Origin of the sequence: Pseudomonas sp. SIMBA_068 (assembly GCF_046534705.1) — a bacterium.
GTDB lineage: Bacteria > Pseudomonadota > Gammaproteobacteria > Pseudomonadales > Pseudomonadaceae > Aquipseudomonas > Aquipseudomonas putida.
Genome location: NZ_JAWRYI010000004.1, coordinates 284,680 through 400,022, shown reverse-complemented (window position 1 = coordinate 400,022; position 115,343 = coordinate 284,680). Strand labels below are relative to the sequence as shown.

Annotated in this window: 100 protein-coding genes, 1 tRNA gene and 1 pseudogene (2 of these 102 only partly in view); 66 read left to right on the top strand and 36 right to left on the bottom strand. The window is 62.8% G+C overall.

The features are described from left to right. Nucleotides 1-1,261 carry the 3' portion of a ligase-associated DNA damage response DEXH box helicase gene (locus tag SB756_RS13455; RefSeq protein ID WP_410910958.1) on the top strand. Its footprint begins 1,193 nt before the window's first position, so only the last 1,261 of its 2,454 coding nucleotides appear in the window; its start codon lies beyond the left edge, outside the window; its stop codon occupies nt 1,259-1,261. After that, nucleotides 1,258-1,908, top strand: a complete 651-nt coding sequence (gene pdeM, locus SB756_RS13450; protein WP_410910957.1) for a ligase-associated DNA damage response endonuclease PdeM — start codon at nt 1,258-1,260, stop codon at nt 1,906-1,908. Before SB756_RS13455 ends, pdeM begins: the two co-directional genes overlap by 4 nt. 6 nt (nt 1,909-1,914) lie before the next feature. On the opposite strand, the gene SB756_RS13445 is transcribed toward pdeM, so the two are convergent. Beyond that, complete coding sequence (locus SB756_RS13445; RefSeq protein WP_016498226.1) at nt 1,915-2,142, bottom strand: hypothetical protein; 228 nt, start codon at nt 2,140-2,142, stop codon at nt 1,915-1,917. Between the two features lie 94 nt (nt 2,143-2,236). Further along, nucleotides 2,237-2,803 (bottom strand): dCTP deaminase, encoded by a 567-nt coding sequence (dcd, locus tag SB756_RS13440; RefSeq protein ID WP_003258001.1) that lies wholly within the window; start codon nt 2,801-2,803, stop codon nt 2,237-2,239. Nucleotides 2,804-3,131: 328 nt separating this feature from the next. Here dcd and SB756_RS13435 point away from each other — a divergent pair, with 328 nt between their 5' ends. Next, the gene (locus SB756_RS13435) at nt 3,132-3,341 is read left to right on the top strand and encodes a cold-shock protein (RefSeq protein WP_012273869.1); all 210 of its coding nucleotides are present in this window, start codon (nt 3,132-3,134) and stop codon (nt 3,339-3,341) included. 186 nt (nt 3,342-3,527) lie between these two features. Here the strand turns inward: SB756_RS13435 and apbC are convergent, their stop codons facing one another. Beyond that, nucleotides 3,528-4,622: an iron-sulfur cluster carrier protein ApbC gene (gene apbC, locus SB756_RS13430; RefSeq protein WP_410910956.1), complete on the bottom strand. Its 1,095-nt coding sequence runs from the start codon at nt 4,620-4,622 to the stop codon at nt 3,528-3,530. 158 nt (nt 4,623-4,780) lie between these two features. Between apbC and metG the strand changes: the two genes are divergently transcribed. The 7 genes from metG to SB756_RS13395 all read left to right on the top strand — a co-directional run bounded on the left by metG (nt 4,781) and on the right by SB756_RS13395 (nt 10,468). Continuing rightward, nucleotides 4,781-6,820: a methionine--tRNA ligase gene (gene metG / locus SB756_RS13425; protein WP_410910955.1), complete on the top strand. Its 2,040-nt coding sequence runs from the start codon at nt 4,781-4,783 to the stop codon at nt 6,818-6,820. Nucleotides 6,821-6,908: 88 nt separating this feature from the next. Then, nucleotides 6,909-7,457, top strand: coding sequence for an Rnf-Nqr domain containing protein (locus SB756_RS13420; protein ID WP_341796617.1), 549 nt, complete (start codon nt 6,909-6,911; stop codon nt 7,455-7,457). After that, a complete protein-coding gene (locus SB756_RS13415; protein ID WP_410910954.1) occupies nt 7,454-8,428 on the top strand; it encodes an RnfABCDGE type electron transport complex subunit D in 975 nt (324 codons plus the stop codon). The genes SB756_RS13420 and SB756_RS13415 overlap by 4 nt, the downstream gene beginning before the upstream one ends. Beyond that, complete coding sequence (locus tag SB756_RS13410) at nt 8,425-9,027, top strand: RnfABCDGE type electron transport complex subunit G (protein WP_410910953.1); 603 nt, start codon at nt 8,425-8,427, stop codon at nt 9,025-9,027. Before SB756_RS13415 ends, SB756_RS13410 begins: the two co-directional genes overlap by 4 nt. Beyond that, nucleotides 9,020-9,544, top strand: coding sequence for an Rnf-Nqr domain containing protein (locus SB756_RS13405; protein WP_410910952.1), 525 nt, complete (start codon nt 9,020-9,022; stop codon nt 9,542-9,544). The genes SB756_RS13410 and SB756_RS13405 overlap by 8 nt, the downstream gene beginning before the upstream one ends. Nucleotides 9,545-9,548: 4 nt before the next feature. Then, nucleotides 9,549-10,187 carry an endonuclease III gene (nth, locus tag SB756_RS13400; protein WP_016498219.1) on the top strand — a complete coding sequence of 213 codons (639 nt, stop codon included), beginning with the start codon at nt 9,549-9,551 and terminating at the stop codon, nt 10,185-10,187. 104 nt (nt 10,188-10,291) lie between these two features. Then, complete coding sequence (locus SB756_RS13395) at nt 10,292-10,468, top strand: PA3496 family putative envelope integrity protein (protein WP_016498218.1); 177 nt, start codon at nt 10,292-10,294, stop codon at nt 10,466-10,468. Nucleotides 10,469-10,523: 55 nt separating this feature from the next. Here SB756_RS13395 and SB756_RS13390 read toward each other — a convergent pair whose 3' ends face one another. After that, a complete protein-coding gene (locus SB756_RS13390; protein WP_016488774.1) occupies nt 10,524-11,147 on the bottom strand; it encodes a response regulator transcription factor in 624 nt (207 codons plus the stop codon). A gap of 371 nt (nt 11,148-11,518) precedes the next feature. Here SB756_RS13390 and SB756_RS13385 point away from each other — a divergent pair, with 371 nt between their 5' ends. After that, entirely contained in the window at nt 11,519-12,001 is a 483-nt protein-coding gene (locus tag SB756_RS13385; RefSeq protein ID WP_341796620.1) for a hypothetical protein, read from the top strand. Nucleotides 12,002-12,072: 71 nt separating this feature from the next. Here SB756_RS13385 and SB756_RS13380 read toward each other — a convergent pair whose 3' ends face one another. Continuing rightward, entirely contained in the window at nt 12,073-13,290 is a 1,218-nt protein-coding gene (locus tag SB756_RS13380) for an argininosuccinate synthase (protein ID WP_341796621.1), read from the bottom strand. A gap of 416 nt (nt 13,291-13,706) precedes the next feature. Next, nucleotides 13,707-14,666, bottom strand: coding sequence for a flagellar protein MotY (locus SB756_RS13375; protein ID WP_410910951.1), 960 nt, complete (start codon nt 14,664-14,666; stop codon nt 13,707-13,709). 130 nt (nt 14,667-14,796) lie between these two features. Here SB756_RS13375 and pyrC point away from each other — a divergent pair, with 130 nt between their 5' ends. Both pyrC and rnt read left to right on the top strand, forming a co-directional pair. Next, nucleotides 14,797-15,843 (top strand): dihydroorotase, encoded by a 1,047-nt coding sequence (gene pyrC, locus SB756_RS13370; protein WP_341796623.1) that lies wholly within the window; start codon nt 14,797-14,799, stop codon nt 15,841-15,843. A 23-nt stretch (nt 15,844-15,866) separates the two neighbouring features. Further along, entirely contained in the window at nt 15,867-16,514 is a 648-nt protein-coding gene (gene rnt / locus SB756_RS13365) for a ribonuclease T (RefSeq protein WP_217435874.1), read from the top strand. Nucleotides 16,515-16,692: 178 nt separating this feature from the next. Here rnt and SB756_RS13360 read toward each other — a convergent pair whose 3' ends face one another. Continuing rightward, entirely contained in the window at nt 16,693-17,295 is a 603-nt protein-coding gene (locus SB756_RS13360) for a peroxiredoxin (protein WP_012273884.1), read from the bottom strand. 224 nt (nt 17,296-17,519) lie between these two features. Here SB756_RS13360 and SB756_RS13355 point away from each other — a divergent pair, with 224 nt between their 5' ends. Together SB756_RS13355 and bfr are read left to right on the top strand one after the other, a co-directional pair. Continuing rightward, entirely contained in the window at nt 17,520-17,738 is a 219-nt protein-coding gene (locus tag SB756_RS13355) for a bacterioferritin-associated ferredoxin (protein WP_016488781.1), read from the top strand. Nucleotides 17,739-17,938: 200 nt separating this feature from the next. Beyond that, nucleotides 17,939-18,412 (top strand): bacterioferritin, encoded by a 474-nt coding sequence (gene bfr, locus SB756_RS13350; RefSeq protein WP_016498212.1) that lies wholly within the window; start codon nt 17,939-17,941, stop codon nt 18,410-18,412. Between the two features lie 57 nt (nt 18,413-18,469). On the opposite strand, the gene grxD is transcribed toward bfr, so the two are convergent. Together grxD and SB756_RS13340 are read right to left on the bottom strand one after the other, a co-directional pair. Continuing rightward, nucleotides 18,470-18,805, bottom strand: a complete 336-nt coding sequence (grxD, locus tag SB756_RS13345; protein ID WP_016498211.1) for a Grx4 family monothiol glutaredoxin — start codon at nt 18,803-18,805, stop codon at nt 18,470-18,472. A 91-nt stretch (nt 18,806-18,896) separates the two neighbouring features. Beyond that, entirely contained in the window at nt 18,897-21,005 is a 2,109-nt protein-coding gene (locus SB756_RS13340) for a molybdopterin-dependent oxidoreductase (RefSeq protein WP_410910950.1), read from the bottom strand. Between the two features lie 374 nt (nt 21,006-21,379). Between SB756_RS13340 and argF the strand changes: the two genes are divergently transcribed. Both argF and SB756_RS13330 read left to right on the top strand, forming a co-directional pair. Further along, nucleotides 21,380-22,300, top strand: coding sequence for an ornithine carbamoyltransferase (gene argF / locus SB756_RS13335; RefSeq protein WP_016498209.1), 921 nt, complete (start codon nt 21,380-21,382; stop codon nt 22,298-22,300). After that, nucleotides 22,297-23,406, top strand: a complete 1,110-nt coding sequence (locus tag SB756_RS13330; RefSeq protein WP_016498208.1) for an ABC transporter ATP-binding protein — start codon at nt 22,297-22,299, stop codon at nt 23,404-23,406. The genes argF and SB756_RS13330 overlap by 4 nt, the downstream gene beginning before the upstream one ends. 48 nt (nt 23,407-23,454) lie before the next feature. On the opposite strand, the gene ybaK is transcribed toward SB756_RS13330, so the two are convergent. Beyond that, entirely contained in the window at nt 23,455-23,925 is a 471-nt protein-coding gene (gene ybaK, locus SB756_RS13325; protein WP_012273891.1) for a Cys-tRNA(Pro) deacylase, read from the bottom strand. 303 nt (nt 23,926-24,228) lie between these two features. Here ybaK and SB756_RS13320 point away from each other — a divergent pair, with 303 nt between their 5' ends. From SB756_RS13320 to glpD, 4 genes are all read left to right on the top strand, one after another. Next, nucleotides 24,229-25,080: an MIP/aquaporin family protein gene (locus SB756_RS13320; RefSeq protein ID WP_016498207.1), complete on the top strand. Its 852-nt coding sequence runs from the start codon at nt 24,229-24,231 to the stop codon at nt 25,078-25,080. A gap of 51 nt (nt 25,081-25,131) precedes the next feature. Next, nucleotides 25,132-26,631 carry a glycerol kinase GlpK gene (gene glpK / locus SB756_RS13315; RefSeq protein ID WP_341796625.1) on the top strand — a complete coding sequence of 500 codons (1,500 nt, stop codon included), beginning with the start codon at nt 25,132-25,134 and terminating at the stop codon, nt 26,629-26,631. Between the two features lie 101 nt (nt 26,632-26,732). Continuing rightward, nucleotides 26,733-27,488: a DNA-binding transcriptional repressor GlpR gene (glpR, locus tag SB756_RS13310; protein ID WP_016498205.1), complete on the top strand. Its 756-nt coding sequence runs from the start codon at nt 26,733-26,735 to the stop codon at nt 27,486-27,488. A 199-nt stretch (nt 27,489-27,687) separates the two neighbouring features. Further along, nucleotides 27,688-29,226 carry a glycerol-3-phosphate dehydrogenase gene (gene glpD / locus SB756_RS13305; RefSeq protein WP_410910949.1) on the top strand — a complete coding sequence of 513 codons (1,539 nt, stop codon included), beginning with the start codon at nt 27,688-27,690 and terminating at the stop codon, nt 29,224-29,226. 27 nt (nt 29,227-29,253) lie between these two features. Here the strand turns inward: glpD and SB756_RS13300 are convergent, their stop codons facing one another. Next, the gene (locus tag SB756_RS13300) at nt 29,254-33,576 is read right to left on the bottom strand and encodes an NEL-type E3 ubiquitin ligase domain-containing protein (RefSeq protein ID WP_410910948.1); all 4,323 of its coding nucleotides are present in this window, start codon (nt 33,574-33,576) and stop codon (nt 29,254-29,256) included. A 335-nt stretch (nt 33,577-33,911) separates the two neighbouring features. Between SB756_RS13300 and SB756_RS13295 the strand changes: the two genes are divergently transcribed. From SB756_RS13295 to SB756_RS13265, 7 genes are all read left to right on the top strand, one after another. Next, the gene (locus SB756_RS13295; protein ID WP_049276558.1) at nt 33,912-34,829 is read left to right on the top strand and encodes a glutamate/aspartate ABC transporter substrate-binding protein; all 918 of its coding nucleotides are present in this window, start codon (nt 33,912-33,914) and stop codon (nt 34,827-34,829) included. A gap of 142 nt (nt 34,830-34,971) precedes the next feature. After that, the gene (locus SB756_RS13290) at nt 34,972-35,718 is read left to right on the top strand and encodes an amino acid ABC transporter permease (protein ID WP_016488794.1); all 747 of its coding nucleotides are present in this window, start codon (nt 34,972-34,974) and stop codon (nt 35,716-35,718) included. Continuing rightward, entirely contained in the window at nt 35,719-36,390 is a 672-nt protein-coding gene (locus tag SB756_RS13285; protein ID WP_016488795.1) for an amino acid ABC transporter permease, read from the top strand. Continuing rightward, entirely contained in the window at nt 36,387-37,121 is a 735-nt protein-coding gene (locus SB756_RS13280) for an amino acid ABC transporter ATP-binding protein (protein WP_410910947.1), read from the top strand. Before SB756_RS13285 ends, SB756_RS13280 begins: the two co-directional genes overlap by 4 nt. A 69-nt stretch (nt 37,122-37,190) precedes the next feature. Beyond that, entirely contained in the window at nt 37,191-39,095 is a 1,905-nt protein-coding gene (locus SB756_RS13275) for an ATP-binding protein (RefSeq protein WP_410910946.1), read from the top strand. Next, nucleotides 39,092-40,420, top strand: a complete 1,329-nt coding sequence (locus SB756_RS13270; protein WP_016498199.1) for a sigma-54-dependent transcriptional regulator — start codon at nt 39,092-39,094, stop codon at nt 40,418-40,420. Before SB756_RS13275 ends, SB756_RS13270 begins: the two co-directional genes overlap by 4 nt. Before the next feature lie 25 nt (nt 40,421-40,445). Beyond that, entirely contained in the window at nt 40,446-40,781 is a 336-nt protein-coding gene (locus SB756_RS13265; protein ID WP_410910945.1) for a GlpM family protein, read from the top strand. 55 nt (nt 40,782-40,836) lie between these two features. Here SB756_RS13265 and SB756_RS13260 read toward each other — a convergent pair whose 3' ends face one another. Next, the gene (locus tag SB756_RS13260; RefSeq protein ID WP_410910944.1) at nt 40,837-41,832 is read right to left on the bottom strand and encodes an alpha/beta fold hydrolase; all 996 of its coding nucleotides are present in this window, start codon (nt 41,830-41,832) and stop codon (nt 40,837-40,839) included. A gap of 196 nt (nt 41,833-42,028) precedes the next feature. On the opposite strand from SB756_RS13260, the gene metR reads away from it, so the two are divergent. Continuing rightward, entirely contained in the window at nt 42,029-42,946 is a 918-nt protein-coding gene (gene metR, locus SB756_RS13255) for a transcriptional regulator MetR (protein WP_410910943.1), read from the top strand. Here the strand turns inward: metR and SB756_RS13250 are convergent. Further along, nucleotides 42,930-43,343 carry an NUDIX hydrolase gene (locus SB756_RS13250; RefSeq protein ID WP_049274817.1) on the bottom strand — a complete coding sequence of 138 codons (414 nt, stop codon included), beginning with the start codon at nt 43,341-43,343 and terminating at the stop codon, nt 42,930-42,932. The genes metR and SB756_RS13250 overlap by 17 nt on opposite strands. A 126-nt stretch (nt 43,344-43,469) precedes the next feature. Between SB756_RS13250 and SB756_RS13245 the strand changes: the two genes are divergently transcribed. Both SB756_RS13245 and SB756_RS13240 read left to right on the top strand, forming a co-directional pair. Further along, nucleotides 43,470-47,750: a DEAD/DEAH box helicase gene (locus SB756_RS13245; RefSeq protein WP_410910942.1), complete on the top strand. Its 4,281-nt coding sequence runs from the start codon at nt 43,470-43,472 to the stop codon at nt 47,748-47,750. A 272-nt stretch (nt 47,751-48,022) separates the two neighbouring features. Beyond that, nucleotides 48,023-49,642, top strand: a complete 1,620-nt coding sequence (locus SB756_RS13240; protein ID WP_410910941.1) for an FMN-binding glutamate synthase family protein — start codon at nt 48,023-48,025, stop codon at nt 49,640-49,642. A gap of 40 nt (nt 49,643-49,682) precedes the next feature. Here SB756_RS13240 and SB756_RS13235 read toward each other — a convergent pair whose 3' ends face one another. Next, on the bottom strand, nt 49,683-51,101 hold the full coding sequence (locus tag SB756_RS13235; RefSeq protein ID WP_016498193.1) for an amino acid permease: 1,419 nt from the start codon (nt 51,099-51,101) through the stop codon (nt 49,683-49,685). 391 nt (nt 51,102-51,492) lie between these two features. On the opposite strand from SB756_RS13235, the gene SB756_RS13230 reads away from it, so the two are divergent. The 3 genes from SB756_RS13230 (at nt 51,493) to SB756_RS13220 (ending at nt 56,031) form a co-directional block, all read left to right on the top strand. After that, nucleotides 51,493-54,642 carry a transglycosylase domain-containing protein gene (locus tag SB756_RS13230; protein WP_410910940.1) on the top strand — a complete coding sequence of 1,050 codons (3,150 nt, stop codon included), beginning with the start codon at nt 51,493-51,495 and terminating at the stop codon, nt 54,640-54,642. 89 nt (nt 54,643-54,731) lie between these two features. Then, nucleotides 54,732-55,277, top strand: coding sequence for a PadR family transcriptional regulator (locus SB756_RS13225; RefSeq protein WP_410910939.1), 546 nt, complete (start codon nt 54,732-54,734; stop codon nt 55,275-55,277). Beyond that, complete coding sequence (locus SB756_RS13220) at nt 55,270-56,031, top strand: siderophore-interacting protein (protein ID WP_410910938.1); 762 nt, start codon at nt 55,270-55,272, stop codon at nt 56,029-56,031. Before SB756_RS13225 ends, SB756_RS13220 begins: the two co-directional genes overlap by 8 nt. A gap of 120 nt (nt 56,032-56,151) precedes the next feature. Here the strand turns inward: SB756_RS13220 and SB756_RS13215 are convergent, their stop codons facing one another. Continuing rightward, a complete protein-coding gene (locus SB756_RS13215; protein WP_016498189.1) occupies nt 56,152-56,787 on the bottom strand; it encodes a Pr6Pr family membrane protein in 636 nt (211 codons plus the stop codon). A 1-nt stretch (nt 56,788) separates the two neighbouring features. After that, nucleotides 56,789-57,010: a VF530 family DNA-binding protein gene (locus SB756_RS13210; protein WP_016498188.1), complete on the bottom strand. Its 222-nt coding sequence runs from the start codon at nt 57,008-57,010 to the stop codon at nt 56,789-56,791. Nucleotides 57,011-57,174: 164 nt separating this feature from the next. On the opposite strand from SB756_RS13210, the gene SB756_RS13205 reads away from it, so the two are divergent. The 7 genes from SB756_RS13205 (at nt 57,175) to cmoB (ending at nt 68,176) form a co-directional block, all read left to right on the top strand. Further along, entirely contained in the window at nt 57,175-59,223 is a 2,049-nt protein-coding gene (locus SB756_RS13205) for a TonB-dependent receptor (RefSeq protein ID WP_410910937.1), read from the top strand. A 217-nt stretch (nt 59,224-59,440) separates the two neighbouring features. Continuing rightward, nucleotides 59,441-60,775, top strand: coding sequence for a carbohydrate porin (locus SB756_RS13200; RefSeq protein ID WP_410910936.1), 1,335 nt, complete (start codon nt 59,441-59,443; stop codon nt 60,773-60,775). A 30-nt stretch (nt 60,776-60,805) separates the two neighbouring features. Beyond that, entirely contained in the window at nt 60,806-63,217 is a 2,412-nt protein-coding gene (locus tag SB756_RS13195; RefSeq protein WP_341796638.1) for a glucose/quinate/shikimate family membrane-bound PQQ-dependent dehydrogenase, read from the top strand. 253 nt (nt 63,218-63,470) lie between these two features. Further along, entirely contained in the window at nt 63,471-65,888 is a 2,418-nt protein-coding gene (lon, locus tag SB756_RS13190; RefSeq protein WP_410910935.1) for an endopeptidase La, read from the top strand. Between the two features lie 109 nt (nt 65,889-65,997). Further along, nucleotides 65,998-66,390 (top strand): protease inhibitor I42 family protein, encoded by a 393-nt coding sequence (locus tag SB756_RS13185; protein ID WP_016498183.1) that lies wholly within the window; start codon nt 65,998-66,000, stop codon nt 66,388-66,390. Between the two features lie 89 nt (nt 66,391-66,479). After that, a complete protein-coding gene (gene cmoA / locus SB756_RS13180) occupies nt 66,480-67,223 on the top strand; it encodes a carboxy-S-adenosyl-L-methionine synthase CmoA (protein ID WP_016498182.1) in 744 nt (247 codons plus the stop codon). Next, on the top strand, nt 67,220-68,176 hold the full coding sequence (gene cmoB, locus SB756_RS13175) for a tRNA 5-methoxyuridine(34)/uridine 5-oxyacetic acid(34) synthase CmoB (RefSeq protein ID WP_049276343.1): 957 nt from the start codon (nt 67,220-67,222) through the stop codon (nt 68,174-68,176). Before cmoA ends, cmoB begins: the two co-directional genes overlap by 4 nt. Nucleotides 68,177-68,247: 71 nt before the next feature. Here the strand turns inward: cmoB and SB756_RS13170 are convergent, their stop codons facing one another. Beyond that, nucleotides 68,248-68,451 carry a hypothetical protein gene (locus SB756_RS13170; protein ID WP_003252072.1) on the bottom strand — a complete coding sequence of 68 codons (204 nt, stop codon included), beginning with the start codon at nt 68,449-68,451 and terminating at the stop codon, nt 68,248-68,250. Between the two features lie 321 nt (nt 68,452-68,772). On the opposite strand from SB756_RS13170, the gene SB756_RS13165 reads away from it, so the two are divergent. Together SB756_RS13165 and SB756_RS13160 are read left to right on the top strand one after the other, a co-directional pair. Further along, on the top strand, nt 68,773-69,447 hold the full coding sequence (locus SB756_RS13165; RefSeq protein WP_410910934.1) for a heavy metal response regulator transcription factor: 675 nt from the start codon (nt 68,773-68,775) through the stop codon (nt 69,445-69,447). Beyond that, nucleotides 69,444-70,826, top strand: coding sequence for a heavy metal sensor histidine kinase (locus SB756_RS13160; protein WP_410910933.1), 1,383 nt, complete (start codon nt 69,444-69,446; stop codon nt 70,824-70,826). The genes SB756_RS13165 and SB756_RS13160 overlap by 4 nt, the downstream gene beginning before the upstream one ends. Before the next feature lie 128 nt (nt 70,827-70,954). On the opposite strand, the gene pdxJ is transcribed toward SB756_RS13160, so the two are convergent. The 10 genes from pdxJ to rpoE all read right to left on the bottom strand — a co-directional run bounded on the left by pdxJ (nt 70,955) and on the right by rpoE (nt 80,960). Next, nucleotides 70,955-71,677: a pyridoxine 5'-phosphate synthase gene (gene pdxJ, locus SB756_RS13155; RefSeq protein WP_410910968.1), complete on the bottom strand. Its 723-nt coding sequence runs from the start codon at nt 71,675-71,677 to the stop codon at nt 70,955-70,957. Nucleotides 71,678-71,738: 61 nt separating this feature from the next. Further along, nucleotides 71,739-72,422, bottom strand: a complete 684-nt coding sequence (gene recO / locus SB756_RS13150) for a DNA repair protein RecO (RefSeq protein WP_410910932.1) — start codon at nt 72,420-72,422, stop codon at nt 71,739-71,741. A 156-nt stretch (nt 72,423-72,578) separates the two neighbouring features. Next, entirely contained in the window at nt 72,579-73,481 is a 903-nt protein-coding gene (gene era, locus SB756_RS13145) for a GTPase Era (RefSeq protein WP_264360582.1), read from the bottom strand. Further along, nucleotides 73,474-74,163, bottom strand: a complete 690-nt coding sequence (rnc, locus tag SB756_RS13140; RefSeq protein ID WP_016488825.1) for a ribonuclease III — start codon at nt 74,161-74,163, stop codon at nt 73,474-73,476. The genes era and rnc overlap by 8 nt, the downstream gene beginning before the upstream one ends. Nucleotides 74,164-74,324: 161 nt before the next feature. Continuing rightward, nucleotides 74,325-75,179, bottom strand: coding sequence for a signal peptidase I (gene lepB / locus SB756_RS13135; RefSeq protein ID WP_049276347.1), 855 nt, complete (start codon nt 75,177-75,179; stop codon nt 74,325-74,327). 5 nt (nt 75,180-75,184) lie between these two features. After that, a complete protein-coding gene (gene lepA, locus SB756_RS13130) occupies nt 75,185-76,984 on the bottom strand; it encodes a translation elongation factor 4 (protein ID WP_016498174.1) in 1,800 nt (599 codons plus the stop codon). Nucleotides 76,985-77,166: 182 nt separating this feature from the next. Next, nucleotides 77,167-78,567 (bottom strand): DegQ family serine endoprotease, encoded by a 1,401-nt coding sequence (locus SB756_RS13125; RefSeq protein WP_410910967.1) that lies wholly within the window; start codon nt 78,565-78,567, stop codon nt 77,167-77,169. Nucleotides 78,568-78,776: 209 nt separating this feature from the next. Continuing rightward, on the bottom strand, nt 78,777-79,742 hold the full coding sequence (locus tag SB756_RS13120; protein WP_410910931.1) for a MucB/RseB C-terminal domain-containing protein: 966 nt from the start codon (nt 79,740-79,742) through the stop codon (nt 78,777-78,779). 8 nt (nt 79,743-79,750) lie between these two features. Further along, nucleotides 79,751-80,347 carry a sigma-E factor negative regulatory protein gene (locus SB756_RS13115; protein WP_016498171.1) on the bottom strand — a complete coding sequence of 199 codons (597 nt, stop codon included), beginning with the start codon at nt 80,345-80,347 and terminating at the stop codon, nt 79,751-79,753. A gap of 31 nt (nt 80,348-80,378) precedes the next feature. After that, nucleotides 80,379-80,960 (bottom strand): RNA polymerase sigma factor RpoE, encoded by a 582-nt coding sequence (gene rpoE, locus SB756_RS13110; protein WP_003252049.1) that lies wholly within the window; start codon nt 80,958-80,960, stop codon nt 80,379-80,381. Nucleotides 80,961-81,404: 444 nt separating this feature from the next. On the opposite strand from rpoE, the gene nadB reads away from it, so the two are divergent. Then, nucleotides 81,405-83,009 carry an L-aspartate oxidase gene (gene nadB / locus SB756_RS13105; protein WP_241799942.1) on the top strand — a complete coding sequence of 535 codons (1,605 nt, stop codon included), beginning with the start codon at nt 81,405-81,407 and terminating at the stop codon, nt 83,007-83,009. Between the two features lie 275 nt (nt 83,010-83,284). Here the strand turns inward: nadB and SB756_RS13100 are convergent, their stop codons facing one another. Beyond that, a complete protein-coding gene (locus tag SB756_RS13100) occupies nt 83,285-83,749 on the bottom strand; it encodes a protein YgfX (RefSeq protein ID WP_410910930.1) in 465 nt (154 codons plus the stop codon). Next, the gene (locus tag SB756_RS13095; protein ID WP_016498168.1) at nt 83,733-83,987 is read right to left on the bottom strand and encodes a succinate dehydrogenase assembly factor 2; all 255 of its coding nucleotides are present in this window, start codon (nt 83,985-83,987) and stop codon (nt 83,733-83,735) included. Before SB756_RS13095 ends, SB756_RS13100 begins: the two co-directional genes overlap by 17 nt. A gap of 133 nt (nt 83,988-84,120) precedes the next feature. Between SB756_RS13095 and SB756_RS13090 the strand changes: the two genes are divergently transcribed. Together SB756_RS13090 and SB756_RS13085 are read left to right on the top strand one after the other, a co-directional pair. After that, complete coding sequence (locus SB756_RS13090; RefSeq protein ID WP_341796648.1) at nt 84,121-85,062, top strand: YgfZ/GcvT domain-containing protein; 942 nt, start codon at nt 84,121-84,123, stop codon at nt 85,060-85,062. 55 nt (nt 85,063-85,117) lie between these two features. Next, nucleotides 85,118-85,924 (top strand): HDOD domain-containing protein, encoded by an 807-nt coding sequence (locus SB756_RS13085; protein ID WP_341796649.1) that lies wholly within the window; start codon nt 85,118-85,120, stop codon nt 85,922-85,924. A gap of 109 nt (nt 85,925-86,033) precedes the next feature. On the opposite strand, the gene SB756_RS13080 is transcribed toward SB756_RS13085, so the two are convergent. Next, the gene (locus tag SB756_RS13080) at nt 86,034-87,413 is read right to left on the bottom strand and encodes a sensor histidine kinase (RefSeq protein WP_016488836.1); all 1,380 of its coding nucleotides are present in this window, start codon (nt 87,411-87,413) and stop codon (nt 86,034-86,036) included. Further along, nucleotides 87,406-88,077 carry a response regulator gene (locus SB756_RS13075; RefSeq protein WP_016498165.1) on the bottom strand — a complete coding sequence of 224 codons (672 nt, stop codon included), beginning with the start codon at nt 88,075-88,077 and terminating at the stop codon, nt 87,406-87,408. The genes SB756_RS13080 and SB756_RS13075 overlap by 8 nt, the downstream gene beginning before the upstream one ends. 200 nt (nt 88,078-88,277) lie before the next feature. Between SB756_RS13075 and SB756_RS13070 the strand changes: the two genes are divergently transcribed. The 5 genes from SB756_RS13070 to SB756_RS13050 all read left to right on the top strand — a co-directional run bounded on the left by SB756_RS13070 (nt 88,278) and on the right by SB756_RS13050 (nt 93,791). Then, a complete protein-coding gene (locus SB756_RS13070; protein WP_063422238.1) occupies nt 88,278-89,567 on the top strand; it encodes an OprD family porin in 1,290 nt (429 codons plus the stop codon). A gap of 46 nt (nt 89,568-89,613) precedes the next feature. Continuing rightward, nucleotides 89,614-90,594 (top strand): Bug family tripartite tricarboxylate transporter substrate binding protein, encoded by a 981-nt coding sequence (locus tag SB756_RS13065; protein WP_049275301.1) that lies wholly within the window; start codon nt 89,614-89,616, stop codon nt 90,592-90,594. A gap of 199 nt (nt 90,595-90,793) precedes the next feature. Then, nucleotides 90,794-91,252 carry a tripartite tricarboxylate transporter TctB family protein gene (locus SB756_RS13060; RefSeq protein ID WP_016498162.1) on the top strand — a complete coding sequence of 153 codons (459 nt, stop codon included), beginning with the start codon at nt 90,794-90,796 and terminating at the stop codon, nt 91,250-91,252. Nucleotides 91,253-91,255: 3 nt separating this feature from the next. Next, nucleotides 91,256-92,770, top strand: coding sequence for a tripartite tricarboxylate transporter permease (locus SB756_RS13055; RefSeq protein ID WP_063422240.1), 1,515 nt, complete (start codon nt 91,256-91,258; stop codon nt 92,768-92,770). Further along, entirely contained in the window at nt 92,763-93,791 is a 1,029-nt protein-coding gene (locus tag SB756_RS13050; RefSeq protein ID WP_410910929.1) for an AbrB family transcriptional regulator, read from the top strand. Before SB756_RS13055 ends, SB756_RS13050 begins: the two co-directional genes overlap by 8 nt. A 61-nt stretch (nt 93,792-93,852) precedes the next feature. Here the strand turns inward: SB756_RS13050 and ung are convergent, their stop codons facing one another. Then, complete coding sequence (gene ung, locus SB756_RS13045) at nt 93,853-94,545, bottom strand: uracil-DNA glycosylase (RefSeq protein WP_049275302.1); 693 nt, start codon at nt 94,543-94,545, stop codon at nt 93,853-93,855. Between the two features lie 125 nt (nt 94,546-94,670). Here ung and SB756_RS13040 point away from each other — a divergent pair, with 125 nt between their 5' ends. Next, nucleotides 94,671-95,777, top strand: a complete 1,107-nt coding sequence (locus SB756_RS13040) for an enoyl-CoA hydratase/isomerase family protein (protein WP_410910928.1) — start codon at nt 94,671-94,673, stop codon at nt 95,775-95,777. 30 nt (nt 95,778-95,807) lie between these two features. Here SB756_RS13040 and SB756_RS13035 read toward each other — a convergent pair whose 3' ends face one another. Then, entirely contained in the window at nt 95,808-96,257 is a 450-nt protein-coding gene (locus SB756_RS13035; RefSeq protein ID WP_341796652.1) for a hypothetical protein, read from the bottom strand. 212 nt (nt 96,258-96,469) lie between these two features. Here SB756_RS13035 and SB756_RS13030 point away from each other — a divergent pair, with 212 nt between their 5' ends. The 7 genes from SB756_RS13030 to SB756_RS13000 all read left to right on the top strand — a co-directional run bounded on the left by SB756_RS13030 (nt 96,470) and on the right by SB756_RS13000 (nt 103,422). Then, the gene (locus SB756_RS13030; RefSeq protein ID WP_341796653.1) at nt 96,470-97,951 is read left to right on the top strand and encodes a diguanylate cyclase; all 1,482 of its coding nucleotides are present in this window, start codon (nt 96,470-96,472) and stop codon (nt 97,949-97,951) included. Then, nucleotides 97,944-98,156: a cysteine-rich CWC family protein gene (locus SB756_RS13025; RefSeq protein WP_080889236.1), complete on the top strand. Its 213-nt coding sequence runs from the start codon at nt 97,944-97,946 to the stop codon at nt 98,154-98,156. Before SB756_RS13030 ends, SB756_RS13025 begins: the two co-directional genes overlap by 8 nt. 9 nt (nt 98,157-98,165) lie before the next feature. Further along, on the top strand, nt 98,166-98,858 hold the full coding sequence (locus tag SB756_RS13020; protein ID WP_410910927.1) for a 16S rRNA pseudouridine(516) synthase: 693 nt from the start codon (nt 98,166-98,168) through the stop codon (nt 98,856-98,858). A gap of 347 nt (nt 98,859-99,205) precedes the next feature. Further along, nucleotides 99,206-100,093, top strand: a complete 888-nt coding sequence (gene phaG / locus SB756_RS13015; protein ID WP_197898586.1) for a (R)-3-hydroxydecanoyl-ACP:CoA transacylase — start codon at nt 99,206-99,208, stop codon at nt 100,091-100,093. A 111-nt stretch (nt 100,094-100,204) separates the two neighbouring features. Next, nucleotides 100,205-100,278 (top strand) — tRNA-Gly (locus tag SB756_RS13010). Nucleotides 100,279-100,489: 211 nt separating this feature from the next. Beyond that, nucleotides 100,490-102,196, top strand: a complete 1,707-nt coding sequence (locus SB756_RS13005) for a SulP family inorganic anion transporter (protein ID WP_410910926.1) — start codon at nt 100,490-100,492, stop codon at nt 102,194-102,196. Nucleotides 102,197-102,411: 215 nt separating this feature from the next. Continuing rightward, nucleotides 102,412-103,422 carry a DUF4917 family protein gene (locus SB756_RS13000; protein ID WP_341796656.1) on the top strand — a complete coding sequence of 337 codons (1,011 nt, stop codon included), beginning with the start codon at nt 102,412-102,414 and terminating at the stop codon, nt 103,420-103,422. 45 nt (nt 103,423-103,467) lie between these two features. Here SB756_RS13000 and SB756_RS12995 read toward each other — a convergent pair whose 3' ends face one another. Both SB756_RS12995 and SB756_RS12990 read right to left on the bottom strand, forming a co-directional pair. Further along, complete coding sequence (locus tag SB756_RS12995) at nt 103,468-104,682, bottom strand: class I SAM-dependent methyltransferase (RefSeq protein WP_410910925.1); 1,215 nt, start codon at nt 104,680-104,682, stop codon at nt 103,468-103,470. 144 nt (nt 104,683-104,826) lie between these two features. Further along, nucleotides 104,827-105,444: a TPM domain-containing protein gene (locus SB756_RS12990; RefSeq protein ID WP_341796658.1), complete on the bottom strand. Its 618-nt coding sequence runs from the start codon at nt 105,442-105,444 to the stop codon at nt 104,827-104,829. A 186-nt stretch (nt 105,445-105,630) separates the two neighbouring features. Here SB756_RS12990 and bglX point away from each other — a divergent pair, with 186 nt between their 5' ends. The 5 genes from bglX (at nt 105,631) to SB756_RS12965 (ending at nt 113,973) form a co-directional block, all read left to right on the top strand. Then, the gene (gene bglX, locus SB756_RS12985; RefSeq protein ID WP_341796659.1) at nt 105,631-107,922 is read left to right on the top strand and encodes a beta-glucosidase BglX; all 2,292 of its coding nucleotides are present in this window, start codon (nt 105,631-105,633) and stop codon (nt 107,920-107,922) included. An 85-nt stretch (nt 107,923-108,007) separates the two neighbouring features. Next, a complete protein-coding gene (locus tag SB756_RS12980) occupies nt 108,008-109,765 on the top strand; it encodes an ATP-binding protein (protein ID WP_410910924.1) in 1,758 nt (585 codons plus the stop codon). After that, the gene (locus tag SB756_RS12975) at nt 109,759-111,093 is read left to right on the top strand and encodes a sigma-54-dependent transcriptional regulator (protein ID WP_341796661.1); all 1,335 of its coding nucleotides are present in this window, start codon (nt 109,759-109,761) and stop codon (nt 111,091-111,093) included. Before SB756_RS12980 ends, SB756_RS12975 begins: the two co-directional genes overlap by 7 nt. A 230-nt stretch (nt 111,094-111,323) precedes the next feature. Further along, complete coding sequence (locus SB756_RS12970; protein WP_201205935.1) at nt 111,324-112,643, top strand: MFS transporter; 1,320 nt, start codon at nt 111,324-111,326, stop codon at nt 112,641-112,643. Between the two features lie 190 nt (nt 112,644-112,833). Continuing rightward, nucleotides 112,834-113,973: a Fic family protein gene (locus SB756_RS12965; protein ID WP_410910923.1), complete on the top strand. Its 1,140-nt coding sequence runs from the start codon at nt 112,834-112,836 to the stop codon at nt 113,971-113,973. On the opposite strand, the pseudogene SB756_RS12960 reads toward SB756_RS12965, so the two are convergent. Further along, nucleotides 113,952-114,221, bottom strand: a pseudogene (locus SB756_RS12960) (hypothetical protein); the annotation flags it as partial. The gene SB756_RS12965 and the pseudogene SB756_RS12960 overlap by 22 nt on opposite strands. Before the next feature lie 377 nt (nt 114,222-114,598). Between SB756_RS12960 and SB756_RS12955 the strand changes: the two are divergent. Together SB756_RS12955 and SB756_RS12950 are read left to right on the top strand one after the other, a co-directional pair. Continuing rightward, complete coding sequence (locus SB756_RS12955) at nt 114,599-114,925, top strand: hypothetical protein (protein ID WP_341796663.1); 327 nt, start codon at nt 114,599-114,601, stop codon at nt 114,923-114,925. Nucleotides 114,926-115,043: 118 nt separating this feature from the next. Further along, nucleotides 115,044-115,343, top strand: partial view of a flavin reductase family protein gene (locus tag SB756_RS12950; RefSeq protein WP_341796664.1) — the 5' end (the start) only. 306 nt of this gene lie beyond the right edge of the window; the window shows 300 of its 606 coding nt (coding positions 1-300); the start codon lies at nt 115,044-115,046; the stop codon falls past the right edge of the window.

Here is a 115,343-nt window from a genome sequence, read left to right as displayed (position 1 = left end):
GGTCAGCATGGCCCTGGGCAGTGGCTTTGACGCCGAACAGCTACTGGCCGAAGTGCGCAGCACCTGGGCGTTCGCCGCATTGCGCGACAGCCAGTGGCAATGGGCCCTGGACTTCGTCTGCCGCGGCGGCGGCTCACTCAGCGCCTACCCGGACTACCAGCGTGTCGAACGCCAGGCCGATGGCATTTACCGGGTCGCCAGCGAGCGCTTGGCGCGGCGCCATCGCATGAGCATCGGCACCATCGTCAGCGATGCCAACCTGCAACTTAAATATTGGTCCAAGGGCGGCGGGGGCAAGACATTGGGCAGTGTTGAAGAGGCATTCATTTCACGCCTGCGGCCCGGCGATACGCTGGTATTTGCCGGGCGCGTGCTGGAACTGGTGCGCGTGGAAAACATGACGGCCTATGTGCGTCGCAGCACTGCGCGCAAGGCTGCGGTGGCCCGCTGGAATGGCGGGCGCATGCCGCTGTCGAGCGAACTGGCCGACGCGTTGGTCGAACAGCTCGATGCCGCAGCCCATGAACGCTTCGACGGCCCTGAGATGCGTGCGGTGCGCCCGCTGCTGGCGCTACAGGCCCAATGGTCAGCGTTGCCCACCACCGGCACATTACTGGCCGAGACGTTCAAATCCCGCCAGGGCTGGCACTTGTTCCTGTACCCGTTTGCCGGGCGCATGGCCAACCTGGGTCTGGCCAACCTGATCGCCTGGCGGGTCAGCCACGTGCAGCCACTGTCGGTGTCCATTGCTGTCAACGATTACGGGTTCGAACTGCTCAGCCCCGGTAACGTGGACTGGGCGGCGCACTTACCTCAGGCGCTTGCAACCGGGCAACTGCTGGAAGATGTGCTGGCCAGCCTGAATGCGGGAGAAATGGCGTTGCGGCGCTTTCGTGAGATCGCCCAGATTGCCGGACTGGTGTTTGGCGGGTACCCGGCGGCGCAAAAAAGCACCCGACAGATCCAGGCGTCCAGTGGGCTGTTCTACGAGGTTTTCCGCAAGCATGACGCCGGGAATCTGCTGCTGGGTCAGGCGCGGGATGAGGTGCTGAGCGAGGAGCTGGAAATCGAACGGCTGCATCGGCATTTGCTGAAAATGAACGGCCTGCAACTGGATTTGCGTATGTTGAAACGGCCAGGGCCGTTGGCGTTTGCCTTGCTGGTGGAGGGCATGCGCGAGACCCTGAGCACCGAAAAACTGGCGGACCGCATTGCCCGGATGGTCGCCGAGCTTGAACGCGCGGCAGGCGGGCCAGAATGACCCATCAGCCCATCGAGCACTGCGGTCAGACGCTTTGGCTGCTTGCCGACAAGGCCATCTACTGGCCTGCTCGCCGGGCCTTGCTGGTTGCCGACCTGCACATCGGCAAGGCCGCCAGCTATCGCGCCCTGCATCAACCAGTACCGCGCGGCACCACCGCAGCGACCCTCGCCCGCCTAGACGCCCTGCTGGCAGCGCACGACTGCGAGCAACTCATCGTCCTTGGCGACTTTCTCCATGCGCGCACCGCCCGCGCACCCGCAACGCTGGCCAGGCTTCAGGTGTGGCGGGAGCGGCATGAGCACCTGCATATCGTGCTGATACGCGGCAACCACGATCGCAACGCTGGCGATCCACCCGCCTCGCTGCGCATTGAAGTACAGGACGAACCCTGGATACTGGAGCCGTTTGCGCTACAGCACGAGCCCCGGCCCCACACGATGCACCCGGTGCTGGCAGGCCATGTACACCCGGCATTCGTCCTGCGCGGGAAGGCCCGTCAGCGCGTGCGATTGCCATGCTTCCTGATCGATGAAGGCGTCAGCCTGCTACCGGCATTCGGAGAATTCACCGGCGGCTGGACAATTGCACCCTGCGCAACCGGCCGGATATACCTGGCCGGCGCAGGGCGGGTCTGGGCGCTGTAACGGTGCTCAGGCTACAGGCGCTGGCGGCGGCTCGTCCGGCAACGTTGGCTCACCCGGCTCCATGGGTTGCGTTTCACCCGGTTCCGGTGGCTGTGGCGTATCGGGATCAGGCTGATGGGGCACGCCCCCCGCCTGCATCGGCAGCGGGTGCGCCAGCAGTGACCAGGGCAACAACCCGATGTGGTTTGGCTGCAGGCCTGCCAGCTTGGCACTGATTGCGGGATGGAGTTTCATTGGCGGCTCCTGACGAAGGCCGATGCACATCATGCGCACCGGCATTACTGCGTTGGAGTGCCAAAGGCACGGGGAATTCCCCGCGTTTGTCGGGTCAGGTACGTGGCAGGGTAACGCCGCGCTGGCCCTGGTATTTGCCGCCACGGTCCTTGTAGGACACTTCGCACTCTTCGTCAGACTGCAGGAACAGCATCTGTGCCACGCCTTCGTTGGCGTAAATTTTTGCCGGTAGCGTGGTGGTGTTGGAGAACTCCAGCGTCACATGGCCTTCCCACTCTGGCTCAAGCGGGGTGACGTTGACAATGATGCCGCAACGGGCATAGGTGCTCTTGCCCAGGCAGATGGTCAGCACGTCACGCGGAATGCGGAAGTACTCGACGGTGCGGGCCAGGGCGAAGGAGTTCGGCGGGATGATGCACACGTCGCTCTTGATATCGACGAAGCTGCCGGCATCGAAGTTCTTGGGGTCGACGGTGGCCGAGTTGATGTTGGTGAAAACCTTGAATTCGTCGGCGCAGCGCACGTCGTAGCCGTAGCTGGAGACACCGAAGGAAATGACCCGGCTGTCCTGTTCGCCGCGCACCTGGCGCTCGACGAACGGTTCGATCATGCCGTGTTCCTGCGCCATGCGGCGAATCCACTTGTCCGATTTGATGCTCATGGCGGGGGTGTCCTGAAGAGTTGCGTGGTAAAAATCGTGATCCGCATCTTACCGGTCCCGGCGCCCAGGTTAAAGTTCTATGCCGCATCCCGCGCCAAGCGGAGGCTGCAGCCACCGTCGATCCGAATTTGCCTAATGCATCCTCAGACCATTGGCAGGTTGCGGAAAGTGGGGTAAGGTGGCGCCACTGTGCTGCACGTGACACCGAGAATCTCTAGTTTGATGCACGATCCTGATCGGCCCATCGCTGAATTTTCTGCTCTCTTTGCGCTCAGTCCCGGGCAGGGTTTTTCCTGACCGTTCTTAAATTGTCCAAGGAGACAGAAAAATGTCCAACCGTCAAAACGGTACCGTTAAGTGGTTCAACGATGAAAAAGGCTACGGCTTCATCACCCCTCAGTCGGGCGACGACCTGTTCGTGCACTTCAAAGCCATCCAAGCTGACGGCTTCAAAACCCTGAAAGAAGGCCAGGCTGTTACTTTCGTCGCTACCCGCGGCCAGAAAGGCATGCAGGCTGAAGAAGTTCAGATCGCCTAAGTCGATCTCGCTTCCTGGCTTTCAAAAAAACCCGCCTTCTGGCGGGTTTTTTTATGCCTGTGTAGGAGCGACCTTGTGTCGCGAAAGGGGGGCGAAGCACCCCCCAAGATATGTGAGCCAGCCAAATACTGCTGGGGCCGCTTTGCGGCCCTTTCGCGACACAAGGCCGCTCCCACAGGAAATGCGTCAGTCTTCGCTGATGGTAATGCTCGGCATCGCCGGTGCCGCCGCTTCTTGCAAGACGATCCGTGCACCCACCTGGCGGGCCAGTTCCTGATAGACCATGGCAATCTGGCTTTCCGGCTCGGCAATCGCCGTGGGCTTGCCGCTGTCGGCCTGCTCGCGGATCAGCATCGACAACGGCAACGATGCCAGCAGGTCGACGCCATACTGGCTCGCCAGCTTCTCACCACCGCCTTCGCCGAACAGATGCTCGGCATGACCACAGTTGGAACAGATATGCACGGCCATGTTCTCGACCACGCCGAGCACCGGGATGTTGACCTTGCGGAACATCTCCACACCTTTCTTGGCATCCAGCAATGCCAGATCCTGCGGGGTGGTAACGATCACAGAGCCGGCCACCGGCACCTTCTGCGCCAGGGTCAGCTGGATATCGCCGGTACCCGGCGGCATGTCGATCACCAGGTAATCCAGGTCGTCCCATGCGGTTTGGGTCACCAGTTGCAGCAGCGCACCAGAGACCATCGGGCCTCGCCAGACCATCGGCGTATTGTCGTCGGTGAGGAACGCCATGGACATGACTTCCACACCATGGGCCTTGATCGGCACAAACCACTTCTGGTCACGGATCTGTGGGCGGGTGCCTTCAGCAATACCGAACATCACGCCCTGGCTTGGGCCGTAGATGTCGGCATCGAGAATACCCACGCGCGCGCCTTCGCGGGCCAGCGCCAAGGCCAGGTTGGCCGCGGTGGTCGACTTGCCTACCCCACCCTTGCCCGAGGCCACGGCAATGATGTTCTTGACGTTGGCCATGGCCGGTACCTGGGCCTGGGCCTTGTGCGCGGCCACCTGGCAATCGATCGACACCTGGGCGCTGCTGACGCCCTCGAGGTTGCCGATGGCGGTCTGCAGCACCTGGGCCCAGCCGCTCTTGAACAGCCCGGCGGCATACCCCAACTGCAATTGCACGCTGACCTGCGCGCCCTGGATATCAATGGCGCGCACGCAACCGGCGCTGACCGGGTCCTGGTTCAGGTAGGGGTCGGTGTACTGGCGAAGCACGCCATCGACGGCGGCACGGGTGACGGCACTCATGGAGACTCCCATTGGCAAACTTGATGTAGAACAGGCGCCTATCCTAACCCGTCAATCGTCAGCAGATGCGCATGCGGGGTGAAATATCTTCGCCGGCCCTTTATAGTGGCCGATCACCCTCATTTTTACCCCGTAGCCAGATAAGTAGCCGAGCCACCATGTCCGAGCCACGTCAGATTCTCGTCACCAGCGCCCTGCCCTATGCCAATGGATCCATCCATCTTGGCCATATGCTCGAGTACATCCAGACAGACATGTGGGTCCGCTTCCAGAAAATGCGCGGCAACCAGTGCATCTATGTCTGCGCCGACGACGCCCACGGCTCGGCCATCATGCTGCGTGCCGAAAAAGAAGGCATCACGCCGGAACAGCTGATCGCCAACGTCCAGGCCGAGCACAGCGGCGACTTCGCAGACTTCCTGGTGGAGTTCGACAACTTCCACTCCACCCACAGCGAAGAAAACCGCGAACTGTCGAGCATGATCTACACGCGCCTGCGTGAAGCCGGGCACATCGCCACCCGTTCGGTGACCCAGTATTTCGACCCGGAAAAGGGCATGTTCCTGGCCGACCGCTTCATCAAGGGTACCTGCCCCAAGTGCGCGGCCGAAGACCAGTACGGCGACAACTGTGAAAAATGCGGCGCCACCTACGCGCCTACCGAGCTGAAGAACCCAAAGTCGGCGATTTCCGGTGCCACCCCGGTACTGCGTGATTCGCAGCACTTCTTCTTCAAGCTGCCCGACTTCCAGGCCATGCTGCAGCAGTGGACCCGCAGCGGCACCCTGCAGGATGCGGTGGCCAACAAGCTGGCCGAATGGCTGGATTCCGGCCTGCAGGAGTGGGATATCTCCCGTGACGCGCCGTACTTCGGCTTCGAGATCCCGGGCGAACCGGGCAAGTACTTCTACGTGTGGCTGGACGCGCCAATCGGCTACATGGCCAGCTTCAAGAACCTGTGCGCACGCCATCCCGAGCTGGACTTCGACGCCTTCTGGAAGGAAGACTCAAAGGCCGAGCTGTACCACTTCATCGGCAAGGACATCGTCAACTTCCACGCCCTGTTCTGGCCCGCCATGCTCGAAGGCGCCGGCTTCCGCAAGCCGACCGCGGTCAACGTGCACGGCTACCTGACCGTCAATGGCGCCAAGATGTCCAAGTCGCGCGGCACCTTCATCAAGGCCCGCACCTACCTTGACCACCTGCAGCCGGAATACCTGCGTTACTACTACGCAGCCAAGCTGGGCCGTGGTGTCGACGACCTGGACCTGAACCTGGAAGACTTCGTGCAGAAGGTCAACTCCGACCTGGTGGGCAAGGTAGTCAACATCGCCAGCCGCTGCGCCGGGTTCATCCACAAAGGCAATGAAGGCGTGATGGTGGCCGGCGATGCCGCACCGGAGCTGACCGAGGCCTTCCTGGCCGCTGCCCCGTCTATCGCCGAAGCCTACGAAGGCCGCGACTTCGGCCGCGCCATGCGCGAGATCATGGCGTTGGCCGACCGCGCCAACGCCTGGATCGCCGACAAGGCACCGTGGTCGCTGGCCAAGCAGGAAGGCAAGCAGGATGAAGTGCAGGCCATCTGCGCCCAGGGCATCAACCTGTTCCGTCAGCTGGTGATCTTCCTCAAGCCCGTGCTGCCCGTGCTGGCCGCCGACGCCGAGGCCTTCCTCAACGTTGCCCCGCTGGCCTGGAACGACCACCTGTCGCGCCTGGAAAACCACCAGCTGAACCCGTTCAAGGCACTGATGAGCCGCATCGAACCGGCCAAGGTCGAAGCCATGGTCGCAGCCAGCAAGGAAGACCTGCTGGCCGCCGAAGCCAAGGCCCCGGCCGGCAATGGCGAGCTGACCAAGGACCCGCTTTCGGCAGAAATCGAGTTCGACACATTCGCTGCCGTTGACCTGCGCGTGGCACTGATCGTCAAGGCCGAAGCCGTATCCGGCGCCGACAAGCTGCTGCAACTGACCCTGGATATCGGTGACGAGCGCCGCAACGTGTTCTCCGGCATCAAGTCGGCTTACCCCGACCCGTCCAAGCTGGAAGGCCGCCTGACCATGATGGTTGCCAACCTCAAGCCACGGAAGATGCGCTTTGGCGTGTCCGAGGGCATGGTCATGGCCGCCGGCCCTGGCGGTGAAGAAATCTACCTGCTGAGCCCGGACAGCGGCGCCAAGCCAGGCCAGCGCATCAAGTAACGCCCCTGCCCCGGCCCTCGTGCCGGGGCAGTTCCTTCTGCGCCTTGCTTGCCGGACAACCACCCTGATTCCCGGCTATCGTCATCTCATGAGCGACTACATCCTGGTCCTGATCAGCGCGGCGCTGGTCAATCACCTGTGCCTGCTAAAACCGTCAGCCCCCAGGCTGCACTTGCATGTGCACGGCCTGGCCTGCGCGCTGTGCATTGCGCTGGGCGTGATCGGTGCCCAGTTGCTGGTGCGAGGGGTGCTTGCCCCGTTGCACATCCAAGACCTTGCCCTGTTCGTGCTATTGCCCTGGCTGGCATTGCTGGCATGGGGTGTGCCGTGGCTGCTGGCCAAATGGCGCCCGACCTGGCCCGTGACGGGGTTGCCAGGCCTACTCTTGAGCAATGCCGTAGCGCTTGGGCTGGCGCTACAGCAGGCCAGCGACGACAGCACGTGGCCCGCCATTCTGCTGCAAGCCTTGCTGGCCGGTGGTGGCTTCTGGCTGGCGCTGGTCTTGTTCACTGACCTGCGCCAGCGCAGTGCCCATGCCGATATCCCCGGCGTGCTGCGCGGCCTGCCTATCGAATTGATCGGTGCCGGGGTAATGGCCATGGCATTTTCCGGCTTCAATGGGTTGTTTGCACAATGAACACCAGCCCCGACCCGCGACTACGCACCAGCATGGGCCTGGTCTTGCTGGCCTGCATACCTGGCCTGCTGACACTGCTGTGGCTGCACGGCTGGGGTTTGCTGGTAAACCTGTTGCTCTGCGCCAGTGCCGCCATACTGTGCGAAACCCTGCTGCTTGCAATGCGCGGGCAACCGCCGAAGCCGGCGCTGAGCGATGGCAGCGCACTGGTGACAGCCATCTTGCTGGCGTGCGCCCTGCCCACCCTCACCCCTTGGTGGTTACCTGTGGTTGCCACCAGCGTTGCCATCGGCATCGGCAAGCAAGCGTTTGGCGGTGTCGGGCGCAACCTGTTCAACCCGGCCATGGTAGGTTATGCCTTCGTATTGCTGAGCTTCCCGTTGCAGATGAACCATTGGCCAGGGCCTGCACCTGGCCTGCTGGAAAGCCTGCAGCAGGTGTTTACAGGTGGTCAGCACATTGATGGCTGGGCTCGGCCTACGCTGCTCGACGGCCTGCGCCACAATCGCAGCCTGACCATTGACGAGCTGTTCGCCAGTCATCCGGGCTTCGGTAGTATTGGCGGCAGGGGCAGTGAATGGGCCAACCTGGCGTTCCTGCTTGGCGGCCTGTTCCTGCTGCAGCGCAAGGTGATCAGCTGGCACGCGCCTGCGGGCTTGCTGGCAGGGCTATTCGTGTTCAGCCTGTTGGGCTGGAACGGTTCGGGGTCGGACTCCAACGGCTCACCCTTGCTGCACCTGTTCTCTGGGTCAACCATGCTGGCGGCGTTCTTCATTGCCACCGAGCCCGTCTCCGGCCCCAGGAATGAATGGGCCAGGTTGTGCTTCGGCCTGGGAGCCGGGCTGCTGATCTACCTGATTCGCACCTGGGGCAACTACCCGGATGGCACGGCATTCGCCATCTTGCTGATGAACCTCATGGCACCGAGCCTTGAGCGCCTGGCCCTGCAACGCCAGCAGGCCCCCCGATGAACCGCCTTGCGCGTGACGCAGGCCTGCTGCTGCTGACCGGGGCACTGGCTGTGTCTGCCACGCTGACCTGGCGACATTGGACCAGTACCGCCATCGTCAGCGCCGAGAAGCAACTGCAAAGCCGCCAGCGGCTGGCGGTGCTGCCTGAAGGCAGTTACGACAACCAGCCACTGGACAGCCCCCTGCCAAGGCCCGCCGCCCAGCGGCCAAACAGCCGGATCCTGGCAGCTTACCGGGCCACCCGAGCCGGCGAGCCCACCGCAATCATCCTGATCACCCAGGCCCAAGGTTATGTCGGGCCGATCGTGCTGAGCATCGCCATCGCCGCCGACGGCCGGCTGATCGGTAGCCAAGTGGTCGAGCAACAGGAAAGCCCGGGGTTGGGCGCACGCCTGGGAGACCCACAGGTGCACTGGCTGGAGCAGTTTGACAACCGTCAGTTGGGCGACCACTGGGCGCTGAAGCGGGACCAAGGCGACTTTGACCAACTGGCCGGCGCAACCGTGACCTCACGGGCCGTGATCACGGCACTACAGGAGGCCCTGAGCTACTTCGATGAGCAGCGCAGCACGCTGCTGGAGGTCACCCCGCATGAATAGCGCCTACTGGCTGGCAGCAAGCCTTGTGCCCATGCTCGGTGCCACCGTAACGCTGCGCGAGGGCGCCGCCATCGGCGTGTGCGCGATCGTGATGGTTAGCCTGCACCAGGTGTTGCTGGCACCCTTGCGCCAGCGGCTGGCCAACTGGGCGTACGTGCTGGCGAGCCTGTTGCTGTTGGCCGCCCTGGCAAGCTGCCTGCAACTGGCCATGCGTGCGTGGCTGCTGCCACTGGCCATAGCCCTGGGCCACTATCCAGCGCTGCTTTGCCTGCCATGCCTGGCTTACGACCACCTGTTGCCTGATCAGGGCCGCTGGCGCCTGCTCGTCAGGCACCTTGGCGCTGTGCTTGGCATCTGCCTGCTGCTAGGCGCCAGCCGCCAAAGGCTGGCTGAGCTGACCGGCCTGCACCTGGCCAGCCTGGCCCCCGGCGCGCTGCTACTGCTCGGACTGCTGCTGGCCTTGTACAATCGCCTGCGTCCGGGCCCTGCCCACCCACGTCGTCAAGGAAAGCTCTGATTTCATGAATGCCGCCAAACGCCTGGAGATCTTTCGCAGGCTGCACGAAGACAACCCCGACCCCAAGACAGAACTGGCCTACACCACCCCGTTCGAACTGCTGGTCGCCGTGACGTTGTCTGCGCAATCCACTGACGTCGGCGTCAACAAGGCCACCGCCCGCCTGTTCCCCGTCGCCAACACCCCCGAGGCCATCCATGCCCTGGGCGTTGAAGGCCTGAGCGAATACATCAAGACCATCGGCCTTTACAACAGCAAGGCCAAAAACGTCATCGAAGCCTGCCGGATGCTGATAGAGCAGCACGGCAGCGAGGTGCCGCAAACCCGCGAAGCGTTGGAGGCACTGCCCGGCGTGGGCCGCAAGACCGCCAACGTGGTGCTTAACACTGCCTTTCGCCAGCCGACCATGGCGGTGGATACCCATATATTCCGGGTCAGCAACCGCACGGGCATCGCGCCAGGCAAGACGGTGCTGGAGGTGGAGAAGAAACTGGTCAAGTTCGTGCCAAAGGATTACCTGCTCGACGCCCATCACTGGTTGATCCTGCATGGGCGCTATGTGTGCCAGGCCCGCAAGCCAAGGTGTGGCAGTTGCCGGATCGAAGACTTGTGCGAATACAAGCACAAGACCAGTGACGATTGAGCCGATAGCTCAAAACCACTCGCGGCGATTGAAAAAATCTTTTTTACCAGCGTCTGCTTTCTGGTTATAAGGACGGCCAATGGCCCCTTGGCTTGGAGCGACTCATGAGCACCGATAAAGACGACCTGTCGATCGAAGATGATTTTGTTGCCACAGAGGATGAAGCGGAACCCCAGGTGGAAAGCGCAAAGACCAACCTGAGCAAACGCCGCACCATCGACAACATGCTGGAAGAACGGCGCCTGCAAAAGCAACTGGCCGATTTCGACTACGACCTGTAGCGCTGCTCGGGAGCCCTGGCAAAGCCTCCTGACGGGAGGCTTTGCGGCCTGGCAGTCAGTTAAGACCTTGCCGCTGCGCCAGTTCGATGAGGTCAACCAGCGACCGCGCATTGAGCTTGAGCAACAGCCGGGATTTGTAGGTACTGACCGTTTTGTTGCTGAGGAACATGCTGTCGGCAATTTCCTTGTTCGAGCGCCCCCGCGCCAACTGCTGCAACACGGTCATCTCGCGCGCTGAAAGACGGTTGACCATATCCGTCTCGCTCCCCCCTCCCCTGCCACGCGACGCATGCAAGGCCTGGTTGGGGAAGTAGCTATACCCTGACAACACGGCCTTGATGGCGCTGAGCAATTCGGTGAGTTCCTGCTGCTTGCACACGTAACCCGATGCCCCCGCCTGCATGCAGCGCATCGAGAAGTTGCCGGGGGCCTGCGACGTCAGTACCAGGACTTTGCTCCCCGGGCTGAACGTTGCCATGCGCGCGATCACCTCCAGGCCATCAAGCCTGGGGATGCCAATATCCAGTACCACGATATCCGGCAGGTGTTGCCGTGTGAGTTGCAGTGCAGCCACCCCGTTGTCGGTTTCCGCCACCACGTCATACCCATGCCGCTCCATCAGCATGCGCACGGCCAGGCGTATGACCGGATGATCATCCACGATAAGCACTTTATTCATGCGATATCCATTGATTCATTGTTTTTGCTTTGGCACGCCACGATAACCGACAGGGCGTCCGATGGCGCGGCGAATTCCCAGCGAAACTGATGAGCAGATGAAACTTACAGAACTTACGGAAATTTCCTACAAATAATTACTGCAGTTGTAATAACTAAATTCTTTATCACCAAACTGACGGTATCACCCGCCCGCAATTTCGCACCAGTTGAAAACCTGACGCCCACTTGAAGAAATATCCAACTCAAACACGCTGAAAAATCAAGGCAACCAGGCTATTCGGCGATTAGTTCTCACCCGGAAACCAGTCCAGTCTTTAGTTGAGTTCAACGGTCAGGTATAGATGGGCAAAACCGCTGGAGACGGCCCAAATGACCCAAGCACAACCTGTCGCCCCGCTGACGATCATTGCCATCTTCGCGGGGATCATCGAAGCCTCCGCGCTCGCGACACTGCCGTTTCTCAGCGAGTCCAGCCAAAAACTCTACACCTGGTTTCTGGTGGGCTTCCCGTTTTTTCTCACAGCACTGTTCTTCCTGACGCTCAATTTCAACTACAAGTCGTTCTACAGCCCATCGCCCGGCAGAACGACGGATGACAACATGCCGATCCCCAACAACGTGGCCACTCCTGCCATGACCAACAGTCCCCACGAAGCGACCAAGGGCGAGCCAGTCACGTTCATGTTTTCCGGCCCCGACGCCAACCGCATGATGGAACAGCAACTCCTGTCTGCACTAGCCCACCCCCCCGTACCAGCGCGTACCTGGCGCTTTTGCAATCTGGACAGGCGGCAATGTGCGCAGCTGTCGATCAGCGCACTCGAGGGCAACGTCGTGAACGACGAGCGCTAAAAGCCCGGACGTTTCTGCAGCCAGAAAAAAACCCCGGCCTGAGCCGGGGTTTCTACGAGACGTGCCAGCAATCAGAGCAGCGAACGGCCCTTGTTGGCAGCAATGCGCATGCGCAGTGCGTTCAGCTTGATGAAGCCGGCCGCGTCTGCCTGGTTGTAGGCGCCGCCATCTTCCTCGAAGGTCGCGATGTTGGCATCGAACAGCGAGTCGTCCGACTGGCGGCCGACCACGATCACGTTGCCTTTGTACAGCTTCAGGCGTACCACGCCATTCACGTTGACCTGCGAAGCGTCGATCATCTGTTGCAGCATCAGACGCTCCGGGCTCCACCAGTAGCCGGTGTAGATCAGGCTGGCGTACTTCGGCATCAGCTCATCTTTCAGGTGAGCGACTTCGCGGTCCAGGGTGATCGACTCGATGGCACGGTGGGCCTTGAGCATGATGGTGCCGCCTGGGGTCTCGTAGCAGCCACGCGACTTCATGCCGACGTAACGGTTCTCGACGATGTCCAGGCGGCCGATGCCGTTGGCACCGCCGATACGGTTCAGGTCGGCCAGGACGGTGGCCGGAGTCTTCTCGACGCCATCAATCGCAACGATGTCACCGTTACGGTAGGTGAGCTCGATGTAGGTCGCCTGGTCCGGGGCGTTCTCAGGCGAGACGCTCCAGCGCCACATGTCTTCTTCGTGCTCGGTCCAGGTATCTTCCAGGACACCGCCTTCGTAGGAGATGTGCAGCAGGTTGGCGTCCATCGAGTACGGCGACTTCTTCTTGCCGTGGCGCTCGATCGGGATGCCGTGCTTTTCGGCGTAGTCCATCAGTTTTTCGCGGGACAGCAGGTCCCACTCACGCCACGGGGCGATGACCTTGACGCCTGGTTTCAGGGCGTAGGCACCCAGCTCGAAACGCACCTGGTCGTTGCCTTTGCCGGTGGCGCCATGGGAAATGGCGTCAGCGCCGGTTTCGTTGGCGATTTCGATCAGACGCTTGGCGATCAGCGGGCGGGCGATGGAAGTACCCAGCAGGTACTCGCCTTCGTATACGGTGTTGGCGCGGAACATCGGGAACACGAAATCACGCACGAATTCTTCGCGCAGGTCGTCGATGTAGATCTCTTTAACACCCATTGCCTGGGCCTTGGCACGGGCCGGCTCGACCTCTTCGCCCTGACCCAGGTCAGCGGTGAAGGTCACCACTTCGCAGTTGTAGGTATCCTGCAGCCACTTGAGAATCACCGAAGTATCAAGGCCGCCGGAATACGCCAGTACGACCTTTTTTACGTCCGCCATGCCATCACTCCACGGGGTTGTACGGAAAGGGATCGATTCTAACGACCTTGCGGATAAATTTACAGTGGGGCGACAGCTTCTGACGACAAAGCGACAGGAACTGTCGGAAGGGCGACGGGTGTATGCATGACCATCTCTAGCGCCTGTGAGATCGAGCGCCGCCCGCGCGGCGCTTCGCAGCACAAGGCTGCTCCTGCAGTTGTTTCCGGCCAGTCACGCCTGTGCCTGAGCACGCGAACGCCTTGTTCGCCTGGCACGATATCGACGTGGACGCCAAGGCGCAGCGCTGCAACTTCAGGAATAACTGGCCCGAAACAGATGTAGGAGCAGCCTCGTGCTGCGAAGCGCCGCGCGGGCGGCGCTCGATCTCACAGGCGCTGGAAATGTCGTGGCAAACACCTGGAGCCACACCGATCTCAGGGCACCTTCGCCCCCGGCGCGGCAGCAGCCGGGTTGGCTGGGGCTGGGGCCGGGGCGGCAGGCGCCGCTGGCTCAGCCGGTTTTTCCACAGGTTTCTCAACCACCGAAACCCGATCCAGCTCGATATTCACCCGGCGATTGCGCGCCCGGTTGGCAGCGCTGTTGTTCTTCACCAACGGGTACTGCTCGCCATGGAAGCGCACCGTGATCTGGTCTTCAGCCAAGCCATGGGCCTTGAAGTAGTCAGCCACCGCCAGCGCGCGACGGCGCGACAGGTCACGATTGGTCAGGCGGTTGCCACTGTTGTCGGAGTGGCCGTTCAGCTCGATGTGGTTTACCGTCGGGTCGGCTTTCATGTAATCCAGGATCACATCCAGCCGTGCACGCGCCGACGCGTCCAGATCGGTGCCGCCACCCGGGAAGCCCACTTGGGTCTGGCGCACCTGATCGTAATTCATAGGCAGCAGCTTGCTGGCACAAACCTGGTAGTCGCTGTAGGCCTTGGCAAAGCTGACCGGCAGCACGCGCACTTCCATCGGCCTGCCGGCCTCACCGGTGTAGTTGCGCACCACTGTGCTGCGCCCGTCGAGCAAGCCGTTGATCAGGCGGCTGGCCTGGCCTTGGGAGGAACTGAACAGCACTCCGGTGCGGGCCATGCGCACAATGCCCAGGTTGATATCACCCCGCCCAGGCTGCCACGGCGCCGCCGCCGCCAGCAGGCTGGCCGTACCTGCACCCAGTACGTTGCTGTCCGAACGAAGCTGGAACACAGGTTGTTCACCTGCCCGACGCACGAACTCGCCGCTGCCAAAACCTTCTATTGGCTGGATAAGACGGCACTCGAACTGGTCACCCTCGACCTTCCAGGCAATGTTCTCCATGCGCGTCTGGAAAGTCAGTGCGCCGGCCGGCAGGCTGGCGAACAGGGTCAACAGGGTTAGGTAACGCTGGCGCACGGGCGGCTCCACTAATTCTGACGGCTTACCTGCAGGCTATCGGACGCCTGCCGGAAAACTTGATAGCCGTGCTCGCCCCAGGGTTTTCCGGTAGCATTGGGGCTTGAGTTCGACCCGCCTGGAATCCCCAATGTCCGATCGCCTGACCCTCCTGCGCCCCGACGACTGGCACATCCATCTGCGCGATGGTGCCGTCCTGCCCCACACCGTTGGCGACGTGGCGCGCACTTTTGCCCGTGCCATCATCATGCCTAACCTGGTTCCTCCGGTGCGTAATGCCGACGAGGCCGGCGCCTATCGTGAGCGCATCCTGGCCGCCCGCCCTGCCGGCAGCCGCTTCGAGCCGCTGATGGTGCTGTACCTCACCGACCGCACCAGCGCCGACGACATCCGCGAGGCCAAGGCCAGCGGCATCGTGTACGCCGCCAAACTGTACCCGGCCGGCGCTACCACCAACTCCGATTCGGGCGTGACCAGCATCGACAACATCTTCCCGGCCATCGAGGCGCTGGCGGAAGTTGGCATGCCGCTGCTGGTGCATGGCGAAGTGACCCGTAGCGAGATCGACGTCTTCGACCGCGAGAAGCGCTTCATCGACGAGCACATGCGTCGTCTGGTCGAGCGCTTCCCGACGCTGAAAGTGGTGTTCGAACACATCACCACCGGCGATGCCGCGCAGTTCGTTACCGAGGCTTCGGCCAACGTCGGCGCGACCATCACCGCGCAGCACCTGCTGTACAACCGCAACCACATGCTGGTTGGCGGCATTCGCCCGCACTTCTACTGCCTGCCGATCCTCAAGCGCAACACCCACCAGGTGGCGCTGCTGGACGCGGCCACCAGCGGTAACCCGAAGTTCTTCCTGGGCACCGACTCGGCACCGCACGCTCGTCACGCCAAGGAAGCCGCCTGCGGGTGCGCCGGTTGCTACACCGCCTACGCGGCCATCGAAATGTACGCCGAAGCGTTCGAGCAGCGTAACGCGCTGGACAAGCTGGAAGGCTTTGCCAGCCTGCACGGCCCGGCCTTCTACGGCCTGCCGGCGAACACCGACACCATTACCCTGGTGCGTGAAGAATGGACCGCCCCGGACAGCCTGCCATTTGGCGAGCAGACCGTAATCCCGCTGCGCGCCGGTGAAAAACTGCGCTGGCGCCTGCTGGAGGAAAACGCGTGAGCGAAGAACTCTACGAAGACGACATGGACACCCAAGGCAGCAGCGGTTCGCGCCACCCGATGGCCGAGCGCTTCCGCGGCTACCTGCCGGTAGTGGTGGATGTGGAGACAGGTGGTTTCAACAGCGCCACCGATGCCCTGCTGGAAATTGCCGCCGTCACTATCGGCATGGACGAGAAAGGCTTCCTGTTCCCCGAGCACACCTACTTCCACCGGGTAGAGCCGTTCGAGGGCGCCAACATCGAAGCCGCCGCGCTGGAGTTTACCGGCATCAAGCTGGACCACCCGCTGCGCATGGCCGTCAGCGAGGAAAGCGCGCTGACCGACATCTTCCGCGGCGTACGCAAGGCACTCAAGGCCAATGGCTGCAAGCGGGCGATCCTGGTCGGCCACAACAGCAGCTTCGACCTGGGCTTCCTCAATGCGGCGGTGGCGCGCAACGACCTGAAGCGCAACCCGTTCCACCCGTTTTCGAGCTTCGACACCGCTACCCTCGCGGGCCTGGCGTATGGCCAGACCGTGCTGGCGCGTGCCTGCCAGAGCGCGGACATCGACTTCGACGGGCGTGAGGCGCACTCGGCGCGGTACGACACCGAGAAGACGGCCGAGCTGTTCTGCGGCATCGTCAACCGCTGGAAAGAGATGGGCGGCTGGCGCGACTTCAACGATTGAGTTGAGTCCGGGGGCCGCGTTGCGGCCCTTTCGCGGCACAAGGCCGCTCCTCCAGGGTATGCGTACTCCCGCAGGAGCGGCCTTGTGCCGCGAAAGAGCCAGGACAGGCACTGAAAGCCCTGTAGTCCAGGCACAAAAAAACCGGCCACGAAGGCCGGTTTTTTTATGCGAGCGGCAATTACAGCTTGCCAGCGTTCTCGCTCAGGTAGGCTGCGACGCCTTCTGGCGAAGCGTTCATGCCTTTGTCGCCTTTTTTCCAGTTGGCAGGGCAGACTTCGCCGTGCTCTTCGTGGAACTGCAGGGCGTCAACCAGGCGCAGCAGCTCGTCCATGTTACGGCCCAGTGGCAGGTCGTTGATGATCTGCGAGCGGACAACACCGTTGGTGTCGATCAGGAAGGCGCCACGGAAGGCCACGCCGCCTTCGGACTCTACGTCGTAGGCTTTGCAGATTTCGTGGGTCATGTCGGCAGCCAGGGTGTACTTCACCTGACCGATGCCGCCGTTGTTGACCGGGGTGTTACGCCAGGCGTTGTGGGTGAAGTGCGAGTCGATCGACACGCCGATCACTTCGACGTTGCGCGCCTGGAAGTCCGGGATGCGGTTGTCCAGGGCGATCAGCTCGGACGGGCAGACGAAGGTGAAGTCCAGCGGGTAGAAGAACACCAGGCCGTACTTGCCCTTGATGGCCGAAGCCAGGTTGAAGCTGTCGACGATCTCGCCATTGCCCAGCACGGCTGGAACGGTGAAATCGGGGGCTTTCTTACCAACGAGTACGCTCATTGTAATCTCCTGATGAGGGTGAAAAACCGTTTGCCGGGCCAGACGGGCTTGCCCGACATCCAACAAAGGCCGACCATCATACACGGCTTCTGATGACAGGCCGAATCCATCAGGCAGGCAACCACCGGTCGCTCAAGCACAGCCTTTTCAGAAAGCACTTTGACAAGCATTCTCATTAACATTAAGCTCCAATCCATCGACTCAACCCGCGATGGTCAGCCCTTATGTATGTGTGTCTTTGTGTCGGCGTCACCGACGGACAGATCCGCGATGCGATCTATGAAGGATGCTGCAGTTACAAGGAAGTGCGAGCCGCGACCAATGTCGCAAGCCAGTGTGGCAAATGCGCCTGCCTGGCCAAGGAAGTGGTCCGTGAGACCCTGACCGAGCTTCAGGTCAGCCAGGCAGCCCTGCCCTATCCCGTGGAATTTACCGCGGCCTGAAACCCCAGAATTCAATGAACCGGACCCTGTGTCCGGTTTTTTATGCCTTGAATTCAATAAGTTAGCGCTCCAACGCGGTTCACAAACATTCTTATTCCTATTAATTTTCACTTATTATTCAACAACTTAGGTTTGACACTACTAAGTATCGGGCTCAAACTTCACTGTATTGGCACACTTCTACAGGGCAGGAACCCGTAATGAAAGGCGACGTAAGCGTCATCCAGCATCTCAACAAGATCCTCGGAAACGAGCTGGTCGCGATCAACCAGTACTTCCTGCACGCACGCATGTACGAAGATTGGGGCCTGAACAAGCTCGGCAAGCACGAGTACAAGGAATCCATCGACGAGATGAAGCACGCTGACAAACTGATCAAGCGTATTCTCTTCCTCGAAGGCATCCCTAACGTTCAGGACCTGGGCAAGCTGCTGATCGGCGAGCACACCAAGGAAATGCTCGAGTGCGACCTGAAGCTTGAAAAGAAAGGCCTGGCCGACCTGAAGGCAGCCATCGCCCATTGCGAAACCGCTGGCGACTTCGGCTCGCGTGACATGCTTGAAGAGATCCTCGAATCCGAGGAAGAGCACATCGACTGGCTGGAAACCCAACTGGGGCTGATCGACAAGATCACTATCGAAAACTACCTGCAGTCGCAGATGGGCGAAGAATAATTATTCGCCGCATAAAAAAACCCGCTATCAGCGGGTTTTTTTATGCTTGCCGGAAGCTCAGGCTTCGGAAGCCTTGGCTTTGGCAGCAGCGTCCTTGATCAGGGTTTGCAACTCACCCTTCTCGAACATTTCCAGCATGATGTCGCTACCGCCAACCAGCTCACCGGCTACCCACAGCTGCGGGAAGGTCGGCCAGTTGGCATATTTTGGCAGGTTGGCACGGATTTCCGGGTTCTGCAGGATGTCGACGTAGGCGAACTTCTCGCCACAACCCATCACTGCTTGCGATGCCTTGGCCGAGAACCCGCATTGCGGGGCATTCGGCGAGCCTTTCATGTAAAGCAGAATGGTGTTGTTGGCAATCTGCTCTTTGATCGTTTCGATGATATCCATGTAGCACCTCGGCTTAACTTTGCGACGCTGTTGTCGGCACGGTGGCGCATTGTAACGGAAAGCCGAGCAGCGTGCTCGGCCTTGCTGTTCCTTACGCGGCCTCCACCTGCACGGGTACGCCATTGAGCGCAGCGTTGCCGGAAACCTGGTCCCGCAAGCGCTCGTCGGTCAGGTCATTGGCGCTCACCCCGGGCTGCGCCTGGGCGATCTGCATGTGCACGCCCTGACGACCGTGACCGAAGCCATGGGGCAGGCTGACCACACCGGGCATCATGTCCTCGCAGGCTTGCACCTCGACTTCGAGATCACCCGTGCGGGAGCGGATACGCACCCGCTGGCCGTCCTGCAACTGTCGCTGTTGCAGGTCTTGCGGGTGCATCAACAGATGATGGCGAGGCTTGCCTTTCACCAGGCGGTGGAAATTGTGCATCCATGAGTTGTTGCTGCGCACATGGCGGCGGCCGATCAGCAGCAGCTCACCCGGTACGGGCGGTGCCAGTTGCGTCAGGCGGTGAAGGTCGTCCAGCAACACCTGGTGTGCCGCTTCGACAGCCTTGCTGGTAGTCGCCAGGCGCGCAGCGAGGTTGCTGCGTAATGGCCCGAGGTCAAGCCCGTGTGGGTGCTCATCCAGCGTTGCCAGTGACAGCCGCCAAGGCGTTGCTTCACCATAGCGCCCCTTGCGCAAGGCCAGATCGATCATCTGCGCAGGTGCCCAGGTCGGTTTCAACTCAAGCTCGGCACGCCTGGCAAACGCCTGGGCGAGGCCGACGAAAATTTCCCAGTCGTGCAGCGCGCCGTCAGGCTTGGCCAGGATCGCCCGGTTGAAGCGGGTGACGTTGCGCACGGCCAGCAAGTTGAAGGTGCTGTCGTAGTGGTCGTTTTCCAGCGAGGAGGTGGAAGGCAGGATCAGGTCGGCATGCCGAGTGGTTTCGTTGATGTAGAGGTCGATGCTGAGCATGAATTCCAGGCCTTCCAGGGCCGCATCCAGCTGGCGACCGTTAGGCGTGGACAGCACCGGGTTGCCGGCCACTGTCACCAAGGCGCGTACTTGCCCTTCGCCAGGTGTCAGCATCTCTTCGGCCAGGGCCGCCACTGGCAGCTCGCCACCGTACTCGGGCAAACCCGACACCCGGCTCTGCCAGGCGTTGAAATGGCCGCCCGAGGTTGTGGCCACCAAGTCGACGGCGGGCTCGGTACACAAAGCGCCGCCTTCACGGTCGAGGTTGCCGGTCACCAGGTTGATCAGTTGCACCAGCCAGTGGCAGAGGGTGCCGAAGGTTTGGGTGGAAACGCCCATGCGGCCATAGCACACGGCCTTTTCTGCCGCAGCGAAGTCCCGTGCCAGCTGGCGGATCTGCGTAGCGGCAATGCCGCAATGCGGGCTCATGGCTTCGGCGCTGAGGGGGGCAAGGGCCTCACGCACCTGCTGCAGGCCGTTGATGGGTAAGTGCGAACCTTGCGCCAGGCCCTCCTCGAACAGGGTGTTGAGCATGCCGCACAACAAGGCTGCATCCCCACCCGGACGGACAAACAGGTGGGTATCGGCCATGGCCGCCGTTTCGCTGCGCCGAGGGTCCACCACCACCAGGCGCCCGCCCCGGCCAAGCAGGGCCTTGAGGCGCTTTTCCACATCGGGCACGGTCATGATGCTGCCGTTGGAGGCCAGCGGGTTGCCGCCAAGAATCAGCATGAAGTCGGCGTGGTCGATATCCGGAATCGGCAGCAGCAGGCCATGGCCGTACATCAGGTGGCTGACCAGGTGTTGTGGCAGCTGGTCCACCGAGGTGGCCGAGAAACGGTTGCGTGTCTTGAGCAAGCCGAGGAAGTAGTTGCTGTGGGTCATCAAACCGTAGTTGTGCACGCTTGGGTTGCCCTGGTAGACCGCCACGGCATTGCGCCCGTGGGCCTGCTGGACCGCCCACAACTTATCCGCGGCCAGAGCAAAGGCCTCGTCCCAGCCGATGGCCTGCCAACGCTCCCCTACCCGCTTGTGGGGCTGGCGCAGGCGGTCAGGGTCGTTCTGGATGTCCTGCAAGGCCACGGCCTTGGGGCAGACGTGGCCACGGCTGAACGGGTCCTGAGGGTCGCCTTTGATCGAGCTGATTAGCGCCCGCCCGTCGTCTTCATGGCTGACTTCGATGTTCAGCCCGCAGATTGCTTCGCACAGGTGACAGGCACGGTGATGCAGGGTCTTGGTCATGGCCGCCTCTGCCTTGTTGTTGTCGAACACTGACTATGCGCCCGCCCCCTGCCCCCGGCCAGCGCCCTTCGCCGCGTGAATCCACCGACATCAGGCACACGATTTGCGACAGCCATTTGCCAAATTGCCAGCAAGCCCTGTACAACCTCGTGTAGCAAATAAAAAACAGCACAGGCCGACGGGTGAAGACACCCTTTGCAACACCCTTTGCAATCAGGCCGCTGTTCCCCCTTGGCTTCAGGCGACATTTACTTATAGTATTGCGCCTTTCCCTATTTTCGTCCGCCCCGTGCGGCTTACGCCGCAGGTCAATCCCGTTGTCAAAAAAAACCATACGGTCGACCTGCATACCGTTGCAGATAAGGTAGTCAATCATGAGCGCTAGGCACTTTCTCTCCCTGCTGGACTTCACCACCGACGAATTGCTCGGGGTGATCCGCCGCGGCATCGAGCTGAAGGACCTGCGCAAACGAGGCGTGCTGTTCGAGCCTCTGAAGAACCGCGTGCTGGGCATGATCTTCGAGAAATCCTCGACCCGTACCCGCGTGTCGTTCGAGGCTGGCATGATCCAGCTGGGCGGCCAGGCCATCTTCCTGTCGCCACGCGACACCCAGCTGGGCCGTGGCGAGCCGATCGGTGACAGCGCCATCGTGCTGTCGAGCATGGTCGATGTGGTAATGATTCGTACCCACGCCCACAGCACGCTGACCGAATTCGCCGCCAAATCGCGCGTGCCGGTGATCAACGGCCTGTCCGACGAGTCGCACCCGTGCCAACTGCTGGCTGACATGCAGACCTTCCTCGAGCACCGCGGCTCGATCCAGGGCAAGACCGTGACCTGGATCGGCGACGGTTTCAACATGTGCAACTCCTATATCGAGGCCGCCAGGCAGTTCGATTTCCAGCTGCGCATCGCCTGCCCCGAAGGCTACGAGCCGGATCAGCGCTTCATGGCGCTGGGCGGTGACCGCGTGCAGATCATCCGCGATGCCAAGGAAGCCGTGCGTGATGCCCACCTGGTGGTCACCGATGTCTGGACTTCCATGGGTCAGGAGGAGGAAACTGCACGGCGCCTGGCGCATTTCGCGCCTTACCAGGTCACCCGCGAACTGCTCGACCTGGCGGCACCCGATGTCCTCTTCATGCACTGCCTGCCCGCCCACCGTGGCGAGGAAATCAGCCAGGACCTGCTCGACGACCCACGTTCGGTCGCCTGGGACGAGGCTGAAAACCGCCTGCATGCACAGAAGGCGCTTCTCGAATTCCTTGTAGAACCGGCTTACCACCACGCATGAGTCAACCCCTACTGCTCAACCTGCGCAACCTCGCCTGCGGCTACGGCGACCAGCGCATCGTCCAGAACCTCAATCTGCACCTGAACGCAGGCGACATCGGTTGCCTGCTGGGTTCATCCGGTTGCGGGAAAACCACCACGCTGCGCGCCATTGCCGGTTTCGAACCGGTACACGAAGGCGAGATCCAGCTGGCCGGCGAGGTCATCTCCCGCGCCGGCTTCACCCTGGCCCCGGAAAAGCGCCGCATCGGCATGGTGTTCCAGGACTATGCGCTGTTCCCGCACCTGACCGTGGCGCAGAACATTGCCTTTGGCATCGCCAAGCACCCACGCCAGGCCGCCGTCATCGAAGAGATGCTCGAACTGGTCAAGCTTGGCGGTTTGGGCGGGCGTTACCCGCACGAATTGTCTGGCGGCCAGCAGCAACGGGTCGCCCTGGCCCGTGCGCTGGCGCCGGAGCCGCAGTTGCTGCTGCTCGACGAGCCATTCTCCAACCTTGACGTGGAGTTGCGCCGGCGCCTGAGCCATGAGGTTCGCGATATTCTCAAGAGCCGTGGCACCAGCGCCATCCTGGTTACCCATGACCAGGAAGAAGCCTTTGCCGTCAGCGATCAGGTCGGTGTGTTCAAGGAAGGCCGCCTGGAGCAGTGGGACACGCCCTACAACCTTTACCACGAACCACAGACGCCGTTCGTGGCCAGCTTCATTGGCCAGGGGTACTTCATCCGTGGGCAGATGAGCAGCCACGAGGCCGTCAATACCGAGCTGGGTGAACTGCGCGGCAACCGTGCCTACATCATGGCACCGGGCAGTTCGGTGGACGTGCTGCTGCGGCCCGACGATATCGTGTATGCACCGGGCAGCGCGCTACAGGCGAACATCGTTGGCAAGAGCTTCCTGGGGGCATCGACCCTGTACCGCCTGCAACTGCCGACTGGCAGCCAGCTGGAAGCGATCTTCCCTAGCCATAACGACCTTCAGGTCGGTGAAGATGTGGGGATTGCGGTGAAAGCCGATCACCTGGTGCTGTTCCCGGTGCCGGGTAGCGTTGCGGCGCAGTTGCCGCGGCAGGAGAATGGCGTGCGTCGGTACAGTTCCGCGACCTGATTGCTGATCCCTGGGGCCGCTTTGCGGCCCTTCGCGGGCTTGCCCGGCTCAGCCTCTGCCGATTCCGGCAAACTTGCCCTGGGTATGCTCGGCCAGCACCGCCGCCGCCAACTCCACTTCCAGCCCACGCCGTCCAGCGCTGACATGGATGGTTGCAAAATTCTGCGCTGATTCATCAATGAAGGTTCGCAAGCGCTTCTTCTGCCCCAAAGGGCTGATCCCCCCCACCAGATAACCCGTAGCCCGCTGCGCCGCCGCCGGGTCTGCCATTTCGCATTTCTTTACCCCGGCAGCATGGGCCAGGGCCTTGAGGTCCAGGGTGCCCACCACCGGCACCACCGCCACCAGCAACTCCCCTTTCTCGCTGCTCGCCAGCAAGGTCTTGAACACCTGCTGCGGGTCGAGCCCGAGCTTTTCCGCCGCCTCCAGACCGTAGGACGCCGACTTGGGGTCATGCTCATAACTGTGCACACGGTGCTCGGCGCGATGCTTCTTCAACAGGTCTAAGGCGGGGGTCATGCAAGGGCTCCGGTCTGGGACGGCTCGGCGGCTACTTTAGGACAATTCCCACAGCGCAGCCAGCACACCGCAATGGCGCACCTCTAGTACGCGGATTCGCAGCCAATTTTAGCGACCATTTCGTGACTGGTCGTTCACTTTCGACCTTTGACATCAGCGTTTCTTGTCTATATTTTTTCGCTTCTGAACAAATGGCGCACTTTTAAGGTGCGTTTCCTGTATTTGCCCGGGGTCAATGGGGATCGACACCGGGCTTTGCTGTCGAGCGCCACGCGCCTCACAACAAAAAAAACGAGGTCATACATGACGACTGCTCTACGCCAACCCACGCTGTCCAGCCAATGCCTGGCCGAGTTTCTCGGCACAGCCCTGCTCATTTTCTTCGGCACCGGCTGTGTTGCCGCGCTCAAGGTCGCCGGCGCCAGCTTCGGCCTGTGGGAAATCAGCATCATCTGGGGCGTCGGCGTGAGCATGGCGATCTACCTCACTGCCGGCATTTCCGGCGCGCACCTGAACCCGGCAGTGAGCATCGCCCTCACCCTGTTCGCCGGTTTCGACAAGCGCAAGCTGCCCTTCTACATGCTGGCCCAGGTATGCGGCGCGTTCTGCGGCGCGGCGCTGGTCTACACCCTGTACAGCAACCTGTTCTTCGATTTCGAACAGGCCCACGCCATGTTGCGCGGTAGCGAAGCCAGCCTGGAGCTGGCCTCGGTGTTCTCCACCTACCCACATCCCTCGCTGTCCACCGGCCAGGCGTTCCTGGTCGAAGTCGTCATCACGGCTATCCTGATGGCCGTGATCATGGCCCTGACCGACGACAACAACGGCCTGCCGCGCGGCGCCATGGCCCCGCTGCTGATCGGCCTGCTGATCGCGGTGATCGGCAGCGCCATGGGCCCGCTGACCGGCTTTGCCATGAACCCTGCTCGCGATTTCGGGCCAAAACTCATGACTTTCCTGGCCGGTTGGGGCGAAATCGCCTTCACTGGCGGACGGGACATACCGTATTTCCTGGTTCCGGTGTTTGCACCGATCCTTGGCGCTTGCCTGGGTGCCGCGACCTATCGCGGCCTGATTGCCCGCAACCTGCCAATGGCAGCTGCCGCGAACCCTGAGACAAATGACAATCGCCAGGGCGATACTCAAGCCAATTGATGCCGGCTACATGCCCAGCCCTGACCTCCTATTCTCGCAAGGCCTACGACCATGACAGACACCCAGGACAAGAACTACATCATCGCCCTGGACCAGGGCACCACCAGTTCGCGTGCCATCATTTTCGACCGCGACGCCAATGTGGTGGGCACCTCCCAGCGCGAGTTCGCCCAGCACTATCCGCAGGCGGGCTGGGTCGAGCACGACCCGATGGAAATCTTCGCCACGCAGAGCGCGACCATGGTCGAGGCCTTGGCACAGGCAGGCATCAGCCATGCCCAGGTAGCCGCAATCGGCATCACCAACCAACGCGAAACCACTGTGGTGTGGGACAAGGAAACCGGCCGCCCGGTTTACAATGCCATCGTCTGGCAGTGCCGCCGCAGCACCGAGATCTGCGCCCAGCTCAAGCGCGACGGCCATGAAGACTACATTCGCGACACCACCGGCCTGGTCACCGACCCGTACTTCTCCGGCACCAAGCTGAAGTGGATCCTCGACAACGTCGAGGGCGTCCGCGAACGCGCCGAACGTGGCGAACTGTTGTTCGGCACCATCGATACCTGGCTGATCTGGAAGTTCTCGGGCGGCAAGGTGCACGTCACCGACTACACCAATGCCTCGCGCACGCTGATGTTCAACATCCATAGCCTGGAGTGGGACGACAAGCTGCTGGAAATCCTCGGCATCCCGCGGCAGATGCTGCCCGAGGTTCGTTCTTCTTCAGAAGTGTACGGCCAGACAAAAAGCGGCATTGCCATTGCTGGCATCGCAGGTGACCAACAGTCGGCACTGTTCGGCCAGATGTGCGTAGAACCCGGCCAGGCCAAGAACACCTACGGCACCGGCTGCTTCCTGCTGATGAACACCGGCGAGCAGGCAGTAAAATCGTCCCATGGCCTGCTCACCACCATCGCCTGCGGCCCCCGTGGCGAGGTGGCCTATGCACTGGAAGGCGCGGTGTTCAACGGTGGCTCCACCGTTCAATGGCTGCGTGACGAGCTGAAGATCGTCAACGACGCCCTGGATACCGAATACTTCGCCAGCAAGGTCAAGGACAGCAACGGCGTCTATCTGGTGCCGGCATTCACCGGCCTGGGTGCCCCGTACTGGGACCCGTACGCCCGTGGCGCGCTGTTCGGCCTGACCCGTGGCGTGAAGGTGGACCACATCATCCGCGCCGCGCTGGAGTCGATCGCCTACCAGACCCGCGACGTGCTCGATGCCATGCAGCAGGACTGCGGCCAGCGCCTGTCCGAATTGCGTGTGGACGGTGGTGCAGTGGCCAACAACTTCCTCATGCAGTTCCAGGCCGACATCCTCGGCACGTGCGTGGAGCGCCCGCAAATGCGCGAAACCACAGCCCTGGGCGCCGCCTACCTGGCCGGCCTGGCTTGCGGCTTCTGGAGCGGCCTGGACGAACTGCGCGACAAGGCAATCATCGAGCGCGAGTTCAGCCCGCAGCTGGATGAAACGCAGAAAGAGAAGCTGTATGCCGGCTGGAAGAAAGCCGTCGAACGTACCCGTGACTGGGAAGAGCACGAGGCGTAAAACACATTGGGGCCGCCACGCGGCCCCAATCGTCCACTGGCCGTCATCCCCTTCCTACGGCATCATTGCAGAATTTGTCCGGCTGCCCCAAAGGACCGCCCATGAATCTGCCCCCCCGCCAACAACAAATCCTCGAACTGGTGCGCGAGCGCGGTTACGTCAGTATCGAAGAAATGGCGCAGCTGTTCGTCGTGACGCCGCAGACCATCCGTCGAGATATCAACCAGCTTGCCGAGCTCAACCTGCTTCGCCGCTACCACGGTGGCGCGGCCTATGACTCGAGTATCGAGAATACGGCCTACGCCATGCGTGCCGACCAGATGCGCGATGAAAAGCAGCGTATCGCTGACGCCGTGGCCCGGCAGATTCCCGACCATGCCTCGGTGTTCATCAACATCGGCACCACTACCGAATCCATCGCCCGCGCACTGCTCAACCACAACCACCTGAAGGTCATCACCAACAACTTGCACGTGGCGGCGATCCTGGCTGCCAAGGACGATTTCGAAGTGCTGGTGGCCGGTGGCACGGTGCGCCGGGATGGTGGAGTGGTGGGCCAGGCCAGTGTCGACTTCATCAACCAGTTCAAGGTCGATTTCGCCTTGGTGGGTATCAGCGGCATCGACGAGGACGGCAGCCTGCTCGACTTCGACTACCAGGAAGTACGGGTATCCCAGGCGATCATCGCCAATGCCCGGCAGGTGATCCTTGCCGCCGACTCCAGCAAGTTCGGGCGCAACGCCATGGTGCGCCTGGGCTCGATCAGCCTGGTCGACTGCCTGGTGACCGATCAGGCGCCTACCCCCACCCTCACTCAGTTGCTGAACCAGTACAAGATCCGCCTCGACGTGGTTTAGAGGGTGGCGGGTGCTTGCCGCAACCTGTGTGGCATGCAGACCGCCCAGCCGAAATTTTCGAAAATGTTCACTTTATTGTCATCTGATCAGTTTTTTCTATAAAGACTGGCTGGCTACGGGCGTTCTGTTGCGCTAGTATTTTCGCAAACGAACATTAATGTTCACTTTCGATGTGAACAGCTCCCAGGAGGCCTTGCCCGTGTCCCAGCCCGTTTCGTCACAGCCACCACTTGCCGACTGCTATGACCTCGCCGTGATCGGCGGTGGCATCAATGGCGTGGGCATCGCTGCCGACGCCGCCGGGCGGGGTCTGAAAGTATTCCTTTGCGAAAAGGACGACCTGGCCCAGCACACGTCATCAGCCAGCAGCAAGCTGATTCACGGTGGCCTGCGCTACCTTGAACACTACGAATTCCGTCTGGTACGCGAAGCCTTGGCCGAACGCGAAGTGCTGCTAGCCAAGGCGCCGCATATCGTCAAACCGATGCGTTTCGTGCTGCCGCACCGCCCACACCTGCGCCCGGCGTGGATGATCCGCGCCGGCCTGTTCCTGTATGACCATCTGGGCAAACGCAAGCGCCTGGGTGCCTCGCGCAGCCTGCGCTTTGGCCCGGGTTACCCGCTAAAGCCAGCGATCACGCGCGGTTTCGAATACGCCGACTGCGCGGTAGACGACGCGCGGCTGGTGGTGCTCAATGCCATGGCCGCCCGTGAGCACGGCGCGCACATCCACACCCGCACCCGCTGCCTGCGCGCAGAGCGCGTGGACGGCCTGTGGCAGGTCGAGTTGCAGCATGCCGATGGCAGCCTGCAGAGCATTCGCGCCCGCGCACTGGTCAACGCCGCTGGCCCGTGGGTCGCCAGCTTCATCAAGGACGACCTCAAGCTGGATGCGCCGTACGGCATCCGCCTGATCCAGGGCAGCCACCTCATCGTGCCGCGCCTGTACGAAGGGGAACATGCCTTCATCCTGCAGAACGAAGACCAGCGCATCGTCTTCTGCATCCCTTACCTGGACCGCTTCACCCTGATAGGCACCACTGACCGCGAGTACAGCGGCGACCCTGCCAAGGTAGCGATCACTGAGCAGGAAACCGACTACCTGCTGAAGGTCGTCAACGAGCACTTCAACCATCAACTGAGCCAAGCCGACATCCTGCATACCTACTCCGGGGTGCGGCCGTTGTGCAACGATGAGTCGGACAACCCTTCGGCAGTGACCCGCGACTACACCCTCGCCCTCTCTGCACAAACAGGCCAGGCGCCGCTCCTGTCAGTGTTCGGCGGCAAGCTCACCACCTACCGCAAGCTGGCCGAATCGGCCATGGCTGAACTGAAGCCCTTCTTTACCCAGATGCGCGGCAGCTGGACTGCCGACGCGCCACTGCCAGGCGCCGAGGGGATGACCACGGTGCCGGCGCTGATCGATGCCGTACTGGCACGTTGTGGCTGGCTGCCTGCCGACATCGCCAAACGCTGGGTGCTCACCTACGGCAGCCGGGTGTGGCGGCTGCTCGATGGCATTGATGGGCCCGAGGGGTTGGGACAGGCTATCGGGGCCGGGCTGTTCACCCGCGAGGTAGATTACCTGCTGAAGGAAGAATGGGCCGTGCAAGCCGCTGATATCCTCTGGCGTCGTACCAAGCTGGGCCTGTCGCTGACCGCGCAGGAGCAGATGGCTCTGGAGGCGTACTTGCAGCAAGCCCGCAAACTGCGCGCCAATAGCCGCGCAGCCTGACAGTGACCATGAAGCCCTCTTGATGGGTCAAGAGGGCTTACCCGGCCAGCGCTCATGGGCTTCGCGCGCCAACCGCAACAGCAATGCCCGCTCGCTGCGATCGTAATCAGTCCTCAGCGCTTCACAGCGCTGAAGGAATTCGCTTTCGTTGATCACTTGTTCATCCACCTGAGCCTGCAAGGCCTCCATGCGCTCGTGCAGTGGTTGCACCAAGTCTTCAAAGCGCTGCGCATAAAACTCCCGCGCGTATCGCCCCCAGAAAGGCCGCTGCGCCAACGCTGCAATCAAGGCATCGGTCGTTTCATTCTGCAACACCGTGTCCTGCGCTCGCAGCAGGTCACTGGTGCTGATGTTTGCAAAACCGGGAAAATGCATTTCGTCGATCTCGATGGGCAGGCCCAGCGGGTGGGCCAGCCGCTGCCGATAGAAAAGCCTGGTCTCGATCTCATCGATGAGTGGGGCGTGCTCGGCACGCATGCGCTGCACGTGCAGCGTCGCCAGGCGGTCGACCTCGTCCAGTCGAAACAACCCGCGCCCAAGGTTCAGCAAACGGGCTTCGATCTGGTTGCCATGGCTATCTTCGACGGCACGCACTACCAGAACGCCAAGCTCCATCTGCTCCAGCAAAATCAGTAACCGGTCTATACAGCTGCGTGGGCCAGAGGCCTCGAGAAACAACTGTTGGCGCAACCGTTCGTGCTGTTCGCATGCTTCCAGAATCCGCCAGATCCGGCTGCGATAATGCCCAGGGTGCTGTTCGAAGTCCTCGGTAATGGCGAAGTCCGCCAAAAACTGGAACAACCCTCCCGACTCCGGTTCCCCACGCAGCGCTGTCCATATTGCTTGCTGGCGATCACGTTCACTGTCGCCTGCACGGTTGGCCCAGTTGTCGAAGAGATCGCTGTCGATTGCACGGTGGCGCGCGGACGCTGACCCCCAACTTCCCGGCGTCACACCGCGCGCCTCATCCAGCAGCAATCTGTCAGCTTCGCTCAGTGGATTGTCATGCAAGGACAAATGGTTCACCTGCAAGCGCAACTGGTGCAACTCCTGGCGCAGTGCGCGGATGTTGTTGTTACGCAAGTCCACGTGGGCACGAAACGAAATCCGCTCAGGCAACGCTTCCAGGCTCGCAGCGCGCAGGTTGACTTCACGCAGATTGCCGAGGCGAGTGAGGACCGGCGCCCTTCCCAGCGGGTTGTGGCTCAGGTCCAGGTGCCGCAGGGCGGCACTCCCGGCCAGACGCAATTCACCGGCCTCGTCCATCACCAGCCTGTTGCGGCTCAGGTTCAAATGGCGCAGATGGGACAACCGTTCAATGCCCTGAGGAACAGCAGTCAAGCGATTGCCGGACAGGTCGAGCTCAACCAGATTGGGAAAGCGCCGAAGAAAATCCTGATTGATTTCACCAAGGCCCAGGTCGCTGAGGATCAGCCGTCGCACATGAACAAAGCTCACCCCCTCCGGTAAATGGGGCAGGCTACCGATACGCTCCCCGGTGATGATCAGCGCGTGGTCCCCGGCCTCGTCGGTTATCTTGCGCCGCCAACTGCGCCTTATGGCAGTAGCGACCCGGCGGCGGCGTAGAGCCTCCAGCGGGTTACTGGCGTCCCTACGCCACTGACGCAGGCCTTCACGCAGGCGCGTGAGCTGATCCATGAGCTGGCCATAGTGCTCCCACAACCCGACCCGCCGTTCCATGAGGTCGAGCAGGTAGGCTTGCAGTTCCCCGTCAGTCATTGTCGGAAACACTTGGTGAATACCCCGGCCAATGGCACGTCGGCTGCTTTCACCTCGCCCACTCAAGACATAACCGATACGCCCATCCCCCAAACGGCCCGGGGGGCGCAGGCCCACGCCCAGCCGGGGCATGCCACAGAGCTCGGCCGCCTGGGTACGGTCGCTGGCAGCGGCCTCGATCAGCAACGTGCCCAAGGCGTCAGGACTGGCAGCTGCGTCGCCAAGATCGGCTGTCTGCGTCTCATCCAGAGCAGCCAACAACGCCGCAAGATATGAACCGGTCGTGTTTTGGCCGGCATAGTGGTAGCCGTCGCTGCGGCGTACGATACACCGTACGTCCTGCGCAGCCTCGGCGCCCATGCCGGCCAAGTACCGCCCACCCGGGCTACCGTCGCGCACTTCGATGCGTAAGTCGTCCGGCCAATTCACTTGACGCTTCAGTAAGCCCAAGGCCAGGCGTTCAGTGTCGGGATTGACGCAACGCGGCAGACGCAAGCCAGCGCATGCCCTGTCCAGACGGCTCTCGCGCAGTGACCACCGTGCACGCTCGGCCACCGCCAAAGGAATCCGCTGCATGGCGCTGAGAGTATCGAGCTGCGCCCCGCTGCAGTGCTGCAGCAGCTCATGCGTACAGCGTGCCGACAGGCCTGGGAAAGTACGCTGCAACAGCCGCTCGATGCCGTTGGGCCGTACTTGCCGGGCAGCAACGTGTTGCGCCAGTTGTGGTGCGCTGAAGTCCGGGTGGCGCTCATGTGCCTGATAAAGCTCCAGGGCATCGAGCAACCGTGCAGGTGCGCCCGTGTGTTCGACATGCAAACGGCGAACCTGTGCTTCACTCAGCCCAGTCACCTGCAGCAGGTAATCACAAGCCTGCGCCGGTAGCTCTGCCAGCGGTGTACTCAAGCGGCGGACCAGATTGGCCCGCCCTTCCCAGCTCTGGGGAGCTTCGAGTTCATGACGCCAGCCGCCGGCTCCGTTCTGTTCGATCACCGGCCGGTAGGCACTGGGACGGCGAGGGTGCAGGATCCTGGAGCGGCCATCGTGCGGATCCTCCATCACCCTGTAACCCCCCTCATCAAGGTGCCAGAGCCATTCCTGCGCGCCGACGCCACGCAACGGTTGGGCATCGTAACCTGACAGATCCGTGGCCATGAGCTTGACCTTGCCAGCAGCGTGGCGCACCGGCGCCAAGTCATCCACGAAGGCCACACGCTCCAGGGCGCGCAGGGCAATGTGGCTGCCGGCGGCGATCATCCCGCCTACCACAACGTTTTCGGCAACGTTGAACAGGTGGTTCAACGCCCCTTCGCGATCCCCGATGCGCCAATCCTGGTACCCTTCATACACTTCATCAGCCAGCTGTACCGCATTGGCCACCAGCAACACTTCACCCAGCACTGGCACGAAGAACCCCGCCACGTTCAGCAAGTCCATACCCAGTTCTTTGTAGCCCCGCATGCGCGCTTCGCGGTCTTCATCATCCTCGACATCGGTGGGCACGGCGAGCACTTTGGCGTCGTCCCTGACCTTGGCGATGAATTGCCGGCGCAGGTGTGCGAACGGCGCATCAGTGATCGTTGCAGAACGAGCGTCAAGTTCAACCCCGGCCGCATGCGCCTGTGCGACCCGTTCGTTCAATACGCGATAGAAATTGACCCGCTCTCGCTCGGTAATGAAGCGTGCGAAAAAGCGCCGATATGCCGGCTTGCGAAAACGTTTTCCGAGGTAGGTGTCGAGTGCGTCCCAGCTGACGTGTTGGGAGACAGGCTCAAGTGGGTCACCGGGTATCCAAAGCACCACCGACTCTACTGCGCCATCCGCCGAAGGGCGCATTTCCAGCGTCAGTACACCTTGAATGGGGCGGCCCAGCAGGTACAACTGTCGGGGTACAACAGTGCCAACCAGCACAGGCACCACCGGTTTTTCGGCGATAAGCGGCAACAGCAACCAATACGTGCGCTCGTAAATTTCGCCTTTGAACGCAGCAACCCGCATCGCCACCTCGAAATTGGCCCTGAAACTCCCCTCGAACTGCCCGTGCAAGCGAGCGATGGCCTGGCCCGGCTCATCCTGGGGGCCATCCTCAGGCTGCAGGTGCTGGGTGAGCAACGCCTGATACTTGCCACCGGCATCTATTTCACGACACGCCGAGGCAAACGCATGGAAGCTCATTGGCAGGCGTTTGCCGTCGCCATCGACCAGTTCACCCTTGAGCATGTGCCCGGGGCGCGTCTCCTTGCGATGATAGTTATGCAGCGCCGCCGCCAGCAAAGATCGCCCGGAGCGACGAACATAGGTTGGCCGCAGCAGAACAGGCGAAGCGCTGGGCAGCAATAACCGCTGCGAGATCCGCACCTTGCAACCAGTCACATCCGGGTTGCTGATGCCGCTCTTGCGCAGTTTGGTTGTGAGCAATTCAGCTGCGTAGTCCTGCAGTGAAGGGATGGCCTGAAGGATCGGGCCGAGCCGAGCCTCGCAGTTCGCCTGTCGGCGCAAAGCACTACGTAACGCATCGAGCCTTTCCGGTTGCGCATGATCGACGAGCCATCGGGGCAGGTTTTGGGCAATCAGGCTATCGATGGAATCGTGCGGGGGCTGGGGCGGTGACATCTGCGGAGCTCTCCAGGCAAAGTGGACAGCTCACCACGCCTGAGCCCGAACCGGGCAATGCATAGTTACAGCAAGCACTTTCATGGAAGGTGTCGCAGCACCATACGTTCGGATAACCGAACGGTAAAAATGAATTCATTCGGTCAAACGAACTCTGCAGGGAGCTCTAGTCTGTCAAGCGCGAGCAATACAGGTGGTTTAGGGTCGACGCATGGCTTGGCACGAGTCATGCTCTACACTTGGAAGCCGAATGCACTCGCTTCTTGCTGTATTCGTTGAACGAAAGAGTCCGCCAACGGCTCCATAAAAAAAACAAACACGTCGAGGAAAATTTGATGCGTATCGTTCGTCAATTGCTGGGCGCCGCCATCGCGGCCGCTGTGATCGCTTCGCCGGCCATGGCCGAAGAACTGACTGGCACCCTGAAGAAGATCAAGGAATCGGGCACCATCACCCTGGGCCACCGCGACTCCTCCATCCCGTTTTCCTACCTGGCCGGCAAACCCGAGCCCGTGGGCTACTCGCATGACATCCAGCTGGCTGTCGTCGACGCCCTGAAGAAGCAACTGGGTACGGACATCAAGGTCCGTTACAACCTGGTCACCTCCCAGACCCGCATCCCGCTGGTGCAGAACGGCACCGTCGACCTTGAGTGCGGTTCCACCACCAACAACGTCGAGCGCCAGCAGCAAGTCGGTTTCTCGGTCGGCATCTTCGAAGTCGGCACCCGCCTGTTGACCAAGGTCAAGGACGGTGCGCCTGCATACAAAGACTTCCCGGACCTGGCCGGCAAGAACGTGGTGACCACCGCCGGTACCACCTCCGAGCGCATCCTCAAGGCGATGAACGCCGACAAGCAGATGAAGATGAACGTGATTTCCGCCAAGGACCACGGTGAAGCCTTCAACATGCTCGAAAGCGGCCGCGCCGTGGCCTTCATGATGGACGACGCGCTGCTGGCCGGTGAAATGGCCAAGGCGCGCAAGCCATCCGACTGGGTCATCACCGGTACCCCGCAATCGTACGAAATCTACGGCTGCATGGTGCGCAAGGAAGATGCTGCGTTCAAGAAAGCGGTCGATGACGCCATCGTGGGCTACTTCAAGTCGGGCGAGGTCAACAAGAGCTACGACAAGTGGTTCAATCAGCCGATCCCGCCAAAAGGCCTGAACCTGCAGTTCCCGATGAGCGACGAGCTGAAAAAGCTGATCGCCGAGCCGACCGACAAGGCTGCGGACGAGAAGAAGTCCTGATCCTCAGATAGTGGCCTGGTGCTCAACAGCACGAATCAATTCTGCAGGCCACTCATTAGTGTCTAACCTTTCATCCGAGGGCGCCAAGCGCCCCCGGATGCTCGAAGGTGCCCGTGAAACAACCGTCTGAGGGGAAATCCCGATGAATTACAACTGGGACTGGGGCGTGTTCTTCAAGTCCACCGGCGTGGGCAGCGAAACCTATCTGGACTGGTACATCACCGGCCTGGGCTGGACCATCGCCATCGCCATCACCGCCTGGATCATTGCGCTGCTGCTGGGGTCACTCCTCGGTGTCATGCGTACCGTGCCGAACCGCCTGGTATCGGGCATCGCTACCGCCTACGTGGAACTGTTCCGCAACGTGCCACTGCTGGTGCAGCTGTTCATCTGGTACTTCCTGGTACCGGACCTGCTGCCGGAAGGCTTGCAGGAATGGTTCAAGCAGGACCTCAACCCGACCACCTCGGCGCTGATCAGCGTGGTCGTCTGCCTGGGCCTGTTCACCGCCGCCCGCGTCTGCGAACAGGTGCGTACCGGTATTCAGGCGCTGCCCAAAGGCCAGGAAGCCGCCGCCCGTGCCATGGGGTTCAGCCTCCCGCAAATCTATAACAACGTGCTGCTGCCGCAGGCTTACCGGATCATCATTCCGCCGCTCACCTCCGAGTTCCTCAACGTCTTCAAGAACTCCTCGGTGGCGTCGCTGATCGGCCTGATGGAGCTGCTGGCGCAGACCAAGCAGACCGCCGAGTTCTCCGCCAACCTGTTCGAGGCGTTCACCCTGGCCACGCTGATCTACTTCACCCTGAACATGGGCCTGATGCTGCTGATGCGCATGGTCGAGAAGAAAGTCGCCGTGCCTGGCCTGATTTCCGTGGGGGGCAAGTAAATGGACATGGATTTCAGCGAAATCATCCCGGCCCTGCCTGCCCTGTGGGAAGGCATGGTCATGACCCTGCAGCTGATGGTCATGGGCGTTGTCGGTGGTATTGCACTGGGCACCATCCTGGCCCTGATGCGCCTGTCGTCGAGCAAGCTGCTGTCACGTGTGGCAGGGGCCTACGTCAACTACTTCCGCTCGATCCCGCTGCTGCTTGTAATTACCTGGTTCTACCTGGCGGTGCCGTTCGTGCTGCGCTGGATTACCGGCGAAGACACGCCAGTGGGTGCGTTCACGTCTTGCGTGGTGGCCTTCATGATGTTCGAGGCCGCGTACTTCTGCGAAATCGTGCGTGCTGGCGTGCAGTCGATTTCCAAAGGCCAGATGGGCGCCGCGCAGGCGCTGGGCATGAACTACGCGCAAACCATGCGCCTGATCATCCTGCCCCAGGCCTTCCGCAAGATGACCCCGCTGCTGCTGCAGCAAAGCATCATCCTCTTCCAGGACACCTCGCTGGTGTACACCGTGGGCCTGGTGGACTTCCTCAACTCGGCACGTTCCAACGGCGATATCATCGGGCGCTCCCATGAGTTCCTGATCTTCGCCGGCGTCGTCTACTTCATCATCAGCTTCTCCGCTTCGTGGCTGGTCAAGCGCCTGCAAAAAAGGATCACCGTATGATTTCCATCAAGAACGTCAACAAGTGGTACGGCGACTTCCAGGTACTGACCGATTGCAACACCGAGGTCAAGAAAGGTGAAGTGGTGGTAGTCTGCGGCCCGTCGGGCTCGGGCAAGTCCACCCTGATCAAATGCGTCAACGCGCTGGAGCCGTTCCAGAAGGGCGACATCGTGGTCGACGGCACGTCGATCTCCGACCCGAAAACCAACCTGCCGAAGCTGCGTTCGCGGGTGGGCATGGTGTTCCAGCACTTCGAACTGTTCCCGCACCTGACCATCACCGAGAACCTGACCATCGCGCAGATCAAGGTACTGGGCCGGAGCAAGGAAGAAGCCACCAAGAAGGGCCTCGCCCTGCTTGAGCGGGTGGGCTTGTCAGCGCATGCGCACAAGCACCCTGGCCAGCTTTCCGGCGGCCAGCAGCAGCGAGTGGCCATCGCCCGTGCGCTGTCAATGGACCCGATCGTCATGCTGTTCGACGAACCCACCTCGGCACTGGACCCGGAAATGGTCAGCGAGGTGCTGGACGTAATGGTGCAACTGGCCCACGAAGGCATGACCATGATGTGCGTGACCCACGAAATGGGCTTTGCCCGCAAGGTCGCCAACCGGGTCATCTTCATGGACAAGGGCAGCATCATCGAAGACTGCACCAAGGAAGAGTTCTTCGGCGATCAGACTGCCCGCGACCAGCGTACCCAGCACTTCCTCAGCAAGATCCTGCAGCACTGATCCGGCCACAGCATCCGCTGCCACGGGACCCACCGGGCAGCGGATGCTGGTCGTGACAAGGCCACTGTGATGAAATGCGACCCCTCGCTACTTCGCCCTGCCAAGCCTGCCGTGAAATCCCGTCTGATCCGCCAATTGCTGTTACCGCCACTGATCATCCTGCTGATGGTCGGCTTAGGGCTGGCTGGCTACCTGATCAGCGAGAGCAACGGCATCCGCACCCTCAGCGAAAACGGCGAACGCCAGCTGGAGCTGCATGCGCGCACGGTCGAAAGCGAAATCAGCAAATACACCTACCTGCCGAGCCTGCTGGAGCTGGAGGACAGCGTCTCGCACCTGCTCACCGACCCGGACGGCGGCTCCCGCCAGGCGGTCAACGAATACCTCGAGGGCCTGAACAGGCGCAGCCGCAGCCGCGCCATTTTCGTACTCGATACCAATGGCCGGGTACAGGCCACCAGCAACTGGCGCGACGCCGACTCGTTCCTCGGTGAAGACCTGTCGTTCCGCGCCTACTTCCAGACCGCCGTGCGCGGCGAGCCCGGGCGTTTCTACGGCATCGGCAGCACCACGGGCGAGGCCGGCTATTACCTGGCCCATGGGCTTGAAGAGCACGGCAAGATCATTGGCGTGGCAGTGATCAAGGTGCGCCTGGACACCCTCGAAGAGCGCTGGCAGCGTGCCCGCCTGGAGGCGTTCGTCAGCGACGAAAACGGCATCATCATCCTTTCAAGTGACCCGGCCCGGCGCCTGAAATCGGTGCGCCCGCTGACCCCGCAAATCAAGGAGCGCCTGGCGCGCAGCCTGCAATACTACTGGTGGCCGCTCAACGAACTGCAGCCACTGGCCCGGGAAACCCTGGCCGATGGCGTGGAAAAACTGACCTTCCCGGCAAACAGCGAAACTGCCCAGGGCAAGCCGCACGAAGTCGCCTACCTGGCCCAGACCCGGCGCCTGGCCGACACGCCTTGGCACTTTACCCTGCTGACCCCGCTGCAGGACCTGCGCCGCGAATCCATGGTGCAGGGCATCCTGGTGGGCGTGGCATTTGCCTTGCTGGCAATACTCGGCATTGCCTGGAACGAGCGACGCAAGGTCATCGCCACTCGCTTGGCGGCCCGCGAGGCCCTTGAGGAAGCCAACAGCCAGCTGGAACGGCGCATTGCCGAACGCACGGCGGACCTGCGCGCCAGCAACGAACGCCTGAAAGGCCAGATTCGCGAGCGCCGGCATGCCGAGCAGACCTTGCGCCACGCCCAGGATGAGCTGGTGCAGGCTGGCAAGCTGGCCGCCATCGGGCAGATGTCCACCAGCATTGCCCATGAGCTGAACCAGCCGCTGGCCGCGCTGCGCACGTTGTCTGGCAACACCGTGCGCTTCCTCGAACGCGGGGCACTGGAAACCGCCAGCACCAACCTGCGCACCATGAACGACCTGATCGACCGCATGGGGCGTATCACCGCCAGCCTGCGCTCGTTCGCCCGGCGTGGTGAAGACAGCGGCCAGGCCTCGCTGGCCAAGGCAGTTGAAGCCACCTTGCAGGTGCTGGCCAACCGCATCAGCGCCTGCCATTTGCAGTTGCACCACCAGTTCGAGGACCAGCAACTGGCCATCGACCAAACCCGCCTGGAGCAGATCCTGCTCAACCTGATCGGCAACGCCCTCGATGCCATGGCCGCGCAACCGTTGCCCGAGCTGTGGCTGGAAGGCGAGCTGCAAGGCGACAAGTACCGCCTGCAGGTGCGCGACAATGGCCACGGCATCGACGCCGAGGCGCGCAAGCACCTGTTCGAACCGTTCTTCACCACCAAACCGGGCGAACATGGCCTGGGCCTGGGCCTGACCCTGTCGGCGAGCCTTGCCGCCGCCGCCAAGGGCAGCCTCAACGTCGAGCACCCCGTCACCGGCGGCACGGCCTTCGTCCTGGCCCTGCCCCTGGTCTCCCCCCCTAGCGAATCGGCAGAGCACCCATGAACCAAGCGCCTCTTACCGTCCTGATCGTCGAAGACGACCCGCATGTGCTGCTCGGCTGCCAGCAGGCCCTGGCCCTGGAGGATATCGCCTGTGAAGGCGTGGGCAGCGCCGAACAAGCGCTGGAACGCATCGGCGACGATTTCGCCGGCATCGTCGTCAGCGATATCCGCCTGCCGGGCATCGATGGCCTGGAGCTGCTCAACCGCCTGAAGGCCCGTGACCGCAGCCTGCCGGTGGTGTTGATCACCGGCCACGGTGATATCGACATGGCGGTCGGCGCCATGCGTAATGGTGCCTACGACTTCATGGAAAAACCGTTCTCCCCCGAGCGCCTGGTCGACGTGGTGCGCCGCGCCCTCGAACATCGCGGGCTGTCGCGCGAAGTGGTGGCCCTGCGCCGCCAACTGGCCGAGCAGAGCAGCCTGGAGGGGCGCATCATCGGTCGTTCGTCGGCCATGGAACACTTGCGCGAACTGATTGCCAACGTCGCCGATACGTCGGCCAACGTGCTGATCGAAGGCGAGACCGGCACCGGCAAGGAACTGGTCGCCCGCTGCCTGCACGATTTCAGCCGACGCCAGGGCCAGCCCTTTGTGGCGCTGAACTGTGGCGGCCTGCCGGAGAACCTGTTCGAAAGCGAAATTTTCGGCCACGAGGCCAACGCCTTCACCGGCGCCGGCAAACGCCGTATCGGCAAGATCGAACACGCCAATGGTGGCACGCTGTTCCTCGATGAAGTGGAGAGCATGCCGATCAACCTGCAGATCAAGCTGCTGCGCGTACTGCAGGAACGCACGCTGGAGCGGCTAGGTTCGAACCAAAGCATCCCGGTGGACTGCCGGGTAATCGCCGCGACCAAGGCCGACCTCGACAGCATGGGCCAGAGCGGCCAGTTCCGCAGCGACCTGTACTACCGCCTGAACGTGGTGACCCTCGAGCTGCCACCCCTGCGCGAGCGCCGCGAAGACATCACGCAGCTGTTCGAGCACTTCCTCCAGCAGTCCGCACTGCGCTTCGACCGTGAAGCACCGGCGCTGGACAGCCAGATCCTCTCACGCCTGATGGCCCACGACTGGCCGGGCAATGTGCGCGAGTTGCGCAACGTGGCTGAACGCCATGCCCTTGGCCTGCCAGCCTTCAAGAAAGGCCCCAGCGGCGGCGCCAGCCAGGGCCTGGGCTTTGCCGAAGCGGTGGAAGCATTCGAACGCAACCTGCTCGGCGATGCCCTGCAACGCACGGGGGGCAACCTGAGCCAGGCCAGCCAGGAGCTGGGCATGGCCAAGACCACGCTGTTCGACAAAGTGAAAAAGTACGGCCTCGGCTGACCTCAACCTGAACTGGAAAGACAACGTGGATCTGGTATTCAAAGCTGCCTTGGGCGCTGGCGTGGTGCTGCTGCTGGCGGTGCTGTCGAAGACGCGCAACTACTACATCGCCGGGCTGGTGCCGCTGTTTCCCACCTTTGCCCTGATTGCCCACTACATCGTTGGCAAGGGGCGCAGCATTGCCGACCTGAAGACCACCATCCTGTTCGGCATGTGGTCGATCATTCCGTATTTCGTGTACCTGGCGACCCTGTACGTGCTGGTCGACCGCCTGCGCCTGGAGGCGTCGTTGGCGCTGGCCACAGTAGCGTGGCTGATAGCCGCGACCGTGCTGGTGACCTTGTGGGTGCGGATGCACTGATCAAAATTCGCGCTGGCTTCTTCGCGGGCTTGCCCGCGAAGAAGCCAGCGCGGAGTCACAGCCCTGCGATGTGCTTGACCTCTTGCCTATGCGCCTGCAAATAAGGCAATACGGCCCCCAGCAGCGGCGCCTTGAACGGCTCCTGAAAGCGGTGCGCCAGCCCCGGTATCAGCCGCAGCTGGCTGCCTTGAATGTGCGCCGCCAGGTGCACACCGTGCATAACCGGCAACAACGGGTCGGCCGTGCCATGCACCACCAGGGTCGGCACACGAAGCTGATTCAAAAGCTCGACACGGCTCGGTTCGGCCAGTATCGCCATGATCTGGCGCTTGGCCCCGTCGGGGTTGAACGCCCGGTCATAGGCGACTGCCGCCAGGTGCAGCAACACAGCGCGGTCGTCCCGCACCTCGGGGCTGCCAAGGGCCGCCAGCAGGTCGGCCTGCTGCTCGATGGCCACTTCGCGGTTGGGCGCGCTGCGCCGGGCCAGCAACTGCACCAATGCCGGATCCGGCGCCGGCAGCCCAGCCGCCCCTGAACTGGACATGACCAAGGTCAGGCTGCGCACGCGCTCGGGTGCCACGGCCGCCAGATGCTGGGCGATCATGCCGCCCATGCTCACGCCCAGTACATGAAACTGGCGCACGCCCAGCGCGTCCATCAGGCGCAAGCCATCATCGGCCATGTCCGTCAGCGTATAGGGCGCCGCCACCGGCAGGCCCAGCTTATAACGTAACAGCTCGACCGTCAGGTTGGCCGACGGAGGCATCTGGTTCCAGCGCGACAGGCCAACATCGCGGTTGTCATAACGGATCACCCGAAAGCCCTGGCGGCACAAGGCCTCGACCACATCGTCCGGCCAATGGATCAGTTGCCCGCCCAGGCCCATGACCAGCAGCAAGGCCGGGTCACCAGGCGCCCCAACGCTCTGGTACACCAGGCTGACCGCACCCAGTTCGGCACGCTGCACCGGTACCTGGGCGTCACAACGCTGTTCGGCGAAACTCGCAGGTACGCTGAATATCAAGAAAAGAAAAAGCCAAAAAGCCCGCATGGAAGAAACACCAGAATGCAGATCCCCAGTAGAGCGCGAGTCTGATGAATTCTGTTCGGGCGCGCTGCCACAGTTCGGTGACAGTTTCATGACTCCCGCCAGGCGGTGCGGCCGAACGCCCAGTCGACAGCCGCGCCAACATGAGAGAAACTCAACTCATTCCCTGTTTCTTCAAACCTACACCCCGGAGTCAGCAGTGCTGGAGATCCGTCACCTGAAAACCCTTCATGCCCTGCGCGAAGCCGACAGCCTGGTGGAGGCCGCCGAACGCCTGCACCTGACCCAGTCGGCGCTGTCGCACCAGTTCAAGGAGCTGGAAGAGCGCTTGGGCCTGCCCATTTTCGTGCGCAAGACCAAGCCGATCCGCTTCACCAGCGCCGGGCTGCGCCTGCTGCAACTGGCCGATGCCACCCTGCCACTGCTGCGCGGCGCCGAGCGTGACATCGCACGCCTGGCCGGTGGCACTGCCGGGCGCCTGCACATGGCCATCGAATGCCACAGCTGCTTCCAGTGGCTGATGCCGACCATCGACCAGTTCCGCGATGCCTGGCCGGAAGTTGAGCTGGACCTGGCCTCCGGCTTTGCCTTCGCCCCCCTGCCAGCACTGGCCCGCGGTGACCTGGACCTGGTGGTGACCTCCGACCCGGTGGACCTGACAGGCATCACGTACGTGCCGCTGTTCACCTACGAGGCAATGCTGGCAGTGGCCAACCAGCATGCGCTGGCCAGCAAGCCCTACATCGTGCCACAAGACTTGCTTGACCAGACGCTGATCACCTACCCGGTGGAGCGCGACCGCCTGGACATCTTCACCCGCTTCCTGGAGCCGGCCGACATTGAGCCGGCCGCCGTACGCACCTCGGAGCTGACGGTAATGATGATGCAGCTGGTAGCCAGCGGCCGTGGGGTATGCGGCATGCCGCACTGGGCACTGCACGAGTACAGCTCGCGCGGCTATGTGAAGGGCAAACGCCTGGGTGAGAAAGGCCTGTTCGCCACCCTTTATGCCGCCGTGCGCACCGACATGCTCGATGCGCCTTACATGCGCGACTTTTTGCTGACCGCCAAAGACACCTCGTTCGCCACCCTCGATGGGGTCAGCGCGGTGCGTTGAGTGCCTGGCGGTACAGCGGCAGGATCAGGTCGCGGGTCAGCGGCGCCAGTTGCATGACGGGCGCCTGGTCAGCGGCCAGCCAGACAACCTCTTCGATCTCCGCAGCCGGGACCACGGCTGCGGCGCTGTCGACACGGAACAGCTCGGCCTGCACTTCGAAGCCTGGCTCGTTGGCGGCTGGGGCACTGAACTGGCCCAGGTGCACGGCCTGGGCCGGGTCGATGTGCAAGCCCAGCTCCTCGTGCAACTCGCGCACCAGTGCCTGCACCGGCGTTTCACCGGCATCGATCTTGCCGCCTGGCTGCATGAAAGCGCCGGTGCCGCGCTTGCGCACCAGCAGGGTTCGGCCCTGAGGGTCGATCAGCAGGGCGGCGGCGATGCGGATTATGTTCGGCATGAATCAGCTCACTTAATAAATCAAAGAAGATATCGCCTGCGCCGGCTCTATCGCCGGCGCAGGCAACATAGCATCCGCGACGAACGGCCTCTTGCCAACCCGCCGCATACCCTCCATAACCAACACATGAACCTGCCCGCCAAACACCACCCGGTGCTCGAGCTGTTCCATCCTGCCGTGCGCACCTGGTTCCGTCGCCATTTCGCCACGGTCACTGAAGCCCAGGCACAAGCCTGGCCGCTGATCCACGCCGGCCAGTCGATGCTGCTCGCCGCGCCGACTGGCTCGGGCAAAACCCTCAGTGCTTTCCTGGCGGTGCTCGACGAACTGTTCCGTGAAGGCCTGGAGCACCAAGGCGAACTGCCCGCGCAAACCCAGGTGATCTACGTTTCGCCGCTGAAGGCCTTGTCCAACGACATCCGCCTCAACCTGCAAGCCCCGCTCGAAGGCATCAGCCAGGCCCTCGCAGACCAAGGCCTGAAAGCCCCACGCATCACCACGGCCGTACGCACGGGCGACACGCCTCAAAAGGAACGTGCCGCCATGCGCAAGCTGGCCCCGCACATTCTGGTGACAACCCCCGAATCGCTGTACGTGTTGATGGGCTCTGCTTCAGGCCGTGAAGGCCTGGGTAACGTGCATACGGTAATCGTCGACGAAATCCACGCCCTGGCCGGCAACAAGCGGGGCGCCCATCTGGCGCTGACGTTGGAACGCCTGCAAGCCTTGTGCAAACGGCCACTGCGGCGCATCGGGCTGTCCGCCACACAACGCCCGGTCGAGCGGGTGGCAGAGTTTCTGGCCGGCAGCGGGCGCCCCTGCGCCATCGTCGATGTAGGCCATGCGCGCCAGCGCGATCTGGCCATCGAAGTGCCGCCGGTGCCACTGGGCGCGGTGATGGCCAACGATGTCTGGGGCCTGGTCTACGACCGCTTGGCGACCCTGGCGCGCGAACACCGCACCACGCTGGTATTCGTCAACACCCGGCGCCTTGCCGAGCGCATCACCCGTCACCTCAGCGACCGGCTGGGCAAGGAGGCGGTAGCCGCGCACCATGGCAGCCTGTCCAAGGAGTTGCGCCTGAACGCAGAACAGCGGCTCAAGAGCGGCCATTTGCAGGTGCTGGTAGCCACCGCTTCGCTGGAGCTGGGCATTGATATTGGCGATATCGACCTGGTGTGCCAAATCGCCTCGCCGGGTTCGATTGCCGCCTTCCTGCAACGGGTTGGCCGCGCCGGCCACCAGGTTGACGGTGTGCCTAAGGGGCGCCTGTTCCCCACCTCACGCGATGACCTGATCGAATGCGTGGCCCTGCTGGACTGCGTGCGCCAAGGCGAACTGGACGAGTTGCACATACCCCGGGCACCGCTGGACGTACTGGCCCAGCAGATTGTCGCCGAAGCCAGCAACCAGGACTGGCACGAACAAGCCCTGTTCGACTGCCTGCGCCAGGCCACCCCCTATGCCGAGCTCGACCAGCGCCACTACCAGGCGCTGCTCACCATGCTCGCCGAGGGCTATAACGGCCGCCAGGGCATCCGCAGCGCCTATTTGCACCGCGATGCGGTCAGCGGCACGCTGCGCGGCCGTCGCGGCAGCCAACTGACGGCGCTGACCAGCGGCGGCACCATCCCTGACAACGCCGACTACACCGTGCTGCTGGAACCGCAGGCGCTGAACATCGGCAGCGTCAATGAAGACTTTGCCGTGGAGAGCATTGCCGGCGATATCTTCCAGCTGGGCAACGCCTCTTATCGCATCCTGCGCGTCGAGCCGGGCCGCGTACGGGTGGAAGATGCCCATGGCCTGCCGCCGACCATTCCGTTCTGGCTGGGTGAAGCGCCGGGGCGCAGTGACGAGCTGTCTGCCGCCGTAGCCCGGCTGCAGGCGAGAATCGACCAGCAACTGGATCAGGCTGACGGCGACAGGCTGAAGGTACTCGCCTGGGTGCAGGCTACCTTTGAACTGGGCGAAGACAGCGCCAGCCAGTTGCTCGACTATCTGGCCCGCACCCGCGAGGTGCTTGGCGCCCTGCCTTCGCAGGACACGCTGGTGATGGAGCGCTTTTTCGATGAGTCGGGCGGGACCCAGCTGATCATCCATTCACCCTACGGCAGCCGCATCAACCGCGCGTGGGGCCTTGCCTTGCGCAAGCGCTTCTGCCGCACCTTCAACTTCGAGCTGCAGGCTGCCGCCAGCGAAGATGCCATCGTACTTTCACTGTCGACCAGCCACAGCTTCGAGCTGGACGAGGTGTGGCGTTACCTGAACAGCCGCAGCGCCGAGCCGATCCTCGTCCAGGCCCTGCTGGATGCACCGCTGTTTGGCGTGCGCTGGCGCTGGAACGCTGGCGTGGCCATGGCGCTGCCACGCTTCGTGGGCGGGCGCAAGGTAGCGCCGCAGATCCAGCGCATGAAGAGCGAAGACCTGGTGGCCGCCGTGTTCCCAGACCAGATCGCCTGCCTGGAGAACATTGCCGGCGAACGGCAGATACCCGATCACCCGTTGGTCGAACAAACACTCGACGACTGCCTGCACGAGGCGATGGACAGCGAAGGTTGGCTGGCCCTGTTGCGACGCATGGAAAGCGGGGCGGTACGCCTGCTGTGCCGCGACCTGCCCGCCCCTTCGCCACTGGCGTCGGCCATTCTCAACGCCAGGCCGTACGCTTTTCTGGACGATGCCCCGCTGGAAGAACGGCGCACCCAGGCTGTGCTCAACCGACGCTGGAGCGAAGTGCGCAGTGGCGACGACCTGGGCGCCCTGGACGCTGATGCCATTGCCGCCGTCGCGGCCGAGGCCTGGCCGCAACCGGGCAATGCCGACGAAATGCACGAAGCGCTGATGGGCCTGGGCGCGATCAGCCAAGCTGAAGTGCAAGGCAATGCCAGCTGGGACCTGCTGCTCAGGCAACTGGCCAAGAACGGGCGGGCCTTGCGCCTGGCGGACGAAAAACTGTGGTTGGCGCGTGAGCGACTGGGCCTGCTGAGGGTGCTGTATTCGGATGCTCTACTGGAGCCTGCGTTGCAGGTGTTGCCAGGGTTTGATCAGGCCATCGACCCGGACCTTGCCCTGGGTGAACTGTTACGTGCCCGCCTGAGTGGCCATGGCCCCAGGACCGCGACACAGATTGCGGCACCGCTTGGCAAGCCGTTGCAAGCAATCGAACAGGCGCTGGCCCGCCTGGAAGCCGAAGGCTATGTGCTGCGCGGGCATTTCAGCCCTGGTGCCACCGACCTGCAATGGTGCGAACGCCATTTGCTGGCGCGCATTCACCGCTACACGGTCAAGCGCCTGCGCCGCGAGATCGAACCGGTCAGCCTGCAGGACTTCATGCGCTTTCTGTTCGACTGGCAGCACCTGGCGCCCGACGAGCATCTGCGTGGCCCGCAGGCGGTGGCCGAAGTACTGGGCCAGTTGCAGGGGTTCCCCAGCGCCGCCGGTGCGTGGGAGGCGGAACTGCTGCCTTCGCGCATCAAAGACTACAGCCCGCACTGGCTGGACGATGCCTGCCGCAGCGGCCAGTTCGCCTGGAGCCGGCTGGCGGCAACGGTGGCGAGCAGCACCCTATCGAGTACCCCAGTGGTGCTGCTGCCGCGCGACCAGCTGAACACATGGCGCAGCCTGGCGCCCGCACCAACGGTGGATGCCCTTGGCCTGCGTGCGCAACGTGTGTACGAAGCGCTGAAAACCCAGGGGGCGCTGTTCTTCGATGAACTGGCGCAGGAGGCGCACCTGCTGCCCACCGAACTGGAAACCGCGCTGCAGGAACTGGTGGGCTCGGGCCTGGTCGGCGCTGACAGTTTCACCGGCTTGCGCAGCCTGATCACGCCTGCGGCCAAGCGCAGTTCACGTAATAGCCGCCGAGGTCACCCGCCGCTTTCCAGCAGCATGGCGCATGCCGGGCGCTGGGCACTGCTGCGCCGCAGCGATACGCCGCCGGATCACGACCAGCGCCTGGAGGACGTTGCTCGCACCCTGCTGCGCCGCTATGGGGTGATCTGCTGGCGGCTGCTTGAGCGCGAGAGTGATGTGCTGCCGCCCTGGCGTGAACTGCTGCGCTGCTATCACCGGCTGGAGGCGCGTGGCGAGATCCGTGGCGGGCGCTTCATTGCCGGGCTGGCGGGTGAACAGTTCGCCTTGCCGGAGGCGGTGGGGTTGCTGCGGCAGGTGCGCCGCCGCGACCCGGACGGGACGTTGCTGGTAGTGAGTGCCAGTGACCCGCTGAACCTGATCGGCTCGTTGCTGCCCGGGGCGAAAGTGCCGGCGGTGGGTGGTAACCGCTTGTTGTATCGCGACGGGGTACCGGTGGCGGTACGGGTGGCCGGGCGTTACACGTATCTGGTCGAGGCGCCCGCACAAGAGCAGGAAATCTGGCACCGGAAGCTACTGCGCAACACGCTCTGAAAAGCAGCACCATCACTCAGGCTACCGCATAAACCTGTAGGAGCAGCCTTGTGCTGCGAAGAGGCCGGTAAGGCGGAAGATTGTCTTTGGCTGCAATGGCCTCTTCGCAGCACAAGGCTGCTCCTACAGGATAAGTGCCACGGCGCAGGTCTTGCCCGATTCGAGAATGATTTTCGCTACCCCGATTTTAATTTGCAGGGCCCTGCAACTTGGCTATGGTCGGGGTTTGCCCCCAGGCCCTGAGCCTGACCGCGCCATCGCAAGGACCCTGTATGAGCCTGTCACTACTCAGTCGCTATGCCTTCTTCGCAGCCTGTGTGCTGTTCACCTTGGCGAGCCTGCCCTTCATCCACCACGAATGGCTGTGGCCGTTCACCCTGACCACGGGCATCCTCAGCCTGATCGGCCTGTTCGACCTGCTGCAGCAACGCCATGCCGTACGTCGCAACTACCCGATCCTGGGCAACATCCGCTATCTGGTCGAGGCCATTCGCCCGGAAATCCGCCAGTACCTGCTGGAGTCCGACAGCGACGCCCTGCCATTCTCCCGCGCCCAGCGTTCGCTGGTGTATGCCCGGGCGAAGAACGAAGCCTCGGACAAACCGTTCGGCACCCTGATCGACGTGTACGAGTCCGGCTTCGAGTTCATCGGCCATTCCATGCGCCCGGCGCCGCTGGCCGACCCGGCCAGCTTCCGCGTCATTGTCGGCGGGCCGCAGTGCAGCCAGCCGTACTCGGCCTCGATCTTCAACATTTCGGCCATGAGCTTCGGCTCGCTCAGCGCCAATGCCATCCGCGCCCTCAACCAGGGCGCCAAGCTGGGCAACTTCCACCATGACACCGGCGAAGGCAGCATCAGCCCCTATCACCGCGAGCATGGTGGCGACCTGGTCTGGGAGCTGGGCAGCGGCTACTTCGGTTGCCGCACGGCGGACGGGCGCTTCGACCCCGAACGTTTCGCCGCCCAGGCGCGCAGCCCACAGGTGCGCATGATCGAAATCAAGATGAGCCAGGGCGCCAAGCCCGGGCACGGCGGCATCCTGCCCAAACACAAGGTCACCCAGGAAATCGCCGAGACCCGCGGCGTGCTGATGGGCGAAGACTGCATTTCGCCGTCGCGCCACAGCGCTTTCTCCACGCCGATCGAGATGATGCAGTTCATTGCCCAGCTGCGTGAGCTGTCCGGCGGCAAACCGGTCGGCTTCAAATTCTGCCTGGGCCACCCGTGGGAGTTCATGGGCATCGCCAAGGCCATGCTGGAAACCGGCATCCTGCCCGACTTCATCGTCGTCGATGGCAAGGAAGGCGGTACCGGCGCCGCACCGGTGGAGTTCACCGACCATATCGGCGTACCGCTGCGCGAAGGCCTGCTGTTTGTGCACAACACGCTGGTTGGCCTGAACCTGCGTGACAAGATCAAGCTAGGGGCCAGCGGCAAGATCGTCAGCGCCTTCGACATCGCCAGCGTGCTGGCCATCGGTGCCGACTGGGCCAACTCGGCGCGCGGCTTCATGTTCGCCATTGGCTGCATCCAGTCGCAGAGCTGCCACACCAACAAGTGCCCGACCGGCGTGGCCACGCAAGACCCGCTGCGCCAGCGCGCCCTGGTGGTGCCGGACAAGGCCCAACGGGTGCTGAACTTTCACCACAACACCTTGCGTGCCCTGGCCGAAATGCTGGCGGCGGCGGGCCTGGAGCACCCTGCGCAGCTGGAGGCCAAGCACCTGGTGCGGCGCGTCTCGGCCACCGAGATCAAGCTGTTCTCGCAGATGCATGTGTTCTTGAAGCCGGGGGAGTTGCTGACCGGCGAGGTGGATGGGCAATTCTATTCGCGCATGTGGCAGCTCGCCCGGGCCGACAGCTTTGAGCCGCACAGCGAAGTGGCGGCCTGATAGAGCCCTGGGGCCGCAAAGCGGCCCCAGAGGTTTCAGATCAGGAAGCAGTACTGGCTACACCTTGCACGTCTTTCGGCGCCAGACGGAACGCGTAGTACAGCACCGTCAGCAGCACCAGGAACGCCGGGCCGATGTACAGGGCCACACGGGTATCCTCGAAGTACGCCATCAAGCCAACCACCAGCACCAGGAAACCCAGCGCCAGGTATGAGCTCAGCGGCCACAGCCACATGCGGTACTTCAGCGCCTTGCGCTCGGCGGTAGTCAGGCCGGCACGGAACTTGAGCTGCGCCAGCAGGATCATCACCCAGGTCCAGATCGCACCGAAGGTGGCAATCGACGTGACCCACACAAACACCTTTTCCGGCACCAGGTAGTTGGCCAGCACGCCCAGCAGCAGCGCGCCAATCGACAGCAGCAGCGCATTGCGCGGTACGCCGTTTTTCGAGGTGCGGGCGAAGGCCGCCGGGGCCTGGCCGTTCTGCGCCAGGCTGTAGAGCATGCGCCCGGTGCTGAAGATGCCGCCGTTGCACGACGACAGCGCCGCGGTGATGACCACGAAGTTGATGATGCCGGCGGCGGTCTTGATGCCAAGGCGCTCGAAGGTCATGACGAACGGGCTGCCCTGGCTGCCGATTTCGTTCCACGGGTAGATCGACAGGATCACGAACAACGCGCCGACGTAGAACAACAAGATGCGCCAGAACACCGAGCCAATGGCCTGCGGGATGGTCTTTTGCGGGTTGCGTGCTTCGCCGGCGGTGAGGCCGATCATTTCCACACCCAGGTAGGCGAACATCACCATCTGCAGCGACATCAGCACGCCGGTCACGCCATTGGGCATGAAACCGCCGTTGCTCCACAGATTGGAGATACCCAACGCCACACCGTCATTGCCGAAGCCGAAGGCAATGACGCCGATGCCGCCAAGGACCATGGCGATGATGGTGACGATCTTGATCAGGGCGAACCAGAACTCGAATTCGCCAAAGGCCTTAACCGCCACCAGGTTGACCGCGCCCATGCTGCCCAAGGCCGCCAGGGCCCAGATCCAGCGCGGTACGTCGGGGAACCAGATGCCCATGTAGATGGCCACTGCGGTGATTTCGGCAACGCAGGTCACCAGCCACAGGAACCAGTAGTTCCAGCCGGTGAGAAAGCCCGCAAGCGGGCCGAGGTAGTCTTGGGCGTAGCGGCTGAACGACCCGGCGACCGGGTTATGCACGGCCATTTCGCCAAGGGCGCGCATGATCACCAGGATGGCCAGGCCACCGATGATGTAGGACAGCATGATAGCAGGGCCGGCCATTTCGATGGCTTTGGCCGAACCGAGGAAAAGACCGACGCCGATACAGGCGCCCAGCGCCATCAGGCGGATGTGCCGTTCGCCCAGTTCACGCTTGAGCGGGCCGCCTTCATTGGCCTGGCCATGGGCAGAGTGGTTGCCGACTGGCATAGCAATACAACCTCATTTTGTTATTGGATTTGACCTTCGTGCAGCACCGGCCATGCCGATAGGCGTGACGTAGGCTTGCCAGGCTGGCCTCGTGGGCCGGCCCGTATGCCGGGGTAGAGCGCCCGGCAGGGCGAAGGGGCCGAGCAGTATAGGAAGACCGTTGCAGGGATTTTCGCTGTATATACAGGAATAATCAGCAAGTTTTCTGGCGGGCGCAGCGGCCCTGAAAGCTGCCCCGGCACCATAGCAACATCGCCGTATCAAGAAACCCACACCAAAGCCGCATAGCCCTACCCCGCTTTTCTCCACCTCCTACAAAATTTTCACCTCACCCGCTCAACGTCTAAGCTTCAGTCAAGCAAGACGAAAACACCTGGCCGGATTGAAGACTATGGGCGCACTGTGGCAATCGGAACCAAGCAGAACGGAAGCACCCGAGATACCTCCGGCCGAGACGCCACAACCGAAGTCCCCCCGTCAGCGTCGGCTATGGTGGCGGCTGATCATCCTCATCCTGCTGGTGGCGCTGGTGGCCATCGGCTTCGCTGCATATGACGAATTCCGCACCTCCGAACTGCAATCACGCGAGTTCAGCAAACTGGCCGGTACCCTGACCTACTCGCTGGAGCCCGGCCCTAGTGATGCAATCATCTACCCCGGTGACGGGCCGTTCGACAGACGCCTTGGCTACAGTGCCCTGGGCGAATTCCTGCCACGCCTGCTCAAGCGCGACTACCTCATCACTGAGCAGGTAAAGTTCTCACCCGCGCTGATGAACTACGTCGATCATGGGCTGTTCGCACCCTATATCGAGAAGATTCAGGCCGGCCTGTCGATCACCGACTGCCGCGGCGACACGTTGTACCAGTACAACTACCCGCAGCACTTGTACCCGGACTTTGCCGCGATCCCGCCGGTGATGGTCAACAGCCTGCTGTTCATCGAGAACCGCGACCTGCTCGATACCCAGGACCCGCGCAACAATCCGGCCGTGGACTGGCCCCGCTTTGCCAAGGCCGCCTACAGCCAGGTGGCCAAGTACCTGGCTTTGCCCGGTCAGTCTGCGGGCGGTAGCACGTTGGCGACGCAGCTGGAAAAGTACCGCCACTCACCGGACGGCCTGACCGTGTCGGGTGCCGAGAAAATCCGCCAGATGATTTCTGCCAGCGTGCGTGCCTACCAGGGCGGCCCGGATACCACCGAAGCACGCCAGCGCATCGTGCGCGACTACCTCAACAGTGTGCCGCTGTCGGCCGTGCCTGGGCACGGCGAAGTGCACGGCATGGCCGAAGGCTTGCGGGTGTGGTATGGCGCCGACTTCGACCAGGTCAACCAGGCCCTGAATTCCACCGCCAGTGACGCTCAAAGCATGGCCGCACGCGGCCTTGCCCTGCGCCAGGTGCTGTCGCTGATGATTGCCCAGCGCCGCCCGTCCCACTACCTGACCAAGGGCCGGGTCGAGTTGGCCGAACTCACCGATTCGCACATCCGCGTGCTCGCCGCCAACAAAGTGATCGAGCAGCCACTGGCCGATGCCGCACTGGCCAGCAAGGCGGTCTATCGCGACTGGGTAGCGCAACCAACCATCGTGCCGATCGTTACCAACAAGGGCATCAGCCTGGCGCGCAACCGTCTGGCAGCCATGCTCAATCGCCCGCTGTACGACCTCGACCGCCTCGATGTGTCGGCGACCAGTACCCTGCAGGCCGACCTGCAACTGCAGGTCAGCCAGTACCTGAAGAACCTTGCCGACCCGGAGTTTGCCGCGCAGATGGGGTTGATCGGCGAGCGCCTGCTCACCTCCAAGACCACCGACCAGGTCAGCTACAGCTTCACCCTGTTCGAGCGCACCGCCGACGGCTCGCGGGTGCGGGTGCAGACCGACAGCACCAACCAGCCTTTCGACATCAACGAGGGCAGCAAGCTGGAACTGGGCTCCACCGCCAAGTTGCGGGTGCTGACCACGTACCTGGAGATCATCGCCGAACTGCACGACAAGTACGCCGGCAAACCCGCTGCCGAGCTGAAGAAGGTCGATGTCGCCGAACTCGACCGCATCACCCAGTGGTCGCTGGAATGGCTGACGCAGAACAGCAAGAACCAGAGCCTGGACGCCATGCTCGACGCCGCGCTGGAGCGCAAGTACTCCGCCAATACCGGTGAAGCCTTCTTCACAGGCGGCGGCATGCACGTGTTCAACAACTTCCGCAAGGAAGACAACAGCCGCAACCCGACGCTCAAGGATGCGCTGCGCGAATCGATCAACCTGCCGTTCATTCGCCTGATGCGCGACCTGGTGCGCTACGTGACCTACCAGCAGCCGTACAACCGCGTGCCGCTGCTCAAGGACGACGCCGACCCTCGCCGCCAGGAATACCTGGCCCGCTTCGCCGACAAGGAAGGCACCAACTACCTGATGCGCTTCTGGAAGAAATACCAGCGCAAGACCTCGCAGCAGCGCCTGGACACCTTCCTGGACAGCATGCGCGTAACCCCGCAACGGCTGGCGGCGGTGCACCGCTACCTGTTCCCCGAAGCAGGGCAGGAAACCTTCAATGCCTTCGTACGTGCCCACCTCAAGGGCGACAAGATTACCCTGGGCAAGCTGACCGACGGCCGCCTGTCAGAGATGTATGACGCCTATGGCCCGGGCAAATACGACCTGCCCGACCAAGGCTACATTGCCAAGGTCCACCCGCTCGACCTTTGGCTGCTCGGCTACCTGCTGAAGAACCCGAGCTCGACCTTGACCGAAATGGTCAACGCCAGCCGCTTCGAACGCCAGGAGGTGTACAGCTGGCTGTTCAAGAGCCGCCACCAAGGGGCCCGCGATAGCCGCATCCGCACCATGGTCGAGATCGAAGCCTTCCTCGACATCCACCAGCGCTGGAAACGCGTGGGCTATCCATTCGACCACCTGGTGCCCTCGCTGGCCACCGCCATCGGCAGTTCGGGCGACCGCCCCGCCGCCCTCTCCGAACTGGTCGGCATCATCCAGAACGACGGCATACGCCTGCCTACCTTGCGCATCGACACCCTGCACTTTGCAGCCAACACACCTTATGAAACCAAGTTGATCACCGACCCGGACCGGGGGGTGCGGATTCTGCCGGTGGAAGTGGCACGCGCACTCAAAGGCGCCATGTCGCAGGTGGTCGATGCAGGCACTGCGCGGCGTATTTCCGGCAGTTTCAAGCTGCAGGACGGCACGCCGCTGGTGATGGGGGGCAAGACCGGTACCGGTGACAACCGCATCGAAAGCTTCGGCGCCGGCGGTCGGCTGATCGGATCGCGCTCGCTGAACCGTACCGCCACCTTCGTGTTCTTCCTGGGCGACAACCACTTCGGCACCCTCACTGCCTTTGTGCCGGGGCGCTCGGCAGAGGCGTTCAAATTCACCTCGGCGCTGCCGGTGCAAGTGCTCAAGGGCATGGCACCGATCCTCATGCCATACCTGCAGCCGGGCAATCCGAATGAATGCAAACCGCCGCAGGCTGCGGTACATACGCCACCGCCGGCAGGGAACGTATCGAATGACTAGATGATAATCATCTGCATTAAAGGGGTTGTCTTTAGATATATCTTGAGTAATATCTTAAGATATATCGCAAACGACGGAGCCCTGCCCCCATGCGTGAACACACCCCCCGTGACCCCTTCGAGCGGCGCCCCGCCCGCGGCGAGCGCGGCCCACGCGTCTTCGCCCCCGGTGACCTCAAGCTGCTGATGCTGGACCTGCTCGCCGAGCAGCCCGGCCACGGTTACGACCTGATCCGCCAGATCGAAAACCTGTTCGACGGCAGCTACAGCCCTAGCCCAGGGGTGATCTACCCCACGCTGAATTTTCTTGAAGAGGCCGAGCTGATCAGCGGCCAGGTGCAGGGCAGCAAACGCCTCTATGCCATCACCGACGCCGGGCGCAGCGCCCTGGCCGAGCAAGCTGTCGCGCTGGACGGCGTGCGCATGCGCATCGAAGTCAGCAAACGCGCCCTGCGCGGCCACGACCGCCCGCCAGAAATCCATGAAGCGGTCGGCAACCTGCGCCACGCACTGCACATGCACAGCGGCCGCTGGACACCGGAAGAAATCCAACGGGTCCGCGACTTGCTCAACCATACCGCCAAGGCCATCGCCTCCGGGCCGGCCGAACCTGTCGGGGAGACTTCCCATGAGTGACACCATCCACCGCGTCAACCACGAGATCCGCCAACGCCGTCTGCAGGTAATGCGCGTCACCGAGCTGACCCCACGCATGCGCCGCATCACCCTCGGCGGTGCCGAACTGCAAGGTTTCAGCAGCGTCGGCAGTGACGACCATATCAAGCTGCTGTTCGCCGAAACGCCGGAGCAACAACAGGCCATCGAGGCCCGTAATATGGGCCGGGACGGTGGCGCACGGCCCACCATGCGCGAGTACACGCCACGGCGCATCGACCTGGTGGCCAATGAACTGGACATCGACTTCGTGCTGCACGGTGACGGCCCAGCCTCCACCTGGGCCGCCCAGGCCACCCCGGGGCAAACCCTGGACATCGCCGGGCCACGGGCATCGATGGTGGTGCCGGATATGTTCGACAGCTACCTGCTGATCGGTGACGAAACCGCCATTCCGGCAATTGGCCGCCGGTTGGACGAACTGCCGGCTGGCCGCCAAGTGCTGGCGGTGATCCAGATCGAAGACGAGCAGGAGCGCCAGCCGCTGCCAAGCAAGGCGCAAGTCGAAGTTATCTGGGTGCGCCGCCGGCAGGAAGATTTGCTGGCCTTGGTGAAGAACCTGACCTTGCCGCAAGGCCGGTTGTATGGCTGGGTGGCGCTGGAAAAAGCCCTGACCCGCCAGGCCAAGGCGCTATTGCTGGAAAAAGGGGTGCCTGAGGATGCGCTGAAGGCTGCGGCCTACTGGCGTGCCGACGGAGCTGCGGACGACGAGTGATATTGGTTGCCTACACCGGCCCCATCACCGGCAAGCCCGCTCCCACAGGTACTGCACTGCCCTAAAGGTTTGTGAAGTACCCTGTGGGAGCGGGTTTACCCGCGAAGAGGCCAGCACAGGCTATGCAAATTTCCGCACCCCGCGCCACCGATCCAGCCCTAGCAGCACCAACCCGATCCCCCAGAACCCCGCCAGCACCCCCAGGGCATTGAGCATCACCTGCCCATATCCCAGGCTCGCCACATCGATGAACGGGTAGGCGTATACGCCAATCTCGCTTCCCCGCCACAGCGCATAGGCGAAGTACACCGCCGGGTACATCGCCCACACTGCCAGGTGCCATAGCCGCAGGCTGCCCTTGGGCACCTCGCACCACCAGTACAAGGCATACAGCAGCGGCATCACATCGTGCAGCAACTCGTCCGCCAGCCACTGCCAGCCTTGCGGGTGCCACAAGTGGCGCAGCAACACGCTGTAGGCCAGCGCCACCAGCACGATGCTGGCTGCCACTGCAGCACTCACCGACGGCGACAGGAAGAAGCGCCTGGCGCGGCCTTCACGACCGAACGCTGCATAACTGAGCACCGTCGCCACCAAGGTGTTGGTCAGCACGGTGAAATAGCCGAACACATTGATCAGGCCGCCAATCAGGCTGGCCTGTTCCTGCCAGCGCGCCAGCAGCACCAGGTATACCTGCACGGTCAGGCCGAACCAGCCCAGCACGGCCATGCCGGTCAGCCAGGGGCGGCGCGGCATATCAGGCCTTGCGCTGCAGCTTCACGTACAACTGCTCGACCTTTTCTCGCGCCCACGGCGTCTTGCGCAAAAAGGCCAGGCTCGACTTGATGCTGGGGTTGCTCTTGAAGCAACGCACATCGATGCGCTCGGCCAGGCCCTGCCATTGGTAGTGCGCCACCAGCTCGGTGAGGATCTGTTCAAGGGTCTTGCCGTGCAGCGCGTTGTGTTGGGCCGTGCTCATGCTGTGCTCCGTAGGAAAGATGCGCACCTTACACGAGTGTAGTGGCGGGTGGGATGCGTCAAGCCCACAGAAAAAATGCTGGCCAGGGGCAAAACCTCTGTGCTGAAATAGTTATGTTATGTTGTAACACTATAAAAGCATCTGCCAAGGAACGCCCCATCCCCATGCTGTACTCACCGCTTCGCCTCTCCCCCCTTGCCGTCGCGCTCTGGCTGGCTGCGTCGCCCAGCCAGGCCGTGGAACTCGAACCCCAGGTCATCACCGCCAACCCATTGGGCAACCGCCAGTTGGCCGCCCCCAGCACCGTGCTCGAAGGCGACAACCTGCTGCAGCAACAGCACGGTAGCCTCGGTGAAACCCTCAACAAGCAGCCCGGTGTCGCCTCGACCTGGTTCGGCCCGGGCGCCAGCCGCCCGGTAATCCGCGGCCTGGACGGCGACCGCATTCGCATCCTGCGCAATGGCGTCGGCGCGCTGGATGCCTCGTCGCTGTCCTATGACCACGCCGTGCCGCTGGACCCGGTCACTGTCGACCGCGTCGAGATCGTCCGTGGCCCGGCCGCCCTGCTCTACGGCGGCAACGCCATCGGTGGCGTGGTCAACACCTTCGACAACCGCATCCCGGATGCACCGATCGAAGGCATCCACGGTGCTGGTGAGTTGCGCTACGGTGGCGCCGACACCACGCGCAGCAGCGCCGGCAAGCTGGAGGCAGGTAACGGTGCCTTCGCCCTGCACCTGGATGCCAACAGCCGTCAGTTCAACGACCTACGCATCCCCGGCTACGCCCGCAGTTCCAAGGTGCGTGACGCCGATGAGCCCGGCAGCAAACACCGCCTGGAAAACAGCGACGGCCGCCAGGACGGCGGTGCAGTCGGTGGTGCCTATCACTGGGATCATGGTTACGCCGGCCTGTCGTACAGCGGCTACGACAGCAATTACGGCTCGGTGGCAGAGTCCGGTGTGCGCCTGGACATGAAACAGGACCACTACGCCTTCGCCTCCGAGCTGCGCGACCTGGACGGCCCGTTCAGCTCCGTCAAGGTCGATGCTGGCTATACAGATTACGAACACAGCGAGATCGAAGAAGGCGAGGTGCACACCACCTTCAAGAACAAGGGCTACGAAGCACGTATCGAAGCCCGCCATCAACCGCTCGGGCCGGTGGAGGGGGTGATCGGTGCCCAGGTCAGCCGCAACGAATTCTCTGCCCTCGGCGAGGAAGCCTTTGTCCCACACACCAACACCGACAGCCTGGCGCTGTTCATGCTGGAGCAATGGCAGGCCACAGAGCGGCTGAACCTGAGCCTGGGGGCACGCATGGAGCACACCCGGGTAGACCCGGACGCCAAAGGCAACGAAAACTTCGTCGATGCCGACAGCGCCAGCAGCTTCAACGCCTTCAGCCTGTCCTCCGGTGCGGTGTACCAGCTCGACCCGATCTGGTCGCTGGCCGCCAACCTTGGCTACACCGAGCGCGCCCCGACTTTCTACGAGCTGTACGCCAATGGTGCGCATGTGGCCACCGGCGCCTTTGAAGTGGGTGACGCCAGCCTGAACAAGGAAAAGGCCATTTCCGCCGACCTGGCGCTGCGCTTCGACAATGGCACCCACAAAGGCAGTGTCGGGGTGTTCTACAGCCACTTCCGCAACTACATCGGGCTGATCGGCACCGGCAACCTGCGCGAGGGCGGACATGACCACGACCATGGCGAGGATGACCACGACCACGATCATGACCACGAGGGCTTTCCGGAATACCAGTACCAGGGCGTGCGGGCGCGCTTCTACGGCATCGAGGCGCAGGACCGCTGGCAGCTGGTCGAGAACCGCTACGGCACCTTCGCGCTGGAGTTGTCCGGTGACTACACCCGGGCCAAGAACCTCGACAGTGGCGAACCTTTGCCACGCATCGCCCCGCTGCGCCTGAACAGCGGCCTGGTGTGGGAACTGGACCGCTGGCAGGCGCGGGTCGATGTGCAGCATGCCGCGTCGCAGCACCGCAAACCGGCCAACGAAACCAGCACCGATGGCTACACCACACTGGGTGCAAGCGTTGGCTACCGCTTCGAAGTTGGCCAGAGCCAGTGGTTGGCGTTTGTACGCGGCGAAAACCTGACCGACCAGACCGTGCGTTATGCCAGCTCGATATTGCGCGATATCGCACCGGCACCGGGGCGCAGTGTGGAAGTGGGGTTGCGTACCACCTTCTGAAATCGCGGGGGCGCTTTGCGCCCCCTTCAGACCATTGTTACCCGCTGAACAACAATCCCCTGCGACAATTTGTCTTTTTTTCTTACAACTTCCGCTATATCCTTCCCGCCTGAAGCTGAATCGCTTCACTGAAACCATCTTGTCGCCATATCCATTGAAGGGCACGCCCTTCGATGCGCTTGCCGTTTTTTCAATAATCAAAAGATAGCGCTATCTCATGCTCCAACTGCCCAAAACCTGTTACATCGGCCTTGCCCTCAGCGCTTTGGCGATACCCGCCGCCGCCAGCGAAATGTTTGCCAGCGACTCCCCATGGATGCTCGGCGACTGGGGCGGCACCCGCAGCGAATTGCTGGAAAAAGGCTACGAGTTCACCCTCGGCTACACCGGGGAGATGGGCAGCAACCTGCACGGTGGCTACGACCACGACCGTACCGCGCGCTACAGCGACCAGTTCACCTTTGGCAGCCACCTGGACCTGAACAGGATCCTTGGCTGGCAAGACGCCGAATTCCAGCTGACCATCACCGAGCGCCACGGCGACAACATCAGCAACGACCGCATCAACGATCCCCGCGTTGGCGGTTTCACCTCGGCCCAGGAAGTCTGGGGCCGGGGCGAAACCTGGCGGCTGACGCAGATGTGGATCAAGCAGAAGTACTTCGATGGCGCGCTGGACGTGAAATTCGGCCGCTTCGGCGAAGGCGAGGACTTCAACAGCTTCCCTTGCGACTTCCAGAACCTGGCCTTCTGCGGCTCGCAGGTGGGCAACTGGGTGGGTGGCATCTGGTACAACTGGCCGGTCAGCCAGTGGGCCCTGCGCGTGCGCTACAACCTCAGCGACGAGCTTTACACCCAGGTCGGCGTGTTCGAGCAGAACCCCTCCAACCTGGAAACCGGCAACGGCTTCAAGCTCAGCGGCAGCGGCACCCAGGGCGCGGTAATGCCGATCGAACTGGTATGGACACCACGCATCCAAGGCCTGAAAGGGGAATATCGCGCCGGCTACTACTACAGTAATGCCAAGGCACAGGATGTTCTCAAGGACAGCAACGGCCAGCCGGCCGCCGTCAGCGGCGCCGCCTACCGCAGCAGTTCGAGCAAGCACGGCATGTGGCTCGGCGCCCAGCAGCAGGTAACTTCGCTGGCCTCCGACCAGTCGCGTGGCCTGAGCCTGTTCGCCAACGCCACGGTGCATGACAAGAAGACCAATGCCATTGACAACTATGTGCAGGCAGGACTGGTATACAAAGGGCCTCTCGACGCCCGCGCCAAGGACGACATCGGTTTCGCCCTCGCCCGCGTGCACGTCAACCCTGCCTACCGCAAAAACGCCCGCCTGGCCAACCAGGCCGCCGGCCTCTACGACTACGACAACCCCGGTTTCCTGCCCGTGCAGGACACCGAGTACAGCGCCGAGCTGTACTACGGCATCCATTTGGCCGACTGGCTCACGGTGCGCCCCAACCTGCAGTACATCCGCCACCCGGGCGGGGTGTCGCAGGTGGATGGCGCCCTGGTCGGCGGCCTGAAGATCCAGAGCAGTTTCTAACCCCCTTTTTGACCTGACGGAGAACCTACGATGAGCACTGAAGGTGCCAACCAAGGAAGCCGCTGGCTACCTCGCCTGATCGGCGCGCTGCTGTTGCTGATGGGCCTGGCCCTGCTGGCCGGCGGTATCAAGCTGAGCCAGCTGGGCGGATCGCTGTACTACCTGATCGCCGGTATCGGCTTTGCGCTTTCGGGCATCCTGCTGCTGGCCCAGCGCCGCATTGCCTTGGGCCTGTACGGCCTGGTGCTGCTGGGCAGCACCGTGTGGGCCCTGCTTGAAGTGGGCCTGGACTGGTGGCAACTGGTGCCACGCCTGGCCATCTGGTTTGCCATCGGCGTGGTGCTGTTGCTGCCGTGGGCACGTCGCCCGTTGACCGGCCCGGCCAGCAAGGCCAACACTGCACTGCTGGGCGTTGCCGTGGTTGCTTCGGGCGCATGTGCCCTGGGCAGCCAGTTCACCCACCCCGGCGAAGTGTTCGGCGAACTGGGCCGCGAAAGCAGCGAAATGGCCAGCGCCGCCCCGGCCATGCCTGACGGCGAGTGGCAGGCCTACGGCCGCACCGAGCATGGCGACCGCTATTCGCCGCTGCGCCAGATCACCCCGCAGAATGCCTACCGCCTGGAAGAAGCCTGGCGCATTCAAACCGGTGACCTGCCGACCGAAAACGACCCGGTGGAGCTGACCAACCAGAACACCCCGCTGAAGGTCAACGGCATGCTCTACGCCTGTACCGCACACAGCCGCCTGCTGGCCCTGGACCCGGACACCGGCGCGGAAATCTGGCGCTACGACCCGCAAGTCAAGAGCCCGACCGGCACCTTCAAAGGCTTTGCCCACATGACTTGCCGTGGCGTTTCGTACTATGACGAAAACCGCTATGTCAGCCGCGACGGCAGCCCGGCGCCGAAAATTACCGACGCAGGCCAAGCCGTGGCACAGGCCTGCCCGCGCCGCCTGTATCTGCCTACCGCAGATGCCCGCCTGATTGCCATCAACGCCGACAACGGCAAGGTGTGCGAAGGTTTCGCCAACCAGGGCGTAATCGACCTCACCACCGGCATCGGCCCATTCACCGCCGGCGGCTACTACTCCACCTCGCCTGCCGCTGTCACCCGTGACCTGGTGATCATCGGTGGCCATGTCACCGACAACGAGTCGACCAACGAGCCGTCGGGCGTGATCCGCGCCTACGATGTGCACGACGGCCACCTGGTGTGGAACTGGGACAGCAACAACCCGGAAGACACCAAGCCGTTGGCCCCAGGCAAGATGTACAGCCGCAACTCGGCCAACATGTGGTCGATTGCCAGCGTCGACGAAGACCTGGGCATGATCTACCTGCCGCTGGGCAACCAGACCCCGGACCAGTGGGGCGCCGACCGTACCCCGGGCGCCGAGAAGTACAGCGCCGGCGTGGTCGCCCTGGACCTGGCCACCGGCAAGGCCCGCTGGAACTACCAGTTCACCCACCACGACCTGTGGGACATGGACGTCGGCAGCCAGCCGACCCTGGTCCACCTGAAGACTGACGATGGCGTGAAACCTGCGATCATCGTGCCGACCAAGCAAGGTAGCCTGTACGTGCTCGACCGCCGCGACGGTACGCCGATCGTGCCGATCCGCGAAATCCCCACCCCGCAAGGCGCAGTGAAGGGCGACCACACCTCGCCGACCCAGGCGCGCTCCGACCTCAATCTGCTCGGCCCTGAGCTGACCGAACAGGCCATGTGGGGCGCCACGCCGTTCGACCAGATGCTGTGCCGCATCCAGTTCCGCGAACTGCGCTACGAAGGCCAGTACACCCCGCCATCCGAGCAGGGTTCGCTGATCTATCCGGGCAACGTGGGGGTCTTCAACTGGGGCAGCGTGTCGGTCGACCCGGTGCGCCAACTGCTGTTCACCTCGCCCAACTACATGGCCTTCGTGTCGAAGATGGTGCCGCGCGAGCAGGTCGCCGAAGGCAGCAAGCGCGAAAGCGAGACCAGCGGCGTGCAGCCCAATACTGGCGCGCCGTACGCGGTGACCATGCACCCGTTCATGTCGCCGCTGGGCGTACCGTGCCAGGCCCCGGCCTGGGGCTATGTCGCCGCCATCGACCTGTTCACCAACAAGGTGGTGTGGAAGCACAAGAACGGCACCACCCGCGACAGCACCCCGGTACCGATCGGCCTGCCGGTTGGCGTGCCGAGCATGGGCGGTTCGATCGTTACCGCAGGCGGCGTCGGCTTCCTCAGCGGCACCCTCGACCAGTACCTGCGTGCTTATGACGTGAACAACGGCAAGGAATTGTGGAGTGCTCGCCTGCCAGCGGGTGGCCAGGCCACGCCGATGACCTACACCGGCAAGGATGGCAAGCAGTATGTGCTGGTGACTGCTGGCGGCCATGGCTCGCTGGGCACCAAAATGGGCGATTACATCATCGCTTACAAATTGGCTGAGTAAGTTACTGACTTAAGTATCGAGCCCTGCTTGCAGGGCTCATTCCCCTGTACCGGCCTCATCGCCGGCAAGGCAGCTCCCACAGATATTCCACAGCCCTTGAAAATAGCGGGTTACCTGTGGGAGCTGGCTTGCCGGCGATGAGGCCGGGGCAGGCAAGCAAAGATGAAACCCCTGGGCTGCTGCCTTCATCTACCATTGAAACCCATTCCCCTGCGCCCCATCTAAGCACCATAGCCATTCACGCAGGTGCCCCATGAGCAACCAGCAGGATTTCCCGGAACACCCCGACGAAGACAGCGAAGTCGAGCACACCACTCCGGCCGAACCCGGCCATGCCCTCGCCCTGCCCGGCCAGAACCTGCCGGACAAGGTCTACGTGATCCCGATCCACAACCGACCGTTCTTCCCGGCCCAGGTACTGCCGGTCATCGTCAATGAAGAACCTTGGGCCGAAACCCTCGACCTGGTCGCCAAGTCTCCGGACCACTGTCTGGCGCTGTTCTTCATGGACACACCGGCGGAGGACCACCGCCATTTCGACACCTCGGCCCTGCCGCAGTACGGCACGCTGGTCAAGGTGCACCATGCCAGCCGCGAAAACGGCAAACTGCAGTTCGTCGCCCAGGGCCTGACCCGGGTACGCATCCGCAACTGGCTCAAGCACCACCGCCCACCCTACCTGGTCGAAGTTGAATACCCGCGCCAGCCCGCCGAGCCGACTGACGAGGTCAAGGCCTACGGCATGGCCCTGATCAACGCGATCAAGGAACTGCTGCCGCTCAACCCGCTGTACAGCGAAGAGCTGAAGAACTACCTCAACCGCTTCAGCCCCAACGACCCCTCACCGCTCACCGACTTCGCTGCCGCGCTGACTTCGGCCACCGGCAACCAGTTGCAGGAAGTACTCGACTGCGTGCCCATGCTCAAGCGCATGGAAAAGGTCCTGCCGATGCTGCGCAAAGAGGTGGAAGTCGCGCGCCTGCAGAACGAGATCTCGGCCGAGGTGAACCGGCAGATCGGCGAACACCAGCGCGAGTTCTTCCTCAAAGAGCAACTCAAGGTCATCCAGCAGGAGCTGGGCCTGACCAAAGACGACCGCAGCGCCGACCTTGAACAGTTCGAACAGCGCCTGGAAGGCAAGACCCTGCCGCCCCAGGCACGCAAGCGCCTGGATGAAGAGATGGGCAAACTGGCCATTCTCGAAACCGGTTCGCCCGAGTACGCCGTCACCCGCAACTACCTCGAATGGGCCACCGCCCTGCCGTGGGGCTGGTACGGCAAGGACAAGCTCGACCTCAAGCATGCGCGCAAAGTGCTCGACCAGCATCATGCCGGCCTCGACGACATCAAGGAACGCATTATCGAATTCCTCGCCGTGGGCGCCTGGAAAGGCGAAATCAGTGGCTCGATCGTGCTGCTGGTGGGCCCGCCCGGGGTGGGCAAGACCAGCATCGGCAAGTCCATCGCCGAGTCGCTTGGCCGGCCGTTCTATCGCTTCAGCGTTGGCGGCATGCGTGACGAAGCCGAAATCAAGGGCCACCGCCGCACCTACATCGGCGCCCAGCCTGGCAAGCTGGTACAGGCCCTGAAAGACGTCGAAGTGATGAACCCGGTGATCATGCTCGACGAGATCGACAAGATGGGCCAGAGCTACCAGGGCGACCCGGCTTCCGCCTTGCTGGAAACCCTCGACCCGGAGCAGAACGTCGACTTCCTCGACCACTACCTCGACTTGCGCCTGGACCTGTCCAAAGTGCTGTTCGTGTGCACCGCCAACACCCTCGACTCGATCCCCGGGCCGTTGCTCGACCGCATGGAAGTGATCCGCCTGTCCGGCTACATCACCGAGGAAAAACTGGCCATTGCCAAGCGCCACCTGTGGCCAAAACAACTGGAAAAAGCGGGTGTTTCAAAGACCAGCCTGAGCATCAGCGACAGCGCCCTGCGCCTGGTGATCGAAGGCTATGCCCGCGAGGCGGGCGTGCGCCAGTTGGAGAAGCAACTGGGCAAGCTGGTGCGCAAGGCCGTGGTCAAGCTGCTGGAAACCCCCGAAGCCAAGCTGAAGATCGGCACCAAGGACCTGGAAGCCGCACTCGGCATGCCGGTGTTCCGCAGTGAGCAGGTACTGGCGGGCAAAGGCGTGATCACCGGCCTGGCCTGGACCAGCATGGGCGGCGCCACGTTGCCGATCGAGGCAACCCGCATCCACACCCTTAACCGCGGCTTCAAACTGACCGGCAAACTGGGTGACGTGATGAAAGAGTCGGCCGAAATTGCCTACAGCTACGTCAGCTCCAACCTCAAGCAGTTTGGCGGTGACCCTGGCTTCTTCAACGAAGCGTTCATCCACTTGCACGTTCCTGAAGGCGCCACGCCCAAGGACGGCCCGAGTGCCGGGGTCACCATGGCAAGTGCCCTGTTGTCGCTCGCCCGCGACCAGGCACCGAAGAAGGGCGTGGCCATGACGGGCGAGCTGACGCTCACCGGCCAGGTGCTGCCGATTGGCGGGGTGCGCGAGAAGGTGATTGCGGCGCGCCGGCAGAAGATCTTCGAACTGATCCTGCCGGAGCCTAACCGTGGCGACTTTGAAGAACTGCCGGACTACCTGCGCGAAGGCCTGACAGTGCATTTTGCCAAGCGCTTTGCCGACGTGGCCAAAGTCCTGTTCTAACCTGCACCGGCCACTTCGCGGCTTTGGCTTCGAAGTGGCCGGCACTGGCAACACAAAACTCGTCGATCATCGGTTATCCTCAGGTCATCGTCAGCCCCCCGGAGCCAACATGACCGCCCCTCGTCTGCTCGTTCCCCTGAGCTTCGCCCTGCTTTCTGCCTGCACGCAACACCCCACGCAGCCCGTAGAACTGGACGCCGAAAGTGAATGCCCAAAGCGCCTGCAGGTCGGTCAGATGCTGACCCTCACCCTGCCCAGCAACCCAACCACCGGCTACCGCTGGCTGGTACAGAACCCGGCACCCAACGTGCTGCAAAGCCTTGGCCCCGAGGTTTACAGCGCGCCGGAAGACGCCGGTATCGTCGGCAGCTCGGGTATTTCGACCTGGCGCTTCCAGGCCCGAGCTACCGGCGACGGCCAGCTGGTACTGGTCTACCAGCAACCCTGGGCTCCGGAAGTACGCCCGGTGCAGACCTTCGATTGCGCCATCCGGGTCAATTGAACGCACAGCGCTGGTCAGCCGACCATGCATCCAGGCTGCGGTTTGGCTAGAATGCGCCCCCTGCCTATCACCAGCCGCCTGGATTCGCCGTGAGCAAACAACCCGACCGCCTTTTCTCCCAACCTTTGGAGCAGGTGCCCGACTTCGTTTTCAACGAAGACGTGGTGCGCGTGTTCCCGGACATGATCAAGCGCTCGGTGCCCGGTTACCCAACCATCGTCGAAAACCTCGGCGTGCTGGCCGCCCGCTTCGCCCAGCCGCACACCGCGCTGTACGACCTGGGCGCCTCGCTGGGTGCAGTCACGCAGTCGTTGCGCCGCCACGTGCGCAGCGACGGCTGCCGGGTGATCGCGGTGGACAATTCTGCGGCCATGGTCGAGCGCTGCCGCCAGTACCTCACCGCCCAGGACTCGATGTTCCAGGAGTTGCTGCCGGTGGATGTGCTGGAAGCCGATATCCTCGCCCTGCCCTTCGAGCCCGCCTCGGTAGTGGCGATGAACTTCACCCTGCAGTTCATCGCCCCCGACCAGCGCCTGGAACTGCTCGGGCGCATCCGCCAGGCACTGCTACCGGGTGGTGCGCTGATCCTTTCGGAGAAACTTCGCTTCGCCGATGAGCAAGCGCAGGACCTGCTCAATGAACTGCACCTGGATTTCAAGCGGGCCAATGGCTACAGCGAACTGGAAATCGCCCAGAAGCGCAGCGCCATCGAAAACGTGATGCGCCCCGACACGCTCGAAGCCCATCAAGAACGCCTGCGCGCCGCCGGCTTCTCCAAAGTGGTGCCCTGGTTCCAATGCCTTAACTTCGCCTCGTTGATAGCCCTGCCATGATTGATCTTTCCCCCCTCGTCCGCCGCCTGGCGGGCACGCCCCTGGCTTCCTGGTCACAAGGCCTGCAAGCGCAACTGGAAGCCAAGCTGGAGAAAGGCCACGGCGACCTCGACCGCTGGCGCGGTGCGCTCGACGCCCTGCCTGCCCTGAAACCCAGTGAAATCGACCTGGTCAACGGGCTGCGCCTGGACTGCGACTGCGACGACGCTACCCGCGCGCAGATGCGTCAGGCACTGATGGGCCTGTCGCCGTGGCGAAAAGGGCCGTTCGATCTGTTTGGCGTGCACGTAGACACCGAATGGCATTCGGACTGGAAATGGTCGCGGGTAGGCCCGCACCTGGACCTGAAGGGCAAACGCGTGCTCGACGTCGGCTGTGGCAACGGCTACTACCAGTGGCGCATGCTCGGTGCCGGCGCCGAGATGGTGATCGGAGTCGACCCCAACTGGTTGTTCTTCTGCCAGTTCCAGGCCGTACAGCAGTACCTGCCGGAGCTGCCGGCCTGGCACCTGCCCTTCGCCCTGGAAGAACTGCCTGCCAATCTGGAAGGCTTCGACACCGTGTTTTCCATGGGCGTGTTCTATCACCGCCGCTCCCCCATCGAGCACCTGCTGGCGCTCAAGGACTGCCTGGTCAAAGGGGGCGAGCTGGTTCTGGAAACCTTGGTGATCGAGGGCGATGAAAACCAGGTGCTAGTCCCTGAGGACCGCTACGCGCAGATGCGCAACGTCTGGTACCTGCCGTCGGTACCCGCCCTGGCGCGCTGGTTGCGCCGTGCCGGCTTCAGCGATGTGCGTTGCGTCGATGTGAGCGTGACCAGCGTCGAGGAGCAGCGCAGCACCGAGTGGATGCGCTACCAGTCGCTGGGCGACTTCCTCGACCCGAACGACCACAGCAAGACCATCGAAGGCCTGCCTGCCCCACGCCGCGCCACCCTGCTGGCGCGCAAATAAAAGAAGGCGCCCGGTTGGGCGCCTGAATACACCTGCGCCAAGGAGCTGTCGCGGCGCAGGTGTTTGTTACCTCAATCCTTGGCCACCTCGCGGGCCTTCTCTTGCGCTTTGCGCTCACGTTCTGCAACGGCCTGTTGCTTGTCGCCGTGCAGGCGCTGCTGGTCTTCGCGGAACGCTTGCCAGAACTGCTTCGAACGCTCCGCGCCGCCCTCGGCATAAACACTGGCACTGCCCAAGGCAAGGGTGGCCAACAGCAGGTATTTGGTCAGGTTCATCGTGTTTGCCTCGTGATAACCGATCAGATGCGGCCATCCTAGCCAGGGGCGGCTAACAGCAAGGTGAGGCGGGGATTACAGTCCTGCAATGTGGCCTTGTGTTGCCTGTCGGGGCCTCTTCGCAGCACAAGGCTGCTCCTACAGGATCTGTGGGAGGGGGTTTACCCGCGAAAGGGCCCTGACAGACAGCCAGATAACAGCAGGATTACAAATCCGTTATCTGCGCCGCAGCGCCATATGCATGCCGTAACATCCTGCTCCTTGACCCTGATGTCACTACAGGGTCGAGAATCGCCCCCCTTTCATCATATCGAGCCTCCCATGCGCCTACTGATCATCGAGGACGAACTGCGTACCGCCGATTACCTGCAACAGGGCCTGCGCGAAAACGGCTACGTGGTCGACTGCGCCCACACCGGCACCGACGGCCTGCACCTGGCCCGCCAACAGCCCTACGACCTGGTCATCCTCGACGTCAACCTGCCTGAAATCGATGGCTGGACCGTGCTGCAGCGGCTGCGTGCCGAATCGGCCACGCGCATCATGATGCTGACCGCCCATGGTCGCCTGGCCGACCGGGTCAAAGGCCTGGACCTGGGCGCCGATGACTACCTGCTCAAGCCCTTCGAATTCCCTGAACTTCTGGCGCGTATCCGCAGCCTGCTGCGCCGTAACGATCAGCAGCTGCAGCCCAGCACCCTGCGCGTCGCCGACCTGGAACTGGACCCCGGCCGCCACCGCGCCTACCGCGGCGGGCAGCGCATTGACCTGACCGCCAAGGAGTTCGCCCTGCTGCACCTGCTGATGCGCCAAAGTGGTGAAGTGCTTTCGCGCACCCAGATCATCTCGTTGGTATGGGACATGAATTTCGACTGCGACACCAACGTGGTCGAGGTTTCGATCCGTCGCCTGCGGGCGAAGATCGACGACCCGTTCGACAACAAGCTGATCCATACCCTGCGCGGCGTAGGCTATGTACTGGAGGCGCGCGCTTGAAAAACGCCAGCCTGTCACTGCGCCTGGGCCTGAGCGTGACACTGATGGGCGCCGCACTGGTGCTGCTGCTGGCCTGCCTGGCCGTGTTCGCCCTGGATCACGAACTGGACAGCCGCGCCCGCAAAGACCTGGCGCGCAAGATGCTGCAGGTTGAACACAACCTGCGCGTCGATCTGCGCAGCGAGGACTTGGGCACCCGCGCCCATCCGCTGCTCGACCTGGTAATGGGGCATGACAACCTCAGCCTCAGCGTACTGGCCCTGGACGGCCGCCACCCGCACCTGCTCAGCCTCGGCCCGGCCCTGGAGTCGCGGGTGAGCGAGTTGCACACCGATGCCCGCCTGGCCTTTCACGCATGGCGCGACAGCAGCGGCAACCAGTTCCTCAGCGTGACCCGGCTGATGCGCCTGCGCGACAACACGCCGGTGAAGGTGATGATGTCGCTCAACCGCGCCGACGACAACGCCCTGCTGCAGGCCTACCTGCATTCGACCTTGCTCGCCTTGCCACTGCTGCTGCTATTGATCGGTGCTGGCGCCTGGTGGCTGATGCAGCGCGGCCTGAAACCGCTGCGGCGCTTCCGGCGCATTGCCGGGCAAGTGTCGGCCCAGGACCTGCAACATCGCCTGCCGGCGACCGGCCTGCCGCAAGAACTGGCGCAACTGGCCAGCAGCATCAACGTGATGCTCGACCGCCTCGATCAGGGCGTGAGCCAGTTGTCGCAGTTCTCCGACGATCTGGCCCATGAGTTGCGTACCCCGTTGAGCAACCTGATGGGCAAGGCGCAAGTGACCCTGGCCCGTGAGCGGGACAACGCCAACTACCGGGAAGTGCTGGAAGACAGTATCGAGGAGCTGACCCGGCTCAACCGCATCATCAATGACATGCTGTTTCTTGCCCAGGTCAGCCAGCCGCAAACGCAGGTTGCATTGAAACCCTTGGCCTTGGCTGACGAGGCAGCGCGAGTTGTCGAGCTGTTTGCCTTCAGTGCCGAGGGGAAAGCAGTTGAGCTGCGTGTGCTGGGGTGGGGAACGGCGCTGGGGGATCGGCTGATGTTTCAGCGGGCGTTGTCGAACCTGTTGAGCAATGCCATCCGCCATAGCCCTGAGGGTGAGCGAGTCGAGTTGCGGATTAAACGTTCAGGCAGCGAAGTATGGCTTTCGGTAGAGAACCAGGGGCCCGGCATTGCTACAGAACACCAGTCGCGCCTGTTCGAGCGGTTTTACCGGGTGGGCCCGGGGCGTTCGCGGCTGGAGGGCGGAACCGGGTTGGGGTTGGCGATCGTGAAGTCGATCATGCAGCTGCATGGCGGGCGGGTCGAAGTGAACAGCAGCCCCTTGGGGCCTACCCGCTTCACTTTGGTGTTTGCTGCAGAGTAATTGGCTGCCAGCACCGGCCCTTTCGCGGGCTCGCCCGCTCCCATAGGGACTTCACAGGCCTTGAGGCTTATACAATCCCTGTGGGAGCGGCTTTACCCGCGAAAGGGCCAGAACAGGCAACCACCCTATCAGCGCGAAGCCGCCACGATCAGTGCCTTCATCTCGGCCACTGCGGCTTTGAAGCCTACAAACAAGGCATGCGCCACCAGCGCGTGGCCAATGTTCAGCTCATTGATGCCCTTGATCGCCGCCACCGCCTCGACGTTGTGGTAATGCAGCCCGTGGCCAGCATTGACGATCAGCCCCTGCCCCACGCCAAACGCCACGCCATCAACAATACGCTGCAACTCCTCGGCCACTTCGGTCGGGGTTTCGGCGTCGGCATAACGCCCGGTATGCAGCTCGATGGCCGGCGCACCCACCCGGCGTGAGGCCTCGATCTGGCGCTCGTCAGCATCGATGAACAGCGACACTTCGGCACCGGTGCGGGCAAGGCGCTCCACGGCCGCCTTGACCCGTGCCTCCTGCCCCGCCACGTCCAGGCCACCTTCGGTAGTCAGTTCCTGACGGGTTTCAGGCACCAGGCAGATGTGCGCCGGGCGGATCTTCTCGGCAAAGGCCATCATCTCTTCGGTGACGCCCATTTCGAAGTTCATGCGCGTCTGCAGCACATCCTTGAGCAGCACCACGTCGCGTTCCTGGATGTGCCGACGGTCTTCGCGCAGGTGCACGGTGATGCCATCGGCGCCCGCTTCCTCGGCGTCCAGGGCAGCCTTGACAGGGTCAGGGTAACGCGTGCCCCGGGCTTGGCGCAGGGTCGCCACGTGGTCGATGTTTACGCCAAGAAGCATGCGGTTGCTGTGAGTCACGAAAGGCTCTCCTGAAGGTTGAGCCCCACAGCATACGTCGTGATCAGCGCTTGCGAAACAGTTCCCGGCTGACCAACGGTTTTGCGCCCAGGTGAACCGCCAGTGCCTGGCGCATCAGGCGCTTGGCCGCGAGCAAAGCGCCTGGAGTGCCCCAGTCGGCGTCGGCCAGGGCCAACAGCTCGATGCCGCGAAACAGGCCGGGTTGCACCAGTTCGACCCGCTCCAGGCCGGCATCCACACGCAAGCGGTACAGCCCGTCTGCGGCGATGGGTTGGTCGTTGACGTCATGATTCAAGGAGAACGCATAACCGAGTTCGTCCAGCAGCCGCCATTCGAACGAACGCAGCAGCGGCTCCAGCGGGCGCCCGGCGGCCAAGGCCTGCAAGGTCAGGGCGTAGTGCTCGAACAGGGCCGGGAACGGCGCTTCGGCGGGCAGCAGGCGCATGAGCAGTTCATTGAGGTACAACCCGCTGAACAGGGCATCGCCGTGCAGCCAGGCGGCGATGCCGGCGCTGTCCATCCGCCCGACATTCTTCAGCTCGCCACGCCCGCGCAGCTCCACCTCAAGCGGCACGAACGGCCGCACCAGGCTGCCGCCCTTGCCACGCGCACGCCGCAGTACAGCGCGCATGCGGCCCTGCGGCGTGAGGAAGTCCACCAGCGCGCTGGTTTCCTTGTAGGCACGGCTGTGCAGCACGTAGGCTGGCTGGCCGACAGTTTGTTCCATTAGCGTTCACCCAGCCCGTGGTTGTGGGAGCGGCCTCGTGTCGCGAATGGGCCGCAACGCGGCCCCCCGGATTTCAGCATTGCCGCCAAAATGGCTGGGGCTGCTTCGCAGCCCTTTCGCGACGCAAGGCCGCTCCTACAAGGGCCGCCTTGAGCCTTAGAGGTCGCCGTAGCCCAGCGAGCGCAGGGCGCGCTCGTCGTCGGACCAGCCGCCCTTCACCTTGACCCACAGGTTGAGCATGACCTTGGAGTCGAACAGCACTTCCATGTCCTTGCGCGCCTCGGAGCCGATGCGCTTGATGCGCTCGCCCTTGTCGCCAATGATGATTTTTTTCTGGCCGTCGCGCTCGACCAGGATCAGCGCGTGAATATGCAGCACATGGCCCTGCTGCTTGAATTCTTCAATTTCCACGGTGATCTGGTACGGAAGCTCGGCACCCAACTGGCGCATGATCTTCTCGCGCACCAGTTCGGCGGCCAGGAAGCGGCTGCTGCGGTCGGTGATCTGGTCTTCCGGGAAGAAGTGATCGTTCTCGGGCAGATACTTGGCGATCTGTGCTTCCAGCGCTTCGAGGTTGTGCCCCTGCTGCGCAGAAATAGGCATGACTTCGGCGTTTGGCAGTTGCTCCTGCAGCCACTGCAGGTGCGGGATCAGCTCGGCCTTCTCTTCCATGCGGTCGGTCTTGTTGACCGCGATGATCAGCGGGCCGGTCACATACTGCACACGCTCCAGCACCAGTTGGTCCTCGTCGGTCCACTTGGTGCGGTCGACCACGAAGATCACCACGTCGACGTCCTTCAGGGCCGCCGAGGCGTTGCGGTTCATGTAGCGGTTCAAGGCTTTGTCGTTGGCCTTGTGCATACCGGGGGTGTCGACGTAGATCGCCTGCACATCACCTTCGGTCTTGATGCCGAGCATGTTGTGGCGGGTGGTCTGCGGCTTGCGCGAAGTAATCGCCAGCTTCTGGCCCAGGATGTGGTTGAGCAAGGTCGACTTGCCCACGTTGGGGCGGCCGACAATGGCCACGTAGCCGCAGCGCGTCGGGTTGTTATCAGTCATTGCCATTCTCCACGCCCAGGGCGATCAGTGCGGACGCGGCAGCGACTTGCTCGGCAATACGCCGGCTAACGCCCTGACCACGACTTTTGTTGTTCAGCAGCACCACTTCGCATTCGACGAAGAAAGTACGGCAGTGCGGTTCACCCTGGATATCCACTACTTCGTAACGCGGCAGCTCACAGCTGCGCGATTGCAGGAATTCTTGCAGGCGGGTTTTCGGGTCCTTGTTGGTGTCGACCAGGGTCAGGCCTTCGAACTCGTCGGCCAGCCAGGCAAGGACGCGTTCCCGGGCCGTGTCCATGTCGGCGTCCAGGTAGATGGCACCGATCAGTGCCTCCAGGGCGTCGGCCAGGATCGACTCACGACGGAAACCGCCACTTTTGAGCTCACCCGAACCCAGGCGCAGGTATTCGCCCAGGTCGAAACCACGGGCCAGGCGGGCCAGGGTCTCGCCCTTGACCAAGCGCGCGCGCAAGCGCGACAGCTGGCCTTCGCGAGCCTGCGGGAAGCGCTCGAACAGCGCTTCGCCGGCGACGAAGTTGAGAATGGCGTCACCGAGAAACTCCAGGCGCTCGTTATTGCGCCCGGCGTAGCTGCGATGGGTCAGCGCCAGAAGCATCTGGTCCTGATTCTTGAAGGTATAACCGAGCTTTCGCTCCAGATGGGCAAGGGAAGCACTCATGCAACCACCCGTTTGTTGTTCAACGCGTTGTTCAAATCAACATCCTGAAAGACTGTTTGGCTGTGGCCCGCCGCCGTATGCGACGAATCTCCCGATCCCTGAGAACACAGCCTATGTCAGAAATGCATTCGGCGCTGTCTGCTGGACAGCGCCGATGGGTATCAATGGATCAGGCCGACCCGCGACAGGTTGGGCAGGTGGCTGAGCTTGGGCTCTGGCCAGCTCATCCACACCGCAAAGGCCTTGCCGACGATGTTCCGGTCCGGAACCATGCCGTGCAGTTCCTTGGGAATGTTCGGATCATCCCAGTAACGGCTGTCGTTGGAGTTGTCGCGGTTGTCGCCCATCATGAAGTAATGGCCTGCCGGCACGGTCCACTGCTGGTCCGGCGGCATGCGATAACGGCTCATTTCCTTGCGGATCAGGTGTTCGGCCTCGCCGAGCTTTTCCTTGTACAGCTCGGCGCTGCCCAAGGTGCCCGGTTCGGTGCCCACCAGTTGTTCGGCAATCGGCTGGCCGTTGACGAACAGCCGCTTGTCGTTGGTGTAGCGGATCTGGTCGCCCGGCAGGCCGACCACTCGCTTGATGTAATTGACGTTCGGGTCGCTCGGATAGCGGAACACCATTACATCACCGCGTTGCGGGTCACCCACCTCGATGACCTTCTTGTCGATCACCGGCAGGCGAATACCGTACGAGAACTTGTTCACCAGGATGAAGTCGCCCACTTCCAGGGTCGGTTTCATCGACCCCGAAGGGATCTGGAACGGCTCGACCAGGAATGAACGCAGCACCAACACGATGAACAGCACCGGAAAGAACGATTTACCGTACTCGACCAGCAACGGTTCCTTGTTCAGGCGCTCGACAACGGCCATCTCGGGCTGGCTGACGCTGCCCTGATAGTTGGCGATTGCCGCACGCCGGCGCGGGGCCAGGAACAGCAGGTCGATCAAGCCCAGCAGACCGCAGACAAAGACGGCGATGACTAGCAACAGCGGGAAATTTAGCGACATAGGACCTAGCTATCCAACCTGAGCACGGCGAGGAAGGCTTCTTGTGGAATTTCCACGTTGCCTACCTGTTTCATGCGTTTCTTACCGGCCTTCTGCTTCTCCAGCAGTTTCTTCTTACGGCTGACGTCACCACCGTAGCACTTGGCCAGTACGTTCTTTCTGAGCGCCTTGACGGTTGTCCGCGCGATGATCTGGCCGCCAATGGCTGCCTGGATCGCCACGTCGAACATCTGCCGAGGGATCAGTTCCTTCATCTTCTCGGTCAACGCACGGCCTTTGTAGGCCGCGTTGTCGCGGTGCACGATCAATGCCAGGGCATCGACCTTGTCGCCGTTGATCAGTACGTCCAGTTTGACCAGGTTGGCCGACTGGTAGCGATCAAAATGATAATCCAGCGAAGCATAGCCGCGGCTGGTGGACTTGAGACGGTCGAAGAAGTCCAGGACCACTTCGTTCATCGGCATGTCGTAACGCACCTGCACCTGGCTGCCGAGGAACTGCATGTCGCGCTGCACGCCACGCTTCTCGATGCACAGGGTGATGACGTTACCCAGGTGTTCCTGCGGCACCAGGATGGTCGCGGTGACGATCGGCTCGCGGAAGTCGGTCACAGCCGAGACATCCGGCAGTTTTGACGGGTTATCGACGATGATGGTTTCGCCGGTCTTCAGCTCGAGCTCGTAGATCACGCTCGGTGCGGTGGTAATCAGGTCCAGGTCGTATTCGCGCTCCAGGCGCTCCTGGATGATCTCCATGTGCAGCATGCCGAGGAAACCGCAACGGAAGCCGAAGCCCAGGGCGTCGGAGCTTTCCGGCATGTACTGCAGCGACGAGTCGTTGAGGGTGAGCTTCTGCAATGCGTCGCGGAAGTCTTCGAAGTCGTCGGAGCTGACCGGGAACAGGCCGGCGTAGACCTGCGGCTGGATTTTCTTGAAGCCCGCCAGCACTTCGACCTCGGGGGTCGAGGACAAGGTCAGGGTGTCACCCACCGGCGCACCGTGGATGTCTTTGATGCTGGCGATGATGAAGCCTACTTCGCCGGCTTTCAGATCAGCGGTCTGGGTATGTTTCGGGGTGAACACACCCACGCTGTCGACCAGGTGCACCTTGCCGGTGGACTTGACCAGAATCTTGTCGCCCTTCTTGACGCGGCCCTGACGCACACGCACCAGCGAGACCACGCCCAGGTAGTTGTCGAACCAGGAGTCGATGATCAGCGCCTGCAGGGGCGCGTCGATTTCGCCTACAGGCGCGGGGATGGTGTGCACCAGGCGCTCGAGCACCTCGTCTACGCCCATGCCGCTCTTGGCGCTACAGGCCACGGCGTCGGTGGCGTCGATGCCGATGATCTTCTCGATCTCGTCCTTGACGCGGTCCGGGTCGGCCTGGGGCAGGTCCATCTTGTTCAGGACCGGCATGACTTCCAGGCCCTGCTCGATGGCGGTGTAGCAGTTGGCAACGGACTGGGCTTCAACGCCTTGGCCAGCGTCCACCACCAGCAGTGCGCCTTCACAGGCCGCCAGCGAGCGCGAGACTTCGTAGGTGAAGTCGACGTGGCCGGGGGTGTCGATGAAGTTCAGCTGGTAGGTCTTGCCGTCTTGCGCCTTGTAGTGAAGCGTGACGCTGTGGGCTTTGATGGTAATCCCGCGTTCGCGCTCCAGGTCCATCGAATCAAGCACCTGGGCTTCCATTTCGCGCGCCGACAGGCCACCGCACATCTGGATGAAACGGTCGGCCAGCGTCGACTTGCCATGGTCGATGTGGGCGATGATGGAGAAATTGCGGATATGACTCAAATCACTCACGGGTCAACACTCGAAAAGGCTGCGAGCCGGGACGCCCGCCGAAAAATAGCCGGGAATTGTACCTCAAGCAGCAGGGATATGGGAGATTCCTCTATCGGGCTGTACCGCGCTTTGGCGCCCGCAATTGTGAATTTTCATGAAAAAGGGCAGCCGTAGCTGCCCTTTCCTGCCTGCAAAACCGCTTATTCAGCGAGCTTGAAGGTGATGAAGCTGGCACGCCCCTGACGCAGCACGCGCATGGACACCGAGCGGTTCTTCGGCAGTTCCTTGGCGATTTCGGTGAATTCCTTGGCCGAACCGATGGCCTGGTTGTTCAGGTGACTGATGACGTCACCCGGGCGCAGGCCGATCATCGCTGCCGGGCCATCCTGCACTTCCTTGATAACCACGCCGCCTTTGAGTTCGAGGGACTTTTTCTGCTCGGCGGTCAGGTCGGCCACCGAAACGCCCAGGCGGTTGCTGCTACGCTCGGCGCTGCCTTGGGCACCGGCACCGATGTCGGCATCGTCATCCGGCATCGCGCCGACACCCACATCCAGGGTCTGGCGCTTGCCGTTGCGGATGATCTCCAGCTTGGCCTTTTCGCCGTCCTTGAGGCTACCGACCAGGTGCGGCAGGTCGGCCGACATGACGATCGGCTGGCCGTTCATGCTCAGGATCACGTCACCCACCTGCAGGCCACCTTTGGCTGCCGGGCCGTCTTCCAGCACCTGGGCCACCAGCGCACCCGCCGGCTTGTCCAGGCCGAAGGATTCAGCCAGGTCCTTGTTGACCTCCTGAATCACCACGCCCAGCCAGCCGCGGCTGACCTTGCCGTCTTTCTTCAACTGGTTGGACACATCGATCGCCACATCGATCGGGATGGCGAACGACAGGCCCATGAAGCCGCCAGAACGGGTGAAGATCTGCGAGTTGATACCCACCACTTCGCCCTTCATGTTGAACAGCGGGCCGCCCGAGTTACCCGGGTTGATGGCCACGTCGGTCTGGATGAACGGCACATAGGTCTCGTTGGGCAGCGTGCGGCCCTTGGCGCTGACGATACCTTTGGTCACCGAATGGTCGAAGCCGAACGGCGAACCGATGGCCAGCACCCACTCGCCCACCTTGAGCTTCTCGGAATCACCCAGCTTCACGATCGGCAGGTTCTTGCCTTCGACCTTGAGCAGGGCCACGTCGGTGCGCGGGTCGGTGCCGACCAGCTTGGCCTGCAGCTCGCTGCGGTCCGACAGGCGGACAATGATTTCGTCGGCGTCGGCCACCACGTGGTTATTGGTCAGCACATAACCATCGCTGGAAATGATGAAGCCCGAACCGAGCGATTGCGCCTCACGCTGACGGTCGCCACGCGGCGAGGGCGGCTGCTGCGGCATGTTGCGCTCGAAGAATTCGCGGAACATCGGCGGCAGGCCTTCCAGGTCCGGCATCTGCCCAGCGGCAACGCGACGGTCCGGCAGCTTCTGCTTGGTACTGATGTTGACCACTGCCGGCGAGGCCTGCTCTACCAGCGTGGTGAAGTCGGGCAGGGCTTCCTCGGCCTGGGCGGTGAGCACCTGGCCGAGCATGAGCACGGCGGCGAACATCGATAGGTAGGATTTCAAGCGTGGTGTTGACATACGACTCCCGTCACAACGAGCGGTAGTTTAGAAAGGCCCCTGCACAAAGCAGGAAAGGCCAGACTCCAAGAAGCCTGACCTATAAAAAATTTGCCAGTAGATTGCAAATGACAATGCTTTAATTTCATTTCAGGCGCATATCCATTCGCCTTCGCATGGCCCGCAAAAGCGCACCATTACTGGCGCGCCTGGGCATCCTGAGGGCGCATCGACAATGCGACGCGTTCTGCCGTACCCAGCGGAATTTCGCCGACCACGGTGACGATCACCTTGCCCTTGGGCGTGTTCAGGCGCCGCGAAACCGCCGATGTCGGGCCAAGCTGGGTACGCACATCGGTCCCGGCATCGTCCTTCACGGGTTCAAGGAACACCGAGAAGCGCGCCAGGCCATCATCGTACATCAGGCTACTGACCGTGCTGTCACGCTTGGGGTCACGCCGTACCGAGCTGTTGACCAGCTCGAACCCTGGCGGGAGCCAGTCCGAGCGCCAGCCGGCGACACTGTCACTGCTGGCAGGGGCAACACGCTGCACCGGCTTGCAGGAAGCACTGGGGCGCAGGTCATCGTCGCTGGGCGGCTTGGTGGTATCGAGGCGAGTCATCTGGAAGCGCTCCAGCAACTGCCCTTTGTCGTTGAGCATCAACGAGCGAAGCGGCAGGCCAGTGTTGCGATCCAGGTGCAGTTCGAAGGCATAGCGGTGCTGGTCGCGGGGAGTGAGCGTCACGATCACGGCATCGCGCCCGGCGACCCGTGACTTGCCCGCCACGCTCAAATCGTACCAGCCCATCAGTTTCAGCGGATCAAGCACACGCTGAGCAGCATCCGCAGGAGTAGTCACACCGCTGACCAACGCCCCACTGACGCACTCCACCTTGCCATCCACGCGCAGGATTTCCTGGGCGGCGCCATCAAGCTGCAGCAGCCGCTCGCTGACCTTGCCGTCATCGACCCTGTGCCAGATATCGTGGGAAGAGAAGCTACCGTTGCGTTCGTAGACGAACGAGCCCTGATAACTCTGCTTTTGCTCGGCTTGTGCCAGCTTGCCAAGCCACTCGCTCGCTTGGGGCGAGGAGTTGGCTGCCAATACCGGCACAGTCATGCAGCTGCCAATCAGCAGCGACAGAAGAGGTAGCGCGCGCATGATCCTCCTTACTTAGCGGGGTTTCCCATGCTGGCGGCACGGGCGTACGGCAGGGCAGTCTCAGTGCCTTGGAGCGCGGACTCCTGGGCATGCTGACGCAGATAGCCCGGCAGACGCTGATCCCAGCCAGCCTGGTTTTGCAGCACACCGTTGGCCATCGGACCGGTCGGTTGCTCACTGCTTTCACTATAGCCTGCCAACACCGCCGGACCCTGAGTCTGTGGCATGCTCAGGCCCTGTTGTGCAGGCTGCTGCGAAGCCAGCTCGGCGCCGGTGATCTCGTCCTGGTTGTACATCCGCACGCCTGCCAGCACCGCAACGGTGACCGAGGCGGCGACCGCCAGGCGAGCGACGCTGCGCCATGGGCCCTTGTTGACCTTGGCCGGCACGGCTTCGTCAGCCAGCGCCGCAGACACCGCCGAGGCGATATCCAGGTTGGGCAGCAGCAGCTCCTTGTGCATGGCTGCACGCGCTACCTGGTAACGCGACCAGGTGGCACGGGTTTCGGCATCGTCTACGGCGCTCAGCACCCGACGCAGTTCCAGTTCGTCCGCTTCGTTATCCATCACCGCGGACAGCGATTCCTGCAAAGCTTCACGACTCATGGCGGTTCCTCTCTTGGCTGTCGCCGCTGTCTCAGGTTTCCTGCAACAACGGCTGCAGGGCTTTATCTATGGCCTCCCGAGCGCGGAAGATTCGAGAGCGCACGGTACCCACCGGACATTGCATGACACTGGCAATGTCTTCGTAACTCAGCCCGTCGAACTCGCGCAGGGTCAACGCCGTACGCAGGTCTTCGGGCAGTTGCTGGATGGTGCGATGGACGGTGCCTTCGATTTCATCCCGCAACAACGAGCGCTCTGGGGACTCGAGATCCTTGAGGCCATGATCGCCGTCATAAAACTCCGCATCCTCGGAGCTCACATCGCTGTCTGGCGGCCGTCTTCCACGGGACACCAGGTAGTTCTTCGCCGTGTTGATGGCGATGCGGTACAGCCAGGTATAAAACGCACTGTCACCGCGGAAATTGCCAAGCGCACGGTAGGCCTTGATAAAGGCTTCCTGTGCTACATCCTGGGCCTCGTGGGTATCGTGAACGAACCGCACGATCAACCCGAGAATCTTGTGCTGATACTTCAGCACCAACAGATCGAACGCTCGCCTGTCACCGCGCTGCACGCGCTCGACAAGCTGCTGATCCTCTTCCTGGGTTAGCATGAACACTCCTCAGTGAACTCGAAGGAGCGGTGCAACACCCATCGATCAGGCTTGCAACCATAGACTCGGGCTTTACGCAAAAGTTCTCCCCTCCAAGCAAGTTTCCTGCAGCCCTTGGTCGGCTGGCACGGAAGACGTGGCGCGGTCACGGCCGGCTACGTCGATAATCAGGTTTCGAATACGCCGGGACAGCCCGGACAGGCCTGCAACCCTGCGTCGCCGCGGCAAATTGTGACGTGCGGGCAACCTTCATAGGATTTCCGGCCATATCGGAAAGTTCCCACAAAGGTTGCCGCGCGCCTCGGTAAGTGGCCAAGTGGCATGGAAATTGGCCACCTCGGGCTGCTATAAAGGCAACCTGGCCAAGTTTAACGATAGTTTCACAATGCCATCTGCGCGTGACTATTGTGCCGCGCCCTCTCTAAAGATTACTAGTGTCCCGACATGAGCCAACAATTCCAACATGATGTCCTGGTGATCGGCAGCGGTGCCGCCGGTCTCAGCCTGGCACTGAACCTTCCCAGCCACCTGCGCGTTGCCGTGCTCAGCAAGGGCGACCTGGCCAACGGCTCGACCTTCTGGGCCCAAGGTGGCGTCGCGGCGGTGCTGGACAATACCGATACCGTGCAGTCGCATGTCGAGGACACCCTCAATGCCGGCGGCGGCCTGTGCCATGAAGATGCGGTGCGGTTTACCGTCGAACACAGCCGCGAAGCCATCCAGTGGCTGATCGAGCAAGGGGTGCCCTTTACCCGCGACGAGCACTCCAGCGTTGACGATGGCGGCTTTGAATTCCACCTCACCCGTGAGGGCGGCCATAGCCACCGACGCATCATCCACGCCGCCGACGCCACCGGCGCAGCCATATTCACCACGCTGCTGGAACAGGCGCGCCGACGCCCGAACATCCAGCTGCTGGAGCAACGCGTGGCGGTCGACCTGATCACCGAACGCCGCCTGGGCCTGCCGGGCGAGCGTTGCCTGGGCGCCTACGTGCTCGACCGCAACACCGGTGAGGTGGACACCTTCGGCGCGCGCTTCACCGTGCTGGCCACCGGCGGTGCAGCCAAGGTCTACCTCTACACCAGCAACCCCGATGGCGCCTGCGGTGACGGCATCGCCATGGCCTGGCGGGCGGGCTGCCGGGTGGCGAACCTGGAATTCAACCAGTTCCATCCGACCTGCCTGTACCACCCGCAGGCCAAGAGCTTCCTGATCACCGAAGCACTGCGCGGTGAAGGCGCGCTGCTGCGCCTGCCCAATGGCGAGCGCTTCATGCCACGCTTCGACCCGCGCGAAGAGCTGGCCCCGCGCGACATCGTGGCCCGCGCCATCGACCACGAGATGAAGCGCCTGGGCGTGGACTGCGTGTACCTGGACATCACCCACAAGCCGGCCGATTTCATCATGGGCCACTTCCCCACCGTGTACGAGCGCTGCCTGGCCTTTGGCATCGACATTACCCGCCAGCCGATCCCGGTCGTACCGGCGGCGCACTACACCTGTGGCGGGGTGATGGTCGATGATCGCGGCCACACCGATGTGCCAGGCTTGTACGCCATCGGCGAAACCAGCTTCACCGGCCTGCACGGTGCCAACCGCATGGCCAGCAACTCGCTGCTGGAATGCTTTGTCTATGGCCGTGCCGCCGCTGCCGACATCGAGGCGCATCTGGAACACGTGTCCATGCCCACGGCGCTGCCGGGGTGGGATGCCAGCCAGGTCACCGACTCGGACGAAGACGTGATCATCGCGCACAACTGGGACGAGCTGCGGCGCTTCATGTGGGACTACGTGGGTATCGTGCGTACCAGCAAGCGCCTGCAGCGCGCCCAGCACCGCATTCGCCTGCTGCTGGATGAAATCGACGAGTTCTACAGCAACTACAAGGTCAGCCGCGACCTGATCGAACTGCGCAACCTGGCGCAGGTGGCCGAACTGATGATCCTGTCGGCCATGCAGCGCAAGGAAAGCCGTGGCTTGCATTACACACTGGATTACCCGGGGATGCTGGACGAAGCCAAGGACACCATCCTCAGTCCGCTTTGAAAACGGTGGCGCCCGGGAGATCGAGCGCCGCCCGCGCGGCGCTTCGCAGCACAAGGCTGCTCCTACATCTGTTTCGGGCCAATTATTTCTGTGAGATTTGCGCGCGAACGACTTGGAGCATGGCTCGATATCGCGTCGTTCAAACAAGGAGGTCGCGCGCGTCTGCCACAGGCGATACTGGCCCGAAACAAATGTAGGAGCAGCCTTGTGCTGCGAAGCGCCGCGCGGGTGGCGCTCGATCTCACAGGCGCTGAACCTGCTACGGCGAACACCTGTCAGCCCCGACTCGCCCCCACCTCAGCCCACCTGCGCCGGCTGAACTTCAGCCGCACCCGCAAGCGCCGATGTTCATCCGCCCCCAGCGCATCCTGCGGTATGCACTGGCTCTGCCCCATCCATCGCCCCGCCCGCTCAAAGCGCAACACCACCAGCCGCGGCAACGCCACGCTGTCCCGGCACAATCGCACCGGTTGCCAGCCACGGGCACGGCAGAACACCTGCCAGCCGCGCACATCACGGCGCAGGCCGACAACGGCATGCTCATGGGTCAACAGGATTCGTCGGGGAATGGCCCAGCCAGCGTGGGCGATACAGGCGGCGACAACAGAAAAGGAGAGCCAATCAGGCAACGGGCTCGCCCACACGGCAAGCCACGCCAGCACCTGGCAACCCAGGTAGGCCGCTAGCAGCAGGCGCGAGCCTTGCCAGCGGCACTCGAAACACTCACTTGGGCTGGACACGGTCCAGGATGATGCGGACCATGCGTTGCAGCTCCGGGTCTTCGGACTCGGTGCGCTCCATGAACCAGCCGAACATGTCCTGGTCCTCGCAGCTCAACAGACGCACGTACAGTTCGCGGTCGGTCTCGTTGAGGGTGGAGTAGACTTCCTGGGTGAAAGGCACCAGCAGTACGTCTAGTTCCAGCATGCCGCGGCGGCTATGCCAGAAAAGCCGGTTGAGTTCAGTTTGTTCGACCATGGGGCCCTCCTCGAATGGCCCGCCAGTATACAGCCCGGCGAGCGCAGCGACACCGGGCGTTGGTCTAGTCACCTACCTATTTTGTTACCGGCGTTCTATGATGGCCGCCAGTCTTTAGCCACCGCGATGACCCATGGCCGATTCCGCTTTCTTCTGCCCCCTGTCCCACGAGGGCATCCTCGCCGTCCGCGGCTCCGATGCAGGCAAGTTCCTGCAAGGCCAGCTGACCTGCAACATCAACTACCTCAGCCAGGAACACGCCAGCCTGGGCGCCCGCTGCATGGTCAAGGGGCGCATGCAATCGAGCTTCCGCATCTTGCCCGAAGGCAACGGCTACCTGCTGGCCATGGCCAGCGAACTGCTTGAGGCGCAACTGGCCGACCTGAAGAAATACGCTGTATTTTCCAAGGCCACGCTGACTGATGAAAGCGCCGCCTGGGCACGCTTTGGTCTGCAAGGCGGTGACGCTGCGCTGCTGGCACTGGGTCTCGACGTGCCCGAAGGCGCCGGCAGTACCGTGCGCCATGAAGGCCTGATCGCCATTACCGTGTCCGAGGGGCGTGTGGAGCTGTGGGTACCGGCAGAAAACGCCGACACGGTACGCCAGGCCCTCGCCGGCGCCCTGCCTGAAGGCAGCCTGAACGACTGGCTGCTTGGGCAGGTGCGTGCCGGTATCGGCCAGGTCATGGGGCCGACCCGTGAGTTGTTCATCCCGCAGATGATCAACCTGCAGGCCGTCGACGGCGTGAGCTTCAAGAAAGGTTGCTACACCGGCCAGGAAATCGTTGCCCGCATGCAGTACCTGGGCAAGCTCAAACGCCGCCAGTACCGCCTGGCACTGGACCAGCAGGCCATTCCGGCCCCAGGTGCCGAGATCTTCTCGCCCACCCATGGTTCCTCGGTCGGTGAAGTGGTCATTGCTGCCGGCAACGGCGCCGGCTGTGAACTGCTCGCGGTGCTCAGCGCCGACGCGGTGGCAGACGACAACCTGCACCTGGGCAGCCTCGAAGGCCCGCGCCTGCAGGTGCTGACCCTGCCCTACGAACTGGACCGCGACCGGGAAATCCAGCGCTGACCAGCCTGCCCCGCCACCGTGGCGGGGCCGCACCACCACTGCGGTAGACACGCCCATGAACAAGCTGGCCGAGATGGTTCAAGCACAGTTGCTCAATGCCATCGAAAAGGATGATCTGGTCTTGCCGACCCTGCCCGAGGTTGCCTTGAGCATCCGTGAGGCGGCGGAAGACAGCGAGATCAGCGTAGCGGCCCTGAGCAAGGTGATCGGTCGCGACGCGGCCCTTTCAGCGCGCCTGATCAAGGTGGTCAACAGCCCGCTGCTGCGCGCGGCGGTCGAGGTCACCGACCTGCATACCGCCATCACGCGGCTGGGTATCAACTACAGCTGCAATTTGGCCATCGGCCTGGTGATCGAGCAGATTTTCCATGCCCGCTCACCGGCGGTTGAACAGAAGCTTCGCGATATCTGGACCAACAGCCTGGAAGTGGCAGGCATCAGCTACGAAATCTGCCGTCGCTATACCCAGCTCAAGCCTGAACAGGCCACTTTGGGCGGCTTGGTCAACCAGATCGGCGCCTTGCCGGTGCTGATCTATGCCGAAGAGCACAACGAGCTGTTGTCCGACCCGGTTTGCCTGCACTACGTGATCGAGCAGATCCAGCCAGTGCTGGGGGACAAGATCCTCAAGGCCTGGGAGTTTCCGGAGCAGTTGATCAAGTTGCCGAGCCAGGTTCAGGACCTGGACCGGCAGACCGACAAGGTCGACTACATCGACATCGTGCAGATCGCCCGCTGCATCAGCCAGCGTGGCCGCCATCGGCCGTTGGCGGCACTGCCGGCGTACCGCCATCTTGGGCTGCCGTTCGGTACAGAGCTGGAAGTGGATGAACTGCTCGAGGCGCGGAGCATGTTGCGCTGACGTGCCTCAGCCTGTGCCGGCCCTTTCGCAGCACAAGGCTGCTCGTACAGGAATGGACATTACCTGTGGGAGCGGGTTTACCCGCGAAGAGGCAGGTACAGGCAACACATCAATCGGCAATAAAACTTACACGCACCCGCAACCCACCCTTCTCGCCATCATGCAGGCTTACCTGCGCCAGGTGCGCCCGGCAGATCTCGCCGACAATCGCCAGGCCAAGCCCGCTACCCTGCGCACTGCGCCGGTAGAACCGCTCGAACACCCGCTCGCGTTCAGCCTCGGGAATGCCCGGGCCGTCATCCTCCACCTCCAGCACAGCCGGCGCCACTACCCGCAAGATCACATTGCCCCCCGCTGGCGTATGCGCCAGGGCGTTGTCCACCAGGTTGCTCAACAGCTCGTTGAGCAGCGTCGGCTCACCCTTGAGCCATACAGGGGCCTCGGCCTCCAGGGCCAGCGCCACCCCTCGCTTGTGCGCCAAAGGCGCCATGGCCATGCCCAGCTCACGGGCCAGCTGACTCAAGTCCAGGCGCTGCGCACCGCCTTCGGCAATCGCCCGTGCACCGTTTTCAACCCGCGCCAGCGACAACAACTGGTTGGCCAGATGGGTCAGCTTGTCGGTGCCCTGCGCCGCAGATTCCAAGGTCTGCCGCCACTCCTGCGGCTCGGAAGAGCGCAACCCCAGCTCGACCCGAGCCTTCAAGGCCGCCAGCGGCGTACGCAGTTCATGGGCGGCATCGGCAATGAACTGCGCCTGGCGCTCGAACTGGCCGCGCAAACGCTCGGTGAAGTGGTTCAAGGCCCGCACCAGCGGGCTTAGCTCACGTTGCACCTGCACCACCGGCAGCGCCCGCAGATCATCCGGTTGGCGCTCCTCTACCGCCGTGCGCAGGCGCTCCAGAGGCCGCAACGCCGCGCTCACGGCAAACCACACCATTACCAGCGCTCCCAGCGCCAGCATGCCAAGGCGCAGCAGGGTGTCGGCCATCAACCCACGGGCCATGCGCACCCGCGCCTCCTCGGTCTCGGCCACACGGATTTCTGCCATGCCGTTCATGTTCGGCTCGCTCACTGCCTTCAGCAGGCTGACGACGCGCACGTCCTGACCCAGGTAGGTGGCGTTGTAGAACCGCGCCAAGGCCGGATAGTCATCAGTACGTGGCGTACCGGGTGGCGGCGGTGGCAGGTTCTCGTAGCCGGAAATCAGCCGCTGCTTGATGTCCAGCACCTGGTAGTAGATACGCCCGGCACTGTCGTAGGCGAAGGTGTCCAGCGCCACGTAGGGCACATCCGCGCTCAGCGAGCCGTCACGCTGCGAAAGCCCGGCGGCGATGGTTCGCGCCGAGGCCAGCAGGGTGCGGTCGTAGGCCGTGTCGGCGGCTTCGCGGCCGTTCCAGTAGGCACTCAGGCCGCTGGCCAGCATCAGCACCACCAGCAGCAAGGCCAGGTTGCCCAGCAGTCGCCCGCGCAGGCTGCCGTTGTCACGCATCGCGGTGCTCTAGCAGGTAGCCCAGGCCGCGGAAGGTGACGATGGCCACCGGGTGGCCGTCGAGCTTCTTGCGCAGGCGGTGGATGTAGATCTCGATGGCGTCGGGGCTGGCTTCTTCGTCCAGGCCGAATACCTGGGCAGCCAGTTGCTCCTTGCTCATCACCCGGCCTGGGCGGGCGATCAGCGCTTCCAGCACACTTTGCTCGCGCGAGGTCAGGGTCAGGTTGTCGTCGCCCAGGGCGAAGCGCCGGGTATCCAGGTCGTAGACCAGCGGCCCGCAACGTTGCTGGCGCTCACCACCTAGCACACTGCGGCGCAGCAAGGCTTTGACCCGTGCTTCCAGCTCGGTCAGCTCGAACGGTTTGGCCAGGTAGTCGTCGGCCCCCAGGTTCAGGCCATGGACACGGTCCTTGACGTCACTGCGGGCAGTCAGCATCAGCACCGGCACGGTCTTGCCACGGCCGCGCAGGCGCGCCAGTACCTCGAAGCCGTCCATGCGTGGCAAGCCGACATCCAGCACGACCACGGCGTATTCCTCGCTGGCCAGGGCCAGGTCGGCGGCCACGCCGTCATGCAGCACATCCACAGTCAGGCCGTGGCTTTTCAAGGCCTGGGCCACGCTTTCGGCCAGTTGCAGGTGGTCTTCGACCAGCAGCACACGCATCGGTTTCTCCCTGCTCGGGTGGGGCGGTGGCGCGGAGTGTACCGCTGTCGCCAGGCCTGTGAAGCCCCTTCTGACAAACCTTTCTCGTTGAAAGGTTAGCGAAAGGTTCGTTGCCTAGCATCGCACCACGGTCGCTCCTCGCGCCGAAAAAAGCACCAGCAAGGTGCAACGAATAAGAACAATAAACGGAGTCATCGACGATGCTGTCATTGCAGCCGCAGGCGTTCGCGCCTACCCGTTCCTTTGCCGCACGCCCCTCTGCCATCGCCAGCGCCCTCGCGCTTGCCGGTGTCGCCCCGATGAGCCAGGCCGCCTTCTTCGAAGACAGCACGGCCACCTTCGAAACCCGCAACATGTACTTCAACCGCGACTTCCGCGATGGCACCAGCGCGCAGCAATCCAAGCGCGACGAGTGGGCCCAGGGCTTCATCCTCAATTTCGAGTCCGGCTACACCGATGGCACCGTAGGCTTCGGTCTGGACGCATTGGGTATGCTCGGCATCAAGCTCGACTCCAGCCCCGACCGCACCGATACCGGCCTGCTGCCGACCCATGATGACGGCAAGGCCGCCGACGAATACTCCAAGCTGGGCCTCACCGGTAAGGTGAAAATTTCCCAGACCGAACTCAAGATCGGCACCCTGATCCCTGAGCTGCCGACGCTGCAGCCCAACGATGGGCGCATCCTGCCGCAAACCTTCGAGGGCGGCCTGCTCACTTCGAAAGAGATCAAGGGCCTGACCTTCACGGGCGGGCGCCTGGACAAGGCCAAGGACCGCAACGACACCAATTGGGAAGACCTGGCGCTGAACAACAAGAACGGCCGCTTTGGTGGCACGTTCAGCGCCGACAACCTGGCCCTGGCCGGCCTGGACTACCAGTTCACCGACCGCATCACCGGCAGCTACCACTTCGCCCAGCTCGACGACATCTACCGCCAGCACTTCATCGGCATGGTCGCCACCCAACCCTGGGGGCCGGGCACCTTGGGCGCCGACCTGCGCCTGGCAGTGAGTGACGATGCTGGCGCTGCCAAAGCCGGCAACATCGACAACACCACCGTCAACGGCATGCTCAGCTACGCCCTGGGCGGGCACAAGGTCAGCGCCGCCTGGCAGCAGCTATCCGGCGACAGCGCCTTCCCGTATGTCGATGGCGCCGACCCGTACCTGGTCAACTTCGTCCAGATCAACGACTTCGCCGGTGCCGACGAGCGTTCCTGGCAGGCGCGTTACGACTACAACTTTGCCGCGCTCGGCGTACCCGGCCTGACCTTCATGACCCGCTACATCAGCGGTGACAACGTCAGCCGTGCCGCCGGTGGCGAAGGCAAAGAGTGGGAACGCAACACCGAATTGAAGTACGTGGTACAAAGCGGCCCGTTGAAGAACGTCGCCGTGCGCCTGCGCAATGCCACCTTCCGCTCCAACTTCGCCCGCGACGCGGACGAAGTGAGGCTGCTGGTGAGCTACAGCGTAGCGCTGTGGTAACCCCATAGCGGTAATCCAAAAACAACAACGCTCACGGAGATAGACGATGACCTTTTCACTGCGCCGCCTCGTCCTCGCTACCGGCTGCCTGCTGCTGGCCGGCAACGCCCTTGCCGCCGAACCGAAACGCCCTGAATGCATCGCCCCCGCCTCGCCCGGCGGTGGCTTCGACCTGACCTGCAAGCTGGTGCAAAGCGCCCTGGTGCAGGAAAAGATCCTCAGCAAGCCGATGCGCGTCACCTACATGCCCGGCGGTGTCGGCGCGGTGGCCTACAACGCCGTGGTCGCTCAACGCCCGGCCGATGCCGGCACCCTGGTGGCCTGGTCCAGTGGCTCCCTGCTGAACCTGGCCCAAGGCAAGTTCGGCCGCTTCGACGAGAACGCCGTGAAGTGGCTGGCAGCTGTCGGCACCAGCTACGGCGCCATTGCGGTGAAAAGCGACTCGCCCTACAAGACCCTCGACGACCTGGTCGCGGCCTTGAAGAAAGACCCCAGCAAGGTGGTGATCGGCTCTGGCGGCACCGTCGGCAGCCAGGACTGGATGCAAACCGCATTGATCGCCAAGGCCGCCGGCATCAACCCGCGTGACCTGCGCTATGTGGCCCTGGAAGGCGGTGGCGAAATTGCCACGGCGCTGCTGGGCGGCCATATCCAGGTCGGCTCTACCGACATCTCCGACTCCATGCCGCACATCCAGAGCGGCAACATGCGCATCCTTGCGGTGTTCTCGGAAAACCGCCTGGACGAGCCCGAGATGAAAGACATCCCTACCGCCAAGGAGCAGGGCTACGACATCGTCTGGCCGGTAGTGCGCGGCTTCTATCTGGGGCCAAAGGTGAGCGACGAGGACTACGCATGGTGGAAGGCATCGTTCGACAAGATGCTGGCCTCGCAAGACTTCGCCGAGCTGCGGGACCAGCGCGAGCTGTTCCCGTTCGCCATGACCGGCGAAGAGCTGGACGGCTATGTGAAGAAGCAAGTGGCCGACTACAAGGCACTGGCCAAGGAATTTGGCCTGATCCAGTAAGCCTGTCGGACTCACCACCACCCCTGTAGGAGCGGCCTTGAGCCGCGATGGGCCGCACAGCGGCCCCTGGCACAGCCGATACGATGCTTCGGACAGATCGCATCGGCAGGTTTGGCGGCCGCTTCGCGCCCGATCGCGACGCAAGGCCGCTCCCACAGGATTTGCATCTCACTTGAGCAATCCCGACGAGGATTCCCCAATGATCCTGCAACGCATCTTCGCCCTGGTCCTGCTGGCGGTGTGCGCCGCCCTGGCCGTGATGGCCTGGCCCTACCAGGCGGCGTTTTCCTATGAACCGGTGGGCCCGCGCGCCTATCCGCTGCTGATGCTCGGCCTGATGGGCCTGGGCCTGTTGTACCTGGTGTTCCGCCCCACGCCCATCGTGCGCAAGGACGACGAACCGGAACTGGACCGCGAAACCCTGACCAAGATCACCGCCTGCGTCGGCCTGCTGATCGTCTTCGCGGCCACCTTCGAAGCCTTGGGTTTCATCCTCAGCGCCATCCTTGTCGGCCTGCCCATGGCCCGGCTGTATGGCGGCCGCTGGCTGCACAGCGCCCTCGTGGTCGTCGGCATGAGCCTGCTGCTCTACTGGCTGTTCGACCGCGTGATGGACGTGCCCCTGCCCCTTGGCCTGCTGAGCGTACTGGAGAACTGACACATGGATACCTTGAGCTACCTGGGCCAGGGCTTCGGCGTTGCCCTGACCCCTTACAACCTGGTCACCGCCCTCTCCGGTACCCTGATCGGCACGGTGGTCGGCCTGCTGCCGGGCCTGGGACCGATCAACGGCGTGGCCCTGCTGATCCCCATCGCCTTCGCCCTGGGCCTGCCGCCAGAGTCGGCGCTGATCCTGCTGGCCGCGGTGTACCTGGGCTGCGAATACGGCGGGCGTATCAGCTCGATCCTGCTGAACATCCCGGGCGAAGCCTCGACCGTGATGACCACCCTGGACGGCTACCCGATGGCTCGCCAAGGCCTGGCGGGCGTCGCACTGTCGCTGTCGGCCTGGAGTTCGTTCATCGGCGCCTTCATCGCCACCTGCGGCATGGTGCTGTTCGCCCCGCTGCTGGCGAAATGGGCCATCGCCTTCGGCCCGGCGGAATACTTCGTACTGATGGTGTTTGCCATCGTCGCCCTGGGCGGCATGGCAGGTGACAAACCGCTAAAAACCTTCATTGCCGCACTGATCGGCCTGTTCCTTTCGGCGGTCGGCATCGATGCCAACAGCGGCGTCTACCGCTTCACCGGCGACAGCGTGCACCTTGCCGACGGCATCCAGTTCGTGGTGCTGGTGCTAGGCCTGTTCTCCATCAGTGAAATCCTGCTGCTGCTGGAAAAGACCCACCATGGTCACCAGGCGGTAAAAGCTACCGGCCGCATGCTGTTCAACTTCAAGGAAGCGGCTTCGGTATTCGTGGTCAACATCCGTTGCGGCCTGCTTGGTTTCATCATGGGCGTTCTGCCCGGCGCCGGCGCGACGCTGGCCAGTGCCGTGGCCTACATGACCGAGAAACGCCTGGCCGGGGAAAGCGGCAAGTTCGGCAAAGGCGATGCCCGTGGCCTGGCAGCGCCGGAAACTGCCATTGGTGCGTCCTGCTGTGGCGCCTTGGTCCCGATGCTGACCCTGGGCGTACCGGGCTCTGGCACAACGGCCGTGATGATCGGCGCCCTGACCCTGTACAACATCACCCCTGGCCCACTGCTGTTCGAACAGCAGCCGGACATAGTCTGGGGCCTGATCGCTTCGCTGTTCGTCGCCAACATCATGCTGGTGATCCTCAACATCCCGATGATCCGCATCTTCACCCGCATCCTCGCCGTGCCAAACTGGGCGCTGGTGCCAGTGATCGCCATCATCACGGCCATTGGCGTATACGCCGTTCATGCCACCACCTTCGACCTGTTCCTGATGGTCGGCATCGGCATCATGGGTTACATCCTGCGCAAGCTGGACTTCCCACTGTCGCCGATCCTGCTCGGTTTCATCCTGGGCGGGCTGATGGAGCAGAACCTGCGCCGTGCACTGTCGATCTCCAACGGTGAACTGGGCATCCTCTGGTCGAGCCCGATCAGCATGGGCGTCTGGGCGCTGGTGGCGCTGATGCTCGCCCTGCCGCTGCTGCGCATCTGGCGCAAACGCAGCCTGCAGCGTCGGGCCCTGGCCGATGCCTGATCGACCGTTGCCTTTGTTTGTCGCAACCGGGCTGGTCGGCCTTGCTGGCGGTTACCTCGCCAGCAAGGTTGGCTGGCCTTTGCCGTGGATGGTGGGTTCGCTGCTGGCCATCATCCTGGTGCGCTGCCTGACGCCCTGGCAGTTGTCGGAAATTCCCAGCGGCCGAAAATGCGGGCAGTGCATCATCGGCATCGGCATTGGCCTGCACTTTACGCCGGCAGTGATCGAGCAAGTGGGTAGCCATTTTGCGCTGATCTTCTTCGGCGCCCTGTTCACCACCCTGTCCAGCGTGATCGGCGTGTGGCTGCTGCGGCGCACCGGTGAAGACCGCGCCACGGCATTCTTCGCCAGCATGCCTGGCGGCTCGGGGGAGATGGTCAACCTGGGTGCCCGGAACGGTGCAGTGCTCAGCCAGGTGGCGGCAGCGCAGAGCCTGCGGGTGCTGGCAGTGGTGCTGTGCGTGCCCGCGCTGTTCAAGTTTCTGCTGGGTGACGGGGTGCCGCTCAATCATGCCGGCAGCGTCAGCTGGGGCTGGCTGGCCCTGATCACCCCGCTCGGCGTTGCCGTTGCGCTGCTCTGGCAACGGTTGCGCCAGCCCAACCCCTGGCTGTTCGGGCCATTGCTGGTGGCGGCCACGGTCAGCCTGGCCGGCAACCTGCAGATCGCCCTGCCCAATGGCGCCAGCCAGATCGGCCAGTGGCTGATCGGCAGTGGCCTGGCCTGCCACTTCAACCGCGCCTTCTTCCGCCGGGCGCCATCGTTCCTGGGGCGCACGCTGCTGGCCACGGCGCTGTGCATGGCCATTGCCGGCAGTGCCGCGTGGGTGTTGAGCGTGATGACAGCGCTGGACCTGCGTTCGCTGACGTTGGGGATGATGCCGGGGGGCATTGCCGAAATGAGCCTGACAGCAGAGACCCTGCAACTGTCCGTGCCTTTGGTGACGGCGCTGCAGGTGATGCGCTTGCTGTTCGTGCTGTTTCTGGCGGAGCCGTTATTCCGGCTGTGGAACGCAAACCAGTAATAATCGCGTCGCCTGCTTCGCGGGTTTACCCACGAAGAAGGCGACGCGGTGTTTCAGGTGATTAGAGCGGTGGCACCGCCCAGTTGATCGGCGCCAGCCCACGTTGTTCGAGGAAGCTGTTGGTCCGGCTGAAATGCCCACACCCCAGGAACCCGCGGTAAGCCGACAACGGCGACGGATGCACCGACTTCAGCACCAGGTGCTTGGTCCCGTCGATCAGCTTCTGCTTGCTTTGCGCATGTGCCCCCCACAACAGGAACACCACGTTCGGGCACTGCTCGCTGACCACCTGGATCACCCGATCGGTAAAGAACTCCCAACCCTTCTTGGCATGCGACGCCGCATTGGCCCGCTCCACGGTCATGGTGGTGTTGAGCAGCAGCACGCCCTGCTCGGCCCAGCTTTGCAGGTAGCCGTGGCTGGCGATCGGGATGTTCAGGTCGCGCTGCATTTCCTTGTAGATATTGACCAGCGACGGCGGCGTGGCCACGCCCGGCTGTACCGAGAAGCACAGGCCGTGCGCCTGGCCTGGCCCGTGGTAGGGGTCCTGCCCGAGTATGACCACCTTCACCTGGTCCAGCGGCGTCGAGTTCAGCGCATTGAAGATCAGCGGCCCTGGCGGGTAGATTTCCTTGCCGGCGGCACGCTCGCTGCGCAGGAACTCGCGCAGTTGATGCATGTAGGGCTGGTCGAATTCAGCGCGCAATGCGGCTTTCCAGCTGGGTTCGAGTTTGATGCGATCGTCGTCAGTCATGGGGCCATCCCTAATCAATGGCGCGACACTAGGTAAGCCCTTCCCGCTTGTCAAACGATCCGACCGACGACCGGCATGTTCGGTCAGGCAGGCCATACTTGTGCGATGACTGAGCGAGGTAGTCCATGGCCATTCATTGTGAGGTACTCACCGGCGCCGACGGCGCCCGCATCGGCATCGCCACCCTGGATGCGCCCAAGGCGCTCAATGCCCTGAGCCTGCCGATGATCGAGGTGCTGGGCGAGCAATTGCACGCCTGGGCCCGCGACCCGGGGGTTGTCTGCGTGCTGCTGCGCGGCAACGGCGCCAAAACCTTCTGCGCCGGAGGCGATGTGCGGGCGCTGGTGCAGGCCTGCCGTGACCACCCCGGGAGCGTACCGCCCCTGGCCGCCTCTTTCTTTGCCGCAGAGTACCGCCTGGACTACGCCCTGCACACCTACCCCAAACCGCTGCTGTGCTGGGGCCACGGGCATGTGCTGGGGGGTGGCATGGGGCTGCTGCAGGGCGCCAGTGTACGCATCGTCACACCCAGCAGCCGTTTGGCCATGCCGGAAATCAGTATCGGGCTGTACCCCGACGTGGGTGCCAGCTGGTTCCTCGCCCGGCTGCCGGGCAAACTGGGGTTGTTCCTGGGGCTGACGGGCGCGCCAATCAACGCACGCGACGCCCTTGACCTGGGCCTGGCCGACCGTTTTTTTGGCGAGCATCAGCAAGAGGCGCTGGTCGAAGAGCTGCTGCAACTGAACTGGCAGGAGCAGACCGCCCTGCAACTGAACAGCCTGCTCAAGGCCGAACAGCACCGCGCCTGCGCCGAGTTGCCCGAAGCCCAGTGGTTGCCGCGGCGGCAGGTGATCGATGCATTGCTCGACGTGGCCGATGCAGCGGCGGCCTGGCGTGCACTGGAGGGGCTCAAGCACAATGACGACCCACTGCTCGCAGAAGCAGGCCAGCGGCTGCACGAAGGCTGCCCGCTGACCGCCCATCTGGTATGGGAGCAGATTCGCCGGGCGCGTCACCTCTCATTGGCGCAGGTGTTCCAGATGGAATACTGCATGAGCCTGAATTGCTGCCGCCATCCGGAATTCAGCGAAGGCGTACGAGCCCGCTTGCTGGACAAGGACAACCACCCCCGCTGGCACTGGCCGGATGTGGCTCAGGTACCGGCGGCGGTGGTCGAGGCGCATTTTTCCAAGGCATGGGAAGGGCGGCATCCATTGGCGGACCTGAGTTGACTTCAACAACCTGGGGCTGGGTTCAATCACCTACCGCTGCCAGTTACCCCCGCGCCCTTGGCCACGTCGGCCATCCCAGCGCCCGCCGTCATTGCGCTGCCCATTGGAGTGCCAGTTGCCATGCTGGTAGCGCTGGCTGCCATCACGATAATCATGCCGGTCCCGATCCTGCCTGTAGTCCTGGCGCTGGCGGTTGCCGTAGTCATTGCGCGGGTTGCCGTGCCACTGCTGCATCCCCGGCTGCGGATACGGCCGGTATTGCGGCGCAGGCGCCGACCGATGGTAATAGCGCGGTGCCGGCTGGTAGTAATAGCGCGGTTGCGGCGTCACGTAGTAGCGGTCATAGCGGTAATACCCTGGCGACACGTAGCGGTCGGTGGAGTAGTAATCCGAACGGTAATAGCCCCCGCTCTCGTAGTACGGGGCGCAGGCGGAAGTCATCAGCCCTAGCAGGGCGATCAACAGGATTCGATAAGACATGGCGGCCTCCTGGACCGCTGGAGTGCCCGAACAGCGGCGCTGACGAGCGTCGATGCGTAATGCGTTCATCGACACTGAATAAGACAGTGAAGCCGAGGTGCAGTGCCATTTTTGCAATAATTTGATACAGGTGCGATAACCCTGAAAAACTTGCAGTCATTTGCCGGTCATCTAACTAGAATAGGCGCCCAGGCACACATCACGGGAAGATCATGCCGCTACGTTCCGCTCTGTTCTCGCAGCGCTCGCTGATCCTGACCCTGCTGGTGCTACTGGCCTGCGGCTTCCTCGCCACTTCGCTACTCAGCTACTTCTCCTCACGCAGCGCCATCCGCGACGGCATCATCAATACGGAACTGCCGCTGACCTCCGACACGGTCTACTCGGAAATCCAGAAGGACCTGATTCGCCCGGTGCTGATCGCCTCGATGATGGCCCAGGACACCTTCCTGCGGGACTGGGTGCTGTCCGGCGAGCAGGATACCGAGCGCATGACCCGCTACCTTGGCGAAGTCATGGGCAAGCAGGACACCTTCACGTCGTTTTTCGTGTCTGACCGCACCCTCACCTACTACCAGGCCAAAGGCGTGCTCAAAAAGGTAGAGCCCGGCACCTGGCGCGATGCCTGGTATTTCCGCCTGCGCGACCTCAAGGCGCCCTATGAGATCAACGTCGATCTGGACATGGCCAACCAGGACAGCCTGACCGTGTTCATCAACTATCAGGTACATGACTACCAGCACCGCTTCATCGGAGCCGCCGGTGTCGGGCTGAGCGTATCGTCGGTGGTCCAGCTGATCGACCAGTACCAACGCCGCTACCAGCGCTCTGTGCTGTTCACCGACGCCAAGGGCAAGGTGCTGATGACCGGCTCGGAAGGTGGCCCGCATGGTCTGCGGGTCGGCCAGCCGCTCAGCGACAACCCTGAACTGAACGACGTACTGGCCGAGCAGTTGGTGCCCGGTGAAGGCAGCCACGAATACCGCGACAGCGACAACCACAGCCACTTCCTCAACGTGCGCCACCTGCCCGAACTGGACTGGTACCTGTTGGTGGAAAAGCGCGAAACCGGCGCCCTCGACCGCATCCGCCACTCCCTGTACCTGAACCTGGCCATCTGCACGATGATCACCCTGGTGGTGCTGGCGCTGGTGCATGCCATGGTCCGCCGTCACCAGGCCAGCACCGAAGCCCTGGCCACCCTCGACAGCCTCACCGGCCTGCCCAACCGGCGCAGCTTCGACCTGCTCGCCGCCCAGGCTTTGCACGAAGCCCAGCGCGACAGTGGGCCGCTGGTGGCGTTGCTGATCGACCTGGACCACTTCAAGGCACTGAACGACACCCACGGCCACCTGGCAGGCGACGAAGTGCTGCGCCAATTTGCCAATGTACTGCAAGGCAGCCTGCGCCAGTCGGATATACTGTGCCGCTGGGGCGGTGAGGAATTCATCGTGCTGCTGCGTGAAGCCGAAGGCCGGCAGGCCATCGAGGTGGCGGAAAAGATCCGCCGCCGCACCGAACAGTTGACCTTCAGCTACGAAGAACAGCCGCTGCGCCTCACCACCAGCATCGGCCTGAGCAGCCTGCAGCCAGGGGATACCCTACACGCCCTGCTGACCCGCGCCGACCGTGCGCTCTATCGTGCCAAGCAGGCCGGCCGCAACCGCGTCTGCAGTGAAACCCGCCATGAATGACAGCCAACACTGCCCCGCTTGCGGTGCCCTCAACCAATGCAGCCTGGCCGACCCGCGCCGCGCTACCCAGGCCTGCTGGTGCTACAGCGTGACCATCGACCCGGCCGTGCTGCAGGCCCTGCCCGCCGAGTTGCGGAACAAAGCCTGCCTGTGCCCGCGTTGCGCTGCCGTTGAAGAGCAACTCCGATCAACCACTCCCCACTGACCTGTTCCAATGCGCCTCGACCGTTTCCTCGCCAACCTCCCCAACCACAACCGCCAGCAAGTTCGCCTGATGCTGGCGCAACGCCGTGTGCGGGTGGAGGGCGTGGTGGTCAGCGACCCGCTGACCGAGGTACGTGAATTCAGCCGTGTCGAGTTGGACGACCAGTTGCTCCAGGCGGGCCGCCCCGCGCGTTACCTGATGCTGCACAAGCCACAGGGTTGCGTCAGCGCCACCCAGGACCCGCAGCACCCCACCGTGCTCGACCTGCTGCCAACAGCGCTCCGCGATGACCTGCACATTGCCGGGCGCCTGGATTTCAACACCACCGGGCTGATGATCCTGACCAACGATGGCCAGTGGTCACGGCGCCTGACCCAGCCTGCCACCAAGCTGCCCAAGCATTATCTGGTGGAAACCGAAGACGACATTGCCGAGCACTATGTGGCCAAGTTCCGTGAGGGCTTCTACTTCGCCTTCGAAGACCTCACCACCCAACCTGCCCAGCTGGACATCCTCGGGCCGCGACGCGCTCGATTGGCGATCGTCGAAGGGCGCTATCACCAGGTAAAACGCATGTTCGGGTTCTTCGACAACAAGGTGGTGGGGTTGCATCGGGAAAGCATGGGGGCGATCCGGCTGGACACGAGTTTGGCGCCGGGGGAGTTCCGGGAACTGACGGCGGCCGAGATAGCCACTGTCTAGGCCGGGGCAGACACTACGGGGTCGCCATACGACCGCTCAGCGACAAAAGTCACATTTCTCCCCGAACGGCACTTGCGCGATCCGCGAGCCACTGCTTGAATCCAAATCGTCAGTCTGCATGTGACTAGCAAGTCACGCTTGCAGTCGAAGACACCTTTTGCCGGCTACCCAAGGCCTCGATGCCTTGGGGCACGGCAAATTGCCCCGCCAAAAACAATACCGTCGACGCAAGTGCCAAGGATCGACACAGGGCCCCCCGGTTTTCTCTTCAGGCAAATGCCTACCTGTCATAAAGAACGTGCACCCTAGGTGACGCGAATACCCTTTTTGCGCCAGGAGTCGATGACATGAGGCCAGAAATCGCTGTACTTGATATCCAAGGTCAGTATCGGGTTTACACGGAGTTCTATCGCGCGGATGCGGCCGAGAATACGATCATCCTGATCAATGGCTCGCTCGCCACCACCGCCTCGTTCGCCCAGACGGTACGTAACCTGCACCCGCAGTTCAACATCGTGCTGTTCGACCAGCCGTATGCTGGCAAGTCCAAGCCGCACAACCGTCAGGAACGCCTGATCAGCAAGGAGACCGAGGCGCATATCCTCCTTGAGCTGATCGAGCACTTCCAGGCAGACCACGTGATGTCGTTCTCGTGGGGTGGCGCAAGTACGCTGCTGGCGCTGGCGCACCAGCCACGTAAGGTGAAGAAGGCAGTGGTGAGTTCGTTCTCGCCGGTGATCAACGAGCCGATGCGCGACTATCTGGACCGTGGCTGCCAGTACCTGGCCGCCTGCGACCGGTATCAGGTCGGCAACCTGGTCAACGACACCATCGGCAAGCACTTGCCGTCACTGTTCAAGCGCTTCAACTACCGGCACGTCAGCAGCCTGGACAGCCATGAGTACGCGCAGATGCACTTCCACATCAACCAGGTGCTGCAGCACGACCTGGAGCGAGCGCTGGATGGTGCGCGAAATATCGACATCCCGGTACTGTTCGTCAACGGTGACCGCGACGAGTACACCACGGCCGAAGATGCCCGGCAGTTTGGCAAGCATGTGGGCAGAAGCCACTTCAGCGTGATCCGCGACGCGGGCCATTTCCTCGACATGGAAAACAAGACCGCCTGTGAAAACACCCGCAGCGTCCTGCTTGGCTTCCTCAAGCCGACCGTGCGTGAACCTCGTCACCGCTACCAGCACGTTCAACAGGGGCAGCATGCATTGGCTATCTGAGCGCCTCGGCACTCTGTAACTGATACCCGCAGGCTATGGGGTGCCGACAAGCTTTTTTATAACTTGGGCTTCTAATTCGTGAAGGGTTCTGGTAAAAAGTGCTGCGCAGACGCGGGTATAGTTTAGTGGCAAAACGAAAGCTTCCCAAGCTTTAGTTGAGGGTTCGATTCCCTCTACCCGCTCCACATCGCATTCCAGCATGACGTTCCAGCAACGTCATCGCAGTCAAAAGGAGCCTTGGCTCCTTTTTTCGTTTCTGCCCCCCACGTTGACCTGGCCCATGGCCATTTGCCTGCCGATCCGCTTCAATGCGCAGCGGGTGCATACGCCTGCAAGCGAAACGGCTTGTGGCGGATATGCTCACTGGATTCTTGAAACATTTCGAAAGGATGACGCATGTTTCTATCCCGCTGGCTACCAGGCCTTGCCAACCTCCTGCACTATCGGCGCGAGTGGCTGCATGCCGACCTGCAGGCCGGGCTCTCGGTCGCGGCGATCCAGATCCCCATCGCCATCGCCTACGCGCAAATCGTCGGCCTGCCACCACAATACGGCCTGTATGCCTGCGTCCTGCCGATGATGGTCTACGCCCTGATCGGCAGCTCGCGCCAACTGATGGTCGGCCCCGACGCTGCCACCTGCGCGATGATCGCCGGCGCCGTGGCACCGCTGGCCATGGGCGACCCGCAGCGCATTGTCGAACTGTCGGTGATCGTCACCGTGCTGGTTGGCGTGATGCTGATTGGCGCCGGCCTGGCCCGTGCCGGCTTCATCGCCAGCTTCTTTTCGCGGCCGATCCTGATCGGCTACCTCAACGGCATCGGCCTTAGCCTGATCGCCGGGCAGCTGTCCAAGGTGGTGGGCTTCAAGATCGAAGGCGACGGTTTCATCCTCAGCCTGATCAACTTCTTCCAGCGCCTGGGCGAAATTCACTGGGTCACGTTGCTCATCGGCCTGGCCGCCCTGGGCCTGCTGATCTGGCTGCCGCGGCGCTACCCGCGCCTGCCTGCAGCCCTCACGGTCGTGGCGCTGTTCATGCTGCTGGCCGGCCTGTTCGGCCTTGACCGCTTCGGCGTTGCCGTCCTCGGCCCGGTACCTGCAGGCATCCCGCAGCTGGCCTGGCCGCACAGCAACCTGGAGGAAATGAAAAGCCTGTTGCGCGACGCCCTGGGTATTGCCACCGTCAGCTTCTGCAGTGCCATGCTGACTGCGCGCAGCTTTGCCGCCCGGCATGGCTATGCGATCAACGCCAACCACGAGTTTGTCGCCCTGGGCGTCAGCAACCTGGCCGCCGGGGTTTCCCAGGGCTTTGCCATCAGTGGCGCCGACTCGCGTACGGCGGTCAATGACATGGTCGGTGGCAAAAGCCAGCTGGTGGGCATCATCGCGGCACTGGTCATCGCCCTGATCCTGCTGTTTTTCACCGCGCCCATGGCGTGGATCCCGCAGGCTTCACTGGGCGCCGTGCTGCTGATGGCCGGTTGGGGGCTGATCGACATCAAGTCGCTGGGTAGCATCCGGCGTCTCAGCCGCTTCGAGTTCTGGCTGTGCCTGCTGACCACGGCGGGCGTACTGGGCCTGGGTGTGCTGCCCGGTATCGTGTTTGCCGTGACCCTGGCGATCCTGCGCCTGCTGTACAGCATCTATCAGCCCACCGATGCGGTACTGGGCTGGCTGCCGGGCACCGAAGGCCAAGTCGACATCCGCAAATTCAAGGACGCGCGCACCGTGCCTGGCCTGGTGGTTTACCGCTTCGACGACGCGATCCTGTTCTTCAACGCCGACTACTTCAAGATGCGCCTGCTCGAGGCGGTACAGAGCCAGGACCAGCCCAAGGCCGTGCTGTTCGATGCCGAAGCTGTCACAAACATCGACGTCAGCGGCATCGCTGCCCTGCGTGAAGTACGCGACACCCTGGCAGCGCAGGGCATCTTCTTTGCCATCGCACGCGCCCGGGGTACGTTCCTGCGCATGCTGGTGCGCTCGGGGATGGCGCGGGAAATGGAAGAAAAGCTGCTGTTTGGTTCGGTGCGGGCCGGGATTCGGGCGTACCGGGTTTGGCGTAACCGGAGCCGCAGTGTGGCGGCTGCCGAGCAGGGCTAAAGAGGTGTTTTATTGCCACTGGCCCTATCGCCGGCAAGCCAGCTCCCACAGGTACCACGCAAGGCTCATGGGCTGTGCCGTACCAGTGGGAGCTGGCTTGCCGGCGACAGGGCCAGTGCAGGCAACACAAGCCCTTGGCGTGGACACCAACCCTCGCACACCGTGCATGACATGCTAAAGTCGCCCCCGTTCTCCGCTCCACCAACGGACCCAGCATGCCCGCACTTGACGCCACCCTCACCCCCTGGCCAGAACTCGCTGCCCGCCACCCCTGCGACGCCCTGCTGCTGGGCAACGGTGCCAGCCGCGCAGTGTGGAAGCCGTTTGGCTACTTCTCGCTGTTCGAGGAAGCGCAACGCGCCGGCCGCAAGAAAGGCCTGGCGGTCAGCGACCAGGCGCTGTTCAAATCCTTGGGCACAGAGCTGTTCGAGCCCGTGCTCAGCGCCCTCAACACCACCGTGCGCGCCAACGCGGCGCTGGCCATCAACTCCACCGCGCCGCTGAACCGCTACTACTCGATCAAGGAAGGGTTGATCCACGCCGTGCGCACAGTGCACTTGCCGTGGTCACTGATGCCAGCCACCACGCTGGCAGCCTTCAACCAGGCCTTGCGCGGCTACCGCAGCGTCTACACCAGCAACTACGACCTGCTGCTGCCATGGGCTGTGCAACACGCCCCGCAGGGCTTCGCCAGTTTGTTCGACGAGCAAGGCTTCTTCGATGTGCGCCGCACCCGAAGCGAAGGCACCCGGGTGCTGCACCTGCATGGCGGCCTGCACCTGCTCAAGCTGCCCGACGGCACCACCCGCCAACGCAGCGCCGACCACGCAGAGCTGCTCGATGGCTTTGCGGTGAACATCCCGGGGGAGGTGCCGCTGTTCGTCAACGAAGACCGCAGCGACGAAAAACTGCGCGCCATCCGCAACTCGGACTACTTGGGCTGGTGCCTGGGGCAGCTGGCACAGGAGAGCCAGGGGCTATGCCTGTTCGGGCAGCATCTGGACAGCAGCGACCAGCACCTGCTCGAAGCTATCCGACAGGCGCGGCCAAAGCATCTGTCGATTGCCATAAGGCCGTTGAGCGAGGCTTCGGTGATCAACCAGAAGCAACACTACATTGATCGGTTCGGGGATCTGACGGGCACGCAGGTGCATTTCTTTGATGCCAGTACGCATCCGTTGGGGCTGGCAGATTTGGCGATCGAGCTACCAGCCGCTCGACGCTAGCACGCTCCCAGCAGGAGCGCGCGCGCAGGCTTGCTGGGGTTGCCGTCAGAGCAACCCATCCGCCCGCAGCAACGTCTCCAGGCAATGCTCCTGCACCCCATAAAACGCCTTGAGCTGGCCAATCTTCTCCAGCAACGCCCCGTTGTCCCCCGCCTTCTGCCGCTTCACCGCAAGAATCATCTTGTTCTTGTTGGTGTGCTCCAGCGAGATGAACTCGAATACCTTGGTTTCGTAACCGCACGCTTCAAGGTAAAGCGCCCGCAGGCTGTCGGTCAGCATTTCGGCCTGCTGGCCCAGGTGCAGGCCGTACTGCAGCATGGGTTGCAGCAACCCCGGGCTGTGCAGTTGCGGGCGGATCTGTTTGTGGCAGCACGGCGAGCACATGATGATCGCGGCGTTGCAGCGGATGCCGGTATGGATGGCGTAGTCGGTGGCGATGTCACAGGCATGCAGGGCGATCATCACCTCGATGGCCTCTGGCACCACGCTGCGCACGTCACCGCACTGAAACTCCAGGCCCGGGTGCTCCAGGCGAGCGGCAGCGGTGTTGCACAGGTCGACCATGTCCTGGCGCAGTTCCACACCTGTCACCTGTGCATCGCGGCCCAGGCTGTTGCTCAGGTAGTCGTGCATGGCGAAGGTAAGGTAGCCCTTGCCCGAGCCAAAGTCGGCCACCCGCAGTGCCTGCCCGGCCGGCACCGGGGCGCTGGACAGGGCGTGGTCGAAGACCTCGATGAACTTGTTGATCTGCTTCCACTTGCGCGACATCGACGGAATCAACGCGCCTTGTGCATCGGTTACGCCCAGGTCGCGCAAAAACGGGCGCGACAACTCCAGGTAACGCTTCTTCTCGCGGTCATGGCCGCTGCTGGCAGTGACCTCACGCGGTGCCTGTGCGCCGTGACGCTGCAGCATCGGCTTGCCCTTCTTGCTGAAGGTCAGTTGCACTTCGCCGTCAGCATCGAACAGGTGGGCGTTGCGGAAGCTGTCTGGCAGCAGCTCGGCGACCAGCGCCTGGGCCTGGTCCAGCGGCAGGTTGCGGGTGATGTCGCGGGTCTGGTGGCGGTAGACCAGCGAAAGGCACGGCTGGCCCTTGACCTGCAGCGGCTTGGCGATGATCCGTTGCAAGGTCTGGTCGGCACCGACATGGCGCGCCAGCACCAGTTTGACCAAGGTATCGCCGTGCAGGGCGGCGTTCAGCAGGTCGAGAAACTGAGCGCGCGCATCCGGCGCGGAGGGGGCGGAAGTACTGGCGGACATGGAGAAACGGTGCCTCGAATAGCGGGAAGCGCATTCTACACCCTGTGGGAACGGGTTTACCCGCGAATGCGTCGGTGGCCTCCAGGCAGCATTCGCGGGTGAACCTGCTCCCACCGGGAACGCGTCAAGCCAGGCGGATCCGAATCAGTCGAGAATCACCAAGCGGTTGGGCAACTCGTTGCGAGTATGGGTTGGCGGCACGTGCTGGCTAAGCAGCTCGCCACACGCCTCGATGCACTCGACAAAGCCCTGCAAGGTCCGGCCCTGGCGCACCTGTTCGGCAAAGCGGGCACCGATCGCTGCCCGGGCTTCGGCATCCAGGCAGTGCTCGATACCGCGGTCGACCAGGATCTCCACATGCCGCTCCGCCTCGCTGACAAAAATCAGCACACCCGTAGCGCCTGCGGTGCGCTGCAGGTTCTGCTCGCGAAACTGCTGGCGGGCCAGCCGTGAAGCACGCCAGCGACGCAGGGCACGGGGGATCAGCCAGCCGGCCAGGCGCGGGTTGCGCAGCAGCAGGCACAAGCCGACGAACAGCAACACGTTGGCCACCAGCAAGCCACGCACGCTGGGCCAACCCAGCAGCCAATGCAACAGGCCTGGCACCGCCAGCGCCAGCACGGCGGCCCACAACAGCGGCCAATAGGCGTAATCGTCGGCGCGGCGAGCCAGCACCGTCACCAGTTCGGCATCGGTGCGCCGTTCGGCACGCGCAATGGCTTCGGCAATCTGCCGTTGATGGTACTCGTCGAAGGGGGTCATGCCGTCGGTCTCTTGAGCGTTCTTATAGTTGTTGTCCCGGCACTCGGGGCTTCATCCGCAGACGACATATTCAGGCATAATCCGCTGCTGGAAAGTAAGCCTGCGAATCGTACAACAATAGCCGCCTGAAAACTTCGGCCGCGCGCGTATCACCCTGGATACGGCAGAGGCCCCACAACGGAATTGATGATGAAACTGTCTTTGCTGGGCCTGGCCATGGGCCTTGCCAGTCAGGCGGCCCTTGCCGCCCCCTATGCCCCGCCCCTGCAGGACAAGCAGGCATTCATCGAGCACCTGATCAGCCAGATGACCGAAGCCGAGAAAATCGGCCAACTGCGCCTGATCAGCATCGGCCCGGAAATGCCCCACGAAAAGATCCGCGAAGAAATTGCCGCCGGCCGCATCGGTGGCACCTTCAACTCGCGCACCGCGCCCGAAAACCGCCCGATGCAGGACGCGGCCATGCGTAGCCGCCTGAAGATCCCGATGTTCTTCGCCTACGACACCATTCACGGCGAACGCACCATCTTCCCGATCGGCCTGGGCATGGCCGCCACCTGGGACATGGACGCCGTCGCCAAGGTGGGCCGCACGGCAGCCATCGAAGCCTCGGCCGACGCCCTGGACATGACCTTCGCACCCATGGTCGATATCGCCCGCGACCCGCGCTGGGGCCGTACCAGCGAAGGCTTCGGCGAGGACACCTACCTGACCTCGAAAATCGGCCAGGTGATGGTGCGGTCGTTCCAGGGCAGCAGCCCGGCCAACCCCGACAGCATCATGGCCATCGTCAAGCACTTCGCCCTATACGGCGCAGTGGAAGGCGGACGCGACTACAACACGGTCGATATGAGCCTGCCGAAAATGTACAACGACTACCTGCCGCCCTACCGCGCCGCGCTCGACGCCGGTGCTGGCGGGGTAATGGTGGCGTTGAACTCGATCAACGGTGTGCCGGCCACCTCCAACACCTGGCTGATGAACGACCTGCTGCGCAAGGAGTGGGGCTTCAAAGGCGTGACCATCAGCGACCACGGCGCTATCCAGGAACTGATCCGCCACGGCGTCGCCCGCGACGGCCGTGAAGCCGCCAAGCTGGCGATCAAGGCCGGCATCGACATGAGCATGAACGACACCCTGTACGGCGAAGAGCTGCCAGGCCTGCTGAAGTCCGGCGAAGTGACCCAGCGCGAACTGGACCAGGCGGTACGCGAAGTGCTCGGCGCCAAGTACGACATGGGCCTTTTCAAGGACCCCTACGTGCGCATCGGCAAAGCCGAAACCGACCTGAAGGACTATTACGGCAACGACCGCCTGCACCGCGAAGCTGCGCGTGACGTGGCACGCCGCAGCCTGGTGCTGCTGGAAAACCGCAACCAGACCCTGCCGCTGAAAAAGGCCGGCACCATCGCCCTGGTCGGCCCGCTGGCCGATGCCCCCATCGACATGATGGGCAGCTGGGCCGCCGACGGTAAACCGGTGCACTCGGTAACCGTGCGCGAAGGCCTGCGCCGCGCCGTGGAAGGCAAGGCCAAGCTGGTCTACGCCAAAGGCTCCAACGTCACGGGCGACAAGGCGATCCTCGATTACCTGAACTTCCTCAACTTCGATGCCCCGGAAATCGTCGACGACCCGCGCCCGCCTGCGGTGCTGATCGATGAAGCGGTCAAGGCGGCCAGGCAAGCCGATGTGGTGGTGGCAGTGGTCGGCGAGTCCCGCGGCATGTCCCACGAGTCGTCGAGCCGTACCACCCTGGAGATCCCGGCCAGCCAGCGCGAGCTGATCAAGGCCCTGAAGGCCACTGGCAAACCGCTGGTGCTGGTGCTGATGAACGGCCGGCCGCTGTCGATCAGCTGGGAGCGCGAGCAGGCCGACGCCATCCTCGAAACCTGGTTCGCCGGCACCGAAGGTGGTAATGCCATCGCCGACGTGCTGTTTGGTGACTACAACCCGTCCGGCAAGCTGGCCATCACCTTCCCGCGCTCGGTCGGGCAGATCCCGATGTACTACAACCACACCCGCATCGGTCGCCCGTTCACCCCTGGCAAACCAGGCAACTACACCTCGCAGTACTTTGAAGAGCCCAACGGCCCGCTGTACCCGTTCGGCTATGGCCTGAGCTACAGCAGCTTCGAGCTGTCGGGCCTGAAGCTGTCGAACAAGGACCTCAAGCGCGGCGACACACTGGAGGCCAAGGTGACGGTGGCGAACACCGGCAAGGTAGCCGGCGAGACCGTGGTGCAGCTGTACCTGCAGGACGTGTCGGCGTCGATGAGCCGCCCGGTCAAGGAACTCAAGAACTTCCAGAAGCTGATGCTCAAGCCGGGCGAGTCACGCACCTTGACCTTCCGCATCAGCGAGGACGACCTGAAGTTCTACAATGGCCAGCTGCAGCGGGTTGCCGAGCCAGGGGAATTCAATGTCCAGGTCGGGCTGGATTCCCAGGCGGTGCAGCAGCAGAGCTTCGAACTGCTGTAACTGAAAGGTCGCCTGTACCGGCCTTTTCGCGGGCTTGCCCGCGAAGAGGCAGGCCCCGATATCACAATCATCCGGATCCGCCCCGATGCCCTTTTCCTTTCGCGCCCTGCGTCTGGGGCTGATCACTCTGCTGATCGTGCTGGGTACCGCCCTCAGTGCTGGTTGGGCCATGCACCAGGCCAAGCGCCAGGCCATGGAAGACGACGCCCAGCGTGCCAGCCAGCAGTTGGGCCTGTACGCCAATACCCTGCACACCCTGATCGACCGCTACCGCGCCCTGCCCGCCGTGCTGGCGCTGGACCCGGAGCTGATCGCCGCCCTGCGTGGCCCGGCCAGCGAAGAGGTGCAGGACGCCCTGAACCGCAAGCTTGAACGCATCAACGGCGCCGCAAACTCCTCCACCCTCGAACTGCTCGACCGCACCGGCCTGGCCATCGCCGCCAGCAACTGGCGGCTGCCCAGCAGCTATGTCGGCTCCAACTACGGCTTCAGGCCCTATTTCAAGCAAACCCGCAGCCAGGGCAGTGGCCGCTTCTACGCCGTGGGCGTGACCAGTGGCGTGCCGGGCTACTTCCTCGCCAGCGCGGTGAACGACGAGCATGGCCGCTTCCTCGGTGCCATGGTGGTGAAGCTGGAGTTCCCGGAACTTGAACGCGAGTGGCGCCAGGGCAGCGACATCCTGCTGGTGAGCGATGCCCGCGGCATCACCTTCATCGCCAACCAGGACGGCTGGCGCTACCGCGAGCTGCAGCCGCTCAGTGGTGCCGACCGTGCCGAGCTTGCCGAAACCCGCCAGTACGACAAACAACCGCTGGTGCCGTTGCAGCATCAGGTGCTGACGCGCTTTGCCGCCAACAGCACCCTGAGCCGCGTGCAAGGCCCTGAGGGCAGCGCCGAATACTTGTGGGAAAGCCTGCCACTGGAAGGCGAAAACTGGACTTTGCACCTGCTGCGCAAACCGCAGGTCACTGCCGACGGCCGCAATGCCGCCTTGGGCGCCGCCGCCGTTTGGCTGAGCCTGGTGTTCGCCGCCCTGTTCGTCAGCCAGCGCCTGCGCCTGGCCCGTCTGCGCCAGCGCAGCCGCGAAGAGCTCAAGCGCCAGGTCGAGGAACGCACTCGCGAACTGCGCACGGCTCAAGAGGGCCTGGTGCAATCAGCCAAACTGGCGGCGCTGGGGCAGATGTCGGCCGCCATGGCCCACGAAATCAACCAGCCGCTGACCACCCAACGCATGCAACTGGAAACCCTGCGCCTGCTGCTCGACCATGGCCGCCATGACGAGGCGCGCCAGGCCCTGGAGCCGCTGGAGCAGATGCTGACGCGCATGGCCGCGCTCACCAGCCACCTGAAAACCTTTGCCCGCAACAGCCCGGTCGGCCTGCGCGAGCGCCTCGACCTGGCCACCGTGGTCGACCAGGCCCTGCACCTGCTGGAAACCCGCATTCGCAGCGAAGAGGTAGAGGTGGCCCTGTACCTGGCGCGCCCGGCCTGGGTACGCGGCGATGCCATTCGCCTGGAGCAAGTGCTGATCAACCTGTTGCGCAATGCCCTCGACGCCATGGCCGACAAGCGCTACAAACGCCTGGAGGTGCGCATCGAACCCGAGGGCGAACGGTGGCGCCTAAGCGTGCTGGACTCGGGGGGCGGCATTGCCGAGGCCGACCTGGCCAGAGTCTTCGACCCGTTCTTCACCACCAAACCGGTGGGCGAAGGCCTGGGCCTGGGGCTGGCCATTTCCTACGGTATCGTCCACGAGGCCGGTGGCCAGCTGCAGGTCGAAAACCTGCCCGGTGGTGCACGCCTGAGCCTTACCCTGCCCCGTGACCTGGAGCCTGTATGTTGAATTCAGTGATCGTCGTCGATGATGAACCCAGTATCCGCAGTGCGGTCGAGCAATGGCTGAGCCTGTCCGGCTTCAGCGTGCAACTGTTCGCGCGCGCCGAAGAGTGCCTGGCCCACCTGCCGCAGCACTTTCCCGGGGTCATCATCAGCGATGTGCGCATGCCGGGCATGGATGGCCTGCAATTGCTCGAACGCCTGCAGGCGGACGACCCCGACTTGCCCGTCATCTTGTTGACTGGCCACGGCGACGTGCCCATGGCAGTGGAAGCCATGCGCAGCGGTGCCTACGACTTTCTCGAAAAGCCCTTCACCCCGCAGCACTTGCTGGGCAGCCTGCGCCGGGCCCTGGAAAAGCGCCAGCTGGTGCTGGAAAACCGCCGGCTGCACGAACAGGCAGACCTCAAGTCACGCCTGGAAGGCACCCTGCTGGGCATGTCGCAGGGCCTGCAACAGCTGCGCCGACAAGTACTGGAGCTGGCCAGCCTGCCGGTCAATGTGCTGATCCGTGGCGAAACCGGCAGTGGCAAGGAGCGCGTGGCCCGCTGCCTGCACGATTTTGGCCCTCGCGCCGGTAAACCCTTCGTCGCACTCAACTGCGCGGCCATTCCCGAGTCGCTGTTCGAGGCCGAGCTGTTTGGCCACGAAAGCGGCGCCTTCACCGGCGCCCAGGGCAAGCGCATCGGCAAGCTGGAGTACGCCAACGGTGGCACGGTGTTTCTCGACGAAATCGAGAGCATGCCGCTGGCGCAGCAGGCCAAGCTGTTACGCGTGATCCAGGAGCAGAAGCTGGAGCGCCTGGGTGCCAACCAGAGCATCAGCGTCGACCTGCGTGTCATTGCCGCGACCAAGCCCGACCTGCTCGAAGAGGCCCGCGCCGGGCGCTTTCGCGAAGACCTTGCCTATCGCCTGAATGTGGCCGAGTTGCGCCTGGCGCCGCTGCGTGAGCGGCGTGAAGACATTCCTCTGCTGTTCGAGCACTTTGCCCGCGCTGCAGGCGAAAAGCTGGGCCGTGCCGCCCCGCTGCTGTCGGGCGCACAACTGGCACAGCTGCTGTCCCATGACTGGCCGGGCAACGTACGTGAGCTGGCCAATGCGGCGGAACGCCATGCGCTGGGGCTGAGTTCGCCGAACATCGAAGTGGCACCTGCCGGGCAGTCGCTGGGCGAACAGATGGAAGCGTTCGAGGCGCAATGCCTGCGCGCAGCCTTGCGCCAGCATGGGGGCGAGATCAAGTCGGTGATGGAGGCGTTGCAGTTGCCGCGGCGTACGCTTAACGAAAAGATGCAGCGGCATGGGCTGGTGCGCGAGGATTTTGTCGGGCGCGAATGAGCGGATTTCCGCTTACCTGCAATCGCTGATAGGCAAAAATCCGCTTATTTCAGAACGATCATGGGGCTGCTTCGCAGCCCTTCGCGGCGCAAGGCCGCTCCTACAGGCCAGCTATCACGCGGTTCTGCCCTCAAATGAATCAGCCTGCACCCATTTGGCACACCTTCTGCAACCGCCTTGGCAAGCTGCGCCACGGCGCGCTCCACAAAAACAACGAGAAGGTATCCCTGATGGATAACGCCACCTCCCTGCCCGCCGGGGCGGCCACTGCGCCCGCCGCGGAAAAAACCACCGCCAGCCGCCTGAAGTCGATCTTCAGCGGGTCCATCGGCAACATGGTCGAATGGTACGACTGGTACGTCTACGCCGCATTCTCGCTGTACTTCGCAAAGGCCTTTTTCCCGGCCGGTGATTCCACCGCACAATTGCTCAATACCGCCGCGATCTTCGCCGTGGGCTTCCTCATGCGCCCGATCGGCGGCTGGCTGATGGGCCTGTACGCCGACCGCAAAGGCCGCAAGGCCGCGCTGATGGCCTCGGTACTGCTGATGTGCGCAGGCTCGCTGGTCATTGCCCTGACCCCGGGCTACGAAACCATCGGCGTCGCCGCACCGATCCTGCTGGTCATCGCCCGCCTGCTACAAGGCTTGTCGGTGGGTGGCGAGTACGGCACCTCGGCCACCTACCTCAGCGAAATGGCCAGCAAGGAACGCCGTGGCTTCTTCTCCAGCTTCCAGTACGTGACCCTGATCTCCGGCCAGCTCATCGCCCTGGCGGTACTGATTGTCCTGCAGCAGACCCTGACCACAGAGCAGCTGTATGCCTGGGGCTGGCGCGTGCCGTTCGTGATCGGTGCACTGTGCGCAGTGGTGGCCCTGTACCTGCGTCGCGGCATGGAAGAAACCGCCTCGTTCACCAAGAAGGAAAAGGCCAAGGAAAGCCTGATGCGCACCCTGCTGCGCCACCCCAAGGAACTGATGACCGTGGTCGGCCTGACCATGGGCGGCACCCTGGCCTTCTACACCTACACCACCTACATGCAGAAGTACCTGGTCAACACCGTGGGCATGAGCATCAGCGACTCGACCACCATCTCGGCCGCTACACTGTTCCTGTTCATGTGCCTGCAGCCGGTGATCGGTGGCCTGTCGGACAAGATCGGCCGACGTCCGATCCTGATCGCCTTCGGTGTGCTCGGCACTCTGTTCACCGTACCGATCCTCAGCACCCTGCACACCATCCAGACCTGGTGGGGCGCATTCTTCCTGATCATGGCGGCGCTGATCATCGTCAGCGGCTACACCTCGATCAACGCCGTGGTCAAGGCAGAGCTGTTCCCAACCGAAATTCGCGCCCTGGGCGTGGGCCTGCCGTACGCCCTGACCGTGTCGATCTTCGGCGGCACCGCCGAGTACGTGGCCTTGTGGTTCAAGAGCGCAGGCATGGAAAGCGGCTTCTACTGGTACGTCACCGCCTGTATCGCCTGCTCGCTGTTGGTTTACGCGACCATGAAGGACACCAAGCAACACTCGCGGATTACTACTGACTGACGCTGGTTGGCAACACTGAAAGGGGGCGCTCCATTACATGGGCGCCCCCTTTTTCATGACGCACGACAACCTGTGAGCCGATTAGCGGGATTATTCGGCTCACAGGTTGAGCCGAATAGCGCTATTATTCGGCTCACCCAATGAGCCGAATAGCCGGCCTATTCGGCTCACAGGATGGATCGGCACAATCATGAACAGCCCTTTGTGGATCTGGCAGCAACCAGCCTGGCCCCAATTTACCTGGCAAAACGAAGCCATTGCCCCGCTCCTGCGCAACTGCATCAGCATGCAAGGTCGTCTGCTGGGCAAGATCGGCAGCATCGATGGGCTCAGCGAGTGCCAGAACATGCTGGATACGCTGCTGCAGAACATCGTCACCTCCTCGGCAATCGAAGGTGAACAGCTGAATGTGGGCTCGGTGCGCTCTTCTCTTGCCCGTCGGCTGGGCATGGATGAACCGGGAGCTACCAGTGCCCGCAGTGAAGGGCTGGCGGAACTGATGCTGGATGCAACACAAGGGTATGACCGACCACTGACCCTGCAACGCCTGTTCACTTGGCACCAGTGGCTATTCCCGGAAGTACAAGGCGCCTTGAGCAAGGCGGTACTGGTCGGCCGGTTACGTGATGAAGTGCCCATGCAGGTGATCTCCGGCCGTCTCGACAAGCCCACCGTGCATTTCCAGGCACCACCGCGCGAGGGTCTTGAAACACAGCTCGCGGCGTTTCTCGACTGGTTTGCCAACAGCCTCGATATCGCTGGTCTGGATCCGCTGTTACGCGCCGGTATTGCGCACTTCTGGTTTGTCACGCTGCACCCGTTCGATGATGGCAATGGTCGGCTGACCCGGGCGATCACCGACCTGGCGCTGGCCCAAGCTGAGCGCCAGGCCATTCGCTTCTATGCCATGTCCGCCAGCATCCTCGAGGACAGGGCCGGCTATTACCAGGTCATGGAGAGCAGCCAGAAAGGCGACCTGGATATCACCCGCTGGTTGTCCTGGTTCCTTGCCACATTGCTGCGCAGCCTCGAACAGGCACTGGCAAACATCGACCGGATACTGGCCAAGGCCAGGTTCTGGCAGGCGCATCGCGCAGATGGCTTGCTGCCTGAACAGGTCAAGGTGCTCAACAGGTTGCTTGATGGCGGCCCCCGCGGTTTCGAGAAGGGCATCAGCGCCACGCAGTACCAGGCAGTGGCGAAGGTTTCCAAGGCCACTGCGACCCGCCACCTTACCGACCTGCTCGACAAGGCTTGCCTGGTTCGCCTGCCAGGCGGGGGCCGCAGTACCCGCTATCGCATCAACACTCAGGACATCTCCAACGCCTGACGCGGCTCACGGCGCTGGTACCAGGTGGCCATCAGCACGAGCACCAGCAGCACCCCGCCCAGCACGGCCGACGAACCGATTGTGCCGAAGTCCAGGCCGCCCTTTTCATGTGGCTTGGTGAGGAAGTCGCCCAAGGTGGCGCCAAACGGGCGGGTGAGCACGAACGCCACCCAGAACAACACCACGCCGGGGATGCGCGTCCAGTAACGGGCCACGACCACCAATGCGATGGCGCTGCCGATCATGACCCAGAAGGCCAAGGTGATTTGCGGGAGTTTGTTCATTGTTTTGCCGCTCCAGTTTGAGGTGCGGCGATGGTGCTGAGCAGCGTCTGAAAAATCGGTTGGCGATGTATGAAAAAAGCGTGGAGCGGACTTTGAAACAAGACAATTCGCTGTTAACGCCCCATTAATTCCCGACCTTCAAGCTGCAATGGCTGACAAAACGACGACGCGAGGGCTTGCGGCTACTGACTGACACCGCTGCCTGACCCACGCGAAGCCTGCCCAAACACATCGATTTACTCGATTTTTAAACGCTATTTTTTGCGCTTTTTAATCAAATAAATCGGCGTAGGATTAAACCCATAGAAACAAACAACTTCTCGAACCCCGGAGCAACGACCATGAAAAACAAACTGATCCTCACCCTGGCCCTCTCGGTTTTCGCAGCTGGCGCCTTCGCCGAAGATGGCTTCGACCGTACCAGCGCTCACACCTTTGCTGCGGCTCAAACCCAGTCCGCCAGCTACGCTGAAGACGGCTTTGACCGCACCGGAGGCCAACGTTTCGCTGAAGACGGTTTCGACCGCACCAACGGCCAGCGCTTTGCTGAAGACGGTTTCGACCGCACCAACGGCCAGCGCTTTGCTGAAGACGGCTTCGACCGCACCGGCGGCCAGCGCTTTGCTGAAGACGGCTTCGACCGCACCAACGCCCACCGCATCAGCTGATACCTGATGCGAGCACCCAGCCCGGCTTCGGCCGGGCTTGATCATTTGCAGGCGAGCACAGGCTTGGCACACTAGGCACCTTGTCCACCAGGAGGTAGGGCCAACAAGCCCAGCACAGATGTATTACTACGAACCTGCCAAAGGCCACGGCCTGCCCCACGACCCGTTCAACGCCATCGTCGGCCCCCGCCCTATCGGCTGGATTTCCTCGCATGACCGCGAAGGCCGCCTGAACCTGGCGCCCTACAGCTTCTTCAACGCCTTCAACTACATCCCGCCGATCATCGGTTTCTGCAGCGTCGGGCGCAAAGACAGCCTGAACAACATCGAGCAGACCGGCGAATTCGTCTGGAACCTGGCCACCCGCCCACTGGCCGAGCAGATGAACCAGAGCTGCGCGCCGGTTGCTGCCCAGGTG

Excerpts from the sequence above, each read along its gene's own strand:
- SB756_RS13120 (WP_410910931.1), bottom strand. The coding sequence starts at position 79,742 with ATGCGCGCGCTACCTCTTCTGTCGCTGCTGATTGGCAGCTGCATGACT.
- SB756_RS13270 (WP_016498199.1), top strand. The coding sequence starts at position 39,092 with ATGAACCAAGCGCCTCTTACCGTCCTGATCGTCGAAGACGACCCGCAT.
- SB756_RS13040 (WP_410910928.1), top strand. The coding sequence starts at position 94,671 with ATGGCCATTCATTGTGAGGTACTCACCGGCGCCGACGGCGCCCGCATC.
- grxD (WP_016498211.1), bottom strand. The coding sequence starts at position 18,805 with ATGGATATCATCGAAACGATCAAAGAGCAGATTGCCAACAACACCATT.
- SB756_RS13170 (WP_003252072.1), bottom strand. The coding sequence starts at position 68,451 with ATGAACCTGACCAAATACCTGCTGTTGGCCACCCTTGCCTTGGGCAGT.
- SB756_RS13055 (WP_063422240.1), top strand. The coding sequence starts at position 91,256 with ATGGATACCTTGAGCTACCTGGGCCAGGGCTTCGGCGTTGCCCTGACC.
- SB756_RS13030 (WP_341796653.1), top strand. The coding sequence starts at position 96,470 with ATGCCGCTACGTTCCGCTCTGTTCTCGCAGCGCTCGCTGATCCTGACC.
- SB756_RS13385 (WP_341796620.1), top strand. The coding sequence starts at position 11,519 with ATGACCCAAGCACAACCTGTCGCCCCGCTGACGATCATTGCCATCTTC.
- SB756_RS13240 (WP_410910941.1), top strand. The coding sequence starts at position 48,023 with ATGAGCCTGTCACTACTCAGTCGCTATGCCTTCTTCGCAGCCTGTGTG.
- SB756_RS13355 (WP_016488781.1), top strand. The coding sequence starts at position 17,520 with ATGTATGTGTGTCTTTGTGTCGGCGTCACCGACGGACAGATCCGCGAT.
- SB756_RS13005 (WP_410910926.1), top strand. The coding sequence starts at position 100,490 with ATGTTTCTATCCCGCTGGCTACCAGGCCTTGCCAACCTCCTGCACTAT.
- SB756_RS13330 (WP_016498208.1), top strand. The coding sequence starts at position 22,297 with ATGAGTCAACCCCTACTGCTCAACCTGCGCAACCTCGCCTGCGGCTAC.
- SB756_RS13210 (WP_016498188.1), bottom strand. The coding sequence starts at position 57,010 with ATGAGCACGGCCCAACACAACGCGCTGCACGGCAAGACCCTTGAACAG.
- SB756_RS13250 (WP_049274817.1), bottom strand. The coding sequence starts at position 43,343 with ATGCCGAACATAATCCGCATCGCCGCCGCCCTGCTGATCGACCCTCAG.
- metG (WP_410910955.1), top strand. The coding sequence starts at position 4,781 with ATGTCCGAGCCACGTCAGATTCTCGTCACCAGCGCCCTGCCCTATGCC.
- SB756_RS13035 (WP_341796652.1), bottom strand. The coding sequence starts at position 96,257 with ATGTCTTATCGAATCCTGTTGATCGCCCTGCTAGGGCTGATGACTTCC.
- SB756_RS13075 (WP_016498165.1), bottom strand. The coding sequence starts at position 88,077 with ATGCGTGTGCTGCTGGTCGAAGACCACCTGCAACTGGCCGAAAGCGTG.
- SB756_RS13235 (WP_016498193.1), bottom strand. The coding sequence starts at position 51,101 with ATGCCAGTCGGCAACCACTCTGCCCATGGCCAGGCCAATGAAGGCGGC.
- nth (WP_016498219.1), top strand. The coding sequence starts at position 9,549 with ATGAATGCCGCCAAACGCCTGGAGATCTTTCGCAGGCTGCACGAAGAC.
- pdxJ (WP_410910968.1), bottom strand. The coding sequence starts at position 71,677 with ATGCTTCTTGGCGTAAACATCGACCACGTGGCGACCCTGCGCCAAGCC.
- SB756_RS13060 (WP_016498162.1), top strand. The coding sequence starts at position 90,794 with ATGATCCTGCAACGCATCTTCGCCCTGGTCCTGCTGGCGGTGTGCGCC.
- SB756_RS13080 (WP_016488836.1), bottom strand. The coding sequence starts at position 87,413 with ATGCGTGACAACGGCAGCCTGCGCGGGCGACTGCTGGGCAACCTGGCC.
- glpK (WP_341796625.1), top strand. The coding sequence starts at position 25,132 with ATGACAGACACCCAGGACAAGAACTACATCATCGCCCTGGACCAGGGC.
- SB756_RS13215 (WP_016498189.1), bottom strand. The coding sequence starts at position 56,787 with ATGCCGCGCCGCCCCTGGCTGACCGGCATGGCCGTGCTGGGCTGGTTC.
- bglX (WP_341796659.1), top strand. The coding sequence starts at position 105,631 with ATGATGAAACTGTCTTTGCTGGGCCTGGCCATGGGCCTTGCCAGTCAG.
- SB756_RS13095 (WP_016498168.1), bottom strand. The coding sequence starts at position 83,987 with ATGGTCGAACAAACTGAACTCAACCGGCTTTTCTGGCATAGCCGCCGC.
- lon (WP_410910935.1), top strand. The coding sequence starts at position 63,471 with ATGAGCAACCAGCAGGATTTCCCGGAACACCCCGACGAAGACAGCGAA.
- SB756_RS13220 (WP_410910938.1), top strand. The coding sequence starts at position 55,270 with ATGAGTGACACCATCCACCGCGTCAACCACGAGATCCGCCAACGCCGT.
- SB756_RS12955 (WP_341796663.1), top strand. The coding sequence starts at position 114,599 with ATGAAAAACAAACTGATCCTCACCCTGGCCCTCTCGGTTTTCGCAGCT.
- SB756_RS13225 (WP_410910939.1), top strand. The coding sequence starts at position 54,732 with ATGCGTGAACACACCCCCCGTGACCCCTTCGAGCGGCGCCCCGCCCGC.
- SB756_RS13020 (WP_410910927.1), top strand. The coding sequence starts at position 98,166 with ATGCGCCTCGACCGTTTCCTCGCCAACCTCCCCAACCACAACCGCCAG.
- argF (WP_016498209.1), top strand. The coding sequence starts at position 21,380 with ATGAGCGCTAGGCACTTTCTCTCCCTGCTGGACTTCACCACCGACGAA.
- SB756_RS13295 (WP_049276558.1), top strand. The coding sequence starts at position 33,912 with ATGCGTATCGTTCGTCAATTGCTGGGCGCCGCCATCGCGGCCGCTGTG.
- SB756_RS12965 (WP_410910923.1), top strand. The coding sequence starts at position 112,834 with ATGAACAGCCCTTTGTGGATCTGGCAGCAACCAGCCTGGCCCCAATTT.
- SB756_RS13275 (WP_410910946.1), top strand. The coding sequence starts at position 37,191 with ATGAAATGCGACCCCTCGCTACTTCGCCCTGCCAAGCCTGCCGTGAAA.
- ung (WP_049275302.1), bottom strand. The coding sequence starts at position 94,545 with ATGACTGACGACGATCGCATCAAACTCGAACCCAGCTGGAAAGCCGCA.
- rnt (WP_217435874.1), top strand. The coding sequence starts at position 15,867 with ATGGACACCCAAGGCAGCAGCGGTTCGCGCCACCCGATGGCCGAGCGC.
- SB756_RS12995 (WP_410910925.1), bottom strand. The coding sequence starts at position 104,682 with ATGTCCGCCAGTACTTCCGCCCCCTCCGCGCCGGATGCGCGCGCTCAG.
- apbC (WP_410910956.1), bottom strand. The coding sequence starts at position 4,622 with ATGAGTGCCGTCACCCGTGCCGCCGTCGATGGCGTGCTTCGCCAGTAC.
- SB756_RS13115 (WP_016498171.1), bottom strand. The coding sequence starts at position 80,347 with ATGAGTCGTGAAGCTTTGCAGGAATCGCTGTCCGCGGTGATGGATAAC.
- pdeM (WP_410910957.1), top strand. The coding sequence starts at position 1,258 with ATGACCCATCAGCCCATCGAGCACTGCGGTCAGACGCTTTGGCTGCTT.
- SB756_RS13000 (WP_341796656.1), top strand. The coding sequence starts at position 102,412 with ATGCCCGCACTTGACGCCACCCTCACCCCCTGGCCAGAACTCGCTGCC.
- SB756_RS13200 (WP_410910936.1), top strand. The coding sequence starts at position 59,441 with ATGCTCCAACTGCCCAAAACCTGTTACATCGGCCTTGCCCTCAGCGCT.
- cmoB (WP_049276343.1), top strand. The coding sequence starts at position 67,220 with ATGATTGATCTTTCCCCCCTCGTCCGCCGCCTGGCGGGCACGCCCCTG.
- pyrC (WP_341796623.1), top strand. The coding sequence starts at position 14,797 with ATGTCCGATCGCCTGACCCTCCTGCGCCCCGACGACTGGCACATCCAT.
- SB756_RS12975 (WP_341796661.1), top strand. The coding sequence starts at position 109,759 with ATGTTGAATTCAGTGATCGTCGTCGATGATGAACCCAGTATCCGCAGT.
- SB756_RS13340 (WP_410910950.1), bottom strand. The coding sequence starts at position 21,005 with ATGACCAAGACCCTGCATCACCGTGCCTGTCACCTGTGCGAAGCAATC.
- ybaK (WP_012273891.1), bottom strand. The coding sequence starts at position 23,925 with ATGACCCCCGCCTTAGACCTGTTGAAGAAGCATCGCGCCGAGCACCGT.
- SB756_RS13125 (WP_410910967.1), bottom strand. The coding sequence starts at position 78,567 with ATGTTCGCCGCCGTGCTCATGCTCGGCCAGGTGCTCACCGCCCAGGCC.
- SB756_RS12990 (WP_341796658.1), bottom strand. The coding sequence starts at position 105,444 with ATGACCCCCTTCGACGAGTACCATCAACGGCAGATTGCCGAAGCCATT.
- SB756_RS13195 (WP_341796638.1), top strand. The coding sequence starts at position 60,806 with ATGAGCACTGAAGGTGCCAACCAAGGAAGCCGCTGGCTACCTCGCCTG.
- SB756_RS13245 (WP_410910942.1), top strand. The coding sequence starts at position 43,470 with ATGAACCTGCCCGCCAAACACCACCCGGTGCTCGAGCTGTTCCATCCT.
- SB756_RS13090 (WP_341796648.1), top strand. The coding sequence starts at position 84,121 with ATGGCCGATTCCGCTTTCTTCTGCCCCCTGTCCCACGAGGGCATCCTC.
- SB756_RS13230 (WP_410910940.1), top strand. The coding sequence starts at position 51,493 with ATGGGCGCACTGTGGCAATCGGAACCAAGCAGAACGGAAGCACCCGAG.
- recO (WP_410910932.1), bottom strand. The coding sequence starts at position 72,422 with ATGGAACAAACTGTCGGCCAGCCAGCCTACGTGCTGCACAGCCGTGCC.
- dcd (WP_003258001.1), bottom strand. The coding sequence starts at position 2,803 with ATGAGCATCAAATCGGACAAGTGGATTCGCCGCATGGCGCAGGAACAC.
- SB756_RS13025 (WP_080889236.1), top strand. The coding sequence starts at position 97,944 with ATGAATGACAGCCAACACTGCCCCGCTTGCGGTGCCCTCAACCAATGC.
- era (WP_264360582.1), bottom strand. The coding sequence starts at position 73,481 with ATGACTGATAACAACCCGACGCGCTGCGGCTACGTGGCCATTGTCGGC.
- SB756_RS13415 (WP_410910954.1), top strand. The coding sequence starts at position 7,454 with ATGAACACCAGCCCCGACCCGCGACTACGCACCAGCATGGGCCTGGTC.
- SB756_RS13435 (WP_012273869.1), top strand. The coding sequence starts at position 3,132 with ATGTCCAACCGTCAAAACGGTACCGTTAAGTGGTTCAACGATGAAAAA.
- phaG (WP_197898586.1), top strand. The coding sequence starts at position 99,206 with ATGAGGCCAGAAATCGCTGTACTTGATATCCAAGGTCAGTATCGGGTT.
- SB756_RS13360 (WP_012273884.1), bottom strand. The coding sequence starts at position 17,295 with ATGAGCGTACTCGTTGGTAAGAAAGCCCCCGATTTCACCGTTCCAGCC.
- SB756_RS13050 (WP_410910929.1), top strand. The coding sequence starts at position 92,763 with ATGCCTGATCGACCGTTGCCTTTGTTTGTCGCAACCGGGCTGGTCGGC.
- SB756_RS13260 (WP_410910944.1), bottom strand. The coding sequence starts at position 41,832 with ATGCGGGCTTTTTGGCTTTTTCTTTTCTTGATATTCAGCGTACCTGCG.
- SB756_RS13445 (WP_016498226.1), bottom strand. The coding sequence starts at position 2,142 with ATGAAACTCCATCCCGCAATCAGTGCCAAGCTGGCAGGCCTGCAGCCA.
- SB756_RS13420 (WP_341796617.1), top strand. The coding sequence starts at position 6,909 with ATGAGCGACTACATCCTGGTCCTGATCAGCGCGGCGCTGGTCAATCAC.
- SB756_RS13290 (WP_016488794.1), top strand. The coding sequence starts at position 34,972 with ATGAATTACAACTGGGACTGGGGCGTGTTCTTCAAGTCCACCGGCGTG.
- SB756_RS13205 (WP_410910937.1), top strand. The coding sequence starts at position 57,175 with ATGCTGTACTCACCGCTTCGCCTCTCCCCCCTTGCCGTCGCGCTCTGG.
- rnc (WP_016488825.1), bottom strand. The coding sequence starts at position 74,163 with ATGAGTGCTTCCCTTGCCCATCTGGAGCGAAAGCTCGGTTATACCTTC.
- rpoE (WP_003252049.1), bottom strand. The coding sequence starts at position 80,960 with ATGCTAACCCAGGAAGAGGATCAGCAGCTTGTCGAGCGCGTGCAGCGC.
- SB756_RS12980 (WP_410910924.1), top strand. The coding sequence starts at position 108,008 with ATGCCCTTTTCCTTTCGCGCCCTGCGTCTGGGGCTGATCACTCTGCTG.
- SB756_RS13380 (WP_341796621.1), bottom strand. The coding sequence starts at position 13,290 with ATGGCGGACGTAAAAAAGGTCGTACTGGCGTATTCCGGCGGCCTTGAT.
- SB756_RS13065 (WP_049275301.1), top strand. The coding sequence starts at position 89,614 with ATGACCTTTTCACTGCGCCGCCTCGTCCTCGCTACCGGCTGCCTGCTG.
- SB756_RS12970 (WP_201205935.1), top strand. The coding sequence starts at position 111,324 with ATGGATAACGCCACCTCCCTGCCCGCCGGGGCGGCCACTGCGCCCGCC.
- SB756_RS13410 (WP_410910953.1), top strand. The coding sequence starts at position 8,425 with ATGAACCGCCTTGCGCGTGACGCAGGCCTGCTGCTGCTGACCGGGGCA.
- SB756_RS13070 (WP_063422238.1), top strand. The coding sequence starts at position 88,278 with ATGCTGTCATTGCAGCCGCAGGCGTTCGCGCCTACCCGTTCCTTTGCC.
- SB756_RS13285 (WP_016488795.1), top strand. The coding sequence starts at position 35,719 with ATGGACATGGATTTCAGCGAAATCATCCCGGCCCTGCCTGCCCTGTGG.
- SB756_RS13390 (WP_016488774.1), bottom strand. The coding sequence starts at position 11,147 with ATGAATAAAGTGCTTATCGTGGATGATCATCCGGTCATACGCCTGGCC.
- SB756_RS13395 (WP_016498218.1), top strand. The coding sequence starts at position 10,292 with ATGAGCACCGATAAAGACGACCTGTCGATCGAAGATGATTTTGTTGCC.
- SB756_RS13405 (WP_410910952.1), top strand. The coding sequence starts at position 9,020 with ATGAATAGCGCCTACTGGCTGGCAGCAAGCCTTGTGCCCATGCTCGGT.
- bfr (WP_016498212.1), top strand. The coding sequence starts at position 17,939 with ATGAAAGGCGACGTAAGCGTCATCCAGCATCTCAACAAGATCCTCGGA.
- SB756_RS13185 (WP_016498183.1), top strand. The coding sequence starts at position 65,998 with ATGACCGCCCCTCGTCTGCTCGTTCCCCTGAGCTTCGCCCTGCTTTCT.
- nadB (WP_241799942.1), top strand. The coding sequence starts at position 81,405 with ATGAGCCAACAATTCCAACATGATGTCCTGGTGATCGGCAGCGGTGCC.
- SB756_RS13300 (WP_410910948.1), bottom strand. The coding sequence starts at position 33,576 with ATGTCACCGCCCCAGCCCCCGCACGATTCCATCGATAGCCTGATTGCC.
- glpR (WP_016498205.1), top strand. The coding sequence starts at position 26,733 with ATGAATCTGCCCCCCCGCCAACAACAAATCCTCGAACTGGTGCGCGAG.
- SB756_RS13280 (WP_410910947.1), top strand. The coding sequence starts at position 36,387 with ATGATTTCCATCAAGAACGTCAACAAGTGGTACGGCGACTTCCAGGTA.
- SB756_RS13085 (WP_341796649.1), top strand. The coding sequence starts at position 85,118 with ATGAACAAGCTGGCCGAGATGGTTCAAGCACAGTTGCTCAATGCCATC.
- lepB (WP_049276347.1), bottom strand. The coding sequence starts at position 75,179 with ATGTCGCTAAATTTCCCGCTGTTGCTAGTCATCGCCGTCTTTGTCTGC.
- SB756_RS13165 (WP_410910934.1), top strand. The coding sequence starts at position 68,773 with ATGCGCCTACTGATCATCGAGGACGAACTGCGTACCGCCGATTACCTG.
- SB756_RS13320 (WP_016498207.1), top strand. The coding sequence starts at position 24,229 with ATGACGACTGCTCTACGCCAACCCACGCTGTCCAGCCAATGCCTGGCC.